The 82,752-nt window shown below is 30.0% G+C and carries 89 protein-coding genes and 5 tRNA genes (1 of these 94 cut by a window edge); 63 read left to right on the top strand and 31 right to left on the bottom strand.

Going from position 1 to position 82,752, the window contains the following annotated elements; translation table 11 throughout:
• On the bottom strand, positions 1-621 hold a 621-nt coding region (locus AMN83_RS01585), incomplete at its 3' end, for an IMP dehydrogenase (RefSeq protein WP_179850399.1).
• Between the two features lie 71 nt (positions 622-692).
• The gene (locus AMN83_RS01580; protein ID WP_075503821.1) at positions 693-1,220 is read right to left on the bottom strand and encodes an adenine phosphoribosyltransferase; all 528 of its coding nucleotides are present in this window, start codon (positions 1,218-1,220) and stop codon (positions 693-695) included.
• 41 nt (positions 1,221-1,261) lie between these two features.
• Between AMN83_RS01580 and AMN83_RS01575 the strand changes: the two genes are divergently transcribed.
• Both AMN83_RS01575 and mtnA read left to right on the top strand, forming a co-directional pair.
• Positions 1,262-2,134, top strand: coding sequence for an S-methyl-5'-thioadenosine phosphorylase (locus AMN83_RS01575; protein WP_075503819.1), 873 nt, complete (start codon positions 1,262-1,264; stop codon positions 2,132-2,134).
• Positions 2,131-3,204 (top strand): S-methyl-5-thioribose-1-phosphate isomerase, encoded by a 1,074-nt coding sequence (gene mtnA, locus AMN83_RS01570; protein ID WP_075503817.1) that lies wholly within the window; start codon positions 2,131-2,133, stop codon positions 3,202-3,204. Before AMN83_RS01575 ends, mtnA begins: the two co-directional genes overlap by 4 nt.
• Here mtnA and AMN83_RS01565 read toward each other — a convergent pair.
• Entirely contained in the window at positions 3,194-4,297 is a 1,104-nt protein-coding gene (locus AMN83_RS01565) for a DUF1015 family protein (RefSeq protein WP_082255099.1), read from the bottom strand. The genes mtnA and AMN83_RS01565 overlap by 11 nt on opposite strands.
• Before the next feature lie 8 nt (positions 4,298-4,305).
• Positions 4,306-5,667, bottom strand: coding sequence for a TrpB-like pyridoxal phosphate-dependent enzyme (locus AMN83_RS01560; protein ID WP_075503813.1), 1,362 nt, complete (start codon positions 5,665-5,667; stop codon positions 4,306-4,308).
• A 56-nt stretch (positions 5,668-5,723) separates the two neighbouring features.
• Here AMN83_RS01560 and AMN83_RS01555 point away from each other — a divergent pair, with 56 nt between their 5' ends.
• Genes AMN83_RS01555 through AMN83_RS01530 form a run of 6 tightly spaced genes read left to right on the top strand, consistent with a single transcriptional unit; the run spans position 5,724 to position 10,543 of the window.
• A complete protein-coding gene (locus tag AMN83_RS01555; protein WP_075503811.1) occupies positions 5,724-6,383 on the top strand; it encodes a class II aldolase/adducin family protein in 660 nt (219 codons plus the stop codon).
• Positions 6,384-6,387: 4 nt separating this feature from the next.
• The gene (gene speD, locus AMN83_RS01550; RefSeq protein WP_075503809.1) at positions 6,388-7,428 is read left to right on the top strand and encodes an adenosylmethionine decarboxylase; all 1,041 of its coding nucleotides are present in this window, start codon (positions 6,388-6,390) and stop codon (positions 7,426-7,428) included.
• A gap of 59 nt (positions 7,429-7,487) precedes the next feature.
• On the top strand, positions 7,488-8,339 hold the full coding sequence (locus AMN83_RS01545) for a transporter substrate-binding domain-containing protein (RefSeq protein ID WP_075503806.1): 852 nt from the start codon (positions 7,488-7,490) through the stop codon (positions 8,337-8,339).
• Between the two features lie 44 nt (positions 8,340-8,383).
• Positions 8,384-9,076, top strand: coding sequence for an ABC transporter permease (locus tag AMN83_RS01540; protein ID WP_075503804.1), 693 nt, complete (start codon positions 8,384-8,386; stop codon positions 9,074-9,076).
• Positions 9,076-9,753 carry an ABC transporter permease gene (locus AMN83_RS01535; RefSeq protein ID WP_075503802.1) on the top strand — a complete coding sequence of 226 codons (678 nt, stop codon included), beginning with the start codon at positions 9,076-9,078 and terminating at the stop codon, positions 9,751-9,753. The genes AMN83_RS01540 and AMN83_RS01535 overlap by 1 nt, the downstream gene beginning before the upstream one ends.
• A gap of 1 nt (position 9,754) precedes the next feature.
• Positions 9,755-10,543: a phytanoyl-CoA dioxygenase family protein gene (locus AMN83_RS01530; RefSeq protein ID WP_075503800.1), complete on the top strand. Its 789-nt coding sequence runs from the start codon at positions 9,755-9,757 to the stop codon at positions 10,541-10,543.
• Here the strand turns inward: AMN83_RS01530 and AMN83_RS01525 are convergent.
• Positions 10,533-10,922: a DUF6165 family protein gene (locus AMN83_RS01525; RefSeq protein ID WP_023855079.1), complete on the bottom strand. Its 390-nt coding sequence runs from the start codon at positions 10,920-10,922 to the stop codon at positions 10,533-10,535. The genes AMN83_RS01530 and AMN83_RS01525 overlap by 11 nt on opposite strands.
• A gap of 32 nt (positions 10,923-10,954) precedes the next feature.
• On the opposite strand from AMN83_RS01525, the gene AMN83_RS01520 reads away from it, so the two are divergent.
• Positions 10,955-11,896 carry a glycosyltransferase family 9 protein gene (locus AMN83_RS01520; RefSeq protein WP_075503798.1) on the top strand — a complete coding sequence of 314 codons (942 nt, stop codon included), beginning with the start codon at positions 10,955-10,957 and terminating at the stop codon, positions 11,894-11,896.
• On the opposite strand, the gene AMN83_RS01515 is transcribed toward AMN83_RS01520, so the two are convergent.
• Positions 11,886-12,965, bottom strand: coding sequence for an AbrB family transcriptional regulator (locus tag AMN83_RS01515; RefSeq protein WP_075503796.1), 1,080 nt, complete (start codon positions 12,963-12,965; stop codon positions 11,886-11,888). The two genes, AMN83_RS01520 and AMN83_RS01515, sit on opposite strands and share 11 nt — an antisense overlap.
• Positions 12,966-13,039: 74 nt before the next feature.
• On the opposite strand from AMN83_RS01515, the gene AMN83_RS01510 reads away from it, so the two are divergent.
• From AMN83_RS01510 to AMN83_RS01500, 3 genes are read left to right on the top strand one after another with little or no spacing between them, the layout of a single operon-like run.
• On the top strand, positions 13,040-14,020 hold the full coding sequence (locus AMN83_RS01510; RefSeq protein ID WP_075503794.1) for a tripartite tricarboxylate transporter substrate binding protein: 981 nt from the start codon (positions 13,040-13,042) through the stop codon (positions 14,018-14,020).
• A gap of 27 nt (positions 14,021-14,047) precedes the next feature.
• Positions 14,048-14,518, top strand: coding sequence for a tripartite tricarboxylate transporter TctB family protein (locus AMN83_RS01505; RefSeq protein WP_075503792.1), 471 nt, complete (start codon positions 14,048-14,050; stop codon positions 14,516-14,518).
• Complete coding sequence (locus tag AMN83_RS01500; RefSeq protein WP_075503789.1) at positions 14,515-16,014, top strand: tripartite tricarboxylate transporter permease; 1,500 nt, start codon at positions 14,515-14,517, stop codon at positions 16,012-16,014. The genes AMN83_RS01505 and AMN83_RS01500 overlap by 4 nt, the downstream gene beginning before the upstream one ends.
• On the opposite strand, the gene AMN83_RS01495 is transcribed toward AMN83_RS01500, so the two are convergent.
• The 4 genes from AMN83_RS01495 to AMN83_RS01480 are packed head-to-tail and all read right to left on the bottom strand — an operon-like array spanning position 16,011 to position 19,451.
• Entirely contained in the window at positions 16,011-16,898 is an 888-nt protein-coding gene (locus tag AMN83_RS01495) for a DMT family transporter (RefSeq protein WP_075503787.1), read from the bottom strand. The two genes, AMN83_RS01500 and AMN83_RS01495, sit on opposite strands and share 4 nt — an antisense overlap.
• 49 nt (positions 16,899-16,947) lie before the next feature.
• Entirely contained in the window at positions 16,948-17,811 is an 864-nt protein-coding gene (locus tag AMN83_RS01490) for a DMT family transporter (protein ID WP_075503785.1), read from the bottom strand.
• A 3-nt stretch (positions 17,812-17,814) separates the two neighbouring features.
• Positions 17,815-18,897, bottom strand: a complete 1,083-nt coding sequence (locus AMN83_RS01485) for a glycosyltransferase family 4 protein (RefSeq protein ID WP_075503783.1) — start codon at positions 18,895-18,897, stop codon at positions 17,815-17,817.
• Positions 18,897-19,451 carry a thioredoxin family protein gene (locus AMN83_RS01480; protein WP_075503782.1) on the bottom strand — a complete coding sequence of 185 codons (555 nt, stop codon included), beginning with the start codon at positions 19,449-19,451 and terminating at the stop codon, positions 18,897-18,899. Before AMN83_RS01480 ends, AMN83_RS01485 begins: the two co-directional genes overlap by 1 nt.
• Before the next feature lie 19 nt (positions 19,452-19,470).
• Here AMN83_RS01480 and AMN83_RS01475 point away from each other — a divergent pair, with 19 nt between their 5' ends.
• Entirely contained in the window at positions 19,471-19,983 is a 513-nt protein-coding gene (locus AMN83_RS01475; protein ID WP_075503780.1) for a gamma carbonic anhydrase family protein, read from the top strand.
• Positions 19,984-19,992: 9 nt separating this feature from the next.
• On the top strand, positions 19,993-20,283 hold the full coding sequence (locus tag AMN83_RS01470) for a DUF1330 domain-containing protein (protein WP_075503778.1): 291 nt from the start codon (positions 19,993-19,995) through the stop codon (positions 20,281-20,283).
• A gap of 217 nt (positions 20,284-20,500) precedes the next feature.
• On the opposite strand, the gene AMN83_RS01460 is transcribed toward AMN83_RS01470, so the two are convergent.
• Both AMN83_RS01460 and AMN83_RS01455 read right to left on the bottom strand, forming a co-directional pair.
• Positions 20,501-21,106: a PNPOx family protein gene (locus AMN83_RS01460; RefSeq protein ID WP_075503773.1), complete on the bottom strand. Its 606-nt coding sequence runs from the start codon at positions 21,104-21,106 to the stop codon at positions 20,501-20,503.
• Positions 21,107-21,111: 5 nt separating this feature from the next.
• Positions 21,112-21,987: an NAD(P)-dependent oxidoreductase gene (locus AMN83_RS01455; protein ID WP_075503771.1), complete on the bottom strand. Its 876-nt coding sequence runs from the start codon at positions 21,985-21,987 to the stop codon at positions 21,112-21,114.
• An 11-nt stretch (positions 21,988-21,998) separates the two neighbouring features.
• Here AMN83_RS01455 and AMN83_RS01450 point away from each other — a divergent pair, with 11 nt between their 5' ends.
• From AMN83_RS01450 to AMN83_RS05140, 5 genes are all read left to right on the top strand, one after another.
• Complete coding sequence (locus AMN83_RS01450) at positions 21,999-23,204, top strand: MFS transporter (RefSeq protein ID WP_075503769.1); 1,206 nt, start codon at positions 21,999-22,001, stop codon at positions 23,202-23,204.
• 43 nt (positions 23,205-23,247) lie between these two features.
• Positions 23,248-23,784, top strand: a complete 537-nt coding sequence (gene rpoZ, locus AMN83_RS05265; protein ID WP_075503768.1) for a DNA-directed RNA polymerase subunit omega — start codon at positions 23,248-23,250, stop codon at positions 23,782-23,784.
• Positions 23,785-23,806: 22 nt separating this feature from the next.
• Complete coding sequence (gene dusA, locus AMN83_RS01440) at positions 23,807-24,799, top strand: tRNA dihydrouridine(20/20a) synthase DusA (protein ID WP_075503765.1); 993 nt, start codon at positions 23,807-23,809, stop codon at positions 24,797-24,799.
• A 40-nt stretch (positions 24,800-24,839) separates the two neighbouring features.
• On the top strand, positions 24,840-25,625 hold the full coding sequence (locus AMN83_RS01435; RefSeq protein WP_075503762.1) for a sulfite exporter TauE/SafE family protein: 786 nt from the start codon (positions 24,840-24,842) through the stop codon (positions 25,623-25,625).
• Positions 25,626-25,839: 214 nt separating this feature from the next.
• Positions 25,840-26,943, top strand: a complete 1,104-nt coding sequence (locus AMN83_RS05140) for a coiled-coil domain-containing protein (protein WP_075503760.1) — start codon at positions 25,840-25,842, stop codon at positions 26,941-26,943.
• Here AMN83_RS05140 and AMN83_RS01425 read toward each other — a convergent pair.
• Complete coding sequence (locus AMN83_RS01425) at positions 26,940-28,394, bottom strand: phosphomannomutase/phosphoglucomutase (protein ID WP_075503758.1); 1,455 nt, start codon at positions 28,392-28,394, stop codon at positions 26,940-26,942. The two genes, AMN83_RS05140 and AMN83_RS01425, sit on opposite strands and share 4 nt — an antisense overlap.
• A gap of 180 nt (positions 28,395-28,574) precedes the next feature.
• On the opposite strand from AMN83_RS01425, the gene AMN83_RS01420 reads away from it, so the two are divergent.
• From AMN83_RS01420 to AMN83_RS01410, 3 genes are read left to right on the top strand one after another with little or no spacing between them, the layout of a single operon-like run.
• Positions 28,575-30,515: a ribonucleoside-diphosphate reductase subunit alpha gene (locus AMN83_RS01420; protein WP_075503756.1), complete on the top strand. Its 1,941-nt coding sequence runs from the start codon at positions 28,575-28,577 to the stop codon at positions 30,513-30,515.
• Positions 30,506-31,513, top strand: coding sequence for a ribonucleotide-diphosphate reductase subunit beta (locus AMN83_RS01415; RefSeq protein ID WP_075485814.1), 1,008 nt, complete (start codon positions 30,506-30,508; stop codon positions 31,511-31,513). The genes AMN83_RS01420 and AMN83_RS01415 overlap by 10 nt, the downstream gene beginning before the upstream one ends.
• Positions 31,514-32,143, top strand: a complete 630-nt coding sequence (locus AMN83_RS01410; protein ID WP_075503754.1) for a class I SAM-dependent methyltransferase — start codon at positions 31,514-31,516, stop codon at positions 32,141-32,143.
• 1 nt (position 32,144) lies between these two features.
• Here AMN83_RS01410 and AMN83_RS01405 read toward each other — a convergent pair whose 3' ends face one another.
• From AMN83_RS01405 to AMN83_RS01390, 4 genes are read right to left on the bottom strand one after another with little or no spacing between them, the layout of a single operon-like run.
• The gene (locus AMN83_RS01405) at positions 32,145-33,269 is read right to left on the bottom strand and encodes a bifunctional 2-methylcitrate synthase/citrate synthase (RefSeq protein ID WP_075503752.1); all 1,125 of its coding nucleotides are present in this window, start codon (positions 33,267-33,269) and stop codon (positions 32,145-32,147) included.
• Positions 33,269-34,165 (bottom strand): methylisocitrate lyase, encoded by an 897-nt coding sequence (gene prpB / locus AMN83_RS01400; RefSeq protein ID WP_075503751.1) that lies wholly within the window; start codon positions 34,163-34,165, stop codon positions 33,269-33,271. Before prpB ends, AMN83_RS01405 begins: the two co-directional genes overlap by 1 nt.
• Positions 34,165-35,667, bottom strand: a complete 1,503-nt coding sequence (locus AMN83_RS01395; RefSeq protein ID WP_075503749.1) for an MmgE/PrpD family protein — start codon at positions 35,665-35,667, stop codon at positions 34,165-34,167. Before AMN83_RS01395 ends, prpB begins: the two co-directional genes overlap by 1 nt.
• Positions 35,668-35,720: 53 nt before the next feature.
• The gene (locus AMN83_RS01390; protein ID WP_075503747.1) at positions 35,721-36,386 is read right to left on the bottom strand and encodes an HAD family hydrolase; all 666 of its coding nucleotides are present in this window, start codon (positions 36,384-36,386) and stop codon (positions 35,721-35,723) included.
• Between the two features lie 69 nt (positions 36,387-36,455).
• Here AMN83_RS01390 and AMN83_RS01385 point away from each other — a divergent pair, with 69 nt between their 5' ends.
• Genes AMN83_RS01385 through rpsD form a run of 9 tightly spaced genes read left to right on the top strand, consistent with a single transcriptional unit; the run spans position 36,456 to position 46,318 of the window.
• Positions 36,456-37,067 carry a DapH/DapD/GlmU-related protein gene (locus AMN83_RS01385; RefSeq protein ID WP_075503745.1) on the top strand — a complete coding sequence of 204 codons (612 nt, stop codon included), beginning with the start codon at positions 36,456-36,458 and terminating at the stop codon, positions 37,065-37,067.
• Between the two features lie 3 nt (positions 37,068-37,070).
• A complete protein-coding gene (gene glmS / locus AMN83_RS01380) occupies positions 37,071-38,891 on the top strand; it encodes a glutamine--fructose-6-phosphate transaminase (isomerizing) (protein ID WP_075503743.1) in 1,821 nt (606 codons plus the stop codon).
• A gap of 35 nt (positions 38,892-38,926) precedes the next feature.
• The gene (locus tag AMN83_RS01375; RefSeq protein ID WP_075503742.1) at positions 38,927-40,306 is read left to right on the top strand and encodes a class II 3-deoxy-7-phosphoheptulonate synthase; all 1,380 of its coding nucleotides are present in this window, start codon (positions 38,927-38,929) and stop codon (positions 40,304-40,306) included.
• A 38-nt stretch (positions 40,307-40,344) separates the two neighbouring features.
• A complete protein-coding gene (nadE, locus tag AMN83_RS01370) occupies positions 40,345-41,082 on the top strand; it encodes an NAD(+) synthase (protein ID WP_075503740.1) in 738 nt (245 codons plus the stop codon).
• Between the two features lie 45 nt (positions 41,083-41,127).
• On the top strand, positions 41,128-42,483 hold the full coding sequence (gene cysS, locus AMN83_RS01365; protein WP_075503738.1) for a cysteine--tRNA ligase: 1,356 nt from the start codon (positions 41,128-41,130) through the stop codon (positions 42,481-42,483).
• Positions 42,480-44,081, top strand: a complete 1,602-nt coding sequence (gene cimA / locus AMN83_RS01360; RefSeq protein ID WP_075503736.1) for a citramalate synthase — start codon at positions 42,480-42,482, stop codon at positions 44,079-44,081. Before cysS ends, cimA begins: the two co-directional genes overlap by 4 nt.
• Positions 44,082-44,083: 2 nt before the next feature.
• Positions 44,084-44,947, top strand: coding sequence for an urea carboxylase-associated family protein (locus AMN83_RS01355; RefSeq protein WP_075503735.1), 864 nt, complete (start codon positions 44,084-44,086; stop codon positions 44,945-44,947).
• The gene (locus AMN83_RS01350) at positions 44,947-45,660 is read left to right on the top strand and encodes an RNA methyltransferase (RefSeq protein WP_075503733.1); all 714 of its coding nucleotides are present in this window, start codon (positions 44,947-44,949) and stop codon (positions 45,658-45,660) included. The genes AMN83_RS01355 and AMN83_RS01350 overlap by 1 nt, the downstream gene beginning before the upstream one ends.
• A gap of 40 nt (positions 45,661-45,700) precedes the next feature.
• On the top strand, positions 45,701-46,318 hold the full coding sequence (rpsD, locus tag AMN83_RS01345) for a 30S ribosomal protein S4 (RefSeq protein WP_075503731.1): 618 nt from the start codon (positions 45,701-45,703) through the stop codon (positions 46,316-46,318).
• Here the strand turns inward: rpsD and grxD are convergent, their stop codons facing one another.
• The 9 genes from grxD to sfsA are packed head-to-tail and all read right to left on the bottom strand — an operon-like array spanning position 46,319 to position 53,546.
• On the bottom strand, positions 46,319-46,657 hold the full coding sequence (gene grxD, locus AMN83_RS01340; protein ID WP_075503728.1) for a Grx4 family monothiol glutaredoxin: 339 nt from the start codon (positions 46,655-46,657) through the stop codon (positions 46,319-46,321).
• Position 46,658: 1 nt separating this feature from the next.
• Positions 46,659-46,889 carry a BolA/IbaG family iron-sulfur metabolism protein gene (locus AMN83_RS01335; RefSeq protein ID WP_075503726.1) on the bottom strand — a complete coding sequence of 77 codons (231 nt, stop codon included), beginning with the start codon at positions 46,887-46,889 and terminating at the stop codon, positions 46,659-46,661.
• Positions 46,889-49,081, bottom strand: a complete 2,193-nt coding sequence (gene purL / locus AMN83_RS01330) for a phosphoribosylformylglycinamidine synthase subunit PurL (RefSeq protein WP_075503723.1) — start codon at positions 49,079-49,081, stop codon at positions 46,889-46,891. The genes AMN83_RS01335 and purL overlap by 1 nt, the downstream gene beginning before the upstream one ends.
• Positions 49,078-49,761 (bottom strand): phosphoribosylformylglycinamidine synthase I, encoded by a 684-nt coding sequence (purQ, locus tag AMN83_RS01325; RefSeq protein ID WP_075503721.1) that lies wholly within the window; start codon positions 49,759-49,761, stop codon positions 49,078-49,080. The genes purL and purQ overlap by 4 nt, the downstream gene beginning before the upstream one ends.
• A 3-nt stretch (positions 49,762-49,764) precedes the next feature.
• Entirely contained in the window at positions 49,765-50,007 is a 243-nt protein-coding gene (gene purS / locus AMN83_RS01320; protein ID WP_075503719.1) for a phosphoribosylformylglycinamidine synthase subunit PurS, read from the bottom strand.
• Entirely contained in the window at positions 50,004-50,789 is a 786-nt protein-coding gene (gene purC, locus AMN83_RS01315) for a phosphoribosylaminoimidazolesuccinocarboxamide synthase (protein ID WP_075503717.1), read from the bottom strand. Before purC ends, purS begins: the two co-directional genes overlap by 4 nt.
• The gene (purB, locus tag AMN83_RS01310; RefSeq protein ID WP_075503715.1) at positions 50,789-52,081 is read right to left on the bottom strand and encodes an adenylosuccinate lyase; all 1,293 of its coding nucleotides are present in this window, start codon (positions 52,079-52,081) and stop codon (positions 50,789-50,791) included. The genes purC and purB overlap by 1 nt, the downstream gene beginning before the upstream one ends.
• A gap of 3 nt (positions 52,082-52,084) precedes the next feature.
• Positions 52,085-52,855, bottom strand: a complete 771-nt coding sequence (gene map / locus AMN83_RS01305) for a type I methionyl aminopeptidase (protein WP_075503713.1) — start codon at positions 52,853-52,855, stop codon at positions 52,085-52,087.
• Positions 52,848-53,546 carry a DNA/RNA nuclease SfsA gene (gene sfsA / locus AMN83_RS01300; protein WP_075503703.1) on the bottom strand — a complete coding sequence of 233 codons (699 nt, stop codon included), beginning with the start codon at positions 53,544-53,546 and terminating at the stop codon, positions 52,848-52,850. The genes map and sfsA overlap by 8 nt, the downstream gene beginning before the upstream one ends.
• A 20-nt stretch (positions 53,547-53,566) precedes the next feature.
• Here sfsA and AMN83_RS01295 point away from each other — a divergent pair, with 20 nt between their 5' ends.
• From AMN83_RS01295 to AMN83_RS01245, 12 genes are all read left to right on the top strand, one after another.
• Positions 53,567-54,316 carry a competence/damage-inducible protein A gene (locus AMN83_RS01295; RefSeq protein WP_075503701.1) on the top strand — a complete coding sequence of 250 codons (750 nt, stop codon included), beginning with the start codon at positions 53,567-53,569 and terminating at the stop codon, positions 54,314-54,316.
• Positions 54,316-54,717, top strand: coding sequence for a gamma-glutamylcyclotransferase family protein (locus AMN83_RS01290; protein WP_075503699.1), 402 nt, complete (start codon positions 54,316-54,318; stop codon positions 54,715-54,717). The genes AMN83_RS01295 and AMN83_RS01290 overlap by 1 nt, the downstream gene beginning before the upstream one ends.
• Positions 54,718-54,725: 8 nt before the next feature.
• The gene (locus AMN83_RS01285) at positions 54,726-55,529 is read left to right on the top strand and encodes a methyltransferase domain-containing protein (RefSeq protein ID WP_075503697.1); all 804 of its coding nucleotides are present in this window, start codon (positions 54,726-54,728) and stop codon (positions 55,527-55,529) included.
• 377 nt (positions 55,530-55,906) lie between these two features.
• Positions 55,907-56,875 carry a S1C family serine protease gene (locus tag AMN83_RS01280; RefSeq protein ID WP_075503695.1) on the top strand — a complete coding sequence of 323 codons (969 nt, stop codon included), beginning with the start codon at positions 55,907-55,909 and terminating at the stop codon, positions 56,873-56,875.
• A 117-nt stretch (positions 56,876-56,992) separates the two neighbouring features.
• A tRNA-Leu gene (locus AMN83_RS01275) sits at positions 56,993-57,078 on the top strand.
• A 4-nt stretch (positions 57,079-57,082) separates the two neighbouring features.
• On the top strand, positions 57,083-57,853 hold the full coding sequence (locus tag AMN83_RS01270) for an NAD kinase (protein ID WP_075503693.1): 771 nt from the start codon (positions 57,083-57,085) through the stop codon (positions 57,851-57,853).
• Between the two features lie 3 nt (positions 57,854-57,856).
• Positions 57,857-57,994 (top strand): hypothetical protein, encoded by a 138-nt coding sequence (locus AMN83_RS05165; RefSeq protein WP_179850398.1) that lies wholly within the window; start codon positions 57,857-57,859, stop codon positions 57,992-57,994.
• A 174-nt stretch (positions 57,995-58,168) separates the two neighbouring features.
• Complete coding sequence (locus tag AMN83_RS01265; protein ID WP_075503690.1) at positions 58,169-58,873, top strand: PrsW family intramembrane metalloprotease; 705 nt, start codon at positions 58,169-58,171, stop codon at positions 58,871-58,873.
• Positions 58,874-58,890: 17 nt separating this feature from the next.
• On the top strand, positions 58,891-59,118 hold the full coding sequence (locus AMN83_RS01260; protein WP_075503688.1) for a hypothetical protein: 228 nt from the start codon (positions 58,891-58,893) through the stop codon (positions 59,116-59,118).
• Positions 59,118-59,492, top strand: coding sequence for a DUF805 domain-containing protein (locus tag AMN83_RS01255; RefSeq protein WP_075503686.1), 375 nt, complete (start codon positions 59,118-59,120; stop codon positions 59,490-59,492). Before AMN83_RS01260 ends, AMN83_RS01255 begins: the two co-directional genes overlap by 1 nt.
• A complete protein-coding gene (locus AMN83_RS01250; RefSeq protein ID WP_075503684.1) occupies positions 59,489-60,814 on the top strand; it encodes a flavin monoamine oxidase family protein in 1,326 nt (441 codons plus the stop codon). The genes AMN83_RS01255 and AMN83_RS01250 overlap by 4 nt, the downstream gene beginning before the upstream one ends.
• Before the next feature lie 2 nt (positions 60,815-60,816).
• Positions 60,817-62,031: a ligand-gated ion channel gene (locus AMN83_RS01245; protein WP_075503682.1), complete on the top strand. Its 1,215-nt coding sequence runs from the start codon at positions 60,817-60,819 to the stop codon at positions 62,029-62,031.
• Between the two features lie 4 nt (positions 62,032-62,035).
• Here AMN83_RS01245 and AMN83_RS01240 read toward each other — a convergent pair whose 3' ends face one another.
• The 3 genes from AMN83_RS01240 to AMN83_RS01230 are packed head-to-tail and all read right to left on the bottom strand — an operon-like array spanning position 62,036 to position 64,254.
• Positions 62,036-62,899: a hypothetical protein gene (locus tag AMN83_RS01240; RefSeq protein WP_075503680.1), complete on the bottom strand. Its 864-nt coding sequence runs from the start codon at positions 62,897-62,899 to the stop codon at positions 62,036-62,038.
• Positions 62,896-63,744, bottom strand: coding sequence for a hypothetical protein (locus AMN83_RS01235; RefSeq protein WP_075503678.1), 849 nt, complete (start codon positions 63,742-63,744; stop codon positions 62,896-62,898). The genes AMN83_RS01240 and AMN83_RS01235 overlap by 4 nt, the downstream gene beginning before the upstream one ends.
• A gap of 3 nt (positions 63,745-63,747) precedes the next feature.
• On the bottom strand, positions 63,748-64,254 hold the full coding sequence (locus AMN83_RS01230; RefSeq protein WP_075503676.1) for a hypothetical protein: 507 nt from the start codon (positions 64,252-64,254) through the stop codon (positions 63,748-63,750).
• A gap of 221 nt (positions 64,255-64,475) precedes the next feature.
• Between AMN83_RS01230 and AMN83_RS01225 the strand changes: the two genes are divergently transcribed.
• From AMN83_RS01225 to AMN83_RS01205, 5 genes are read left to right on the top strand one after another with little or no spacing between them, the layout of a single operon-like run.
• The gene (locus tag AMN83_RS01225) at positions 64,476-64,712 is read left to right on the top strand and encodes a hypothetical protein (RefSeq protein WP_075503674.1); all 237 of its coding nucleotides are present in this window, start codon (positions 64,476-64,478) and stop codon (positions 64,710-64,712) included.
• Positions 64,713-64,771: 59 nt separating this feature from the next.
• Positions 64,772-64,972: a hypothetical protein gene (locus tag AMN83_RS01220; RefSeq protein ID WP_075503672.1), complete on the top strand. Its 201-nt coding sequence runs from the start codon at positions 64,772-64,774 to the stop codon at positions 64,970-64,972.
• Between the two features lie 27 nt (positions 64,973-64,999).
• Positions 65,000-66,391 carry a DUF2130 domain-containing protein gene (locus AMN83_RS01215; protein ID WP_075503671.1) on the top strand — a complete coding sequence of 464 codons (1,392 nt, stop codon included), beginning with the start codon at positions 65,000-65,002 and terminating at the stop codon, positions 66,389-66,391.
• Complete coding sequence (locus AMN83_RS01210) at positions 66,384-66,938, top strand: hypothetical protein (protein WP_075503669.1); 555 nt, start codon at positions 66,384-66,386, stop codon at positions 66,936-66,938. The genes AMN83_RS01215 and AMN83_RS01210 overlap by 8 nt, the downstream gene beginning before the upstream one ends.
• Before the next feature lie 29 nt (positions 66,939-66,967).
• Positions 66,968-67,156, top strand: a complete 189-nt coding sequence (locus AMN83_RS01205) for a hypothetical protein (RefSeq protein WP_075503667.1) — start codon at positions 66,968-66,970, stop codon at positions 67,154-67,156.
• Positions 67,157-67,317: 161 nt separating this feature from the next.
• Here AMN83_RS01205 and AMN83_RS01200 read toward each other — a convergent pair.
• Together AMN83_RS01200 and rlmB are read right to left on the bottom strand one after the other, a co-directional pair.
• Positions 67,318-67,393: transfer RNA gene (locus AMN83_RS01200), tRNA-Thr, on the bottom strand.
• Between the two features lie 33 nt (positions 67,394-67,426).
• Positions 67,427-68,170 carry a 23S rRNA (guanosine(2251)-2'-O)-methyltransferase RlmB gene (rlmB, locus tag AMN83_RS01195; RefSeq protein ID WP_075503665.1) on the bottom strand — a complete coding sequence of 248 codons (744 nt, stop codon included), beginning with the start codon at positions 68,168-68,170 and terminating at the stop codon, positions 67,427-67,429.
• A 129-nt stretch (positions 68,171-68,299) separates the two neighbouring features.
• Between rlmB and AMN83_RS01190 the strand changes: the two genes are divergently transcribed.
• The 15 genes from AMN83_RS01190 to fusA all read left to right on the top strand — a co-directional run.
• Positions 68,300-68,385 (top strand) — tRNA-Tyr (locus AMN83_RS01190).
• Between the two features lie 44 nt (positions 68,386-68,429).
• Positions 68,430-68,503: transfer RNA gene (locus AMN83_RS01185), tRNA-Gly, on the top strand.
• A gap of 48 nt (positions 68,504-68,551) precedes the next feature.
• Positions 68,552-69,742, top strand: a complete 1,191-nt coding sequence (gene tuf, locus AMN83_RS01180; RefSeq protein ID WP_075503663.1) for an elongation factor Tu — start codon at positions 68,552-68,554, stop codon at positions 69,740-69,742.
• A gap of 10 nt (positions 69,743-69,752) precedes the next feature.
• Positions 69,753-69,828 (top strand) — tRNA-Trp (locus AMN83_RS01175).
• A gap of 17 nt (positions 69,829-69,845) precedes the next feature.
• Entirely contained in the window at positions 69,846-70,037 is a 192-nt protein-coding gene (gene secE / locus AMN83_RS01170) for a preprotein translocase subunit SecE (RefSeq protein ID WP_072090353.1), read from the top strand.
• Positions 70,037-70,567 (top strand): transcription termination/antitermination protein NusG, encoded by a 531-nt coding sequence (gene nusG / locus AMN83_RS01165; protein WP_075503660.1) that lies wholly within the window; start codon positions 70,037-70,039, stop codon positions 70,565-70,567. Before secE ends, nusG begins: the two co-directional genes overlap by 1 nt.
• Positions 70,567-70,992, top strand: coding sequence for a 50S ribosomal protein L11 (rplK, locus tag AMN83_RS01160; RefSeq protein ID WP_075503657.1), 426 nt, complete (start codon positions 70,567-70,569; stop codon positions 70,990-70,992). The genes nusG and rplK overlap by 1 nt, the downstream gene beginning before the upstream one ends.
• The gene (rplA, locus tag AMN83_RS01155; protein WP_075503654.1) at positions 70,992-71,681 is read left to right on the top strand and encodes a 50S ribosomal protein L1; all 690 of its coding nucleotides are present in this window, start codon (positions 70,992-70,994) and stop codon (positions 71,679-71,681) included. Before rplK ends, rplA begins: the two co-directional genes overlap by 1 nt.
• Positions 71,682-71,686: 5 nt before the next feature.
• Positions 71,687-72,205 (top strand): 50S ribosomal protein L10, encoded by a 519-nt coding sequence (gene rplJ, locus AMN83_RS01150; RefSeq protein WP_075503828.1) that lies wholly within the window; start codon positions 71,687-71,689, stop codon positions 72,203-72,205.
• 5 nt (positions 72,206-72,210) lie between these two features.
• On the top strand, positions 72,211-72,576 hold the full coding sequence (rplL, locus tag AMN83_RS01145; RefSeq protein WP_075503652.1) for a 50S ribosomal protein L7/L12: 366 nt from the start codon (positions 72,211-72,213) through the stop codon (positions 72,574-72,576).
• A 56-nt stretch (positions 72,577-72,632) separates the two neighbouring features.
• Positions 72,633-76,721: a DNA-directed RNA polymerase subunit beta gene (gene rpoB, locus AMN83_RS01140; protein ID WP_075503650.1), complete on the top strand. Its 4,089-nt coding sequence runs from the start codon at positions 72,633-72,635 to the stop codon at positions 76,719-76,721.
• A complete protein-coding gene (rpoC, locus tag AMN83_RS01135) occupies positions 76,721-80,893 on the top strand; it encodes a DNA-directed RNA polymerase subunit beta' (RefSeq protein WP_075503648.1) in 4,173 nt (1,390 codons plus the stop codon). The genes rpoB and rpoC overlap by 1 nt, the downstream gene beginning before the upstream one ends.
• Before the next feature lie 167 nt (positions 80,894-81,060).
• Positions 81,061-81,432 carry a 30S ribosomal protein S12 gene (gene rpsL, locus AMN83_RS01130; protein ID WP_023853696.1) on the top strand — a complete coding sequence of 124 codons (372 nt, stop codon included), beginning with the start codon at positions 81,061-81,063 and terminating at the stop codon, positions 81,430-81,432.
• On the top strand, positions 81,432-81,902 hold the full coding sequence (rpsG, locus tag AMN83_RS01125; RefSeq protein WP_075485276.1) for a 30S ribosomal protein S7: 471 nt from the start codon (positions 81,432-81,434) through the stop codon (positions 81,900-81,902). Before rpsL ends, rpsG begins: the two co-directional genes overlap by 1 nt.
• Before the next feature lie 6 nt (positions 81,903-81,908).
• A protein-coding gene (gene fusA, locus AMN83_RS01120) for an elongation factor G (RefSeq protein WP_075503646.1) crosses the window boundary here: on the top strand, positions 81,909-82,752 show its beginning. Its footprint extends 1,235 nt past the window's final position; only the first 844 of its 2,079 coding nucleotides appear in the window; the start codon lies at positions 81,909-81,911; its stop codon lies off the right edge, out of view.

Genomic DNA, 82,752 nt, shown 5'->3' with positions numbered 1-82,752 from the left:
AGCTGCATCAGCACATTCGATTACTGCACTTAATTGAGGGTAACCAACTCCAGTTTGGATTCTTGTAGTACAAACACTTCCAGGTCCAATTCCAACTTTAACAATGTCTGCTCCACTTAGAACTAATTCTTGAGTCATATCTGCTGTTACTACATTACCAGCAATTATTGTTTTAGTTGGGTATTTGTCTCTTACTGATTTAATAAAATTGGTGAAATGTTCTGTGTATCCATTCGCAACATCAATGCAAATAAATTTAAAAAAATTAAATTCTTTTAATACCTTGTCTAAATTTTGAAAATCTTCTTTTTTAATACCAACACTTAGTGCAATATTAGGATATATTTTTTTTATATTTTTATTTAGTTTAATTTTTTTAACGTCGTGTTGTTTGGTTAATGATGTGATCATTCCATATTCATTTAATTTTTCAGCAACACTTAGCTCTCCAACACCATCCATATTTGCTGCCATTATGGGAATACCTGACCATTCATTTTTGCTGTATTTGAATCTGTATGTTCTTAGAAGATTTACATCTTTACGACTTTTTAAGGTACTTCTTTTAGGCCTAAAAAGCACATCTGAATAATCTAACTTAAGCTCTTCTTCAATTCTCATTGATTATTAAGTTATAATCATAATAATTTATTTCAAACATTATATAGCCTGTGGATAAGTTTTTTGTTTTTCTAATGCCCTGGAAATTCAATTAAATTCTCAACTTTATAATTATTTTTAACCAAATTATCTGATCCACCTAGATCAAATAGGTTAATTACAAATACAAATGCTGAAACTTTACCTTTCGAAATCTCAACCAATTTTGCAGCTGCTTCAGCAGTTCCTCCTGTTGCAACAAGATCATCTATTATTAAGACTTCATCTTTTTCACTGATAGAGTCTTTATGTACTTCGATTGTTGCTGTTCCATACTCAAGTTCAAAATCTACAGAATGAACATCTGCTGGTAGCTTATTTTTTTTTCTTAACATTATAAAAGGTTTTTTAAGAATATAGGATACGGCAGAAGCAAAAACAAAACCTCTAGACTCAATAGCAGCTATTTTTGTAAAATTATATTTTTTGGACCTATCAATGATTTGATTTATCGTTTCCTCAAATGCATTTTCATCTTTAATTAGTGTTGTTATATCTCTAAATAAAATACCTTTTTTCGGATAATCAGGAATAGATCTAATATAATCTTTCAAATTCATAATAGTTAAATATAAAAGTATAAATAAATATATTTTTAATTATGACAACAAATAAATTAGCAATAATTGGTGGTAGCGGTCTTTATGATGTTGAGGAATTCAAAGATAGAGAATTACTTGATTTACAAACACCCTGGGGGAAACCTTCTGATCAGATTTTAAAAACCAAATATAATAGTAAGGAAGTTTATTTTTTACCTAGACACGGTAGAGGACACTTTGTTTCTCCTTCAAAAATAAATTTTAGAGCAAATATAGATGCACTTAAGCAATTAGGTGTTACAGATATTGTTTCAGTATCAGCTGTAGGTTCTCTTAAAGAAAATTTACCCCCTGGAAAATTTGTAATCATTGATCAATTTATTGATAGAACTTTTGCAAGAAATAAAACTTTTTTTGATGATGAAATTGTTGCACATGTATCAATGGCTCATCCAACCTCTAATGGATTAATGAATGCATGTGAAGAATCAATTAAAAAATCAAATATAGAATATCAAAGAAATGGAATATATGTTGTTATGGAAGGACCACAATTTTCTACATTAGCAGAATCTAATTTATATAGATCATGGAATGCAGATGTGATTGGTATGACCAATATGCCTGAAGCAAAATTAGCAAGAGAAGCTGAAATTAGATATGCATCTGTTTCTATGGTCACTGATTTTGATTGCTGGCATCCAGATCATGAAAATGTTGATGTTAAACAAGTAATTAAAGTTTTACTAGGTAACGCTGAAAAAGCAAAAGTTATGATCAAAAATTTAATTGATAATTTTGAAGATAATATTGACCCAAATGACCCAACAAACAATTGTTTAGATGTAGCAATTATTACTGCTCCAGAAAAAAGAACAAAAAAGACTATAGATAAATTAAAAACTGTAGCAGGCAGAGTTTTAAATAAATGAGAATAGAGGGAAAAGAGTATCGAACTATTTGGTTTGAAAATAATGTTGTTAAGATTATTGATCAAACAAAACTTCCTCACCAATTTGTAATCAAAGAATTAAAGACAGTTAAAGATGCAATTAATGCAATTAAAGTAATGGAGGTAAGAGGTGCACCTCTAATTGGTGGAACAGCTGCTTATGGTCTAGCTTTGGCAGTTCAAGAAAATAATGATTCAGAATTTATAAAAAAAAGTGCAAAAGAATTAATTCAATCAAGACCTACTGCTATTAATTTAAAGTGGGCTGTAGACCGAATGATAAAAAAATTAACAGGTATTAATAGTAATCAACTATTAAATGTTGCTTTAAATGAAGCAAAAGAAATATGTGATGAAGATGAAAAGTTTTGTGAAAATATTGGTGTTAATGGATTAAAAGTAATTGAAGAAATTTATAATAAAAAGAAAGACACAGTAAACATACTAACACATTGTAATGCAGGTTGGTTAGCAACTATTAATTGGGGCACAGCAACATCGCCAATTTACCATGCTCATAAAAAAGGAATACCAGTTCATGTATGGGTAGATGAAACAAGACCAAGAAATCAAGGTGCAAACTTAACATCATACGAATTAAACGAAGAGGAAATTCCAAACACAATTATTGCTGATAATACAGGGGGTATTTTAATGCAGAGGGGTGAAGTTGATATGTGTATTGTAGGTACTGACAGGACTTTATCTAATGGAGATGTTTGTAATAAAATTGGAACTTATCTTAAAGCATTAGCTGCTTATGATAATAACGTTCCTTTTTATGTGGCTCTTCCAAGCTCAACAATTGATTGGGACATCAAAGATGCAAAAGATATTCCCATTGAAGAAAGAAATTCAGAGGAATTATCTCATGTTGAGGGTATAGATGAGAATAATGAAATTAAGAAAGTTTTGATATACCCAACTAAAAGTAAAGCTATGAATTTAGCTTTTGATGTAACACCTGCAAAATATGTAACAGGTTTGATTACAGAAAGAGGAATTTCTGAAGCCTCATCTAATGGTTTAAAACAATTATTTAAGAAATAATTTTAGAGGATATTAATCCATCGAGTGGTTTAGGGTGAAACCATGTAGATTTTTGAGGCATATATTTTTTCTTTTCTGCAAAAGTTAAAACTTGTGAAATATTTGTGGGATATAATCTAAATGCTAAATTATACTCCTTAGAATTTACAAAATTTTCCAAAGTTTTTTTACCTTTAAAACCCGATACGAATTTAATATTTTTTTTATTTGTGAGAATTTTATTTAATATTAATTTTCTAAGGATTGTAACGTCTAATTCTTTTGATTTTTTAAAAAGTTTAATTGTATACCACTTTTTGTTTGCGTACATTTCAATTTGGTTTTGTTTGAGTTTCTTATTATTTTTAGAAATACTTAAATTGAAGTTTTTTGAAATTATTTTCTTAATTTTATCAAATTTAAAGCTCGTTTTTATAACTCTATTATAATCTAGTATATTTACCTGGTTGTTAGGAAAAGCAATTATCATAGGAGCAATTTTTTTTTTACTTTTTAGCATAGCCTGAATTCTATGATGTCCATCACAGATATATATTTTTCTAATATTTGTTAGATATTTTTTTAATAGTTTTTCAGTATTTGTTTCTTTAACAACCCAAAGTTCATGCCTACACTTGTCAGTAGATTTAAAATTATAGTCTGGCTTAAATTTAAAAAAACTCTTTAATTTTTTTAAAGATTTTGGCGTGCTTTTATATGTAGTATAAATTGGGCTTATTTGACTATTAAATTTTAATAATTGTTCTTTTCTTTTTTTAATCCTTTCTTTGAAAGTTTCTTCATGACCTAATATTTTTTTATCATCATAGTTATCTAAATTTATTTTTCCAACTAAACCGAGTAATTTTTTATTGTTGTGAGTAATTCTATATAAATAAAAATGATTAGATTTATCCTCTTGAAGAACACCTTTGTCTTTAAGTCTTTTAAGTATTTTTTTTGATTTATTAATTTTGGAAGTATTTAATAAATTAAGAAAATTTAATTTTTTATTTGGTTTGTAATTATCAATATAACTAACATTTGGAGAAGTGACTTGTTTTGCAAACTTTTTTTTAGGTCTTGTTCCGCAAAATGGTTTTATCAAACTCAATTTTTAAATTAAGCAATTTTTGGTAATTCTTCTAAAGCTTTATCAACACTTGCTTGATCAAATTTATCTTCAGCTAAATTTCCTTCAAAGAAATCACCATAAGCTTTCATATCAAAGTGACCATGACCACAAAGATTAAATAGAATTGATTTAGACTCACTGTTCTTTTTACATTCTAAAGCAGCATCAATAGCACCTTTTACAGCATGAGTTGCCTCAGGAGCAGGAACTATACCTTCGGTTCTTGCAAAACTTACTCCTGCCTCAAAACATTCTTTTTGACCATAAGCTTTTGCTTCTATTGCACCAATCTCCTTTAGATGACTAACCATTGGAGCCATAGCATGATATCTCAATCCACCTGAGTGTGTTGCTGGTGGAATAAATTGAGAGCCTAAAGTATGTGTTTTCATTAATGGCGTTAATCTTCCTGTATCACCGAAATCATAAACAAATTTACCTTTTGTTAGTGAAGGACAAGATTTTGGCTCACAAGCTATTACTCTAGTATTTTTTCCTTCTCTAAAATTTTTACCTATAAATGGAAAAACTAATCCTGAAAAGTTGCTTCCACCACCAGTACAACCAACCAAAATATCTGGATAATCATCAGCCATCTCCATTTGAAGCAAAGCCTCATTACCAACAATAGTTTGATGCATAAGCACATGGTTTAACACACTACCAAGTGCATATTTTGTGTCAGGGTTTTTTGCTGCCATCTCAACAGCTTCAGAAATAGCTATACCTAAGCTACCTGTATTGTTTGGATCTTTAGCTAATATAGCTTTTCCACTATCTGTTTCATCTGATGGACTTGCAACACATCTTGCTCCATAGGTCTGCATTACCAGCTTTCTATATGGCTTTTGCTCAAAACTAACTTTAACCATATAAACATCTAATTCTATTCCAAATAATTTACATGCAAAAGCAAGCGATGTTCCCCATTGACCAGCGCCAGTTTCAGTAGTTATTTTTTTAGTCCCTTCTTCTTTATTATAAAATGCTTGTGCAACTGCTGTATTAGGCTTGTGACTACCTGAAGGACTTACTCCCTCGTATTTGTAATAAATTTTTGCAGGTGTATCTAAAAATTTTTCTAATTTTCTTGCTCTATAAAGTGGAGAAGGTCTCCATTGTTTATAAATCTCTCTTACCGGTTCAGGTATTTCTATTTCTCTATCTTGAGAAACTTCTTGTCCAATTAGTGCCATTGGAAATAATGGAGCTAAATCGTCTGGACCTATAGGTTTAAGAGTTCCTGGATGTAAAACTGGATCTAGAGGTTTTGGAAGATCTGCAGCAATATTGTACCAAGTTTTTGGCATTTTGCTTTCTTCTAAAAAGTATTTAATTGTATCCGACATGTTTTATTTTTTATATAGTTTGTTATTTATCATCTCTAAAATCAAGTATTTTTTATATGAATAACAAAAAGCAAGAGGTTATTGAGTTTTCAAAAAGGCTAAATAGTACCAATTTATCCCCTCTAAGATCGGGCAACATTTCTGTTAGAACCCAAATTGATGGTGAAGATGGATTTTACATTACTCCATCGGGAATTAAATATGAAAACTTAAAAGAAGAAGACATAGTTTTTTTATCAAATGAAAAAGAATATGATTTTCTTAAAATTTTTAATTCTGGACTAAACCCATCTTCTGAGTGGAGGTTTCATCAAGACATTTATAAAAACAAAAGAGAGGCAAAGGCCATAGTTCACTCCCATTCAACCCATGCTACAGCTATTTCTACCCATAGAAAATCAATACCACCTTTTCATTACATGATAGCGTTAATTGGTGGTGATGATATCAAGTGTGCAGAATATGCAACCTTTGGTACAAAAGAATTATCTCACAATATTATTAAAGCTCTAAAAAATAGGAAGGCGTGTTTAATGGCAAATCACGGCCAGATTGCATTTGGAGATTCTTTAAACAAAGCATTTGAACTTGCACAAGAAGTAGAAAATATTTGCCATCAATACTTTCTTGCACTAAAACTTGGACAACCAAAGAATCTATCTTTTGCAGAAATGCAAAAAATATTAGAAAAAGTTAAGGGTTATAAAAAAGGATAATAAATTGACTAAAGTTGGAGAACATATAACTCTAGATATCATTGGAACCACTAAAGAGTATGATCCATCTGTTTTTGAAAAAGTAATTAACGAAATTGCAAAAGCTGCAAAAGTTTCAATTTTAAATATTTCTAAATATAAGTTTGAACCACAAGGATTTACAATTTTAGCATTATTGGCTGAAAGTCACATAAGTTTTCATACATTTCCTGAAAAAGGAATTATAAGTTTTGATTTCTTTACTTGTGGCAAAGTAAGTCCATCAGTTGCAATTGATATAATAAAAAAAGAATTTGAACACAAAAGAATAGTAAAAAAAGAATTTAATAGAGACACCAAATCTCTTTATCATGACATCTATAGTTCACCAGGCTTACAAAAATCATATGTAGTGAACGATGTTTTAGAAGATTTTAAATCAAAAGTTGGTCAACATATAGAAATTTTAGACTTGGAACAATTTGGTAAATCTTTATTTATTGATGGTGAAATACAAGTCGCGTCAACTGATGAGCATTTATATAGCTCAACCTTTGTAGGTTCTGGTTTAGATTTAAATAAAGACAATGAAAGAGCAGCAATTATTGGTGGAGGAGATGGAGGAGTTGCAAGAGAATGTGTTTCAAAAAATTTTAACTTTATCGATTGGTACGAACTAGATCCTGAAGTAGTCGATGTTTGCAACAAACATCTTGGAGATATTGGAAAAAAAGCAACTGAAAAAAATTCTGTAAAATGTGTTTGGGGTGATGCTTTCGAAAGTATTAAATCAGTAAGTGATGATACTTATGACCACATATTTGTAGATCTTAATGATGATCAATTTTGTATAGACTTAGCTGCAAAAAACATGGATTCACTAGTTAGAATATTAAAACCAAAAGGTGTGATCACTACTCAAGTAGGTAGTCAGGATAAAAAACCACAGCAGGTTGAAAATTGGTTAAATGTTTTTAATCAAAATTTTGGGAATGCAAAATTATCAAGAGTTTACATACCTAGTTTTGATTGTTCTTGGAATTTTTCTTCATCAATTAACCACTAATTTTTCTTTTTTCTTATTTAAATTTGTGAAATAATTCTTCTTAATTAAAGGAGAAAATAATGAATATATTCAAAAAAACTATTTTAACAGTTCTTGCTTCTTTATTTATCATAGGAAATGTTTCTGCTGAAAAAATAAAAATTGGAACTGAAGGCGCTTACCCTCCATGGAATTCAAAAGATGCATCAGGTAATCTTATTGGTTTTGAGGTCGAGCTTGCTAAAGAACTTTGCACAATCATGAAATATGAGTGTACAATTGTTGAACAAGATTGGGACGGTATGATTCCAGCTCTAGTAATGAGAAAGTTTGATGCAATAATGGCAGGAATGTCAATTACTGCTGAAAGACAAAAAACAATTACATTTTCACAAGGTTATGCTGATGAAGTAGCCTCTCTTGCAGTAATGAAAGGTTCAAGTTTAGAAGGTATGGATACACCAGAAGGAATTAATTTATCATTAGGTGGATCTGATGTTAAGAAAGCTCTTAAAACTTTAACCGGAGCACTTGCTGGTAAAACTGTTTGTACTCAAACAGGTACAATTCACCAAAATTTTTTAGAGTCTGGTGATGTTGGAAGTGTAAATGTTAGAACTTATAAAACTCAAGATGAGGTTAACCTAGATTTAACATCTGGAAGATGTGATGTTGCTTTAGCTGCAGCAGTAGCATTTACAGATTATGCAGACAAATCAGGTAAACCAGTTGTATTAGTTGGACCAACCTTTTCTGGTGGTGCATTTGGTAATGGTGTAGGTGTTGGTATTAGACAAGCTAGTGATAGTGCTATTGGAAAAAGAGATGCCAAAATCTTAAAAGACTTCAACAAAGCAATTAATAAAGCTAGAAAACAAGGAATTATTAGTAAACTTGCTATTAAGCACTTTGGTTTCGACGCTTCTATGTAATTCATTTCAGATCTGGCGACTATAATATATAGTCGCCAATCTATATGGAACTTCTCGCATTTGGTAAAACAGGTTGGGGGGATGAGTTATTTTACGCAACCCTGATGACAATTGCTGTATCGATTACAGCAATGTTAGTTGGTTTCTTTTTTGCATTAATTTTCACTCCTTTAAAGCTTTCAAAATATAAAACTTTAAATTTAGTTGGTAATTTTTACACTACAGTTATTCGTGGAGTTCCTGAACTACTAGTAATATACCTTTTCTTTTTTGGTGGTAGTGGAGCTATCATGTATGTAGCTTCTATTTTTGGTTATTATGAATACATAGAAATTAACGCTTTTATAACTGGTTCAATGGCTATTGGTATTATTTCTGGAGCTTATTCTACTGAAGTATTTCGGGGAGCAATTCAATCAATAGACAAAGGGCAGTTTGAAGCAGCAAAAGTTCTTGGAATAAATAGGTTTGGGCAATTTTATAAAATAATACTTCCTCAGATGTTAAGACTAGCAATTCCAAATTTAAGCAATGTTTGGCAAATAACTTTGAAAGATACTTCTCTTATTTCAGTAACAGGATTAGTTGAAATAATGAGGCAATCTTATATTGCAGCTGGCTCAACACGAGATCCACTGTTCTTTTATTCTTTTGCAGCAGTTTTATATCTGCTGCTTACTTACGTGAGTATGAAATTAATTAACAAACTAGAAGTTAAGTATAGCAGGGGGTATTAATGGATTTAGATTTAATGATCACTAGTTTCCCCAAACTTTTAGTAGCAACAGTAGTCACCTTAAAATTATTATCTGCATCATTATTTTTTGGATTATTCCTAGGTCTTTTCTTTGCAATTTTAAGATTAAATAAAAATATATTTATGAATAAATTTGCTTATGGTTATTCATATATATTTAGAGGAACACCATTATTGGTTCAGATTTTCATAATTTATTTTGGATTAGGACAAATCGAATATTTAAGAACAACTTTTCTATGGGTAATTTTAAAAGAACCTTATTGGTGTGCAATTATAGCATTTACTTTAAATACTGGAGCATATACTTCCGAAATTTTAAGATCAGCTTTTCAAACAATAAAACCAGGTATTATTGAAGCTGGAAAAAGTTTAGGAATATCAAACAAAATAATTTTTTACAAAATTCAAATTCCAATTGCTATTCGACAATCACTCCCAGCATATGGAAATGAAATAATACTAATGATGAAAGGGACTTCTTTAGCAAGTACAGTAACTTTGATGGATTTAACTGGTGTTGCTAAATATATAATTTCAACAACTTTTAAACCAATCGAAGTATTTATTGTTGCTGGTGGAATTTATTTGTTCATGACTTTTATCATCCATAATGTGATTAAATATTTAGAGAAAAAGTACAGCTTTCAACAATAAAATGTTTTTATCAGAGAAACAAATTAATGATTATCAAAGTGATGGTGTAATAATAATTAAGGATGTATTTAAAGATTGGATTGAGCCACTTAGAAAAGGATTTCAAAAAGTTTTAGATAGTCCAAGTAAGCACGGAAGAGAAAATGTAACTGATAATAATGGAAGATTTTTTGAGGATTATTGTAACTGGGAGAGGATAGAAGAATTTAAGGATTGTTTATATAATTCAACTGGAGCTCAAATAGTTGCAGAAGCAACCAATTCTAAATCTACTCAAATTTTTCATGAACATATTTTTATAAAGGATCCAGGCACTGATAAGGAAACACCATGGCATCAAGATATGCCGTATTACTGTGTTGATGGAAATGATACTGGAAGTTTTTGGATACCATTAGATGAAGTTGATCATAAAAATAATCTTAAATTAATTTTAGGTTCTCACAAATGGTCGAAGTTAATTAGACCCACAAAATGGTCCAATAACCAATCTTGGTATGATGATGATAATGCTTTTATGGATTTACCACCATCAAAAGAATTTGAAAAAAATATTTTAATTCCAGAACTAAGTTTAGGGGATGCTGTTTTATTTAATTTTAAAACTGTACATGGTTCAACAGGAAACAATTCTTCTAAATCACGTAGAGCATTTTCGATGCGATTTATAGGAGATGATGTAAAATATATTGATAGAGGAGGACCAACTTCACCTCCATTTGATGGAATTAATTTAAAAACTGGAGATTTGATGAGAGATGATTGGTTTCCTATAGTTTTTAGTAGCTAGTATATTCTTTAATTTCTTTAATACTTGATCCAGTGTGATTATTCATTTCCAATTTAATTTTTGCTCGATCATCATTTAAGAAATGAACATCTCTAGATAATTTTATAAATTTATCACCAAAGTCCTTATTTTTTTCACAATCTCTTTTGTCATCCTCAATAACCCAAAGTTTAGCATTAATTTCCTTTAAATCTTGGAATAATTTATTTAGTTTATCATCAGATTTAACATTTTTTTCTAACTGATCTTTAAGAATCGAATGTTCATTTGATATAAATTTTAGTTTTTCAGGATCTTTTATTTTTTCTTTTTTAATTTCTAAGATTGAAATTTTGTCTAAAAGTTCACCAACTGATACTTCTACTATAATTTTATTCATTAAATTTTATACTATGTTAAATTGTTAAAAATATGTCTAATATTTTAATCATTAAACACGGATCTTTGGGTGATATAGCTCAAGCTTGTGGCGCAATTCAAGATATTTCTGAGAATCATAAAGGAGATGAAATTTATTTGCTAACAACTAAACCATATTTTGATTTATTTAAAAAAAATCCACATATTTCTGATGTTATTTTAGATAAGCGATTATCAAGACTAAACCTGATTTATTTATATTCCTTAATGAAAAACATAAAAAAATATAGTTTCTCTAAAGTTTACGATCTTCAAAACTCAAGTAGAACAGCTTTTTATAAAAAAATTTTATTTCCAAAAGCAACAAAAGATACTTGGTCTTCTACAGAAACTACTTTACCTGAAGGAACTACAAAAGAAGATTTTGATAAAGACTCTGTTCTATCTAGATTTGATTATCAATTAAAAAGTTCAGGCATAAATACAAACCATACTTTGAATCCTGATTTTTCTTGGAGCACAACAGACATATCTCAAATAAAAAATTACCATCAATTAGATAAATATATTCTCCTTTTTCCTTTTTGTTCTCCTCATTTAACTTCAAAGAAATGGCCTTATTATAATGACTTAATTGCTATGATTAACGAAAAGTCAGATAATAAATTTAAAGTAGTAATTGCACCTGGACCGAGTGAAATTAAAGAAGCATCAAATATTAATGCACTCTGTGTTTTAGATAATGGTAAAGCTTTAGATATTTCTCAGTTAGCAACATTAATTAAAGATAGTTCATTTGTTATTGCAAATGATACTGGACCAGCACATATGACAGCACATTTAGGTTCAAAAGGAATCGCTTTATTTGGATCTCATACAACTCCTTTTAAAGTAAGTATCGAAAGGGAAAATTTTAAAGCAATCCAAGCCCCTGAATTGTCTAAACTTTCAGTAGAAAAAGTTTTTGAAAGACTTTCTGAAATTATTTCTTAATTTTTTCAATTACTCTTAAAAATATAGGAACTGTGAAAAGTATGAAAAGTAATCTTATTATATGGTGAAAAGCAACAAAATCTGGGTCTAAATCAAAAGCAATTGCTATAACCGCAACTTCATAAATTCCACCAGGGCTAAAAGATAAAATTAGAGTTAAAATATTTGTCTCAACAAAAAATGTTGCAACATAGGCTGCACCTAAACCTAATACTACTAAAATAGTAGTAGCTACAATACTATGAAGAGAATTATTGGCTATCTCTTTAACTGTTTTTTCAGCAAACCTACAACCAACTGAAGAACCAAGAATTAGCAGACAAAAATTTACTGTTTCATCTGGTAATTTATATGAGGCTATATCTGTAATTTGCAACAAACCACTGGCAAATAATGTTCCAGATAATAAAGCTGCAGGAATTCTAATTTTATCAAAAACAAAAATAAAAAATAATGATGCAACAATAAGTAAAATTAGATTTAAATGATTTTGAGTTAAATAATTAAAATTGTCATTTAATAAAACATCGTTACTAGTATTATTTACTATAATAAATGGAATTACAGTTATTATGATGATTAATCTGATTAAGTGAGAGGTTGCTACTTGAGATAAATCTGTTTTTTCATTTTCAGCTAAAATCATTAAAGGGCCTAACGCACCAGGAGCTGCTGAAAAAATTGAGGCTTTTTCACTATAACTTGCAAATTTTTGAAGGTATTTAGCGACAATTAAAATACAAATTATTATGTAGATGAACATAATTAACGAAGTCCAAATCCAATCAAACATTTGATTAAATAGATTTTGGTCTATGTAATTTCCAATATGTAAACCTAAAATTATCAAGATAAAACTTAATACAATTTTAGGCATAATGATTTTTAGACCTGATAAAGCAGCAATTGAGGTGATAATCATAGGTCCCAAAAACCAAGCCAGAGGGATATTAAAATATTCAGCAATAATTGCGCTAGGAAAAGAAATTATTAAGACAGAAATAAATTTAATTGTTAATATCTGAGATAAATTTTCTTTAAAATTTTTGATTAATAAATTCATTTTCATTTATCTATCTGATTGACTCTAGTTTATATTAACTATTTAATACAAATAAAATAATAAACAATAAGAGAGGTATTATGAGTAATATTAAAAAATTATTTTCAGTACTATTCTCAGCAATCCTATTATTCTCAGCGACAACTACTAGTTCATTAGCAATTGATAAATTGCACTTTGTAATTGGTGGTGGTGCTGGAGGTGGTTGGGATGGAACTGCTAGAGGTACTGGAGAAGCTTTAACAAAAGCTGGAATGTTAAATAGCGCATCATTTGAAAATATGTCAGGTGGTGGTGGTGGTAAAGCACTTGCTTATATGATTAACACTAAACCTGCTAACACAGTTTTAGTTCAATCAACACCATTAGTATTAAGATCAATTACTAGACACAAAGGTTATGTAAAAGGAAGTGGAACTTTATCTTATAAAGATGTTGTGCCAATCGCTGGTGTAATTGGTGACTACGGTGCTATCGCAGTTGCAAAAAGTTCATCTTTTAAAAATTTTAAAGATGTAGTTGATGCATATAAAAAAGATCCAAATTCAGTTAAAATGGCTGGTGGATCAGTGAGAGGAAGTATGGACCATTTAATTGGTGCTTTAGCTTTCCAAGCTGCAGGTGCAGATCCGAATGCTGTTCAATACATTCCTTATGATGCTGGTGGAAAAGCTTTAGCTGGACTTTTATCTGGAGAAACTCAAATCATTTCAACTGGTCTAGGTGAATTGATGGGTGCAAGAGACCAAGTGAGAATTATTGGTATTACTGCTCCTTCAAGAGTTTCTGATGCACCAGATGCACCAACTCTTAAAGAACAAGGATATGATGTACAATTCGTTAACTGGAGAGGTTTCTTTGGCCCTCCAGGCATGAGCAATGCTGATAGATCAGCTATTGCAAAAATGCTTGGCGATGTACAAAAAACTCCTGAATGGGAAACTGTCAGAGCAAGAAATGCTTGGGTTAATATTTATAATCCAGAAGGCAAGTTTGTTTCTTTCTTAGAAAAACAAACTCAAGAAATGACAGCTCTTATGAAAAAATTAGGAGTAATATAATCCTTAGGATTATTTGAAATTAGAGCAGTGAATATAAATACTACAAAAATTATATCACTGCTCTTTTTTATTTTTTCAGCATTTTATTTATATACTGCTTACCAAATTCAAGTATTTGCATTTGATGAAAATGCACCATTTAATGCACGAACATTTCCAATTTATTTAGGTTATGCAGGATTATTTTTTTCTGGATTAAAACTTATTTTACCAGATCCAAATACAATTAAAGTTGATCATAAAAATTTAGAATATAAGAAAACAGGAATACTTATACTTATTGCTATTATTTATGGAGCTACAATTTTAAAAGTTGGATATTTTTTAACTACATCTTTATTTTTATTTGCGTCATATTACTTTTTAGGAGAACGAAGATGGATTTTAATGTTTTTATTATCCTTTCCATTTGTTGCAGCCTTTATGTATCTCCTACACGGTATTCTTGATATATATTTGAGGGATCCATTCTTACAATCAATAGGAGTTATGGGATGATTGAAGGAATTTTAATTGGATTAACAACAGCACTTACTTTTCAGAACATATTAATGGTTATGGTTGGTTGTTTTTTTGGAACAATAATTGGAATGCTCCCTGGTCTTGGGCCAATGACAGCTATCGCATTGATGATACCAATTACCTATGGTTTTGATCCTGCAACAGGATTAATTTTGATGGCTGGTGTTTATTATGGAGCAGTATTTGGTGGTTCTACTTCTTCTATATTATTAAATGCACCCGGTGTTCCTGGAACAGTTGCAACTTCATTTGATGGTTATCCTATGGCACAACAAGGTAAGGCGGGTAAGGCTTTAGCGATTGCAGCATGGAGTTCGTTTGCAGGTGGAACATTATCTGCAATTTATTTATTATTTATGGCTCCAAGTTTATCAAAAGTAAGTTTATCTTTTAGATCACCAGATTACTTTGCTTTAATGATTTTGGGTTTAACTGCGATTGCTGCTTTTTCATCTAAAGGACAATTTTTAAAAGCAATGATGATGGTGGTCCTTGGTTTGATGTTAGCTTCAGTTGGTCAAGATAGTTTGTCTGATATTACAAGGTTTACATTTAATAATATGAACTTAACTGATGGTATTAGTTTTGTACTTGTTGTGATGGCAACATTTGCAATGAGTGAAGCGTTAACAATTATTTTAAAAAGAAATGATCCAACTAGTGCTGCTAAACAAGTTTCATTAACTGAATTAGGCTCGATTAGAATTAATAAAGAAGAACGAACTAAAATGTATAAAACAATTCCAAGATCGTCAGTAATTGGATTTTTGATTGGTGTTCTTCCGGGTGCTGGTGCAACAATTGCATCCTTTTTAGCTTATGGAATGGAACGAAATGTTGTTAGCGACGAAGAGAAAGAAAAATTTGGTAAAGGCAGTGTAAATGGTTTATCTGCACCAGAAACTGCAAATAATGCAGCTTGCTCAGGATCTTTTGTTCCTATGCTTACTTTAGGAATTCCTGGAAGTGGAACAACCGCGGTAATGCTAGGTGCACTTTTAGGATTTGGTGTTCAGCCTGGTCCAAGACTTTATATGACTAACCCCGAAATTTTTTGGTCAATAATTATGTCCATGTACATTGGAATGGTAATTTTGCTTATATTAAACTTACCACTTATTCCTTACATAGCTAGAATTCTTGCTGTTCCTAAAAATTACTTAATTCCTTTAATTTTATTTTTCTCTGTAACTGGTATTTATGTAATGTCATTTAATAACTTTGATATTTATTTAATGATTGGGATAGCCGTAGTAGCAACTTTTTTAAGATTATATGATTTCCCGATGCCACCTTTGATATTAGCCTTTGTCCTAGGTGGATTGATGGAGGAAAACTTGAGACGATCTTTATTATTAAGTAATGGTTCGTGGGAATTTTTGTGGGATAGAACTTTAACTGCATGTATCTTAGCTACTACAATTTTAATTGTAATTTGGCATATCTACAAAACCTTTAAGAAGAAAAATTAAGATTTTATATCTAGACGCTTTCTAATAATTTCTTTATCAAGCTTCATTTCACGATATGACATAATGATAACCCCTATAAATATCACACTTGCACCAATCCAGGTGAAGAGGTCGGGTGTTTCACTAAAAACATAATATCCAATTAAAGAAGCAAACACTAAACTTAGAAATGAGTATGGTTGTGTCATACTAACATCTACTAATTTGTATGCGTGATTTATGCAAAGATGTAACAATGTACCAAATAAACCTGCAAAAAATAAATAAATCAAAGTTTGAAAACTAGGTGTTTGCCAATAAAACAACGCAATAATGAAACTAAAAATTGCCATATACGTGTATCCATAAGATAAAATCGTAATCGAACTATCATCTTTTGCGATAGTTTTTGTAATTATAATCACTATTGACCACATAAAAGACGATGCCAGTGCCATATAAACTCCAAGAGAGATTTCAATTATTCCTGGTCTTAAAATTATTAGCATTCCTATAAATCCTAAAACCAGTGCAAAACTCCTGTAAATGTAAATTTTTTCTCCTAGAAATAAAACTGCCAAAATAGTTACTATGAAAGGAACAACAAAAGATATTGCTGTAGCTTTTTCAATTGGCATCATTACTAACGCTGAGAAATATAATAACATTGAAGGTAAATTTAAAACCGCTCTAAGAAAATGTTTCTTGTGATGATTGGTTTTAAAAACTGTAAAATTAGATTTTAGCATATAGGGAAAAATAATTAGGAAACCAAATAAAAATCTAAAAAAACCTGCAACATAAACATTAATTTCCTCTTGTGCTAATTTTAAAAAGGTTAACATTAATGTCCCACAAAAAACTGAGATTATAATTAAAAAAATTGCTAATTTATTCTTAGACATCAATAAATGACTATATGTAAAACTAAACTATAAACAATCATAGTTTAAGTTAATTTTTTGATGATTGGTTTAAAACAAAGATTCCAGAACAAGTAATTATTATTGCTCCAATAATTGTGAACATATCTGGAATATCATTATAAAATATATATCCAAAAATTATTGCCCAAAAAATTAAAGTGTAATGAAATGGTTGGATTATACTTGCTCTAGCTTTACTTAAAGCAATGATTTGAAGGTAAAGACCTAATGAAAAAAATATACCTATGCCTAAAAACATTGGGTATAAAGAGTTATCTATTGGTCTCCAAAAATTAAAAGCTAATAACGACATAACTAATAAACCAATTATTGAGGTAAAAAACAAAGATGTTTCGTTTGAGTCATATTTTGAAACTTTTTTAGTGATCACCTGATAAAGTCCTAGTACAAATGCTGCAAATAGAGGTATTAAAGCTTTGGGATCAAAAATTGATGAGGTTGGTCTTAGAATTATCAAAACTCCGAGAAATCCAATAAAAATTGCTATCCACGTTTTAACAGATACTTTTTCTTTCAAGATTATTGCAGATAAAGCAACTACTATTACTGGCGCCAAGGAACCAATACTATGAGCATTTGCTAAAGATAAATATTTAAATGATAAAACAAAACACCCAGATTCTAACACGGATAATAAGCTTCTAAATATCTGTAATTTAATATCTTTAGATTTATAAAATAAATTATTTTTTTTTCTCTTAGCCTCAAAAAAAGCTAAAAAAAAAACAAAAAAATACTTCACGAAAAGTAATTGAAAAACTGTATGATTAATAATTAGAGTTTTTTGTATTGTGTCTAAAATAGAAAAAGATAAATAAGCAAAAATACCAAAAAGTATTCCAATAGACTCTTTGGATTTTAAAATAAACATAAATTAGCTTAGGATTTTTTTATATTCTTCAACAATTTTTGACCATTGAAATTTATGAACAAATTCTTTAGCGTTTTTTCCATAATCTATATATTTTTTGTTTTCTAATATTGTATTAATAGAAGAATAAATATCATCTAGATTGTTACCATTACATATTAAACCAGTTTTTTCATGATCAATTGCATCAGATGCACCACCATCTTTTCCACCAATGGATGGAATACCGTATTGTGCAGCTTCAACATATGCAATACCAAAACCTTCAACTGATTTTTTATGAATTATGGATGGCATTACAAAGATATTTGATTTTGAAACTAAAGCATTTTTTAAATCATTACTAATATCTTTAAAAAACATAACTTGAGCCTCAAGATCTAGCTCTTTTACTAGTTTTTTAATATTTTCTTCTTCCTCTCCATATCCAACACAAATGTAAACAATATCAGGATAAATTTGTTTTAAATTTCTTAAAGCCATCACTATTTTTTCATGGTTTTTACGTTTATCAAATCTTGAAACTGTAATAAGTCTTGGATTTTTAACTTTAAGTATACTTTCAACTTTATCTAAAGTTTTTTTATTTAATTCTTCAGCAGGATCCACACCTGGATTTATGACAATTACTTTATTTTCATTAACACCAAGTTCTATTGCTAGATTTTTTGTAAACTGAGAATTTGCTATAACTTTTTCAACATTATTTAAAACACTAACTACTCTTTTATTTTGACTAGAACCTTTAGGATGGTTGATTTCTTTACTATGAATTAAACAGTATTTTTTCTTAGAAGTTTTAATAAGCTCTAAACTTTTCCAATGATCAGCAATAACGCCATCAATTTTATTTTCTTTGATATATTCATTAATTAATTGTGCCTTTCTGTACTTTCTAAGTAGTTTAATTCCACCAACTCTTTCGATAGAAAAAGAGGCTTGCTCATCAAATTCTTTATGACCTTCAATATGATCTGCAAAAACTTTTATCATAAAATTTTTAGATAGTTCTCTCGAGAGGCCCCACATTAGATTTTGCATGCCACCAAGCTCAGGTGGGAATGATCTAGTTACAATTAGATACATCAATCATACTTCCATTTAATACCACAGCCCGCACTGGGTATTTGATGTTCAGGACCTTTTCCAGTTTCAGCTATTTGTCTCATAGCTGTTAGCAGATCACTTTCTCCATCTTTAACTGGAATAAACTTTCTAAGTTCTCTTAATCTTCCTCTGTATTGAAGTTCTAGATTTTTATTGTAGCCAAAGAAATCTGGAGTACATACAGCATCATATGCTTTAGCAATTTGTTGAGTTTCATCATGTAAGTAAGGAAAATTGAAGTGATTTTCATTTGAAAACTTAATCATGTTATCAAATGAGTCGTCTGGATAATTAACAAAGTCGTTGGAGCAGATAGCAACAGAGTTGATACCAATTTTGTTTAATTCACTACAATCTTCAACTAATTCTTTTGTAATAGCTTTTACATATGGGCAGTGATTACAAATGAACATTATCAAAGTTCCATTTTCACCTTTGATGTCATTTAAGGATAGAATTTTATTATCAGTAGATTTTAATTCAAATGGAATAGCTTTTTGACCAAAATCACATATTGGAGTTTGAATGGGCATAATGTAAAATATATAGATTATGTTTTATGATTTAAAAGATAAAAAACCAAAAAACTCTGGCGAAAATTGGGTAGCTCCAAATGCTACAATAATAGGGGATGTTACTTTAGAAAAAAATACAAGTATTTGGTTTAATGCAGTGCTTAGAGGAGATATTGAAAATATTCATATTGGTGAAGGATCTAATGTACAAGATGGAAGCGTATTGCACACAGATCCTGGATGTCCTTTAAAGGTAGGAAAAAATGTTACTGTTGGCCATTTAGTTATGCTTCATGGATGCACTATTGGAGACAACAGTTTAATTGGAATTGGAGCTGTTATCTTAAATAAAGCTAATATTGGTAAAAATTGTATCATAGGTGCAAAAGCTTTAATAACTGAAAATAAAGTCATACCAGATAATTCATTAGTTGTTGGTTCTCCAGGTAAAGTTATTAGAGAAGTTTCAGAGGAAGAAAAAAAAGCAGTATTTGAAAACACAAAACATTATCAAGATAATTGGAAAAAATATTCGAAATCAATTTTTTAAAGGAGATAAATGCCAGCAGGCTACGTAATAGCTCAATTAAAAGTAACTAATCCTGAAAATTATAAAGAATATGTTGAAAAGGTTACGCCACTCGTAAAAAAATTTGGTGGAGAATTTTTAGTAAGAGCTGGTGAATTTCAAATTTTTGATGGCGAAACAAATTTTCCTAGAATTATTATTCTTAAATTCCCTACATATGAAAAAGCATTAGAATGGTACAATTCTGAAGAATACGAACCAATAAAACAAATAAGATTAGATAATTCCGAAGGTACAAATATAATTATCAAAGGTATTTGAAATAATAATTTATTTACTTAAATAATAGATCGTTCACCGAATAAATGATCAATCCAATTATTGCTATAAATAAAATTAAGAAAGATAATTGCCCACTTAACTTAGACTTAATTTTGGTTTTACCCTCTTTAAATTTTTTAAAATGAATACTCCCAAATCTCATTATAGTTAATCCTAAAATTATAAGAAATGCTGTAAATATATATCCAGTAACCATTTATGGAACTAACCAGGTATCTTTATTATTTTCCAAATTAAACTTAGCTCTTCGATGTCCTTTAGCTGCTAAATAAAGCCATTCTATTGATTTAATCTTGCACTGAATAACAGTAAAGTTTTTGTAACCTTCCTCACTTTGTTCTTTAGTGTAATCAAAATTATCTAATTCTGGTTTTAGTCCAGAGGTTGGTAAATCTGACACAGTTCCAGGACCATTATCTACTAAATAACATTTTCTACTAATATGTTGGGTTTTAGACCAAGATTCTTTTGTTACATCATTATTGTGATTAATCGTGCATTCAACTTTTAATCTTACCTGTATTTTTTCATCTTTATCATAAAACAACATTGCAGCGTTTTTATTCGCTTTCAATTTTTCAATTTTATCTGACCTAATATCGCTATGAAATTGTACTAAATTATTTGATTGATCAGATTTCCTTAAGACTACAATTCTTCCATCAAAGTCTAATTGATTACCACAAATAAATACTGGTATTCGAAAAGGAGAACCTCTGTCTTTAACAGCATTATCTAACATCGACCAAATTTTCTTTTTGATCTCTGCAAAGTCCTCGTAATAAGGAACTGTATCCGTCACAAATATTATTTTTTCTTTTTTAATCGAGCAATCAAACCTGAGCTATCCCAACGATTTCCACCCATTTCTTGAACTTCAGCATAATAGCCATCAATAATTTCTGTTATAGGCACAGGTGAACCATTTTTTTTTGCTTCCTCGATTGCAATTTTTAAATCTTTTCTCATCCAATCAATAGCAAAACCATAATCAAACTTATCATCAGTCATAGTTCGGTATCTATTCTCCATCTGCCAAGATTGTGCTGCACCTTTAGATATTGTTTCCATAACTTTATCCATATCTAAACCGGCGTTAATTCCAAAATTTATAGCTTCTGATAAACCTTGAACTGTTCCAGCAATACACATTTGGTTCATCATCTTTGTTAACTGACCACTTCCACAAGGACCAATTAATTTTACTTTTTTACTGTAACAATCAATTACAGGCTCAGCTTTTTTAAACACTTCTTCATCACCACCAACCATTACTGTTAGTATTCCGCCCTCAGCACCAGCTTGTCCACCAGAAATAGGGGCATCTAAAAAACTAAAGCCTTTATCATTTGCTTTTTTATTTAATTCTCTTGATACTTCTGCAGATACAGTTGAGTTATCAATAAAAATAGATCCTGTTTTTGCAGTATTAAATAGACCATTTTCTCCTGTTGCTACTTCTCTAAGATCGTTATCATTACCCACACAGGTGAAAATAAAATCAGCACCATCTGCAGCCTCCGCAGGTGTATTCGCCATTTTACCTTTATATTCACCAATCCATTTTTCAGCTTTAGATTTAGTTCTATTAAAAACAGTTACATTGTGTCCGGCTTTTGATATATATCCAGCCATTGGGTAGCCCATAACCCCAAGACCTATGAAAGCAACATTACAAGTCATAATTTTTTTCTATGTTTAAAAGTTTAAGTTTAAAAGTAATTGTATTTGGTTTTATTTTTACATTTTTTTCAAGTTTTGGACAGAGTTTTTTTCTTGGTCTATTTAATTCTAGTATTAGAGATGCTTTATCAATTACACATGGACAATTTGGCTCAATTTATGCATCAGCCACTTTATTAAGTAGTATTGTTTTAGTTTGGATTGGAAAAAAAATCGATGACGTAAACATATTAAAATTTGCATCTTATGTAATAATTTTTTTATCAGTATCCTGTTTTATATTTTCAAAAATTTCATCAGTTATTTTTTTATTTGTAGGAATTTTTTTAATGCGTTTAGCTGGACAAGGATTATCAAGTCACACAGCTACAACAACCATATCTCGTTTTTTTGAAAAAAATAGAGGTAGGGCTTTAAGTATAGGTTGGTTAGGATTGTCATTGGCTGAATTTATAATGCCAGTTTTAATTGTTTTTTTATTAACTTTTATAGAATGGAGAGATATTTGGGTTTCAATTTCTATTTTAGTTATACTTGTTCTACCTGTTGCAACTTTTCTTTTAGTTAAAGATGTTAAGCTTGATACGAGAGAAGAATCTAAAATAGAAGAGAACAATAAAGAAATCAAACAATGGAAAAGAATAGAAGTTTTAAAAGATTATAGATTTTACATTATTTGTATGACGATGTTAGCAATGCCATGGATTGCAACAGGATCTTTTGTTTATCAATCTTTTATATCTTCTTCAAAAGAGTGGGGACCTTATGTGATTGCCCAATCATTTATGGTATACTCAATTTTATCGGTGATTACTCTTTTTATATCTGGTTTTTTAATTGATAAATTTTCTAGTAGAAAATTATTAATCTATATGAATATCCCGCTTCTTTTTGGTACTGTAGTTCTTTATTACTTTAATGCACCACTTTCATCTTTTGTATTTTTTGGTTTGGTAGGCGTCACCAATGGTTTGGCAAACGTACTTGGTTCCTCAACTTGGGCTGAGATTTATGGTGTTAAATATATTGGGTCTATAAAAGCCTTAACAACTGCATTGATGGTATTTTCAACAGCATTTGGTACGGCTCTATTTGGCTTTCTGATTGATATTGGCTTTTCAATTGAACAGATAGCCGTTGTTTCAGGAACTTATATCTTTGGTTCAATTATTCTTCTTTATTTGGTTAAAAATAAGCTAAATCCTAATTATTTATAAAATAGCCCTTGATTTTTAAAGACTCACTGTGTAGATACTCCGCATGGCAAGAGTAACTGTAGAAGACTGTATAGATAAAGTAGAGAGCCCTTATGAATTAGTACTAGTTGCTAAAGAAAGAGCCACTCAATTAAATGCAGGAATAGAACCAACAATTGATAGAGATAACGATAAAAATACAGTTATTTCATTAAGAGAAATTGCAGAAGAAAAAATTAAAGTTTCAGATTTAACTGATAGTGCTGTTTACAAACTTAGAAAACACGTTGAACAAGTTGATGATAGTGCAGAGGATGATGAAGAAATAGGTGATGATTTTGAAAATCTATATAAAGGTGAAATTTCAAAAAGTGGTACTCCAATTTTACCATCTAAAAGAGCAAGAAAAACTCCAGAAAAAATTCAAGTAACAAAAGAAGATTTAGCTGAGCTATCTGAAACAGCTACAGCAGACGTTGATAATTCAGTAGGAGAAGAAACTATGAATGAGCAAGGAGAAGTTTCTTTAGATGAAGTATCAGAATCAGAAAATCAAGAAGCAGACGTATCTTCAGACGACACTGAAGCTTCAAACTCATAAAAAAATAATATAAAGTTATACCATGAATAGGAAAGTATCAGTTGCTCCTATGATGGATTGTACAGATCGTCATGAACGATTTTTTCTAAGATTAATATCCAAAAATACTCTTCTTTATACTGAGATGGTAGTGGATGAAGCTATAAATAGAGGAGATAAAAAAAAATTATTAGAGTTTAATATTAATGAGAAACCTGTAGCACTTCAATTAGGAGGTTCTTCTCCAAAACTTTTAGCTGAAGCCACTAAAGTAGGCGAAGATTTTGGTTATGATGAAATTAATCTAAACTTAGGTTGTCCTAGTAAAAAAGTTGAAAAAAATAGATTTGGTGCTTGTTTAATGAAAGAGCCAAACTTAGTGGCAGATTGTTTAAGTAAAATGCAATCATTTACAAAACTACCAGTAACTATAAAAACAAGAATTGGTTACGATGATGTAGAAGATTATGAAAATTTACATAATTTTATTTCTACTCTAAAAGCAACTGGAGTTAAAACTTTCATCATTCATGCAAGAAAAGCAATGTTAGGTAAATTTACACCTAAGCAAAATTTAAATATTCCTCCTTTAAAATACGAATATGTTTATAAATTAAAAAAAGATTTTCCAAATGAAGAGATTATTATCAATGGGGGAATAACTTCAGTAGATGAAATAAAACCTCATTTAGAAAAAACAGATGGTGTAATGATAGGAAGAGCTGCGTATCACACCCCTTATTTATTAGCAGATATTGAAAGAGAAATATTTAATAATGACGATGTTCCAAGTAGACAAGATGTAATTGAACAACTCATTCCTTATGTTAAAGAAGAATTAAAAAAGGGAACAAGATTAAATCAAATCATGAGACATACTCTTGGTTTATTTCATGGCCAGACAGGTGCAAGTTATTGGAAAAGATATTTAAGTGAAAACATGTGTGTAAGAGATGCTGATGTGAAAAAAATTGATCACATTATGGATAAAATTAAATACAATAATGTAGATACTAGAGTAGGGCAGTCTGCTTAATTCAATATTAACAAACGAATATAGTTATATTATTTTATTAATGGCCTTAACAGCAATACCAGTTGGTTTTGTTGCAGGATTATTTGGTATTGGTGGAGGTTTAATTACTGTTCCTTTTTTATATTTTATTTTTGGTTCTTTAGAAATTGATCCTCAATATGTTATGCACCTTGCTGTTGGAACTTCTTTTGCAATTATAATACCAACTTCTACAGTTTCAGTTTTAACACATCACAAATTTAAAGCTGTTGATTTCGATATTGTTAAGAATTACGGTCTTTTTGTCGTAATAGGAGTTATTGTTGGTACTGCTTTTGCAGCTTCTTTAAAAACTAAATCTTTAGTTTTATTTTTTTCTATAATGATCTTATTTTTAGGAATTTACTTACTTTTAATAAAAGAAAAGGAACAAAACATAATTGTTAAAATGAAATTACATCTAAAAGTAGTTCTTGGTTTTTTTGTTGGGTTTATATCTGCTCCTATGGGTATAGGAGGTGCCGTAATGAATGTTCCTATACTTAAGTTTTTTGGTTATTCAATAAATAAAGCCATTGGAAGTGCAGCAGCTATAGGTTTTTTAATTGCTTTATTTGGAGCAATAGGTTTTTTAATTTCAGGAAATTATTTAAATTCTAGTCTTCCACTAAGTATTGGTTTTATAAATATACCAGCCTTTTTAATATTTATACCCATTACAACTTTCATGGCTCGGATAGGAGCTAAAACAGTACACAGTATTGATAAGAATAAAATTAGTAAGTTTTTTGGAATTTTTCTTTTAGTGGTTTCGATTAAATTTTTTTACGAATACTTAAAATTATAACAAGCAAAAAAAAAGAGGTGACTTCAGTCTCCCTCCATCACCTCACGAATCTAAATTAAGTGATTCTTTAAATATTTAAGAACACTTATTAGTTGAAAATGGCTTTTATTAACTAATTTTAAATTACAATCTTAAGTTGTATAAGTCTTAAATAAAAACTCAAATTAGCCACACATAATATTTAGTGTTATTATTCTAATTGATACTTTTAATTATGGTTTCAATAAAAGATATTAATAAAAAAATAAAAAAAAATTTATTTGATCCATTAGATAAATCAAAAAATAAGTTTTCCTCAATTTTAAAAGATTTTAAAAAAAATAAAGTTAAAAAAGATTTAGCATTACAAAAACAATTAGAAAAAGAAAAAAAAAGAGAATTAATTTTAGAAAAAAAATTAGCGAAAAAAGCTAAACAAGACGAATTAAAAGAAGAAAGAAAAAAACTTCTATTTCAAAAAAAATTAATCATTGAAAATGAAAAGCAAGAAAAAAAGAATGAAGAGAAAAGACAAAAAATAGAAGCTCAGAGAATTAAAATAGAGCAGAAAAAAATAAAAGACGAAGAAACAAGAAAACTTAGAGAAGAAGCAAGAAAGCTTAAAGAAGAAGATTTAAGGCTAAAAATGTTAGAGAGACAAAGAATTAGAGAAGAAAATATAAAAATTAAAGAGGAACAATTAAAAAATAAAGAAATTGAAGCTCAAAAGAGAAGAGATGAAAAAGAAAAAGAAAGACAAGAAAAAATAAGATTAAAAGAAATTGAAAGGAAAAATAGACTTGAGGAAGAACAAAGATTAAGAGAGGCAGCTAGGAAGCTGAAATATGAGCAAGAAAAACTTAAAGAAATGGAAGAAAGATTAAGAGATTTAGAAACTGAAAGACAACAAGAAATTCAAAGACAAATTTTAAAAGAAGAGGCTGAGCAAAGAGCGAAAGAAGAGGAATTAAGAAATAAAGAAAAAGAACTTAAAGAAGCTGAACGTGAGAGAATAAATAAAGAAAATGAAAGACGTCAAAGAGAAAGAGAATTGAAAATAGAGGAGGAAAGACAAAAAAGAATTGATGAAGAAAACGAGAGAATTAGATTAGCTGAAATTGCCCAAAAAGAGAGAGAAGATGAGGAAAATAGGCGAATGAAAGAATGGGAGAAAAAATTTGATGAAGAACAGCGACTTAAAGAGGAGGAATTGGTTAGAAAGTTTTATAGCGACGAAACTCCTGAACAAGAAAATAATCAGGATGGCAATAATTTAGAAACTAAAACTGATAACGAAAACTTAGAAAATAAAAACGATGAAGATAATTTAAAGAATTAAATTTTCTGATCATATTCACCGACTTTACCTGTTTTTTGTAACAAATCGTCAATAAAATCAAAGATTTTTTTCTTTCTTTCATCTGATGTTGGGCTTTCAGTAACAATAACTAAAGATGGTTTGTTTGAAGAAGCTCTTATAAGCCCCCAAGAACCATCTTCGAATGAAAACCTAACTCCATTAACAGTTAAAATATCATTAATAACTTGGCCATCTATTTCAGTTTTGATTTCTTTTAAATTTTTAATTTGTTTAACAAGCTCTTCAACAACAATATACTTCTCCTCATCTTTGCAAAAAGGTGCCATTGTTGGTGTTTGAAATGTATTAGGTAATTCGCTAATAATTTCACTCATTTTTTTATTTTGATTATATAATAAGTTGCACACTTGAATTGCAGAGTGAATTCCATCATCATAGCCATATCCTAAAGGTTGATTAAAAAAGAAATGACCACTTTTTTCAAAACCTGCTAATGCTTTTTCAGTGTTCACTTTTCTTTTAATATGAGAATGACCTGTTTTCCAATAAATTGTTTCACAATTGTTTTCTAATAAGATTTTATCTTTTGTAAATAAACCCGTTGATTTTACATCAACCACAAATTTTGAATTTTTATGTTTGCTTGATAAATTTCTAGCTATTAGAAGTCCTATTTTATCTGAAAATATTTCATTACCATTATCATCAATAACACCAACCCTATCTCCATCACCATCAAATCCAAAACCTATATCAGCATTATTTTCTTTAACTACTTTTGCTATCTCATGAAGCATTTTTAAATCTTCAGGATTTGGATTGTATTTAGGAAAATTCCAATCCAGGTTACAGTCTAACTCTATTACCTCACATCCAATACCTCTTAGAATGTCTGGGGCAAAAACACCTGTTGTTCCATTTCCACAAGCAACCACAGCTTTAATTTTTTTCTTAATTTTGTTTTTACTAATTAGGTTTTCTTTATAAATTTTATCAAAATCTTTTATTTGTTTTTCACTACCTACGCCTTTTGTGAACTTTTTATTTAAAGTAATTTTTTTTAATTCTTTCATTTCTTCAGGTGCATGAGTTAATCCTTTTTTGATTCCCATTTTCACACCAGTCCAACCATTTTCATTATGACTAGCTGTAACCATAGCGACTGCATCTGCATCTAAATTAAATTGTGCAAAATAAACCATTGGTGATAACGACAGGCCAATATCTTCTATATTGCATCCTGTAGATAATAATCCCTTTTTAAGAGCTGTTTTTATTTCTTCACTATAAGAACGATAATCATGCCCAACTACGATTCTGGGATTATCTTTTTTAGTATGTATTTTTATCTGTGTTCCAAGCCCTTTTCCTAGATTCTCTATTCCAGATTGGTTTATATCTTTCTCATACAACCATCGGGCGTCATATTCCCTAAAACCAAATGGGTCTATTTTTATGTTTTGATTCATTACCTATTTTCTTACTCTTTTTTTGTTAATTTCTTGTAAAAAAATTTATTTTTTTATTGATTATCATTTTGTCGCGTTCTATAAATGTTCTATTGTACAAAAGTTTATATAGTATACTTACTATAGACGCCTACAACATATAGTTGTTTTCGTACTAATAACAAAATATAATTAAAATTTATGAATAAGATTCTTTCTCAAGCCCTCAAAAAAGCTGTCTCTGAATATAGCCCAGAAGTTAAGGAAGTTTCTAAGATAAATAAGCCTGATCTTTTCTCTTTAAATAATGAAACAGAATTATTTCAAAATGACAAAGGTATCATAATTAAAATTGACCGTTCAAAAGATGCAAATCTTACAGACTTTGGTAAAGCAACTTTAAAAGACAGATACTTAGGTTTGAACGAGTCTTATCAAGATTTATTTGCAAGAGTAGCAAGCACATATGCAGATGATAATTTGCACGCTCAAAGAATATATAATTACATAAGCAATCTTTGGTTCATGCCAGCAACACCAGTGTTATCAAATGGTGGTACAAAAAGAGGATTGCCTATTTCATGTTTTTTAAATGAAGCATCTGATAGCTTAGGAGGCATTCTTGATTTATGGAGTGAGAATGTTTGGTTGGCAGCGAAGGGTGGAGGAATTGGAAGTTACTGGGGTAACTTAAGATCTATTGGTGAAAAAATAGGAAGAGTTGGAAAAACTTCTGGAATAATTCCTTTTATAAAAGTTATGGACTCTTTAACTATGGCTATCAGTCAAGGATCATTAAGAAGAGGTTCTGCAGCATGTTATCTTCCAATTGATCATCCTGAAATAGAAGAGTTTATTGAAATGAGAAGACCTACTGGTGGTGATCCAAATAGAAAAGCATTAAATTTACATCATGGTGTTTTAGTTTCTGATGCCTTTATGAGAGCTGTAGAAACTGATGAGCAGTGGGCATTGAAAAGTCCAGCAGATGGCAGTGTTCAACAAACTATTTCTGCAAGAAATTTATGGATAAGATTATTAACTGCAAGAATTGAAACTGGTGAACCGTATATAATTTATATTGATACTGTTAACAGACAAATTCCTCAACATCATAAGTTAGCAAACCTAACAGTTAAAACTTCTAATTTATGTAGCGAAATAACTTTACCAACAGGAATTGATAAAGATGGAAGAGATAGAACAGCAGTATGTTGTTTGTCTTCGTTAAATTTAGAAAAATATGATGAGTGGAAAGATGATCCAGACATGATTGGTGATGTGATGAGATTTTTAGACAATGTATTATCTGATTTCATTAACAAAGCACCAGATCAATTTAAAGATGCAAAATATTCTGCGGAAAGAGAAAGAAGTGTTGGATTAGGTGTAATGGGCTTTCATTCTTTTTTACAAAAAAATAGAATTCCACTTGAGTCTGTAATGGCAAAATCATGGAATAAAAAAATATTTAAAAATATTCATGAAAAAGTTAATCAAGCTTCTAAAGATTTAGCTGAAGAGAGAGGCGCATGTCCAGATGCAGCTGAGTATGGTTATAAAGAAAGATTTTCTAACAAGACAGCGATTGCTCCAACTGCTTCAATCTCAATTATTTGTGGAGGAGCATCACCAGGAGTAGAACCAATTGCTGCAAACAGTTACACACACAAAACCCTTTCAGGATCTTTCAATGTAAGAAATAGATACTTAGAAGAAATCCTTCAATCTCATGGAAAAAATGATGAAGAGACATGGTCTAGTATTACTACAAATCAAGGATCTGTTAATCATCTAGATTTCCTAACTGATTTAGAAAAGGATGTATTTAAAACTGCATTTGAGCTGAACCAAAATTGGATAATCGAATTAAGTGGTGACAGAACACCATTTATTTCGCAGGCACAGTCAGTAAATCTATTTTTACCAGCAGATGTTCACAAGAAAGAATTACACAAAATTCATTTTGATGCTTGGAAGAAAGGCTTAAAAAGCCTTTATTACTGTAGATCAAAATCAATTCAAAGAGCTGAAAATGTCAATGATGCTAAATCAACTGATATTACAGCAAATGTTTATAAATCTAAAAATCAACAATCTAACGAGCAGCCAGAGTACGAGGAGTGTTTATCATGTCAGTAGCAGAAAAAATTAATAAAGAGATTATTCAACCAAAAAAAATGGGTTTATTAGTAGAGAACCCAGTTTATAAACCTTTTAGATATCCTTGGTGTTATGATGCATGGTTAACTCAGCAAAGAATTCATTGGTTGCCAGAAGAAGTCCCTTTAGGAGATGATGTTAGAGATTGGCAAAAAAATTTGTCTCAACCAGAAAAAAATTTATTAACTCAAATCTTTAGATTTTTCACTCAAGCAGATGTAGAGGTTAATAATTGTTATTTAAGACATTACACAACTGTATTTAAACCAACAGAAGTATTAATGATGATGACAGCATTTGCTGCAATGGAAACAGTTCATGTAGCAGCATACTCTCATCTTCTTGATACGATTGGTATGCCAGAGTCTGAGTACTCAGCTTTTATGAAATACAAAGAAATGAAAGACAAGTACGATTACATGCAGGGTTTCAATGTAAATTCTAAAGAGGATATTGCAAAAACAGTTGCAGTGTTTAGTGCGTTTACGGAAGGTCTACAATTGTTTGCAAGTTTTGCTATTTTGTTGAATTTTCCAAGACACAATAAAATGAAAGGAATGGGACAGATAGTTACTTGGTCTGTAAGAGATGAAACACTTCACTGCAATTCTATGATCAGAATTTTTAAGGAGTTTATAAAAGAAAATCCTGAAATCTGGACACCTAAACTTAAAAAAGAACTTTATGAAGCTTGTAGAATAATTGTTGAGCACGAAGATGCTTTTATTGATTTAGCTTTTGAAATGGGTCCAATGGAAGGTTTAACTGCTCAAGAAGTTAAAGATTACATTAGGTTCATTGCGAATAGACGACTTATTCAATTGGGATTAGAACCAATTTATGATGTCCAAAAAAATCCACTAACTTGGTTAGATACAATGCTTAATGCAGTTGAGCATATGAATTTCTTCGAAGGTAGAGCTACAGAATATTCTAAAGCATCTACTCAAGGTACATGGGCAGAAGCATTTAGTTAATTGAAGTACAAAAAGTATTTCCGAAAGACAAGTCTAAAGCAAAAAGGAGTTGGGGACCTTTTTTTAAAAGAAATAACTAAGAAAAAACCAAAAACATTTCTTGAAGTTGGTGTGTTTCATGGTGTTACGGCAAGAAATGTATGTGAATTGCTGTATAAAATTCATGGAAAAGAATTTAAATACATCGGCTTAGACTTATTTGAAGAGAATGATGAAAATAAAGATGAAATAATACCAAACACAAAATTCTCAAATCCTTTAAAAACAATTTTTTTTAAATATATAAAAAGACAGAATCCTTATAGTTTAGAAGCAGTAAAAGATTTGTTAAATAAATTTAAAGATAATATTCATTTAATAAAAGGAAATTCAAATAAAGTTTTAAGTAAAATTGAAATGAAAAAAATAGATTATGTATTTTTAGATGGTGGTCATGAATACAGTACAGTTAAAAATGATTTAGAATGTTGCAAAGATGTTATTTTAAATAATGGAGTGGTTTTGTGTGATGACTACGATTTGAGTTATGCACCTGGTGTTAAAAAAGCTATAGATGAGTTTGTAGAAAATAATAATTTTAAGTCTTCACTATTATCTAATGATAGATTTGCAATGATAGAGAAAAACTGAATTACCTCTGATTTAATTGCATAACTTTTCTGTGTTTACTACCTTTGTAACTAGCTAATGGTCTAATAAGTTTATTAGCAGCATGTTGCTCCATTATATGCGCAGACCAACCAGTAATTCTTGAAATTACAAATATTGGAGTGAAAAAGTCTGTGTCAAAGCCCATTAAATGATAAGTAGGTCCTGTTGGATAATCGACGTTAGGATGAATATTTTTCTTTTTAATCATTACTCTTTCAACGATGTCATAGATTTTTTCAAATTTTTTATCTTTCTTTAGTTTAGCGACTTTACCAAAATACTTTCTCATTGTTGGAACTCTGGAATCACCTGATTTATAAACTCTATGTCCAAATCCCATCACTACTTCTTTGTTCTTAAGCGCATTATTTATCCACTTGAGTGCATTTTCAGGTTTTTTAATTTTGCTCATCATATGCATTACTTCTTCATTGGCTCCACCATGAAGCGGCCCTTTTAAACTAGCAATAGCACCTGTAATTGCTCCGTGTATATCAGATAAGCTACTGGTAATTGTTCGTGCTGTAAAAGTTGAAACATTAAAACTATGTTCTGCATATAAAATTAAAGATACATCAAAAGCTTTAACAATTTCTTTTTGTGGTACTTTTCCAAAGCACATATAGAAAAAGTTTTCAGCAAATGTTAAATTTTTTTTAGGTTTGATTATTTTTTTTCCTTTTCTAATTCTATAAAAAGCAGCCAATGCAGTAGGCGTTTTAGCAAAAATTCTTAATGCTTTTCTCATGTTTGCTTCAGGAGAAGAGTCAGTTGTTTCCTTATCTTCAAGCCCCATAACGCTTACAGCAGTTCTAGCCACATCCATAGGATGGGATCTTTTTGGCATATGTTTTATTATTTCATATAAATTTTTTGTAAGCTCTCTATTGTTTCTCTCCTCTTTTTCAAAATTTTTAAGTTCAATTGAGTTAGGAAGGTCTTTATTCAATATTAAATATGCAACTTCTTCAAACCTGCAATATTCACATAAATCTTGAGCAGCATATCCTCTGTAAGTAAGAGAATTAATTTCAGGCATAACTTTTGAAACTTCAGTTTCATCTACCACAATACCTAGTAAACCTTTTTTGATATCATCACTCATTATTCATGTCCTTCCGTACTAAAATTATAAATTTTTTCATCTAATGAATTATATTTTTCGTAGTCAACTAATTCATAAAGTCTTTTTCTAGTTTGCATTTTATCTATAATATTGTTCTGGTGTCCATTTGCATAAATGTCTCTCAATCCATCTTCTACATTTTTCATTGCCAATCTTTGTGTGGTCACTGGATAAATCACAATATTGTATCCAAAATTTTCTAATTCTTTGTAGTTGAACAATTTAGACTTACCAAACTCAGTCATATTAGCTAACAAGTAACCAGATAATTTTTTACGAACTTTTTCAAAATCTTTCTCATCTTGAAGAGCTTCTGGGAATATAATTTCAGCACCAGCATCAATATAAGCTTTGCATCTTTCAATCATTTTATCGAGACCTTCAACGCTTTTAGCATCTGAACGTGCAATAATTTTAAAATTTTGATCTTTTTTTGCCGCAACACATTCTTTAATTTTTTTAACCATAGAGTCAGTTGAAATAAGTTCTTTATTATCAAGATGCCCACATCTTTTTCTCTCAATTTGATCTTCTAAATGAACTCCTGTTATTCCAAATTCTTCAAATGTTTCTATCGTTTCTTTACATGATTTAAATCCTGTATCTATATCAACAATTGTTGGAAGATTAGTTACTCTCGAAATCAGATAAGATCTTGTACTAACATCTTGTAGTGTTGTTAAACCAATATCTGGAAAACCAAGGTCATTAGCCATTACTCCACCGGATACATAAACCGCATCATATCCAATTTCTTCAATTAATTTTGCTGTTAAAGGATTGTATGCGCCTGGAACTCTTAATATTTTATTTGATTTTAATTTTTGATCAAAATCTAATCTTTTTTGACTTGGTTCTTTTTCTACAAAGTGCATTAAAAGATTCCTTTTTTATTATTTTGTTTTAATTTGCTTTTTCTTACTTCAATATTTAATTTATGAAGTTGACCAGATTTTAAATTTCTTAAATTTTGTACTGTTTTTAAAAAACGGTTGCTTTCTTTTTTATCCAAAATACCTTCGGTTAAAGTTAAAAATTTATTTATATAATTTTCTCTCTTAAACGGTCTTGCTCCATATGGATGTGCGTCTGCTCTATCAAGTTCCTCTGTTATTTTTTTTCCATTGTTAAGTGTTACAACTACTTTAGCTCCAAAAGCTTTATTTTTTGGATTTGGATCATGATATTTCTTAGTCCATTTTTTATCTTCATATGTTTTAATTGATCTCCATATTTTAATTGTACTTTTTCTATTTGCTCTTGCTTTAGTATAAGATTTAACATGATGCCAATCTCCGTCTTCTAAAGCTACAGCAAATATATACATTATAGAATGATCTAATGTTTCTCTACTAGCCTTGGGATCCATTTTTTGTGGATCATTAGCACCTGTTCCAATCACATAATGAGTGTGATGACTTGTAAAAATATCAATTTTTTTAATATAATTTAAATTGTTAATTTTTGTTTTTAGCTTTTTAGCTAGATCTATTAATGCTTGCGATTGATATTCTGCAGAATATTCTTTTGTATATGTCTCTAAGATAGCTTTTTTACTCTCACCTTTTTTTGGTAAAGGGACTTTGTAGTTTGCTTTTTTTCCATCCAATATTCTTGCTATTACACTATCTTCGCCTTCATATATTGGACTTGGAGCACCTTCACCTCTCATAGTTCTATCTACAGCTTCTATAGCAAGCTTACCAGCATGAGCAGGAGCATAAGCTTTCCAACTTGAAATTTCTCCTTTTCTAGATTGTCTTGTAGATATTGATGTATGTAATGCCTGTTGAACAGCTTGATATATAGTTTCAGTATTTAATTTTAGCATTGTTCCTAATCCAGCAGCAACACTAGGGCCTAAATGAGCAATGTGGTCCACCTTATGCTTATGCAAACAAATACCTTTGACTAAATTTACCTGAACTTCATATGCAGTAATTATTCCTCTTAATAAATCCAATCCACTTTTTTTGTTTTGTTGTGCTACACTAATAAGAGGAGGAATGTTGTCACCCGGATGACTATAATCTGCAGCTAAGAAAGTATCATGAAAATCTAATTCTCTAACAGCTGTACCATTTGACCATGCTGCCCATTCACAATCAAATTTTAATTTTGAGTTTACACCAAATAAAGTTGCACCATTTTTTCTAGGGTGTCTTAAAGCCATTTCTCTAGATGAGATTACTGGATTTCTGTTTAATGAAGCAATTGCAACAGAAGCATTATCAATAATTCTATTGATAACCATTTCAATAGCATCTTTATTTAATTTAGCATTATCGCTTGCTATCTCTGCAATTTTCCACGCAAGCTGTTTCTTCTTTGGAAGATTAATTTTTGATGGATATACTTTAACTGTGTGTAATAACAAAATTACTCCTTATTTGTGATTTTGTTTTAATAGTTAAAATAAATTAATCAATATTAAAGATATTCTGATACTATTTTCTCAATGCCTACAAAGTCTTTTATAATGTGATTATGATAAATTTCCTCAGATCTTTTTTCTGTATATCCATATTTTAGTAATATTATTGGAATTTCAGCAGCCTTAGCAGCATTAGCATCTGTCTCGCTGTCACCGATCATAATCGATTTATTTTTATCTCCATCTAAAATCTCAATTGTAGTTGTTAAATGTCGAGGGTCTGGTTTGCAATATTCAAAAGTATTATAACCTGCAACATATTCAAAATAATCATAAATCCCAATTTTTTTTAAAAGATCAACTGCTAAGTGTTCAGTTTTATTTGTACATACTGCCATAGAAATATTTTCATTTTTACACCAATTTAAAAATTCCTTAACACCATTAATTAATTTACTTTCATGTAAAATATTTTTTCCATAATAGGATAAAAATTCATCAGTCATTTCGTTTTGAATTTTTTCATCAAACCATTTCCATTGACCATTAGCTTTTGCCATCATGGCTTTTGCTCCTTTGCCAACAGCATTTTTTAATTCTCCTAAAGTTTTTGTAGGATAACCAAATTTTTTCATTACATAGTTATGTGCACGTATTAAATCTGGAGCGGTATCCACTAATGTGCCGTCTAAATCAAATAAAATTGTAAATTTTTGTTTCATAATTAAAGTATTTTAAAGAAATAAATTGTGAATTAATCAAACAATATACTTAATATAAATAAGGTCAAAATGAAAGACTCAAGTCAAAAAAAACTTAGAAACAAATTTATAAAATCAGGAGTTAAGATGATTGGTCCTGAAACTATTTTTTTTTCAAAAGATACAAAGATCGGAAAGAAAGTAACTATAGAACCTTATGTCGTTATCGGTTCTAAGGTTAAAATCGGAAACAATGTAATTATAAAATCTTTTTCACATTTAGAGTCATGTAAAATTGAGAATAAAGTTGAGATAGGTCCATATGCCAGAATAAGACCCAATACAATTTTAAAAGAAGGATCCAAAGTAGGTAATTTTGTAGAGATTAAAAAAAGTACTTTAGGAAATAAATCTAAAGTTAATCATTTATCTTATGTGGGAGATGCGCAAATAGGAAAATCAGTAAATATTGGAGCAGGTACAATTACTTGTAATTATGACGGAGCAAACAAGAATAAAACAAATATTAAAGATAAAGTATTTATAGGTTCAAACTCTTCCTTAGTTGCCCCAGTTACTATAAATAAAGATAGTATTGTTGGAGCTGGATCAGTAATAACAAAGAATGTTAGAAAAAAATCTTTGGCACTGACAAGGTCACCACAATTAGAGGTTAAGAATTATAAAAGAAAAAAAAAATAATTTATGTGTGGAATTATTGGAATATCTAGCAACAAACCTGTTTCTGCAAATATAATTAATTCATTAAAAAAATTAGAATACAGAGGCTATGATTCAGCAGGTATAGCTACACTTTCAGATGGTGAAATTAATGAAATAAAATCTGAAGGAAGAGTAGATAAATTAGAAAATAATTTTGATTTAAAAAACTTAAGAGGAAACATTGGTATAGGGCATGTAAGATGGGCTACTCATGGAATTCCTAACAGTTTAAATGCACATCCTCATTCCTCTCATAATGTATCAGTAGTTCACAATGGAATTATTGAAAACTCTACAATATTAAAAAAACATTTAGTTAACAAAGGTCATAAATTTAAATCACAGACAGATACCGAAGTAATCGTTCATTTAATAACAGAAAATTTAAAAACTTCAGAACTCGAGGAAGCTATAACAAAAACATTAAAACAACTCCATGGTAGCTTTGCTCTTGGAATTGTTTTTAAAGAGATGCCAGACTTAATAGTTGGTGCTAGAAGAGGATCACCGCTAGCTGTTGGCTATGGTCCAAATGAAAACTATCTAGGATCAGACTCTTATGCTTTGAAATCTATGACGAATAAGATTACGTATCTTGATGATGGTGAATTCTGTTTTGTAAAAAAGGATCAAGTTCTTTTTTTTAATGAAGAAGGAAAAAAAATTAATAAAAAAATATTAGAATTATCATCAGATGAAGCAAGTTATGACAAAGGTGATTTCAAACATTTTATGGCAAAAGAAATTGAAGAACAACCAACAACAATTAAAACAGGAATAAAAGAATACGTAGATAATGTAAATAAAGAGATAAATATTTTTAATTTTCCATGGAAAATAGAAGAGATTAATTCAATAACTTTAATTGGATGTGGAACTGCATACCATTCTTGTTTAATGGCTAAATATTGGTTTGAGGAACTTACAACTTTAGATGTAAACATAGATATAGCGTCAGAATTTAGATATAGAAAAAATAGATTTAAAAAAGACACTTTATATATCTTTGTTTCTCAATCAGGTGAGACTGCAGATACTTATGCAGCTTTAGATATATGTAACAAAAACAGCATGAAAACATGCGCTGTAGTTAATGTAATCGAGAGCTCAATAGCAAGAGATTCTAATTTTGTTTTACCAATTCATTGTGGACCTGAAATTGGAGTTGCATCAACAAAAGCATTTCTAGGTCAAATACTTGTTTTATATATTTTAGCTTTAAAACTTGGATCAATGAGAAATGAAATAGAAAAAAAACAATACCAAGAAAAACTTAAAGACTTAAAAGCTTTGCCTGGCTTAATAGAAAAAACATTACTTCATGATAATGACATCCAGGCAATATCCTCAACATTTAACGAGGCAAAGGGTTCAATGTTTTTAGGAAGAGGTTATTCATATCCGATAGCTTTAGAAGGTGCACTAAAACTTAAAGAACTTTCATATATTCATGCTGAAGGATATCCAGCAGGAGAAATGAAACATGGGCCATTAGCTTTAATTGAAGAGGGAATGCCTGTAGTAGTTTTGGCTCCTAGAGATAATTATTATAAAAAAACAATTTCGAATATGCAGGAAGTAATTGCCAGAGGAGCAAAGGTATTATTAATAACTAATAAAAGTAAAGATGAAATTGTTTCAGAAAATATTTGGGAAACTATTGAAGTTGAGAACACAAATGATGACTTACTTCCGTTCCTTTTGACTATTCCACTTCAAAAGCTTGCATATTACTCTGCTCTTAAAAAAGGTTATGATATTGATAAGCCTAGAAATTTGGCTAAATCTGTCACTGTTGAATAAACTTTAAACTCTGTTAAAACACCTTTAGGTTGAATATGAAAAGTTGGAAAAAAAATAGTTGGAGAAAATATCCTGTAAAACACATTCCAGATTATCCAGATAAAAAAGAATTGGATAAAGTTTTGGATAAGATAGGAACATTTCCTCCGTTAGTATTTGCTGGAGAAACTAGACATCTGAAAAGTCAGTTGGCTGATGTTGTAGACGGAAAAGCGTTTTTACTTCAGGGTGGAGATTGTGCTGAGAGTTTTGCAGAATTTAATCCAGATAATATTAGAGATACATTTAAACTAATGTTGCAAATGTCACTAGTTTTAACTTACTCAGCTTCATTACCAGTAGTAAAAGTTGGAAGAATAGCTGGACAATTTTCAAAACCTAGAAGTGCACCGACAGAAATAAAAGATGGAGTAGAGCTTCCGAGTTATTTAGGTGACAATATAAATGCTATGGAATTTACAGAAAAGGCTAGAGTTCCAGATCCTAAAAGATTATTTAAGGCATACTCACAATCAGCTGCAACCTTAAACTTAATAAGAGCATTCTGTCATGGAGGTTTTGCAGATCTTAAGAACGTTCACAATTGGAATTTAGGTTTCATCAAAAATTCACCTGAATTAAAAAGATTTAAAGAATTAGAAGATAATATTGCAAATGCGCTAGCTTTCATGGATGCATGTGGAATTAATTCAGATTTTAACAGAAGATTAAAAACTGTTAACTTCTGGACATCACACGAAGCATTACTACTTCCTTTCGAAGAAACAATGACAAGAACAGACTCTACAACTGGAGAAAATCATGATACATCTGCTCATTTTGTTTGGATTGGAGATAGAACAAGACAATTGGATGGTGGTCATGTTGAGTTTTGTAGAGGTATAGAAAATCCAATAGGAATTAAATGTGGACCAACCTTAAAGGCTGATGATTTAATTGATCTTTGTAATAGAATAAACCCAAAGAATGAAAAAGGTAAAATCACACTAATATCAAGATTTGGTGCAGATAATGTTTCAAAATTTTTACCGAAATTAATTAGGGCAATAAAAAAAGAAGGTTTAAATGTAATTTGGTCGTGTGATCCTTGTCATGGAAATACAGTAAAAGCTGCGACAGGATTTAAAACAAGACCATTTAACAGTGTTTTAAAAGAAGTTAAAAATGTATTTGCATGTCATCAAAGCGAAGGAAGTTACGCTGGTGGTTTACATATAGAATTAACTGGTCAAGATGTAACAGAATGTATTGGTGGAGCACAGAAGATATCTGAAAAAGACTTATCATCAAGATATCACACACATTGTGACCCAAGACTAAATGCAAACCAAGCTCTAGAATTAGCTTTCTTAATTTCAGATGAGATTAAAAAGAATAGCTCTTATTCTAAAAACGCAGATAGAGCGGCATCTTAAGACATTGTAAAATTATAAATATCTAATACTGTTAAATCATGAATGTCTCAGAAAAAGTAAATTTTATTTCTAGTTGGATTAAAAATTATGTAAATAATATGCCAATTAGGGCAGAGTCATTGGTTATAGGAATTTCTGGAGGAATAGATTCTTCAGTATCTAGCACTTTAAGTGCAATGACAGGTTTAAAAACTATTGTTTTGTCAATGCCAATCAAACAGAAATCACATCAACATGATTTAAGCTTAAAGCATCAAGAGTGGCTAGTTAAAAATTTTAAAAATGTTGAGGCACATACTATTAATTTAGATGAGTTATTTTTGGCTTTTAGTTCCAGTTTATCAAATTTTGATAACGAACATGGGATGGCGAACTCTAGAGCTAGATTGAGAATGACAACGCTTTATCAAGTTGCTGCAGCGAATAAAGGAATAGTTGTAGGTACTGGAAATAAAGTTGAGGATTTTGGTGTAGGGTTTTACACAAAATACGGAGATGGTGGAGTAGACATATCTCCTATAGCTGATTGTAATAAAACTGAAGTTTGGGAGCTTGGCAAAGAGCTTGGAATTTTAAAAGAAATTATAGATGCGGCCCCTACGGATGGATTATGGGACGACGGAAGAACTGATGAAGGGCAACTAGGACTAAAATATCAAGAATTAGAAGAAGCTATGGATAATCCTAATTCAGCTAATCGAGCTAAATACGAAACTATAAGAAAACAAAATTTGCATAAAATGGAGCCAATTCCTGTATGCAAAATTCCAAATTAATCAAATAGATTCACAAATCTATTTTTTAAGTATATTCCTAAAATAATGAGTAAAGATATTTTTTTAACAAACAATCTAACAAATAAAAAAGAGAAGTTTGTTCCACTAGATAAAAATAACATTAGAATGTATGTGTGTGGTCCAACAGTTTATGATGATCCCCATATTGGGAACGCGAGACCAATAGTTGTATTCGATATTCTATTTAAAATTTTTAAAAAAAATTATCCTAAAGTTACTTATGTGCGAAATATTACAGATGTGGATGATAAAATTATTAAATCTTCAAAAGAAAATAACATTTCAATTTCAGAATTAACAAGCAAAGTAACTGAAAGTTTTAGTAAAGATTGTCATTACTTAAATTGTGAGGAGCCAACCCATCAACCTAAAGCAACAGAAAATATAGATTTGATGATTGAAATGATTTCTGAATTAATAAAAAAAGAATTTGCTTATGAGAATAATAAGCATGTTTATTTTGAGGTTAAAAAATTCAAGGATTATGGTCAACTCTCAAATAAAAAATTAGATGAGCTTATTGCTGGATCAAGAGTAGAAGTCAGTGAAAATAAAAAAAATTCAGAAGATTTTGTTTTATGGAAACCTTCAGAAGATGATGAACCATCATGGGAGTCTCCATGGGGAAAAGGAAGGCCAGGATGGCATCTTGAGTGTTCAGCAATGTCAAAGAAATTTTTAGGAGATGAGTTTGATGTTCATGGAGGTGGTATAGATTTGTTATTTCCTCATCATGAAAATGAAATAGCTCAATCAAGATGTGCTAATGATACAAAAATATTTGCAAAATTTTGGATGCATAATGCATTCATCACTATGTCTAATGAAAAGATGGCCAAGTCTCAGGGAAATATTTTAAAAATAAAAGATTTTAGAAATAAGATTAGCGGCCAAGTTTTAAGATTAGCTTTACTAAGCGCACATTATAAACAACCATTAGATTGGAATGATAAACTTCTGGACGATTGTCAAAACACGATAAATAAATGGTACAATTCATATTTAGATATTGAAAACAATTCTAAAGTTTCTGATGAAATCCTTCAGCCACTTTACGATGATTTAAACACACCTGGATACATTGCTAATTTACATCAACTATATGACAAAGCTCAAAAAGGTAACAATGAAGATAAATCTTTATTTGTTTCTGCTTGTCAATTTGTAGGACTATTAAAGGAAAGTAAAGAAAATTGGCTTAAATTTAAAATTAGCAAAGCTTTAATTTCTGAAAAAGAAATTTTACAAAAAATTCAGGAAAGAAATAAGGCCAGAGAGAACAAAAATTACGAAGAAGCTGATAAAATTAGAAATGACCTTTTAGACAAAGGTGTTTTAATAGAAGATAAAGATGGTAAAACGACATGGAAATTTAAATGAGCAAAGAACAACTTTATATATTTGACACAACACTACGTGATGGCGCACAAACCCAAGGTGTAGATTTTTCAATTGATGATAAGGAAAAAATCTCATCAGCATTAGATAAATTAGGTGTGGATTATGTTGAGGGAGGATGGCCAGGAGCAAATCCAACCGATACTGAGTTTTTCAATAAGGATCATAATTTTAAAACAACGAAATTAACTGCGTTTGGAATGACTAAAAAATCTGAACACAGTGCAGAAAATGACCCTATGCTATCATCATTAATTAATTCAAAAAGTACTTCTGTTTGCTTGTTTGGAAAATCATGGGATTTTCAAGTGGATGTCGCATTAGGAATAAGCAATGAACAGAATTTAATGAATATAAGTGAAAGTACAAAACACATTGTTAAATCTGGCAAAGAGTTCATGTTTGATGCTGAACATTTTTTTGATGGATATAAAGCTAATCCAGAATATGCAATGTCATGTTTAAAAGCAGCTTTTGATAATGGTGCTAGATGGATTATATTATGTGATACTAACGGCGGTACACTTCCACACGAAATAACAGAAATTGTATCTAAAGTAACCAAGCAAATTCCAGGAAAAAATTTAGGAATACATGCTCATAATGATACCGAAAATGCAGTAGCTAATAGTCTTGCTGCAGTTCAAGCAGGTGCTAGACAAGTGCAGGGTACAATCAATGGTTTGGGTGAAAGATGTGGAAATGCTAATTTGATGTCATTAATTCCTTCATTTTTTTTAAAGAAAGATTTTTCAGATAAGTTTGAATTAAATATTAAAAGAGAAAATTTAAAAAACTTAACTCAATGCTCAAGATTATTAGATGAGATATTAAATAGAAAACCTAATAAACATTTACCTTATGTTGGAGCTTCTGCTTTTTCCCACAAGGGTGGTATGCATGTTTCTGCAGTTCAAAAAGACCCAAAAACTTATGAACATATAAATCCAGAAGAAGTTGGAAACTCTAGAAATATAGTTGTTTCAGATCAATCGGGACAATCAAACATAATGTCGAGATTGAATTCAATAGGAATTAAAGTTGAAAAAAGTGATCCAAAAATTAAAAAACTTTTAGATGAAGTGAAAGATCGAGAATTTATTGGTTATAGTTATGATGGTGCTGATGCATCCTTTGAGCTGCTAGCTCGAAGATTAATGGGGGAGATACCAAGATATATTTCAATTAATGAATATGATGTTTCGGTAAAGAAAGATAATGCAGGGGAAATAGTTTCATATGCAAAAGCTCAATTAGAAGTAGATGGAGATAAAATTTTGTGTGAAGGACAAGGAAACGGACCCGTTAATGCTCTAGATAATGCAATTAGAAAGAATGTTAACAAGCTTGCTAAATATTCAGAATATTTAAAAGATTTAAGATTAGTTGATTACAAAGTTAGGATTTTAAACACTGGTACAGAAGCTGTAACAAGAGTTAGTATTGAAAGTACAGATTCTAAAGGTGTTAATTGGTTTACTATTGGAGTATCTCCAAATATCATTGATGCATCTTTCAAAGCTCTTGTTGATAGTTTAGATTACAAGTTATTTAAGGATAAAGCTCCTGGAAGTTCGTAAGAATGAAAATTAAAAAATTTTCAGAAAAACCATCTGATCTAAAAGATAGAATAGGAGCAAAACCAATAGTTTGTTATCCAAATACCAATATTGAAGAAAAAAATTTAAGTATTTTACATTCTGCTCGAGAACACTTGGTTAAAAAGGAGGAAGTTATAATACCCCCAAGAGATGCAAAAACGTTTGAAGTTAAATTTGGTGAGTTTTTTAGAATTGAAAGCGTAGAGGGACCTCAAGTAGGTGATTTAAATTTATTTAATTTAAATAATTTAGATGAAAAATTTTATTCAGGAAAAACAAGAGCACTCTATGGAACCCATCTTTCTGTTGGAGATAAAATGTTTAGTAGTTTTCCCTATCTAAGATCTTTAGCAACAATAACTTGGGATACTTTGGATTGGTATGATTATGATAAAGATGGAGGATCTGTTCATGATGTAATTGGTACTAGATGTGATCCGTATACATCAAAACTTTTGACCGATAACGATTATCATTATTGTTGTCATTCAAATTTAACAAGAGCTTTGGTCAAAGAAAAAAATGTTCAATTAGACCACGCAGAAAAAATAGTTCATGATGTATTAAATGTTTTTATGTTAACTGGATTTACCAATGATACTAAACAATACTTTATGAAAGCAAGTCCAGTTAGACCTGGTGATTATTTAGAATTTTTTGCTGAAACAGATTTATTGGGTGCTCTTTCTGCTTGCCCAGGAGGTGATTGTGGATCTGAACACTCATCTGATGTTGCAAAATGTTATCCATTAAAAGTTTCTATTTGGTCAGTAGATTCAAAATATTTAAATGATATTAAACCATCAGCTATTTCCAATTATAACAGAAATCATGGCATAGATTAATGTCTGTTAATAATATTTCTTTCATCTTACACAAACCTCAACTCTCAGAAAATATAGGAGCATGTGCAAGAGGAATGAAAAATTTTAATTTTAATAAACTTATTGTTATTGATCCTAAACCAATATTTCCAAATGATAAAATTTTAGCAACCTCAGTAGGAGCAAAAAATATAATTAACAAGGCAAAAAATTTTGAAAATTTAGAAAAATCTTTAAAAAATATTGATATTGTAATTGCAACATCAGCACGATTTAGAAATAAAAATATTAAACATATTCAATTAGAAGATTTAAAAAAAATAAATTATAAAAAGAAAATAGCTTTTTTATTTGGCTCAGAAGCATCTGGTCTATCAAATAATGAAATAAGCTATGCAAATTATACTCTTCAAATTCCGACTAATCCTGATTTTAAATCATTAAATCTATCTCATAGCTTAATAATAATTGCTCAATATCTATCAAGCATAATTAATTCAAAAGCATCTTCGTTTAAGAAATCAAATAAAGTCAAATCAGCATCTAAAAAAGAGATAGTTGCTATGGCTAGACTTTGTATACAGAATCTTGAAGAGATTAATTTTTTTAAATCAAAAGAGAAGAAACCGATAATGCTTGAAAACTTGAGGAATATTTTTTATAGGATGGAATTATCAACCAAAGAAATACGTATTTTATCTGGGGTATTTGCAAGTTTAGGTAAAAAACGTTGATTGACAAAATGATGAGTAAGTTTATAAAGCCCACTATCAAATGACAAAAAGATTAAACTCTAAACATAAAGTAGACAGAAGATTAAAAGTTAACCTTTGGGGAAGACCTAAAAGTCCTTTTAATACTAGAGCCTATGGACCAGGACAACATGGACAAACAAAAACATCAAAGCCATCTGATTATGGAATACAGCTTCAAGCTAAACAAAAATTAAAAGCATATTATGGCAACATTAACGAGAGACAATTTAGAAATATCTACAAAAAAGCAGTAATGCTTAAAGGTGATACTGGAGAAAATTTAATTGGTCTTCTTGAAAGAAGATTAGATGCTGTAATTTACAGAGCAAAATTTGCAACAACAATTTTTTCAGCTAGACAATTAATCAATCATGGCCATGTAAAAGTAAATGGTAAAAAAGTGAATATTGGAAGTTATTTAATTAGAGAAGAAGATACAATTGAAATAAGAGATAAATCAAAACAACTTGCAATAATCGATATTGCTCTTGCTAATAAAGAAAGAGAAACTCCAGAATATATTCAGATGGATGAAAAAAACAAAAAATTAAAGTTTGTTAGAGTTCCAAAGTTTGAAGAAGTACCATACCCAATTGTTATGGAGCCTAATCTGGTGATTGAATATTATTCTAGATAATTAACTTTTAGACTTAAAATTTATATTTTTGCTTTCAAAAAGTTTTGCCAATTCACCACTTTCATACATTTCTTTAACAATATCGCATCCACCAATAAATTCATTTTTAACATAAAGTTGTGGTATTGTTGGCCAGTCACTAAAAACTTTAATACCTTCTCTTAAATTTTGATTTTCTAAAACATTAATACCTTTAAAATTTACTTCTAAGATTTTTAAAATATTTGAAGTTGCCATTGAAAATCCACATTGTGGAGCGTCAGGGGTACCTTTCATAAACAAACATACTTCGTTGTTTTCAATTTCATTTTTTATTAAATCATTTGTTTGTTGATCCATTTTAACTCTCCTTTGTTTTAATTGCTAATGCATGCAGTTCATTGCCCATTCTACCTTTTAATGAGTTGTAAACCATTTTATGTTGCTCAATTTTACTTTTTCCAGAAAATTGAGACGAGGTAACGGTAGCTGAATAATGATTTCCATCACCTGCTAAATCTTGTATTTCAACAATTGCATCTGGCATTGCCTCTTTTATAAAATTCTCAATTTCTTTTAAATCCATAGCCATTATTTACTCATATAGTTTGTAAGCCAACTTTTATTAGAAGTTGTTAATTCGTCAATTGTAACTTTTGTCTTATCATTAATATATAGTTCATTTTCATTAATTGTACCAAGTTCATCGAAATGAACTGCATTTTTATGCAATATATCAGCTACTTTTTTAAAATCTTTTTTGTTTATTTCTATAATATATCTACCTTGATCTTCAGCAAAAAAGTATTCTATTTCATTAATTAGATATTTAGGTTTTTTAATATTTATTCCTTTTTTTCCTTTAATACACATTTTTGATACCGCAGTAATTATGCCTCCTAAAGAAACGTCATGAGCACTCTTTATTAAATTATTATCAATCAATTTGAGTAAAGTTTCTCCATTATTTTTTTCATTAAACAGATTTACCTCGGGTGGAGGTCCATTTTTTGCATCTAAAATATTTCTTGCAAATAAACTTTGATCAATATGTCCTTCGGTTTTTCCAATCACTAAAACTAAATTATCAACTTCTTTAAATTCCATAGTGATCATATTCTTATAATCTTTAATTAACCCAACCCCACCAATTGCAGGCGTAGGTTTTATACCTTCCTCTTTTGTTTGGTTGTAGAAAGATACATTTCCAGAAACTACTGGGAATTTTAAATATTCGCTCGCTTCACCAATACCTTGAACACATTCAACAAACTCACCCATGTTTTCTTCATTTTCAGGACTACCAAAATTTAAACAATTTGTAATTGCAATTGGTCTTGCACCAACAGATATAAGATTTCTAAAACTTTCACAAACTACTTGTTTTCCACCAGTTAAAGGATGAGCCCAACAATAAACTGCAGAAGAATCTACCGAAGCAGCAACAGCTTTATCTGTACCATGAACTCTCACAACCCCTGCGTCTCCGCCTGGCTTCTGTATAGTGTCTCCCATGACTGTATGATCATACTGTTGCCAAATCCATTCTTTGCTGCATACATTTGGATTCGCTAAAATTTTTTTTAAAACATCAATAATTTTTAAATGCTTAATATCTTCTTTTTTAATTTTATTTTTTTTAGGTAACTTAGCATTTTTCCATTTTCGATCATACATAGGAGAGTTTTCAACCAATGTATTAACAGGTATGTCTGCAACTTTTTCTTCATCAAAATAAAGTTCTATTTTTTTTGACTTAGTTGTTTTTCCAATTACCGCAAAATCTAAATTCCATTTATCAAATATTTTTTTTGCATGTTCCTCTTTGCCGTTTTCTAAAACAATCAACATTCTTTCTTGGCTCTCAGAGAGCATAATTTCGTATGGTGTCATTTTCATTTCTCTGCATGGTACTTTATTTAAATTGATTTCAATTCCGAGGTTTCCTTTTGAAGCCATTTCAATACTTGAAGAAGTTAATCCTGCAGCACCCATATCTTGAATAGCTATAATTGAGTCTCCTGCCATTAACTCTAGACAAGCTTCTAGTAAAAGTTTTTCAGTAAATGGATCTCCAACTTGAACTGTTGGCTTTTTTTCCTCAATTTTTTCATCAAAACTAGCTGAAGCCATACTTGCTCCATGAATTCCATCTCTTCCTGTTTTAGACCCAACATAAATGACAGGTTTATTTAAACCAGCAGCTTTAGAATAAAAAATCTTATCTTTTTTTACTAATCCCAATGTCATAGCGTTAACCAAAATATTTCCGTTATACGAGCTATCAAAGCTTGTTTGGCCAGCGATTGTTGGAACACCCATGCAGTTTCCATAACCGCCTATGCCATGAACAACACCTCTTAATAAATTTTTTGTTTTTTTATTTTGTGGTGACCCAAAATGAATGGAGTTCAAGTTAGCTATTGGTCTTGCACCCATTGTAAATACATCTCTCATTATTCCTCCAACACCGGTAGCAGCACCCTGATATGGTTCAATAAATGAAGGGTGATTGTGACTTTCTATTTTAAAAACTATCGCATCATTATCCTCAATATCGATAACACCAGCGTTTTCTCCAGGACCTTGAATAACTTTCTTTCCTTTAGTAGGTAGTTTTTTTAGGTGTAATCTTGATGATTTGTAAGAACAATGTTCATTCCACATTGCAGAAAAAATACCTAGCTCTGTGATATTAGGAGTTCTCTTCAATAGCTCACAAATTTTAGCGTATTCATCTTTCTTTAAACCGTGATCAACTGCTACTTGTTCGTTTACAATCATTTTAAGTTGTTTATTAAGTTTTTAAAAAATAATGACCCATCCTCACCTGATAAAGATGTATCAATCATTCTTTCAGGGTGGGGCATCATTCCTAGAACATTTTTTTCTTTATTAAATATACCTGCAATATTTTTTAAGGATCCATTAGGATTAAATTGATCTTCTATTTTTCCGTTTTCATCACAATAGTTAATAGCTATTTGATTATGATCTTCAATTTCTTTTAATTGATCATTGGTACAAAAATAATTTCCTTCATTATGAGCTATATGAAATTCTAATACCTCGTTATCAACATTTTTAAAATATTTATTTTTTTTATCATTAATTTTTACAAAAACATTTTTACAAATAAATTCTAAATATTTGTTTCTAAGCAAAACACCTGGAACTAAACCAGTTTCTACCAATATTTGAAATCCATTACAGATACCCATAACCATACCTCCTGAATTTGCAAAATTAATTACTGACTGCATTATTTTTGATTTAGATGCCATACTTCCACATCTTAAGTAGTCCCCATATGAAAAACCACCTGGCAATACAACCAAATCACTTTTTGGCAATTCAGCATCAGCATGCCAAACCATTTTATTTTTAAATCCAAATTTTTTTAGAGCAACATCCATGTCTCTGTCACAATTTGAACCTGGAAAAGTAATAACTGATGATTTCATTAATTACTTTGGATCAATAATTTTATAATTTTCAATTACAAGATTTGCCAAAAGTTTTTTACACATTTCTTCAACTTTTGCTTTTGCTTTTTCGTTATCAGTTTCTTTAGTGTCTATTTCAAAATATTTACCTTGTCTAACTTCATTAATATCCTGAAAACCCATTCCATCCAGAGTTTGATGAATAACTTTTCCTTGTGGATCAAGTACATCCTTTTTTAGAGTGATGATTACAGAAATTTTCATTTTTTCTTTCTTTTAACTGAAGATAATTTAGTTATATTTACTGCTGAAACATTAGATTGTTCATGAAGTATACCTAATCTTTTTGCAACTTCAGTATAGGCTGGAATTAAGTCACCCAGATCTTTTCTAAACCGATCTTTATCTAATTTTTTTTCTGTAATACTATCCCACAACCTGCATGTATCTGGACTAATTTCATCTGCTAAAATAACTTCATTTTTTCCATCAATTTTAATTCTTCCAAATTCTAATTTAAAATCAATAAGTTTAATTCCAACACCTCTAAACAGCCCAATCATAAAATCATTAATTCTTAAAATCATTTTTTTAACTTTATCTATTTCAGTTTTTGACGCCCAATCAAATGCAAAAATATGCTCTTCAGATATCAGTGGATCCCCAAGCTCGTCATCCTTTAAGCAGTATTCAATTAGGGGTTCTTTTAAAACGGTACCGTCTTCAATACCCAATCTTTTAGTAATTGAACCTGTTGCAACATTTCTCACAATGAATTCAATCGGAATTATTTCTACAAGCTTTATAATTTGCTCACGCATATTTAATCTTTTAACTAAATGATTTTTGATTCCTATTTGGGAGAGGTTAGAGAGTATATGTTCTGATATTCTGTTGTTTAGAACACCTTTGCCCTCAATTGTAGTTTTTTTTTGATTATTAAATGCAGTTGCATCATCTTTAAAATACTGAATTACTAAGTTTTTATCATTTGTTGCATAAATGATTTTAGCTTTTCCTTCGTATAATTTTTTACCTTTTTTCATTATTTAAAAACTCTTCTAAAGATAAAATTTACATTTTTAAAGTGTTTAGAATAATTAAATATAGACTTTAGTTTTTTTGGCGAAATTTTACTTTTTATAAGTTTATCAGATGAAATGACATCAATTAAATTTAAATTTTCTGCAAAACATTTTTTTGCATAAGATTGTACCATTTTGTATGATTTTTCTCTGCTTAATCCTGCCTTAGTCAGTTCCAGCATAACTTCCTGAGAAAAAATTAAACCTTTAGTTAAATTTAAGTTTTCAATCATTTTTTTAGGATAAACAATCATGTTATCTAAAATATTTGTAAGCCTAACCAATGCAAAATCAGTAGTTATATTAGCATCTGGCCCAATATTTCTCTCAACACTTGAGTGAGAAATATCTCTTTCATGCCAAAGAGCAATGTTTTCAAGAGCTGGTACAACTGCACTTCTAACCATCCTAGCTAAGCCTGTTAAATTTTCGCTCAAGATTGGATTTTTTTTATGAGGCATTGCAGACGAACCTTTTTGATTCTTAGAAAAATATTCCTGTAATTCATAAACTTCAGTCCTTTGTAGATGTCTTATTTCAACTGCTACTCTTTCAATGGATCCTGCAATAATACCTAAAACAGAAAAATAAAATGCATGTCTATCTCTTGGAATTACTTGTGTGGAAATTGGTTCAACTTTCAGACCTAATTTTTTTGCAACATATTTTTCAACATTTGGATTAATGTTAGCAAATGTTCCAACAGCACCAGATATTGCACAAGTTGATACTTCATCGATTGCATCTTTTAATCTATTTCTATTTCTTTTAAATTCCTCATAAAACGAAGCTAATTTTAATCCAAATGTAATTGGTTCAGCATGGATACCGTGGCTTCTTCCCATACACGGTGTGAATTTATATTTTTTGGCTTGTCTTTTTAAAACTTTTAAAATTTGATCTATATCTTTTAAGATTATTTTACCTGATTGTACTAATTGAATATTAAAACTAGTATCTAAAACATCTGAGGAAGTCATTCCCTGATGCAGGTACCGTGCTTTAATTCCAGCTTTTTCAGTAATAGAGGTCAGAAAAGCTATTACATCGTGTTTAACTTCAGCTTCTATTTTGTGTATTCTACTTACATTAATTTTAGCTTTTTTTCTTACAATAGAAGCAACACCTCGTGGAATTTGTCCAAGTTTTTCCATAGCCTGTGCAGCCGCAACTTCCACATTTAACCAGATTTTATATTTATTTTCTTCTGACCAAATATCAGTTAATTCTTTTCGAGAGTATCTTTTAATCATTAATTATAAGTATGGAGGCTTTGAATAACCTTTAGCAGATTCTGTAAAGATTTCATAACCATTTTCAGTAATTCCTAACGTATGTTCAAATTGTGCTGATAAAGATTTATCTTTTGTAACAGCCGTCCAACCATCATTCAACATTTTAACATCATATTTGCCAGCATTTATCATAGGCTCTATAGTAAATGTCATACCAGGTCTTAGTTCCATCCCTATATTTTTTTTACCATAATGAAGAATATTTGGTGGCTCATGAAATGTAGTGCTTATTCCATGACCACAAAAATCTCTAACAACTGAAAAACCTTTTTCTTCTACAAAAGATTGTATTTCATAACCAATATCTCCTAATTTAATCCCAGGTTTTAAAATTCTAATTGCTCTCATCATAGATTCGTAAGTTGTTTCAATAAGATTATTTAATTTTACTGGAGTTTTTCCAATGCAAAACATTCTGCTCGTATCACCATAGTGTTCATTAACGATTGCTGTAACATCAACATTTACAGCGTCACCTTCTTGTAAAATTCTATCTGAAGGTATTCCATGACACACAACATGGTTTAAAGATGTGCATAAAGATTTTGTAAACCCTCTATAGTATAGTGGGGCAGAGTAGCCACCATTATCTCTTATAAATTCATACCCTAACTTATCAATATAATCAGTTGAGACGCCTTCTTTAATATTTTCAGTTAACATATCTAAAGTTCTTGCAGCTAAATTTCCTGCAACTCTCATTTTTTCAAATTTTTCTTTATAATCAGTCATCTATAATTTTTAATTTTTTATCTATAAAAATTTTTTTAGAACTTATATCACATCTATACGCCAAAAAATTTACACCAGCTTTTTTAGCTAATAAATAAGTCTTATAATATTCTTCGTCTATATCTTTAGCTATTTTAAAATATTTCATATTTTGGATTTGAACTAAAAATATTAAGTATGTTTTATAACTTTTTTTTATGGCATCAATAAGGGTTAATAAATGCTTAATTCCTCTTGATGTTGGTGCATCTGGAAATTCTGCTGTGTCTTTATTTCTAAATAATGTTACATTTTTTACCTCAACAAAGGTTTTTTGTTTTCTATTTTCTAATAAAAAATCAAATCTAGTTTCTTTATTGAAAAAAACCTCTGGTTTTATGGAGTTATTATTTTTAAGTTCGTTTATAAGATTTTTTTTGAGCCCATGCTCAACTATTCTATTTGCCATGTGAGTGTTCACACCAACTAAATTTTTTCTAGATTTAATAATTTCCAATCCATATTTAAGCTTTCTTTTTGGATCATTATTTGGAAGCAAGTAAACCTCATTATCTTCATCTAGCAAACCTTTCATAGATCCAGTATTGGGACAGTGAGCTGTGACAATTTCTTTACCTATTTTAACGTCAGTAAAAAACCTTTTATAACGTTTGATTAGTTTGCCTTTTATTAAAGACTTGGTAAATTCCATTACTAAATTATATATTTCATATGGATAAAAAAGTAAAAGTTAATGCATCGATTTTAATCATTGGTAATGAAATTTTATCAGGCAGAACTCAAGACACAAATACCTCAACCTTAGCAATTTGGCTTAATTCAATTGGAGTGAATGTAGCAGAGGTTAGAGTAATACCTGATGTTGAGGAGACTATTGTTGATACTTTAAATTTACTTAGATCCACATATGACTATGTTTTTACAACCGGTGGTATCGGACCTACTCATGATGATATTACTGCTCAATCAGTTTCAAAAGCATTTGGAATAAAATACGAAGTTCATAAAGAAGCTTTTAAAATTTTGGAAACTTATTATCAACCTGGAGAATTTAATGAAGGTAGGCAAAAAATGGCATGGATGCCTGAGAATGCAAAATTAATTTTGAATCCAACAAGTGGCGCACCAGGTTTTAATGTTGAAAATGTTTTTTCTTTGCCAGGTGTTCCATCTATCTTAAAATCAATGTTAGGTGGTTTAACTAACAGAATAGTAGGGGGCGAACCTATTAAAAGTATAACAATCAGTTTAAGAACTGTTGAAAGTGAAATAGCTAATTCTTTAACAAAAGTTCAAAATGATAATAAAGATGTTGAAATTGGAAGTTATCCATTTTTTCATGCGGGTAAATTAGGAGTCTCAATAGTAATAAGATCAGAAGATCAAAATAAAATAGATAATTGTAATTCTCAAATTTTAAAATTTGTTAATAAGAAAAAAATTGAGGTAGTAAATAGATAATGCTTTATTTTGCTTATGGTAGTAATCTTCATCATTTTCAAATGAAGCGTAGATGCAAAGACAGTATTTTTTTAAAAAAAATAAATTTAAAAGATTTCAGATTAACTTTTAGAAGCAAGTATAGAGCTGCTGATATTGAACCTAAAAAAAAGTCTATTGTTCCAGGCGGTTTATTTGAAATTTCTAAAAGTGATGAAAAAAAGCTAGACCTGTATGAGGATTTTCCAATTCTTTATAAAAAACATTATTTTTATTATTATGGAAAAAAGGTGATGACCTACACAATGGTAAAAAAATCACCATTTAAGTTTCCAACAGAAAGATACCTCAATATAGTAAAAAAAGGATATAGAGATTGTAATTTAGATATTGATTTTTTAAATAAGAGTTTAAGAGTTTAAGAATTTAAATGAAGTTCATAAAAAATCTTTTTAATAAATTTAACGTAACTAAAAATATTAATTTAGATGATCAAGAAAGATTTGTTTTTCACAAAAAAATTTTAGAAAATAAAAAAATGTTAAAAAGTTGTTACTCTGAATTTTATGAAAAGATTCTTTTTTATGAAAAAAAATTTAAAACAAACACAAATGATCAAATTCGAATAGAATTAGGGTCTGGAATTGGTTTTATAAAAAAAATTGATAGAAATATTATAACATCAGATGTTGTGTATAATAAATTTACAGACAAAATCATTGATGCAAACAAAATCCCTTATAAAAACAACAGTATTGATAGTGTATTTGGAATTTTTTGTTTCCACCATTTTAAAAACCAATTAGATTTTTTGAAAGATATTGAAAGAAAACTAAAAGTAGGAGGCTTGTGTATATTGATTGAACCTTATTATGGACCTTTGGCATCCATAGTTTACAAAAATGCACATTCTAGTGAGTATTTTAATAAATTAGAGGAATTTGGTCATAAACCTAAAAATAAAAACTCTATGTATAAAGCAAATCAAGCATTAAGTTATATTTATTTTGTTAGAGAGAAGGAAAAAATTAATAAAATATTTCCTAAATTAAAAATTGTTCATACATCTATATTTAATAATTATCTAAGATATTTTTTTTCGGGAGGTTTAAATTTTAAAAAATTATTACCAGATTTTTTATTACTTTTTGTAAGATGTCTTGAGTTTATTTTGTACCCTTTTATTAAATTATTTGGTGTCCATCAAATTATTGTTATTAAAAAGTTTAAATAATAGACTTGTCAAGGAAAGATAAATTAAAAAATTTTACTTATTACTCTTGTTCAATTATAAATATTAGCATAAATACTCATGAAATTCATTAATGCCCTCGTGGTGAAATTGGTAGACACAAAGGACTTAAAAGCCGAGGGATTCACAAGTGAGTCAGTCCATGGTAGTCCAGAGCAGTCTAAATCCTATTAAATCCTATAAGTTTTTTAAAAATAAATAATATTTTATTTAAAATTCTTAATAATTAATTTTGTCAAACTAGTACTAAACTAGTACCTTGAGGGATAAAAATTTATGGCTTTTAAACTTAAAAAACAAAAAAATAGAATTTTATAATGCTCATCTTTAAAAAAATTTATCAGGACTATCGAGAGTCAATGAAATCAAAGCATTCAGATAATTCAAGTGATAATGTTGAGTTTGTAACTTTGAATTTTATTGTTGGTAAAATTAGAGAACAAGAAAGAAATAATCGAGAATCTCCAAGAAGGGCTTATGTTGATAAGGTTGTAAAACCTATACTTATAGCTCATGCGGAACAACAAAGTGAAATGATAGACGATTTATTAAAAATAAATTCTAAAGACAAAAAGATTCTTAAATCTGTCAATGAAATGAAAGAAGCTATCAATATTTGTTTAAGATATTTAACGGATCAAGAACTTAAATCAGTTGAAATTAAACATATGGGAAAAAATATAAAGACCATTGGAAATGAGGGAGGACCTACAGAAGACTCTGTCGGTACAGCATTTTTTGTAGATAGTAAGGGTCATTTAGTAACTAATTATCATGTAGTTAAATCTTCAAATAATAAAGCAAAAATTCTATTTAATCATGAGGAGGTTGATACAAATCTAATTGCTTATGATGAGTTATTAGATTTGGCACTACTTAAAGCAAAAGTTAAAAATAAAGATTTTATAAAATTCTCAAATAAATCTCCTCAAAAAGCACAAAGTGTATTAGTAGCTGGGTTTCCCTATGGTAAATTTGTAAGTGATGATCTTAAAATTACATCAGGAATAATCAATTCTTTAAAAGGAATACAAAATAATACTTCCATGTTGCAAATTGATGCTACGATCAATCCAGGAAATAGCGGAGGACCAATAGTTGATAAATTAAGTGGTAATTTGGTTGGTGTTGCTACTATGAAATTGAGCAAAGATTTTACTAAACAAGCTTTTGGTCAAGAAAGTGAAAATACTAATTATGGTATTAAATCTAGTCAAGTAAGAGATTTTTTAGAGGCAAATAATATTGAAATAAAAGTAAAATCAGGAAAATTAAAAATTGAAAATTTAGAGAGCTCAACTGTTTTTATATTTTCAAAAAAAGAATAGGATTTTATAGGACAACTAGTACTAAACTAGTACCTAGAGAGATAAAATAAAAAAATTTTACTTATTAGACTTGTTCAATTATAAATATTAGCATAAACACTCATGAAATTCATTAATGCCCTCGTGGTGAAATTGGTAGACACAAAGGACTTAAAATCCTTGCCGCTTGCGGAGTGCCAGTTCGAGTCTGGCCGAGGGCACCACTAAATGAGTAAACTTCAAATTATTTCAGATAAAAATAAGAAATCATTAAGCCTTAAAAATCTATTATTAAACAAAATAAAAACTAATCAGTTTAAAAAAGAAAATCTTATCATAGTTATTGGTGGTGATGGTTTTATGCTTCAAACATTAAAAAAAAATAAAAACTCTAATAAACATTTTTATGGGATTAACTCTGGAAATTATGGTTTTCTTATGAATAAATTTTCTTCAAAAGATATTATAAAAAATCTATCAAAAGCAAATTTAGTTTCAATTTGTCCACTAGAAATGATTGTTAAAAATAAAAATAATCAAACTAAGAGATCTATAGCAATAAATGAAGTATCTGTGCTTAGGCAAAGTAGGCAGGCCGCCTCATTATCAATTAAGCAAGGTTCAAAACAAATAATTAAAAAATTAGTTTCTGACGGGGTATTAGTGTCAACACCAGCTGGTAGTACGGCTTACAATCTTTCTGTGCATGGACCTATTTTAAGTCTTCATTCAAAAAAATTATCAATATCTCCAATAAGTGCATTTAGACCAAGAAGATGGAAGGGCAAAATAGTTAATGACAAAACTAAAATAGTCATAACTAACTTAAACCCAACGAAGAGACCTATCAGTGCTGTTGCAGATAATTTAGAAGTAAGAAATGCTAAATCAATTACAGTGAAAACTAATAATAAAATAAAGTTTAATCTTCTTTATGATAAGAATAGAAGCCTTCAAAAAAAAATTAAAATAGAACAAATAAGAAGAGAGACTAGTTAGTGAATGAAAAAAATTAATCCAATAATGCTCATAGTCATTATTTTAGTTGGAGGTTTTTGTGCATTCAAAATGATGTCTTTTCTTGGTTGTTATGTTCGTATTGAAGACGCTAATGAGTGCTGGAAATTAACAGCCTGGTAAAATCTATATCCACAGACCTATTGATTACAAATCAGTAAGCGTAAATAATTTTCTTTTCATTAAGGTTGATACTACTTAACTTTTAGACTCCCGTCTACATGCATAATCTATAAAGACTACAAAAAGACTACACTTACGTTAGACATTATTTTAATCTTTTGATAGCCTTTTAAAATGTTAACTCTGTTAATTACATTAGTTCCTCCAATAATAATTTTATTATATTTTGTGCTTGCAGATAAATTTAGAGAACCTAAAGGAACAGTAATTTTAATTTTTTTTCTTGGTTTTTTAATTTGTTTACCTGCAGGAATTTTAAATGGTTTAAGTCATGATTTCTTTTATGATGGATCAAAATACTCTGATAACTTAACAAGTAGTTTTTTAGGTCCCGCTTGGGCTGAGGAATTATTAAAATTTTCAATTCTTTATCTAATAGTTTTAAAAAGAAACGAATTTAATGAACCTATGGATGGTTTAGTTTATGGAGTAGTTGTTTCTTTAGGTTTTGCAACTTATGAAAATTATACATACGTATATGAATGGGCAGAGCAAATAGCAAAAGATGAAGGTTATGATTTTGCTGAATTATCATATTTAGTAGCATTAGGAAGATCTTATTCTGCTATTCCAATGCACGGTCTTAATGGTGCTGTAATGGGTTATTATTTTGGAATGTATGCCTTTTCAGGTAATAAAAAGTTTTTAATTTTATCATTAGTATTACCATATTTATTCCATGGTTTTTATAATTTTCTAGTATGGCCATATCCAATGACTATCATTGGTATTTTGGTTCTTTTTTCTTTTTATTTGCATAATGAACTTAAGCAAAAGCAAAAATTAAAAAGAAATGAAAAAGAAATAAAAAAGATTTAAACAGATTTAAAATATTAATGTTAGAAAATTTACATTCAAATTTTATAACTCTTGATGAAATTAAATCTGACATAACTAAATTGGTAAGTTCTAAAGAAGAAGTATCAATTGAAAAACTTGGGATTATTAAATCGATTTCAAGCCTTAAAAATCAATTAATATTATTAAGTATTATAGCTCAAATATTATCTTTATTTTCTCTTTTAATTCTTTTTAGATATCTTATCATTAATATGAAAAAATAATGACATTTGGAGAATCTTTATCAACTTGTTTAAAAAAATATTTTGTTTTTGAAGGTAGGGCTAGTAGATCTGAATATTGGTGGTTTCAATTAATTGTTTCACCTTCATATTTTATTTCAGAAGTATTAGATAATGAAATTTCCTTTTTTTTCCTAGGAATAACTTTGTTTACACTGATACCAGCACTTTCTGCTGGTGTTAGAAGATTACATGATACTAATAAATCTGGTTTCTTTTTATTAATAAGTTTTATTCCCTTTATAGGTGGGCTTGTACTATTGTTTCTTTTAATCCCCGTAGGAACTAAAGGAAAAAATAGATTTGGTCCTGACCCATTGAAAAAAATTACAAAAAAAAGAATTAAGAAAAAATGAAATCAAGAAGAAAATTTATTAAATCATCTTTGTTGGGATTAACTGCTATAACTTTTCCCAGTATAATTAAAGTCAATGCTGATCAAGACTATGATGTTGTAGTAATCGGAGCAGGGGCAGCAGGACTTGCAGCTACGGAAGAATTAATCAATTCAGGAAAAAAAGTTATTTGTTTAGAGGCATCGAACAGAATTGGAGGTAGGGCTTTTACTGATAATCAAATTTTTGGTGAACCATATGATCTTGGTGCATTATGGTTAGATAATGGAGATACAAATCCCTTTAAGTTATATGGTGTAAAAAATTCTAATTTCAATTTATATAAAGAAAGATCTGAGGAAATGTATGATCTCTATAGTGGCAAAAAAAAAATTTCAAATGATGATGAAATATGGAAAGTCTTTGATGGTATAGAGGCCGGAATTGCAAAAACTAGGAAAGATATTTCCCCTTCAGAAGTAGTTCCTTATCAAGATCATAGGTGGTTTGATACTATGCACATGATAATTGGAGCATGGGAGATGGGTAAAGATTTTACAAACTACTCATGTAAAGATTTTAATTATGATTATGAAATTCCTGAGTCTGCACCATGGCATTGCAAAGAAGGTTTTGGTTCGTTGGTAGCTGATATGTTTAAAAACATTCCAGTTCAATTAAATACAAAAGTTAATAAAATTGATTGGAGTGGTAGTGGAGTAAAGGTTTTAACCGATAAAGGAGAAATTAAATCTAACAAATGTATTCTAACCGTTTCAACTGGAGTACTAGCTTCTGATCAAATTAAATTTACCCCTAATTTACCTACTGAAAAACAAGAGTCATTTTCTAAAATTTCTATGGGTCATTACAATCGACTTACTTTTAAATTTAAGAAATTATTTAAGAAAAAGACTAAAGATTCATATTTATATTATAGAGTTGTTAGTCAAAATGCTAAATCACCTGAGGGTTTTGGTGTCACAATAAATCCATCTGATTCTAAATTATGTTTGTGCGATCCAGGAGGAGACTTTGGAAAAGAGTTGTTAAAATCAGGTGAGCAAGCATCTATTGATTTTGGAATAAGTGAATTAAAGAAAATTTTTGGTAATAAGATTGATAAAGATATAATTAAATCTCATGCTGTTGATTGGTCATCAAACCCACTATTTATGGGAGCATGGGCATCTGCTGAGCCAGGTGCATTTAAGTATAGAGAAATCCTAAGAAGCTCAGTGGGAGACAGAATATATTTCGCAGGTGAGGCAACAGCAAAAGAGTGGGGTACTGTTGCAGGAGCTTACGATAGTGGAAAAATTGTCACAAAAAATCTTATATAAATATGAAAAATTATATCTTTAAAACTTTTCTTTATTCATTGGTATTGATTTTAATTTTTATTACTAAATCTTTTGGTATTAATTTTTATAAATATCCAGCAAAAGATTTAAAACCTGACTTTTGTAAAAATTTATATGACAATTTAAAATTTCCTCATGCCAATTATGTGTCAGAAGATCCAATAAATGTTAAAGTTGATATTTATGTAGATAGGATATTTCAAATATCGGCTGACCAAAATACATTTGAGGCGCAAGTAAATTTGTGGTTAACTTGGAATGATCCTAGGTTAAAAGAACTTTTAAAAAATTTAGGTGTAGCTACAGAAGTTGGTAAAAAACCATTTTATTTATGTACTTTTAATCCTTCAGAAGAATTTTCTAATTTTAAATTATTCGATCCAGCTATAGAATTTTATAATAGAGTCGATAAGCCACCAGTTGAAAATTTTATGGCAGATTGGATAGATATTTTTTCTGATGGAACAGTTGATAAGCGATTAAAAGATACAGCAATATTTCATTCAAATAATTTTGATTTTAAAAAATTTCCATTTGATCATCAGGAATTAAGTATAGAACTATGGTCTGAATATCCATCTTTCTTGGTGGAATTGATCCCAAATGAACCTTACATGTCAGAATATGCTGCTACCGGTGTATGGGAAAAAGACGGTAGTCCAATTACAGTAGATGGTTGGAAAATAAATAACCCTTCTTATGAAACATACTCATATGTAGATAATGATGGAAGCCCTTATACCGGTTTTTATTTAGATTTTAATATTGAGAGATTAACTTCATATTATATTTATAAGATTATATTACCTATAATTTTCATATTGGCTATCTCGTGGTCAGTATTTTGGGTAAGAGGATCCCAGCTTGAAGCTAAGGTTAATGTTACTATTGTTTGTTTATTATCTTTGATTGCTTACAACTTCATTATTGATGAGGATTTGCCTAAACTTCCATATTTAACATTTATGGATTGTTTTATACTCTTGTCGTATTTTTATACCGGGGCTGCAACTCTTCTTTGTGTTTATTCATTCCTTAGAAAACTTAAATCAGGTAAGGATCTTAGTGTAGTTGATAGGTATGCTCAGTTTGTTGGCCCAATAAGTTATTTTTTTATATTAATAATTTTATTAACTTATTTTTATAATTTAGAAGCTGCTAAAGGTTTATTTTTAGGTAGTAAGTTTATTGGATAATTTTCTAAGGATTAGGTTTCTTGTTTGCCAAAAACATCAAAGTTTTAAAAAGAAAGATTAAGAAAAAAAGACTTAAAATTTGAGATAAAACACCAAATAAAATAAAATAATTTTTTTGTCTTTCGTGCTTACTTTTTTCATCTAAAAAACGTGTAGATTCTCTAAAATAAAAATCAAAAGTTACCCTATGAGCATCATTTATTTTTTCTAAATAACCATAGTGTAAAAAATAATAATCTAATAAATCAGTGTACATTTTTCTAATGAGATAGAATTCATCAATATTAGAAATACCATAGTCTACAGATAGAATTTTTTTTCTTTCTATATCCAGTTTTTTGGTAAAATGATCATGTGTTTTTAATGAGTTTTCTAAATTTATTTTATTTAATCCTTTAATTGCTTTTATTGTCTTTTCATCCTCATGGATATTAAGATCAAATTTTCTTACCTGTATTCCTTTAAAAAAACTGTATGCTAGATCGCATTCTTTTAAAATATCATATCCTAGTGTTTGATATCTTGATGTAAAAATTGTTTTAAGATTTTTAAAATAATTTTTTCCAACATTTTCATCAAATGTTGATTTAATCAGATTATCATTAAATAATACTGATACAGCATCCTGCAAAAAGGATTGTCTATCTTCAAAAAAATTTTTTTTAACCTGAATCCTTGTCATTAAATCTCTTGTGTTAAACATTACATTTTTGCTAGCTAAATAATTATTAAATGATCTTTTATATAAGAAGTTTTTTTCTCTGATTTTATCTTCAGAATAAATAACCATCTGATCGAAAAGAAAAGAAGATACAGTAAATAAACCTACTAGAATAATTAAACCTAAAATTCTCACATTTAATGTCATTTGATATTTTGTATTTCCCTTCTGGTAGTTATTATTTCCATTGCCTGTACAATAATAAAAATTATTAATTGAAAGAAAAAAGCAAATATAATGAATTTTTTAGACTCTTTTGAATTCTTCGATATTTCTTCAAAATTTTTAAGATTATCGTTTTTTATATTATTATAAATTTTTTGTAACGTTCCAGATATTAATGAATAATGATGAAGCTGATCATTTATATATATAATAAATGTGTCATAATAATTTTGATAACTTTTTAAACTTTCAGGTTTAATTACCTTAATACCTCTGTCTAGTTTTAATTCTTTATGATCATTATCAATTTTATTTCTAATTTTTAAAAATTCTTCTTGGTTTATTGAGTTTTGCTTTAAATCTTCAAATACTTTCTTATCAACATTTTTAAGCATTGCATCATCTTTAATATTAATAAAATCCTCAAAATTTTTAATAGTCGTAAAACCATTAGATAAATAATTACTAAGATGAATTACTGGACGATAATACAATTCATATTCATCAAATAATTGTCCTACTTTTGAATAAAGAAAATAATTTATGATGTCATTATTTTTTTTAATATCATTTGATATATTCTCTAATCCTAAAACTTTAGTTGGAATTGAAATTGTGCTTGCTGACAGAACGTCTAATAGCGTACCATTTTTTGCGATTTTTTTTTCGATATCAGTAATTTTTGATTCATAATAAATAGATATGAGAGTACTTGAGATAGCGAAGATGCTTAAAAAAATTGCGAGATTTAAAAAAATATTTATTTTATTTATTCCTTTTGTAACTAGTGAAATTTTTAGAAAATTTAATAAAAACCTATAACGCATTGATTAAGGTTCTCTTTTATTTTGAATTTTGTAGTTTGTTTTTTCACCTAAATTTAATTTTAGCTTAAGTTCAGCAATTTTTTTTTCTAATTCAATTACTTCTATTGAAATTTGTTCCTTTTCATTTTCATCAACTTTATCATCATCAAGAGCCTTTCTAGTCTCTTCCATTACATCACCTATAGACTCACCTAATCTAAGTAAATTATTGATTATTTCATCACTAGGGTCGTGATCTTTTCTATTGGCAATTTCTTTTCTAAGTAAAGTTTCATATGCAGTAAGAAATGGAGTTCCTTTACCAATTCTTTTGCAATGAATATCTAATTCCAACCCATCTTGTATATGAAGCTGCCTATCTTTGAAATTAGGGTTTGAAATATGTTCAATAGCTTTTCTTTTTTTTTCTATAACAGTTTCAATATTATCGTAACCAATATCGTCTGCTAAATCTTTTAAAACTCTTTCAAATGAATATGGTTTTCTTGGATAGCCTTTTTTTTTACTCATAAATTTAGATTATTAGAAATTCATCCGTAGGCAAAGTCAAAAGTTAACCTACGGGTAAACCATTTTTAAATCACTATAAATAGGGTGTGTTTGATTTTATTGAACACACAAAAGATTAAGAGGAAGTAAGCAAATTGATCTTTGGTTAAATTATAGTTCTTAACCTCCTTTCTGCAATTTGTGAATTCCTCTTGATCATAAACACTAACAAAGAGGAGAAAATGAAAAAAACAAAAATAGAGAAAAAAAATAGCAATGATGAAATGATGATTGATTTGCCTAGCGGAGTATTTGGCTATTTAGGAATACTCTTAATAGGATTTGCAGTTGTAGATTATGCTGCGTCTAGAATGGGGACAAATTTAACCGCATTCTTGGGACCAATGTCACAGTTCACTCCAATTGCAGCAGGTTTAATTGGAGGAATATTTTTAACAATAGGCGATAAAAGTGAATAAATCGTCAACAACATCCCCTGTAAAAGAACAGGGGATTTTAATTAAACAGAGGAGATAAAATGGCAGATCCAAATAAATATAAATCAGTAAGCATACCTAGGGATACTTATGAAACTTTAGAATGGCTAAGAAAAGGTAACATTATTAATGCAGAATTAACATTTAGTAAGGTTATTGAATATTTAGCTAAAAGTAAAATCAAAGAAATTCAGCATAAGTCAAATGAGTGGAGTGCCGAAGAAGATCTAACAATTAACTAATAAATTAAATAAAGGAGTAAAATAAATATGAGTCAATTAATAATAACATGTCCTAGCTGTAACGAAACTTTTTCTGCAGATCAGGCATTACAAAATCACTTAAAGAGCAAAGAAAAAGAGTACCAAGAAGAAATTAAGGTTAAGGAAAAACTTTTAAAAGAAAAATTTAATCTTGATTTCAAACTAAAAGAAAAAAATTTAGAGAAAGAACTTTCATTAAAAGTACAAAATGAAAGTAAAGCTAAAGTTCAGGCATTGCAGTCTAAAATTTTAGAGGCCGAAAAGAGTAGAAAGGATACTGAATTAAAGATGACAGCAACCTTAAAACAAAAAGAAAAAGCAATTGAAGACAAACTTAAGGCTAAAGAAAAAGCAATGGAGAAAAGCTCTAAAGAAGCAGAGTTTAAGTTAATTGCCAGTTTTAAGCTTAAGGAAAAAGAAATCGAAAAACAGTTAAAAGAGAAAGCTTTAATTAGAGAAAATAAGCAAAAAAAAGAGCTTATGGATCTTCAAACTAAAGTTGCACAAGCTGAGAAGAGTAAAAAACAAATTGAAGCTAAGTTAATTGCAGATCTTAAACAAAAAGAAAAAGTTATTGAGCAAAAAATAAAAGAAAAATCTGAAAACGATGTTCAAAAACTTAAAGATATAATGGCTAAAAAAGATAAAGAAAGAGAAATAGAAAAAAGACGTACTCAAGTAAAAATTGATGAAATGTCTAAACAGCTAAAACAAAAATCGATGGAAGTTCAAGGTGAAGTTCAAGAAGAACTGATTGAGGATTACCTTAGAAGTAAATTTCCACATGATACTGTAGAAGAAGTTAAAAAGGGAGCAAAAGGTGCAGATTGTATACTTACAATTAATAATAAAGATCAAGAAAAACTTGCACAGATTTACTTTGAAAGCAAAGATCACAAAACTTTTAAAGAAGAATGGGTAAGCAAACTATTAAGTGATATGAAAGATAAAAATATCAATTATGGTGTTTTAATTACTACAGCTATGCCAAAAGACTATAATAAACAGCATGATGGCTATGTTGAAAGACATGGTAAAAGAATTATTATCATTCCAATGAATTATCCAATAATTCACATGTTAGTAAGTTTTATTAAAACTAACTTGATAAATGAACATAAATCTAAGAAGGATTTTGATGCACCAAAAATGATGAAAAGACTTTGGGATCATATAATGGGTCCATCATTTCAATTACCTGTAAGAAATTTGTATCAATCAATGATTAAAATGAATGATCTTATGGGAAAAGAAAAAAAGTTTTTTGAAAACAGTATTGCTAACAAGGAAAGAGCTATGCTTGATATGGAAGAAGACTTTAGAGATATGATAAGATCTTTCACACTTAAAGTTGGGCCAGATTGTATTATTCAAATCGAAGAGAATAAAAATGTTTGATGTTAATAAATTTGCAGTTAATCAAGATTACGAATTTGCAAATGAACTGATTAATGCGCTTGAAAAAAATATTACAAAAGAAGATCCAGAAATACTTAGAAGAAAGCTATTTTATTTTGAGGGTATATTTTTAGATCTTACAGATCGTACTGGAGCACATCCAACAGTACCTTTTGCACATGAGGACAGGGGCGGTATAATGCAAGATGTTGTTAAGTTTTTTGGATTTGGTAATAGAAAAATTATTTGGAAGTTTACCGAATTATTTAATGAGGATGACTATTTTGCAAATGAATGGTTTCCACCAGCATTAAAAATGAATTCTAATTTATATGATGATTTGAATAGAGCTAAAGAAATGTATTGGGAGCGTGAGATAAATTTTTTTGAATATTTTATTAGAAGATTACAAGTTTATAGCGAGTTAGAAGCAAGCTTATTTATGAAGCACTATAAAGGTATAGATATGGAAGAATATAAATCAAAACTAAGAAAAATTTTTGATGGTTATCCTGTAGTTACTAAACCTGGTGAACTCGATGTTTAAAACATATATAATAACTTTAAATAATTATTATGAATATTGGAAAAGGTATAAAAGCAATTGTTAATGTATTTTTTTGGATTTGGATTGCAATTGGTATCTTAATAACAATTGGTGGTTTTAATGGCAGCGGCTTATTGTGGTTTGGGATCATTGCTGGAATTATTGTTCCAATAATAATTAGATTAGTAATGTTTTATATTATTGATTCATTTAAATAAAAACTTTTTGAGATTGTATTTCTGGAAGTAAAATTATTAAAGACTACAAAAAGACTACACTTAGTTCTACTTCCTTCCCCTATATGTTCTTATTAAATGATTTTGATTTTTAAAAATGTTTTTAAAAATTTTAATTTTATTGAAAATAAATGAGATTTTAGTGGTGCCCCCGCACGGATTCGAACCGCGGACCTATTGATTACAAATCAATTGCTCTACCAGCTGAGCTACAAGGGCATGCGCAATAATTATTAACTATTTGTTAAATAATCAACTCTTTTTTTTTATATAACTGAGGTGATGAAACACAATTGCAGCACTATTTGAGATATTTAAACTTTCAATCTCTTCATTAATATTAATTTTAACAAAAAAATCTGCATATTTACCTGTATGTTGTCTCATACCAAATCCTTCTGATCCAAATAGAAGAATATTATTTCCTTCCCATTTGATGTCCGTAAAATCTTTTTGACCTTTTGCATCAAAACCATATACCCAGAAATTTTTTTCTCTTAAATTTTTTAAAGTGGAATTAATATTTGATACTTGGAATATATTTACGTGTTCCATGCAACCACTAGCTGATTTATACATTAACTTACTATCTCGAGGAAAATGTCTTTCTTTAATTATTAATCCGTCTATATCAAATGATGCAGCACTTCTTATCAATGAACCAATATTTCTTGGATCAGTAACCTCATCAAGACAGACAAATGTTAAATTATTTTTATCTTTTATAAATTGTTTTAGATCTGGTTGATCCAAATGTTCAATCTCAGCAACATAACCATTATGCATTAATTGTTCTTTAGAAGTATATTTGTCTAATTCTTTTTTAGATTTAAAGTAAACTTTAACATCCTCCAAAATATTTTTATTTGGGTTTTTTCTATGAATATTTTTTTTAGACTCCTCCGTTAAAAATACTCTTAAAACCTTTCTTTTAGGGTTTCTAAGAGCCTCAATAACTGCGTGTTGACCAACAATGAAAAATGATGATTTATTCATAAATTTGTATCTGTTTTATACGGTTTTTTTAATATTTTCCTATTAAATCACGTGTTGCATTTGCATAAATAAAATATATAAAACGCTTGTTATTTGAAGCTTTATTGAACAAGGGGACACTTCCCCAAAGGAGGGGTTCCAGAGCGGTCAAATGGGGCGGGCTGTAAACCCGTTGACTTCGGTCTTCGAAAGTTCGAATCTTTCCCCCTCCACCATTTAATAAATTTTAGATAACATGGAGTGTTACTCTTGGGGTTGTGCGGGTGTAGTTCAATGGTAGAACGCTAGCCTTCCAAGCTGGATGTAAGGGTTCGATTCCCTTTACCCGCTCCAAGAAAATAAAATTGAAAATGAAAACAAATAAACTGAGGTAAAAACGTAATGTCAAAAGAAAAATTTGTAAGAAATAAACCCCACTGTAACATTGGGACTATTGGTCATGTCGACCATGGTAAAACAACTCTTACTGCCGCGATTACAAATGTATTAGCACAAGCGGGCGGCGGAACTGCAGTTGCTTATGATCAAATTGATAAAGCACCTGAAGAAAAAGAGAGAGGTATAACAATTTCAACAGCACACGTTGAGTATGAGACAGAAAAAAGACACTATGCTCACGTAGATTGTCCTGGTCACGCTGACTATGTCAAAAACATGATCACTGGTGCTGCACAAATGGATGGAGCAATTTTAGTTGTTAATGCAGCTGATGGTCCAATGCCACAAACAAGAGAGCACATTCTTTTAGGAAGACAAGTTGGTATTCCAGCTATTGTTGTTTACTTAAATAAAGTAGATCAAGTTGATGATAAAGAAATGATTGAACTTGTTGAAGAAGAAATTAGAGAACTTTTAACTTCATACAAATACCCAGGTGATAAAACACCAATCGTTAAAGGTTCAGCTTTAGCAGCAGTTGAAGGTAGAGATGATGAAATTGGAAAAAATTCAATTTTAGAATTAATGAAAGCTGTTGATGAACATATTCCACAACCAGCTAGAGAAGTTGATAAACCATTCTTGATGCCAGTTGAGGACGTATTCTCAATTTCTGGAAGAGGAACAGTTGCAACTGGAAGAGTTGAGTCTGGTGTAATTAAAACTGGTGAGGAAGTTGAAATAGTTGGAATTAGAGAAACTAAAAAATCAGTTTGTACAGGAGTTGAAATGTTTAGAAAACTTTTAGATTCTGGAGAAGCTGGTGATAACGTTGGAATTCTATTGAGAGGTATTGAAAGAACTGATATCGAAAGAGGTCAAGTTCTTTGTAAACCTGGTTCAATTACTCCACACACTAAATTTGAGGCTCAGGCGTATGTACTTAAAAAAGATGAAGGTGGAAGACACACTCCATTCTTTACTAAGTACAGACCACAGTTTTATTTTAGAACAACAGACGTTACAGGTGAAGTAGAGTTACCAGCTGGTACTGAAATGGTAATGCCAGGTGATGATGCTAAATTCACTGTTAAACTAATTACACCAATTGCTATGGCAGAAAAATTAAACTTTGCAATCAGAGAAGGTGGAAGAACTGTTGGAGCAGGAGTAGTAACTAAAATTATAGAGTAACTCTATAAATAGGAGTGTAGCTCAATTGGTAGAGCGCCGGTCTCCAAAACCGGAGGCTGAGGGTTCGAGTCCCTCCGCTCCTGCCAATTTGAGCTTAGAAATTATGAGAAACCCAATTAAATTTATTCAGGAAGTTAAACAAGAGGCTTTCAAAGTTACTTGGCCTACTTGGAAAGAAACTTTGCAAGGTGCTTTAATGGTTTTTGTTATGGCAGTTGTTATGTCTTTATTTTTTCTTCTTTTAGATCAGGTTTTGAAATTTTTCTTAGAACTTTTACTTAAAGTGAGTATTTAATGAAAAATTGGTACATTGTTCAGTCTCATTCTAGTTTTGAGAATAAAGTTGCCTCTTTAATTAAAGAGGAGGCAGATAAAGCTAAAATTGCTGATAAGTTTGATGAAATCATTGTACCTACTCACGATGTTACAGAGGTTAAGAGAGGTAAAAGAATTCAAAGAAAAAAGAAATACTTTCCTGGATATGTACTAATCAAAAGTGAAATGGATAATAATATTTATCATATGATTAAGAATATAAAGAGGGTTAGTGGTTTCCTGGGAACAAAAGGTATTCCTGTTCCAGTTTCAGATAAAGAAGTAGAAAAGATTTTAGGTCAGATTAAAGATGGTGTCGCTCAGCCAAAATCTGGCGTAGATTACAGTGTAGGCGAGAAAGTTCAGGTTGTAGATGGACCATTTGCATCATTTTCTGGAATGATTGAAGAAATTGATGAAGAAAAAGCTAGACTTAAGGTGTCAGTTTCTATATTTGGTCGTCCTACACCGGTAGATTTAGAATATAATCAGGTTGAGAAGGTAAGTTAATGGCAAAAGAAATAAGTGGATTTATAAAATTACAAATTAAAGGTGGTCAAGCCAATCCGGCTCCACCAGTTGGTCCTGCATTAGGTCAACGTGGTGTAAATATAATGGAATTTTGTAAAGCGTTTAATGACAAAACAAAATCAATGGCAGGCAAACCTGTGCCAGTCGAAATTACAGTATATAAAGACAAAAAATTTGATTTTAAAATTAAAACACCTCCAGCATCTTTTTATATTAAAGAAGCTGTAAAGCTTAAAGGCGGATCAAAAGAACCTGGAAGAAATATTGTAGCTTCAATTTCTAAAAAACAATTAGAGAGTATAGCAAAAGAAAAAATGAATGATTTAAATGCTCACGATATTGAGGAAGCTATAAAAATTATTGCAGGATCAGCTAGATCAATGGGTATTGAGGTAAAAGAATAATGGCATCAAAAAGATATAAAAAATTACCTGAAAAGACAAAAGACTTAAACGCGGAGTTAATAGAAAAATTGTTACCTGAGCTTAAGAAAAACTGCACAACTAAATTTGACGAGTCTTTAGATTTAAGTTTTCAAATTAATCACAAACAAAAGAAAAGCGAAGTAAATATTAGAACGGTTGTTAATTTACCTGGTGGCACAGGCAAGAAAGTTAAAGTTGCTGTAGTTTGTGAGGATAACAAAGCTCAAGATGCAAAAGATGCAGGTGCAGATATCGTAGGTGGTGATGAATTTGTTGAAAGAATTAAAGGCGGAGAATTAAATTTTGAAAAATTAATTTGTACACCAGGAATGATGATTAAACTTTCTAAATTAGGAAAAGTTTTAGGACCAAAGGGCTTAATGCCCAATCCAAAGCTTGGTTCAGTCTCTGAAAATATTAAAGAAGCAGTAACTAATGCCAAATCTGGTCAAGTGGAAATCAGAAATGATAAAGATGGAAATATTGGAGTTAGTATTGGTAAAAAATCTTTTGGTGATGATCAATTATTAAAAAACTACAATGCAATTTTAGATGCTTTAGAGAAAGAAAAATCAAATAATACTTTAAAAGGTGATTTAATTAGAAGTGTATTTGCTACATCAACAATGGGTGTTTCATATAAAGTTAAATTAGGAAAATCGATATAGTTATGATGAATAAAGAACAAAAGAAAAATTATATTGAAGAAATGACTAGTAAGTTTGAAAACAGCAAAGCTGTCATGGTTACTCATTATCAAGGTTTAACAATGACTCAGTTAGATGAATTGAGAGCGAAAATGAGAGAACATGGAATCATTTTCAAAATAACAAAAAATAGAATTACAAAATTAGCTTTAGAAAAAACAAAGTGTAAAGATTTATCAAATTTATTTACTGGTCCTACAGCAGTTGCATTTGGAGAAGATGCCATAATGTCTGCAAGGATTCTTTCAAAATTTGCAAAAGATAACGAAAACTTAAAATTAATTGGTGGAATTATGGATGACGAGGTCTTAGATCAGGCCGGTGTCCAAAATGTAGCTAGTTTACCTACATTAGATGAAGCAAGAGCCAATATTGTGGGTATTTTGAACGCTTCTGCATCTAAATTAATCAGTATTTTGCTTGCACATTCAGAAAAAATGAGTAGTTTGTCGGCAGAAAATTCTGAAACACAACCCAAAGAGTAATATATATGCCTGACCTAAACAAAATTATTGAAGAATTATCAAGTTTGACTGTTGCAGAGGCAGCTGAACTTTCAAAACAATTAGAAGAAAAATGGGGTGTAACTCCAATGGCAGCAGCAGCTCCAGCAGCAGCAGGTGGTGCGGCCCCAGCAGAAGATAAAGATGATTTTACAATCATGTTAGTTTCTGCAGGTGATAAAAAAATTAATGTTATCAAAGAAGTAAGAGCAGCTACTTCATTAGGTTTAAAAGAAGCTAAAGATCTTGTTGAAGGAGCACCAAAAGAAGTAAAATCTGGTGTCAATAAAAAAGACGCTGAAGAGATCAAAGCTAAGTTAGAAGCTGCTGGCGCTAAAGTAGAACTTAAATAAATTAAATAGAAAGAATTCCAATACTGATTATTTTTAATCAGTAATTATAAACATAGATGCAATTATCTTTTACTGAAAAGAAAAACATTAGAAAAAGTTTTGGTAAACTAAAAGAGAGTTTATCTATACCTAACTTAATTGAAGTACAAAAAAATTCATACAAAGAATTAACAGAATTTAATGTTGAGGCAGCAGAACTTACCAAAGGTTTTGACAGAGTATTTAAAAGTATTTTTCCTATTGAGGATTTAAATGACAAAGCAACTTTAGAGTATGTTTCATACAGATTAGAGAAACCAAAATTTGATGTCGAAGAATGTATAGCAAGAGGTCTTACATATTCATCAGCTCTTAAGTGCACTCTAAGATTAGTTGTTTACGAAATAGATCAAGAAAATAATACAAAAGATATTTTATCAGCTAAAGAGCAAGAAGTATACATGGGTGAAGTTCCTATGATGACTAATAGTGGAACTTTTATTACTAATGGTGTTCAAAGAGTTGTAGTAAACCAAATGCACAGAAGTCCTGGTGTATTTTTTGATCATGATAAAGGAAAAACTCATGCAAGTGGAAAACTTTTATTTAATTGTAGAGTAATACCTAATAGAGGTTCTTGGTTAGATTTTGAATATGATGTTAAAGATTTTCTTTATTTTAAAATTGACAGAAAAAAGAAAATTTTTTCATCTACTTTATTAATAGCTTTAGGTTATTCAAAATCAGAAATAGTAGATGAGTTCTATGAAAGTGAACAATATAATTTTGATACAAAAACAGAAAAATGGAAAACTAAATTTAATCCAGAAAACTACAAGGCAAAAAATTTTTCAGAAGAAGTAATTGACGCAAAAACTGGTGAAGTAGTAATTAAATTAGGTGATAAGATTAATTTTTTAAGTGCAAAAAAATTAGCTAATGATGGTTTGAAAGATATACTAGTTTCTAGAGACTCTTTGTTTGGTAAATTTTTACACAGAGATGTCAAAGTCAATGAAGAAGAGGACGGAGTATTTAAAATTGGGACTGAATTAAATGATACAATTATTCAACAAATTTTAGATGCAAATATACATACACTTCAAATTTCTGTTACAAACTCTATAAACAAAGGACCTTATCTACTTACAACTATTTTAGCTGATAAAAATAATACTAAAGACGAAGCAATCACAGAAATTTATAAAATGCTAAGACCTGGTGAGCCACCAACTATAGAGATAGCAACTCAAATATTTAATAATCTTTTCTTTAGCTCAGATAGATATGATTTGTCTGATGTTGGAAGAGTTAAAATGAACTCAAGGTTAAACCAAGAATGTTCTGATAAAATTACCATATTAAGAAACGATGATATCATAGCAATTATTCATAAAATGTTGGATTTACGTGATGGTAAAGATGATGTTGATGACATTGATCACCTAGGTAATAGAAGAGTTCGTTCTGTTGGAGAGCTAGTTGAGAACCAAGCTAGAATTGGTGTTTACAGAATGGAAAGAGCTATTAAAGAAAAAATGACAACTTTGGATGTTGAGTCAGCAATGCCACAAGATCTAATTAATGCAAAACCTTTAACAGTTTCATTGAAAGATTTTTTTGCAAGTTCACAACTATCTCAGTTTATGGATCAAACAAATCCTTTATCTGAAATTACTCATAAAAGAAGAGTTTCAGCGTTAGGTCCGGGTGGTTTAACAAGAGAAAGAGCAGGTTTTGAAGTAAGGGATGTCCATCCAACCCACTATGGAAGAATTTGTCCAATTGAGACACCAGAGGGTCCTAATATTGGTTTGATTAATAGTTTATCTACTTATGCAAAAATTAATAAGTACGGATTTATTGAAAGTCCTTACAAAAAAGTAAAAGACGGTGTTGTTCAAGATAAAGTAGAATACTTGTCAGCAATGGAAGAAACAAAATTCACTATTGCTCAAGCAAATACAAAACTTGATAAAAATGGAAAAATTACTGAAGAACTAGTTTCATGCAGACAAAACCTTAACTTTCTTTTAGCAAAACCTGACTCTATTGATTACATTGACGTATCACCAAAACAATTAGTTTCAGTTGCAGCATCTTTAATTCCATTCTTAGAAAATGATGATGCAAACAGAGCTTTAATGGGATCAAACATGATGAGACAAGCAGTTCCATTATTAAAACCTGAGTCTCCACTTGTCGGTACAGGAATTGAAAGTGATGTTGCTTTAGATTCAGGTGTTACTATTGTTGCTAAGCGTGATGGAGTTGTTGATAAAATAGATGGTAAAAGAATTGTTATAAAAGTAACTGAGGAAACAGACTTTAGTAAGTCTGGTGTAGATATCTATAACCTTCAAAAATTTAAAAGATCAAACCAAAATACCTGTATAAATCAAAGACCACTAGTTAGAGTTGGTGATAAAGTTAAATCTGGAGATATTATTGCTGATGGTCCTTCAACAAAATTAGGTGAACTTGCTTTAGGTAAGAACGTTACTGTAGCATTCATGCCGTGGCAAGGTTACAACTTTGAAGACTCAATCTTAATTTCAGAAAGATGTGTTACAGATGACGTATTCACATCTGTTCACATTGTTGAATACGAAATAATGGCAAGAGATACAAAGCTTGGTGAAGAAGAAATAACTAGAGATATACCTAATGTAAATGAAGAGGCTTTAAAAAACCTTGATGAATCAGGAATCGTTTATATTGGTGCAGAGGTTAATGCTGGTGATATTTTGGTTGGTAAAGTTACTCCAAAAGGTGATTCAGCATCTGGTCCAGAAGAAAAATTATTAAGATCAATTTTTGGAGAAAAAGCTATTGATGTAACTGATACATCTTTAAGAATGTCTAGAGGATCAAGTGGAACAGTAGTTGATGTAAGAGTATTCAATAGACATGGAATTGAGAAGGACGAAAGATCAATAACTATTGAAAGAGCTGAAATTGAGCAAGTTCAACAAGATAAAATTGTTGAGGAAGAAATATTAGAAAGAAGTATTAAACAAAGAGCTTCTCAATTCTTGTCAGGATCATCTTTAAATAAAAAAGTAAAAGATTTATCAGAAGGAACTAAGTTAGATTTTGATAAAATTAATACATTATCAATTAATGATGTCTTCAAAATCACAGTAGGAAATGTAAATGACGAATCAACATTAGCTCAATTAAAAGATCAATATAATAAAGCAAAACAAGACATAACTGAGAGATTTGAAGATAAAGTTTTAAAAATTAGAAGTGGTGATGATTTATTACCAAGTGTTATGAAAATGGTAAAAGTATTCGTTGCTATCAAAAGAAGATTAAGACCTGGTGATAAAATGTCTGGAAGACACGGAAACAAAGGAGTCGTAAGTAAGATTGTACCTGTTGAAGACATGCCATATAGAGAGGATGGCAGACCAGTTGATATTGTTTTAAATCCATTGGGTGTTCCAAGCAGGATGAATGTTGGTCAAATTCTAGAGACACATTTGGGTTGGGCATGTAAAGAATTTGGAGAACAAGTTAAAAATTTAGTAAACGAAAATAACAAAAAAATTGAAAGAACAGAAAAAATCGAAAAATTCTTAAGATCTGTTTATGGAGAAGAAATTTTTAATGATAAAGTTGACAAGTTAAGCAAGAGTGAATTTAAAGATCTTTGTGAAAATTTACAGAATGGTATCGCAATCTCAACGCCTGTTTTTGATGGTGCTAAAGAAAAAAATGTTACCGAGATGCTTGAACTAGCAAATTTACCAGGATCTGGACAAACATATTTATGGGATGGTAGAACAGGTGAGAAGTTTGATAGACCAGTTACCGTTGGGATAATCTACATGCTAAAACTTCACCACTTAGTCGAAGATAAAATTCATGCAAGATCTACAGGACCTTACAGTTTGGTTACACAACAACCACTTGGTGGTAAAGCACAGTTAGGTGGTCAAAGATTTGGTGAAATGGAAGTATGGGCACTTGAGGCGTATGGTGCATCATACACATTACAGGAAATATTAACTGTTAAATCCGATGACGTTGCAGGAAGAGTTAAAGTTTATGAAACTATAGTTAAAGGTGAGGAAAACTTTGAATCAGGAATACCGGAATCATTTAACGTATTAGTTAAAGAGATTAAATCATTAGCATTAAATGTGGAGCTTAATTAATGAAAAAAGAATTAACAGATCTATTTAAGGGCAGCGAAATTTCAGAAGCTCAAAATTTTAATAGCATTAAAATTTCACTTGCTAGCCCAGAGAAAATTAAATCTTGGACATTTGGTGAAATTAAAAAGCCTGAAACAATTAATTATAGAACGTTTAGACCTGAAAAAGATGGTTTGTTCTGTGCAAGGATTTTTGGACCAATAAAAGATTATGAGTGTTTATGCGGTAAGTATAAACGAATGAAGTTTAGAGGAATTATATGTGAGAAATGTGGTGTTGAGGTTACAAAATCAAATGTAAGAAGAGAAAGAATGGGCCACATTAACCTTGCTACACCTGTAGCACATATTTGGTTCTTGAAGTCTCTTCCAAGCAGAATTGCTTTAGCCGTAGACATGAAATTGAAAGAAATAGAGAGAGTTCTTTATTTTGAAAACTTTATAGTAATAGAACCTGGTTTAACTGGTTTGCAGAAAAATCAACTCTTAAATGAGGAAGAATTAGCAAAATACCAGGATGAGTTTGGTGAAGAAAGTTTTACAGCAGGAATAGGGGCAGAAGCTGTTCTTGAGATGCTGAAAAATTTAGATTTAGAATTAGAAAGAAAAAACCTTGTAAGCTTTATTAAAGAAACCAAATCAAAAGTTAATGAAGAAAGAGCAATTAAAAGATTAAAATTAATCGAATCATTTATTGAAACAGGTCAAAAACCTGAATGGATGATTATGACCGTAGTGCCAGTTATACCACCAGAACTAAGACCATTAGTTCCTCTAGACGGCGGAAGATTTGCCACTTCAGATCTTAATGATTTGTATAGAAGGGTAATCAATAGAAATAACAGATTAAAAAGATTAATGGATCTTAAAGCTCCAGATATCATTGTAAGAAATGAAAAAAGGATGCTTCAAGAGTCTGTAGATGCTCTATTTGATAACGGAAGAAGAGGTAGAGTAATAACAGGAACAGGTAAGAGACCACTTAAATCTCTTGCTGAAATGTTAAAAGGTAAACAAGGAAGATTTAGACAAAATTTATTAGGTAAACGAGTTGATTATTCTGGAAGATCAGTAATCGTTGTTGGTCCTGATTTAAAACTACATGAGTGCGGTTTACCAAAAAAAATGGCTTTAGAATTATTTAAACCATTTTTATATGCAAGATTAAACAAATTAGGCTTAGCATCAACAATTAAACAAGCTAAAAAATTAGTTGAAAAAGAAACAAATGCAGTTTGGGACGCTTTAGAATTAATAGTTAGAGAGCATCCAGTACTTTTAAATAGAGCACCAACACTTCATAGACTTGGAGTTCAAGCGTTTGAACCAAAATTAATTGAAGGTGATGCGATTGAATTACACCCTTTGACTTGTGCAGCATTTAACGCTGACTTCGATGGTGACCAAATGGCAGTGCATGTGCCGTTAAGTTTAGAAGCACAATTAGAGGCAAGAATTTTAATGTTATCTACAAATAATATTCTTTCTCCATCAAACGGTAAACCAATTATTGTTCCGAGTCAGGATATGATTTTAGGAATTTACTATCTTTCACAAGAACCTATATCTGACAAACCAGCTGGATATTTTACAAATTCAGATCAAATTGAATTTGCATTATCATCTGGTCAAATAAATGTTCATAGTACTATCATTTCAAGATACGAGACTGTAGATGAGCAAGGGAATAAGAAAATAGAAAAATATACTTCTACAGCTGGAAGATTTTTATTAGCAAATTTATTACCAAAAAATAGCAACATTAAGTTTTCTTTAGTAGATAGATTATTACCTAAAAAAGTAGTTTCAGAAATAATTGATGTTGTATTTAGATTTTGTGGTCAAAAGACTACTGTAATTTTTTGTGACAAGCTTAAAGATTTAGGATTTAAACACGCATTTAAAGCAGGAATTTCGTTTGGAAAAGACGATCTTGTAATCCCTGAAAATAAAACTCAACTAATTGACGATACTAAGAAATTAATTGCAGATTATGAAACTCAATATGCCGAAGGTTTAATTACAAGAGGTGAAAAATACAATAAAGTTGTTGATGCTTGGTCTAAGTGTACAGACAAAGTTGCTGGCGAAATGATGAAGGGAATTTCAGCTACAGAAAAAACTGATGAAGGATTAAAAATTAATTCAGTATTTATGATGGCTGACAGTGGAGCTAGAGGATCTGCTGCTCAAATGAAACAATTAGCTGGTATGAGAGGTTTGATTGCTAAGCCTTCAGGTGAAATTATTGAAAGTCCAATTATCTCAAACTTTAAAGAGGGATTGACTGCTTTGGAATATTTCAACTCAACACACGGTGCTAGAAAAGGATTAGCAGATACAGCACTTAAAACAGCTAGTTCTGGATATTTAACAAGAAGACTATGTGATGTTGCACAAGATTTAACAATAACAAAAGTAAATTGTGATAATCCTGGATTTATTGAACTTTCTGAAATTTTAGAGGGTGGTAATGTTGTTGTTAGTTTATCTGAAAGAGCATTAGGAAGAGTAACAGCTGCTGATGTTAAAAACCCTTTATCAGGAGAAGTAATTATTAAAAAATCTGAAATGATTGATGAGGCAGGCTGTGAAAAAATTGATGCTGCAGGAGTTAAATCAATTAAAGTGTATTCTGTAATGACATGTAGTTCAAAAGAGGGTGTTTGTGCTACTTGCTATGGACGAGATTTATCAAGAGGTAAGATGGTTCATGTTGGTGAAGCTATTGGAATGATATCTGCTCAATCAATTGGTGAACCAGGAACACAGCTAACAATGAGAACGTTTCACGTTGGAGGAACAGCTTCAGTTAAACAAGATTCTCAAATAGTTACCAAAAGTGAAGGAACTTTAAAAATAATTAACTCAAATATTTTAGAGGACTCTAAAAAGAATTTGATTGTAATGGGAAGAAACACTCAACTTTCTATAGAGGATGACAAAGGAGTTCAGATAGCGGTTTATAAAGTTGCTTATGGTTCAAGATTATTTTTTAACAATGGTGACAAAGTCAAAGCAAATACTAAAATATGTGAATGGGATCCTTACACAACACCAGTTATAGCAGAGAAAAGTGGTACAGCTAGTTATGTAGATTTAATTGATGGTGTATCAATTCAAGAAACTACTGACGATGCAACAGGAATTTCTTCTAAATCAGTAATTGATTGGAGAGGTCAATCAAAAAGTACTGATTTAAAACCTAGAATTACTTTAAGAGATGAAAAAGGAAATGTGATTAAAAAAGCTGACGATAATGAAGCTAGATATTATCTAGTACCAGATTCGATTTTATCAATTAAAGATGGTCAAAAAGTTTATGCAGGTGATGTAATTGCAAGATTACCTAAGGAAACTACAAAAACAAAAGATATTACCGGAGGTCTTCCAAGAGTTGCTGAGTTATTTGAAGCTCGAAAGGCCAAGGATAGTGCGATCATTGCAGAAAATGATGGTAGTGTTGTTTTTGGTAAAGAGGTAAGAGGCAAACAAAGAGTATCTATTGTTCCTGAAGATGGATCAGAACCTTCAAATTATTTAATTCCAAAAGGTAAACATATTAATTTCAATCCAGGCGAAAAAATTCAAAAAGGAGAGTATCTTTTAGATGGTCAACCACTGCCACATGATATTTTAAGAATTTTAGGAATCAAAGATTTAACAGAATATTTTGTTAATCAAGTTCAAGAAGTTTATAGATTACAAGGTGTAATAATAAACGATAAGCATATTGAAACTATTTTAAGACAAATGCTTAAAAAAGTTGAGGTTAAAGTATCAGGTGACTCAAGTTATTTACCTGGTGAAGTGGTTGATAGAATTAAGTTTGATAATACTAATGAAAAATTGGTTGCAGAAGGAAAAACTCCAGCCGTTGGTGAAAGAGTTCTAATGGGTATTACTAAGGCTTCACTTCAAACAGAATCATTTATTTCAGCTGCTTCTTTCCAAGAAACAACAAGAGTATTAACAGACGCTGCAATTAAAGGAAAAGTTGATCCATTAAATGGCCTAAAAGAGAACGTAATTGTTGGAAGATTAGTTCCTGCAGGTACTGGTAATATTAAAAATAGATGGAACAATAAAGCTCTCGAGGACGATAATAATTTCTTAGCAGAGCAGGATAAAATAGAAGCTTCAGAACCCGAAGAAACACAGGCAAATCAGTAAAAAAATCGCCTAAAAATTGCAGTTTTAGTTTGACAAAGGGCTATTAATAAGTAATTTGGCGATGTTTTTGGTTGGAATGTAGTGCTTTTAACGGTACTAAACGCTGCCACAAAATAACCTGTCAGTTATTTTCATCTAAAAATAAATTAATTAATTTTAAAAAATTTATGCCAACTATTAACCAGTTGTTAAGAAAAAAAAGAGTGAAACCAGCAGCGAGGAACAAAGTTCCTGCTCTACAAAAGCAACCTTTAAAGAGAGGTGTTTGTGTAAAAGTTTATACAACAACTCCTAAGAAACCAAACTCTGCATTAAGAAAAGTTGCTAGAGTGAGATTGTCAAATGGATTTGAAGTTACAGCTTATATTCCAGGCGAAGGTCATAACCTTCAAGAACACTCGGTAGTTCTGATTAGAGGTGGTAGAGTAAAAGATTTACCAGGTGTTCGTTATCATATTTTAAGAGGTAATCTAGATACACAAGGTGTTGCAAATAGAAAACAAAGAAGATCTTTATACGGAACGAAAAAAGGTAAATAATGTCTAGAAAAAAAACTCAACCGAAAAAAAATGTAGTTCCAGATCCAAAATTCAAATCAACTATTATTCCTAAATTAATCAACAATATCATGTATGACGGCAAAAGAGGTATTGCTGCTAAAATAGTTTATGATGCTATAGATAAAATTAAAACAAAAACTAAAGATGAACCGATTAATATTTTTAATGAAGCAATTAATAACATCAAACCAACTGTAGAAGTTAGATCTAGAAGAGTTGGTGGTGCAACTTATCAAGTTCCTGTTGAGGTAAAAAGTAAAAGAGCACAAGCCTTAGCTATTAGATGGTTAGTAGAATCAGCAAGAAAAAGAAAAGATAAACATATGGCAGATAAAATTTTTAATGAGCTTTATGATGCTTATGAAAAAAAAGGAGCTGCTGTTAAAAAAAGAGAGGATGTACATAAAATGGCAGAGTCTAACAAGGCATTTGCTCATTTTAGGTGGTAATAAGATATGGCTAGAACTCATTCATTAGATAAATATAGAAATATTGGGATCATGGCCCATATAGACGCTGGGAAAACAACTACTACAGAGAGAATTTTATATTATACAGGTAAGAGCCATAAAATTGGTGAAGTGCATGATGGTGCAGCAACCATGGATTGGATGGAGCAAGAACAAGAAAGAGGAATTACAATTACTTCTGCAGCAACTACTTGTTTTTGGAATGATCACAGAGTTAACATCATTGATACCCCAGGTCACGTAGACTTTACTATTGAAGTAGAGAGATCTTTGAAAGTTTTAGATGGTGCCGTAGCTGTTTTTGATGGTGTAGCGGGTGTAGAACCACAATCTGAAACAGTATGGAGACAAGCAGACAAATATAAAGTTCCAAGAATTTGTTTTGTAAATAAACTGGATAGAACAGGTGCTGATTTCTTTAGATGTGTTGACATGATTAAAGATAGATTAGGTGCAAAGCCATTAGTATTACAAGTTCCTATTGGAATTGAGGCTTCTTTAACTGGAGTTGTTGATTTAGTTAAAATGAAAGCTCAAGTTTGGAAAAATGAGGCATTAGGTGCTGAATGGGAATACAAAGATATTCCTGATGATCTTAAAGAAATTACTGAAAAATATAGAACAGAATTAGTCGAAACTGCTGTAGAACAAGACGAAAAATTAATGGAGTCTTATTTAAATGGAGAGGAAATTAAAGAGGAAGATTTAGTTAAGTGTATAAGAAAAGGAACATTGAACTTTAGTTTTGTCCCAGTTTTAACTGGATCTGCGTTTAAAAATAAAGGTGTTCAACCTTTATTAGATGCGGTTGTAAACTACTTGCCAAGCC

Source organism: Candidatus Pelagibacter communis, from assembly GCF_001180025.1.
GTDB lineage: Bacteria > Pseudomonadota > Alphaproteobacteria > Pelagibacterales > Pelagibacteraceae > Pelagibacter > Pelagibacter ubique_A.
This window is presented reverse-complemented; position numbering and strand designations above follow the sequence as displayed.

Coding starts and splice junctions, on each gene's coding strand:
- AMN83_RS01580 (WP_075503821.1), bottom strand. CDS start 1,220: ATGAATTTGAAAGATTATATTAGATCTATTCCTGATTATCCGAAAAAA.
- AMN83_RS01575 (WP_075503819.1), top strand. CDS start 1,262: ATGACAACAAATAAATTAGCAATAATTGGTGGTAGCGGTCTTTATGAT.
- mtnA (WP_075503817.1), top strand. CDS start 2,131: ATGAGAATAGAGGGAAAAGAGTATCGAACTATTTGGTTTGAAAATAAT.
- AMN83_RS01560 (WP_075503813.1), bottom strand. CDS start 5,667: ATGTCGGATACAATTAAATACTTTTTAGAAGAAAGCAAAATGCCAAAA.
- AMN83_RS01555 (WP_075503811.1), top strand. CDS start 5,724: ATGAATAACAAAAAGCAAGAGGTTATTGAGTTTTCAAAAAGGCTAAAT.
- AMN83_RS01545 (WP_075503806.1), top strand. CDS start 7,488: ATGAATATATTCAAAAAAACTATTTTAACAGTTCTTGCTTCTTTATTT.
- AMN83_RS01540 (WP_075503804.1), top strand. CDS start 8,384: ATGGAACTTCTCGCATTTGGTAAAACAGGTTGGGGGGATGAGTTATTT.
- AMN83_RS01535 (WP_075503802.1), top strand. CDS start 9,076: ATGGATTTAGATTTAATGATCACTAGTTTCCCCAAACTTTTAGTAGCA.
- AMN83_RS01530 (WP_075503800.1), top strand. CDS start 9,755: ATGTTTTTATCAGAGAAACAAATTAATGATTATCAAAGTGATGGTGTA.
- AMN83_RS01525 (WP_023855079.1), bottom strand. CDS start 10,922: ATGAATAAAATTATAGTAGAAGTATCAGTTGGTGAACTTTTAGACAAA.
- AMN83_RS01520 (WP_075503798.1), top strand. CDS start 10,955: ATGTCTAATATTTTAATCATTAAACACGGATCTTTGGGTGATATAGCT.
- AMN83_RS01515 (WP_075503796.1), bottom strand. CDS start 12,965: ATGAAAATGAATTTATTAATCAAAAATTTTAAAGAAAATTTATCTCAG.
- AMN83_RS01510 (WP_075503794.1), top strand. CDS start 13,040: ATGAGTAATATTAAAAAATTATTTTCAGTACTATTCTCAGCAATCCTA.
- AMN83_RS01500 (WP_075503789.1), top strand. CDS start 14,515: ATGATTGAAGGAATTTTAATTGGATTAACAACAGCACTTACTTTTCAG.
- AMN83_RS01495 (WP_075503787.1), bottom strand. CDS start 16,898: ATGTCTAAGAATAAATTAGCAATTTTTTTAATTATAATCTCAGTTTTT.
- AMN83_RS01490 (WP_075503785.1), bottom strand. CDS start 17,811: ATGTTTATTTTAAAATCCAAAGAGTCTATTGGAATACTTTTTGGTATT.
- AMN83_RS01485 (WP_075503783.1), bottom strand. CDS start 18,897: ATGTATCTAATTGTAACTAGATCATTCCCACCTGAGCTTGGTGGCATG.
- AMN83_RS01480 (WP_075503782.1), bottom strand. CDS start 19,451: ATGCCCATTCAAACTCCAATATGTGATTTTGGTCAAAAAGCTATTCCA.
- AMN83_RS01475 (WP_075503780.1), top strand. CDS start 19,471: ATGTTTTATGATTTAAAAGATAAAAAACCAAAAAACTCTGGCGAAAAT.
- AMN83_RS01470 (WP_075503778.1), top strand. CDS start 19,993: ATGCCAGCAGGCTACGTAATAGCTCAATTAAAAGTAACTAATCCTGAA.
- AMN83_RS01455 (WP_075503771.1), bottom strand. CDS start 21,987: ATGACTTGTAATGTTGCTTTCATAGGTCTTGGGGTTATGGGCTACCCA.
- AMN83_RS01450 (WP_075503769.1), top strand. CDS start 21,999: ATGTTTAAAAGTTTAAGTTTAAAAGTAATTGTATTTGGTTTTATTTTT.
- rpoZ (WP_075503768.1), top strand. CDS start 23,248: ATGGCAAGAGTAACTGTAGAAGACTGTATAGATAAAGTAGAGAGCCCT.
- dusA (WP_075503765.1), top strand. CDS start 23,807: ATGAATAGGAAAGTATCAGTTGCTCCTATGATGGATTGTACAGATCGT.
- AMN83_RS01435 (WP_075503762.1), top strand. CDS start 24,840: ATGGCCTTAACAGCAATACCAGTTGGTTTTGTTGCAGGATTATTTGGT.
- AMN83_RS05140 (WP_075503760.1), top strand. CDS start 25,840: ATGGTTTCAATAAAAGATATTAATAAAAAAATAAAAAAAAATTTATTT.
- AMN83_RS01425 (WP_075503758.1), bottom strand. CDS start 28,394: ATGAATCAAAACATAAAAATAGACCCATTTGGTTTTAGGGAATATGAC.
- AMN83_RS01420 (WP_075503756.1), top strand. CDS start 28,575: ATGAATAAGATTCTTTCTCAAGCCCTCAAAAAAGCTGTCTCTGAATAT.
- AMN83_RS01415 (WP_075485814.1), top strand. CDS start 30,506: ATGTCAGTAGCAGAAAAAATTAATAAAGAGATTATTCAACCAAAAAAA.
- AMN83_RS01405 (WP_075503752.1), bottom strand. CDS start 33,269: ATGAGTGATGATATCAAAAAAGGTTTACTAGGTATTGTGGTAGATGAA.
- prpB (WP_075503751.1), bottom strand. CDS start 34,165: ATGCACTTTGTAGAAAAAGAACCAAGTCAAAAAAGATTAGATTTTGAT.
- AMN83_RS01390 (WP_075503747.1), bottom strand. CDS start 36,386: ATGAAACAAAAATTTACAATTTTATTTGATTTAGACGGCACATTAGTG.
- AMN83_RS01385 (WP_075503745.1), top strand. CDS start 36,456: ATGAAAGACTCAAGTCAAAAAAAACTTAGAAACAAATTTATAAAATCA.
- glmS (WP_075503743.1), top strand. CDS start 37,071: ATGTGTGGAATTATTGGAATATCTAGCAACAAACCTGTTTCTGCAAAT.
- AMN83_RS01375 (WP_075503742.1), top strand. CDS start 38,927: ATGAAAAGTTGGAAAAAAAATAGTTGGAGAAAATATCCTGTAAAACAC.
- nadE (WP_075503740.1), top strand. CDS start 40,345: ATGAATGTCTCAGAAAAAGTAAATTTTATTTCTAGTTGGATTAAAAAT.
- cysS (WP_075503738.1), top strand. CDS start 41,128: ATGAGTAAAGATATTTTTTTAACAAACAATCTAACAAATAAAAAAGAG.
- cimA (WP_075503736.1), top strand. CDS start 42,480: ATGAGCAAAGAACAACTTTATATATTTGACACAACACTACGTGATGGC.
- AMN83_RS01355 (WP_075503735.1), top strand. CDS start 44,084: ATGAAAATTAAAAAATTTTCAGAAAAACCATCTGATCTAAAAGATAGA.
- AMN83_RS01350 (WP_075503733.1), top strand. CDS start 44,947: ATGTCTGTTAATAATATTTCTTTCATCTTACACAAACCTCAACTCTCA.
- rpsD (WP_075503731.1), top strand. CDS start 45,701: ATGACAAAAAGATTAAACTCTAAACATAAAGTAGACAGAAGATTAAAA.
- grxD (WP_075503728.1), bottom strand. CDS start 46,657: ATGGATCAACAAACAAATGATTTAATAAAAAATGAAATTGAAAACAAC.
- AMN83_RS01335 (WP_075503726.1), bottom strand. CDS start 46,889: ATGGCTATGGATTTAAAAGAAATTGAGAATTTTATAAAAGAGGCAATG.
- purL (WP_075503723.1), bottom strand. CDS start 49,081: ATGATTGTAAACGAACAAGTAGCAGTTGATCACGGTTTAAAGAAAGAT.
- purQ (WP_075503721.1), bottom strand. CDS start 49,761: ATGAAATCATCAGTTATTACTTTTCCAGGTTCAAATTGTGACAGAGAC.
- purS (WP_075503719.1), bottom strand. CDS start 50,007: ATGAAAATTTCTGTAATCATCACTCTAAAAAAGGATGTACTTGATCCA.
- purC (WP_075503717.1), bottom strand. CDS start 50,789: ATGAAAAAAGGTAAAAAATTATACGAAGGAAAAGCTAAAATCATTTAT.
- purB (WP_075503715.1), bottom strand. CDS start 52,081: ATGATTAAAAGATACTCTCGAAAAGAATTAACTGATATTTGGTCAGAA.
- map (WP_075503713.1), bottom strand. CDS start 52,855: ATGACTGATTATAAAGAAAAATTTGAAAAAATGAGAGTTGCAGGAAAT.
- sfsA (WP_075503703.1), bottom strand. CDS start 53,546: ATGGAATTTACCAAGTCTTTAATAAAAGGCAAACTAATCAAACGTTAT.
- AMN83_RS01295 (WP_075503701.1), top strand. CDS start 53,567: ATGGATAAAAAAGTAAAAGTTAATGCATCGATTTTAATCATTGGTAAT.
- AMN83_RS01290 (WP_075503699.1), top strand. CDS start 54,316: ATGCTTTATTTTGCTTATGGTAGTAATCTTCATCATTTTCAAATGAAG.
- AMN83_RS01285 (WP_075503697.1), top strand. CDS start 54,726: ATGAAGTTCATAAAAAATCTTTTTAATAAATTTAACGTAACTAAAAAT.
- AMN83_RS01280 (WP_075503695.1), top strand. CDS start 55,907: ATGAAATCAAAGCATTCAGATAATTCAAGTGATAATGTTGAGTTTGTA.
- AMN83_RS01270 (WP_075503693.1), top strand. CDS start 57,083: ATGAGTAAACTTCAAATTATTTCAGATAAAAATAAGAAATCATTAAGC.
- AMN83_RS05165 (WP_179850398.1), top strand. CDS start 57,857: ATGAAAAAAATTAATCCAATAATGCTCATAGTCATTATTTTAGTTGGA.
- AMN83_RS01265 (WP_075503690.1), top strand. CDS start 58,169: ATGTTAACTCTGTTAATTACATTAGTTCCTCCAATAATAATTTTATTA.
- AMN83_RS01260 (WP_075503688.1), top strand. CDS start 58,891: ATGTTAGAAAATTTACATTCAAATTTTATAACTCTTGATGAAATTAAA.
- AMN83_RS01255 (WP_075503686.1), top strand. CDS start 59,118: ATGACATTTGGAGAATCTTTATCAACTTGTTTAAAAAAATATTTTGTT.
- AMN83_RS01250 (WP_075503684.1), top strand. CDS start 59,489: ATGAAATCAAGAAGAAAATTTATTAAATCATCTTTGTTGGGATTAACT.
- AMN83_RS01245 (WP_075503682.1), top strand. CDS start 60,817: ATGAAAAATTATATCTTTAAAACTTTTCTTTATTCATTGGTATTGATT.
- AMN83_RS01240 (WP_075503680.1), bottom strand. CDS start 62,899: ATGACATTAAATGTGAGAATTTTAGGTTTAATTATTCTAGTAGGTTTA.
- AMN83_RS01235 (WP_075503678.1), bottom strand. CDS start 63,744: ATGCGTTATAGGTTTTTATTAAATTTTCTAAAAATTTCACTAGTTACA.
- AMN83_RS01230 (WP_075503676.1), bottom strand. CDS start 64,254: ATGAGTAAAAAAAAAGGCTATCCAAGAAAACCATATTCATTTGAAAGA.
- AMN83_RS01225 (WP_075503674.1), top strand. CDS start 64,476: ATGAAAAAAACAAAAATAGAGAAAAAAAATAGCAATGATGAAATGATG.
- AMN83_RS01220 (WP_075503672.1), top strand. CDS start 64,772: ATGGCAGATCCAAATAAATATAAATCAGTAAGCATACCTAGGGATACT.
- AMN83_RS01215 (WP_075503671.1), top strand. CDS start 65,000: ATGAGTCAATTAATAATAACATGTCCTAGCTGTAACGAAACTTTTTCT.
- AMN83_RS01210 (WP_075503669.1), top strand. CDS start 66,384: ATGTTTGATGTTAATAAATTTGCAGTTAATCAAGATTACGAATTTGCA.
- AMN83_RS01205 (WP_075503667.1), top strand. CDS start 66,968: ATGAATATTGGAAAAGGTATAAAAGCAATTGTTAATGTATTTTTTTGG.
- rlmB (WP_075503665.1), bottom strand. CDS start 68,170: ATGAATAAATCATCATTTTTCATTGTTGGTCAACACGCAGTTATTGAG.
- tuf (WP_075503663.1), top strand. CDS start 68,552: ATGTCAAAAGAAAAATTTGTAAGAAATAAACCCCACTGTAACATTGGG.
- secE (WP_072090353.1), top strand. CDS start 69,846: ATGAGAAACCCAATTAAATTTATTCAGGAAGTTAAACAAGAGGCTTTC.
- nusG (WP_075503660.1), top strand. CDS start 70,037: ATGAAAAATTGGTACATTGTTCAGTCTCATTCTAGTTTTGAGAATAAA.
- rplK (WP_075503657.1), top strand. CDS start 70,567: ATGGCAAAAGAAATAAGTGGATTTATAAAATTACAAATTAAAGGTGGT.
- rplA (WP_075503654.1), top strand. CDS start 70,992: ATGGCATCAAAAAGATATAAAAAATTACCTGAAAAGACAAAAGACTTA.
- rplJ (WP_075503828.1), top strand. CDS start 71,687: ATGAATAAAGAACAAAAGAAAAATTATATTGAAGAAATGACTAGTAAG.
- rplL (WP_075503652.1), top strand. CDS start 72,211: ATGCCTGACCTAAACAAAATTATTGAAGAATTATCAAGTTTGACTGTT.
- rpoB (WP_075503650.1), top strand. CDS start 72,633: ATGCAATTATCTTTTACTGAAAAGAAAAACATTAGAAAAAGTTTTGGT.
- rpoC (WP_075503648.1), top strand. CDS start 76,721: ATGAAAAAAGAATTAACAGATCTATTTAAGGGCAGCGAAATTTCAGAA.
- rpsL (WP_023853696.1), top strand. CDS start 81,061: ATGCCAACTATTAACCAGTTGTTAAGAAAAAAAAGAGTGAAACCAGCA.
- rpsG (WP_075485276.1), top strand. CDS start 81,432: ATGTCTAGAAAAAAAACTCAACCGAAAAAAAATGTAGTTCCAGATCCA.